The 115343-nt window shown below is 63.0% G+C and carries 98 protein-coding genes and 3 tRNA genes (2 of these 101 only partly in view); 38 read left to right on the top strand and 63 right to left on the bottom strand.

Annotated features, from left to right (window positions below; translation table 11 throughout):
- Positions 1-92: the 5' end (the start) of an extracellular solute-binding protein gene (locus AC6I97_RS08325; protein ID WP_224165032.1), read on the bottom strand. The gene continues 1183 nt to the left of window position 1, outside the view; the window shows 92 of its 1275 coding nt (coding positions 1-92); it begins with the start codon at positions 90-92; the stop codon falls past the left edge of the window.
- A 235-nt stretch (positions 93-327) separates the two neighbouring features.
- Here AC6I97_RS08325 and AC6I97_RS08320 point away from each other — a divergent pair, with 235 nt between their 5' ends.
- Positions 328-1551 carry an ROK family protein gene (locus AC6I97_RS08320; protein WP_309925717.1) on the top strand — a complete coding sequence of 408 codons (1224 nt, stop codon included), beginning with the start codon at positions 328-330 and terminating at the stop codon, positions 1549-1551.
- 40 nt (positions 1552-1591) lie between these two features.
- Here the strand turns inward: AC6I97_RS08320 and AC6I97_RS08315 are convergent, their stop codons facing one another.
- The 9 genes from AC6I97_RS08315 to AC6I97_RS08275 form a co-directional block, all read right to left on the bottom strand.
- The gene (locus tag AC6I97_RS08315) at positions 1592-3163 is read right to left on the bottom strand and encodes a Na+/H+ antiporter (protein ID WP_224165034.1); all 1572 of its coding nucleotides are present in this window, start codon (positions 3161-3163) and stop codon (positions 1592-1594) included.
- 97 nt (positions 3164-3260) lie between these two features.
- A complete protein-coding gene (locus AC6I97_RS08310; protein ID WP_497944666.1) occupies positions 3261-3920 on the bottom strand; it encodes an SDR family oxidoreductase in 660 nt (219 codons plus the stop codon).
- Positions 3921-4005: 85 nt separating this feature from the next.
- Positions 4006-4079 (bottom strand) — tRNA-Met (locus AC6I97_RS08305).
- 61 nt (positions 4080-4140) lie between these two features.
- Positions 4141-4212, bottom strand: a tRNA-Thr gene (locus AC6I97_RS08300).
- Positions 4213-4330: 118 nt separating this feature from the next.
- Positions 4331-4921: a LysM peptidoglycan-binding domain-containing protein gene (locus AC6I97_RS08295; protein WP_497944665.1), complete on the bottom strand. Its 591-nt coding sequence runs from the start codon at positions 4919-4921 to the stop codon at positions 4331-4333.
- Positions 4922-5186: 265 nt separating this feature from the next.
- Positions 5187-7358, bottom strand: coding sequence for a DEAD/DEAH box helicase (locus AC6I97_RS08290; RefSeq protein ID WP_224165037.1), 2172 nt, complete (start codon positions 7356-7358; stop codon positions 5187-5189).
- Between the two features lie 440 nt (positions 7359-7798).
- The gene (locus AC6I97_RS08285) at positions 7799-8455 is read right to left on the bottom strand and encodes an MOSC domain-containing protein (RefSeq protein WP_497944664.1); all 657 of its coding nucleotides are present in this window, start codon (positions 8453-8455) and stop codon (positions 7799-7801) included.
- A gap of 30 nt (positions 8456-8485) precedes the next feature.
- Positions 8486-9160 carry a response regulator gene (locus AC6I97_RS08280; RefSeq protein WP_224165039.1) on the bottom strand — a complete coding sequence of 225 codons (675 nt, stop codon included), beginning with the start codon at positions 9158-9160 and terminating at the stop codon, positions 8486-8488.
- Positions 9157-10680, bottom strand: a complete 1524-nt coding sequence (locus tag AC6I97_RS08275) for a sensor histidine kinase (RefSeq protein ID WP_497944663.1) — start codon at positions 10678-10680, stop codon at positions 9157-9159. Before AC6I97_RS08275 ends, AC6I97_RS08280 begins: the two co-directional genes overlap by 4 nt.
- A gap of 151 nt (positions 10681-10831) precedes the next feature.
- Between AC6I97_RS08275 and AC6I97_RS08270 the strand changes: the two genes are divergently transcribed.
- From AC6I97_RS08270 to AC6I97_RS08260, 3 genes are read left to right on the top strand one after another with little or no spacing between them, the layout of a single operon-like run.
- Complete coding sequence (locus AC6I97_RS08270; RefSeq protein WP_497944662.1) at positions 10832-11596, top strand: Tat pathway signal protein; 765 nt, start codon at positions 10832-10834, stop codon at positions 11594-11596.
- 2 nt (positions 11597-11598) lie between these two features.
- A complete protein-coding gene (locus AC6I97_RS08265; RefSeq protein WP_309925700.1) occupies positions 11599-12804 on the top strand; it encodes a glutathionylspermidine synthase family protein in 1206 nt (401 codons plus the stop codon).
- Complete coding sequence (locus tag AC6I97_RS08260; RefSeq protein WP_224088397.1) at positions 12801-14348, top strand: APC family permease; 1548 nt, start codon at positions 12801-12803, stop codon at positions 14346-14348. The genes AC6I97_RS08265 and AC6I97_RS08260 overlap by 4 nt, the downstream gene beginning before the upstream one ends.
- Positions 14349-14355: 7 nt before the next feature.
- Here the strand turns inward: AC6I97_RS08260 and AC6I97_RS08255 are convergent, their stop codons facing one another.
- On the bottom strand, positions 14356-15690 hold the full coding sequence (locus AC6I97_RS08255; RefSeq protein ID WP_497944661.1) for a glycosyltransferase 87 family protein: 1335 nt from the start codon (positions 15688-15690) through the stop codon (positions 14356-14358).
- Between the two features lie 173 nt (positions 15691-15863).
- On the opposite strand from AC6I97_RS08255, the gene AC6I97_RS08250 reads away from it, so the two are divergent.
- Positions 15864-17039 (top strand): acyl-CoA dehydrogenase family protein, encoded by a 1176-nt coding sequence (locus AC6I97_RS08250; RefSeq protein ID WP_497944660.1) that lies wholly within the window; start codon positions 15864-15866, stop codon positions 17037-17039.
- Between the two features lie 60 nt (positions 17040-17099).
- Here the strand turns inward: AC6I97_RS08250 and AC6I97_RS08245 are convergent, their stop codons facing one another.
- The 6 genes from AC6I97_RS08245 to AC6I97_RS08220 all read right to left on the bottom strand — a co-directional run bounded on the left by AC6I97_RS08245 (position 17100) and on the right by AC6I97_RS08220 (position 23472).
- Positions 17100-18536 carry an MFS transporter gene (locus AC6I97_RS08245; RefSeq protein WP_497944659.1) on the bottom strand — a complete coding sequence of 479 codons (1437 nt, stop codon included), beginning with the start codon at positions 18534-18536 and terminating at the stop codon, positions 17100-17102.
- Positions 18533-19057, bottom strand: a complete 525-nt coding sequence (locus AC6I97_RS08240) for a winged helix-turn-helix transcriptional regulator (RefSeq protein WP_224088401.1) — start codon at positions 19055-19057, stop codon at positions 18533-18535. The genes AC6I97_RS08245 and AC6I97_RS08240 overlap by 4 nt, the downstream gene beginning before the upstream one ends.
- A gap of 67 nt (positions 19058-19124) precedes the next feature.
- Entirely contained in the window at positions 19125-20414 is a 1290-nt protein-coding gene (locus AC6I97_RS08235) for a glycosyltransferase 87 family protein (RefSeq protein ID WP_497944658.1), read from the bottom strand.
- A gap of 4 nt (positions 20415-20418) precedes the next feature.
- Positions 20419-21588: a cystathionine gamma-synthase gene (locus AC6I97_RS08230; RefSeq protein ID WP_224088404.1), complete on the bottom strand. Its 1170-nt coding sequence runs from the start codon at positions 21586-21588 to the stop codon at positions 20419-20421.
- Between the two features lie 48 nt (positions 21589-21636).
- Positions 21637-23022, bottom strand: coding sequence for a cystathionine beta-synthase (locus AC6I97_RS08225; RefSeq protein ID WP_497944657.1), 1386 nt, complete (start codon positions 23020-23022; stop codon positions 21637-21639).
- A 57-nt stretch (positions 23023-23079) separates the two neighbouring features.
- On the bottom strand, positions 23080-23472 hold the full coding sequence (locus tag AC6I97_RS08220; protein ID WP_224088406.1) for a VOC family protein: 393 nt from the start codon (positions 23470-23472) through the stop codon (positions 23080-23082).
- 132 nt (positions 23473-23604) lie between these two features.
- On the opposite strand from AC6I97_RS08220, the gene AC6I97_RS08215 reads away from it, so the two are divergent.
- The gene (locus AC6I97_RS08215; protein WP_497944656.1) at positions 23605-24579 is read left to right on the top strand and encodes a DNA-3-methyladenine glycosylase family protein; all 975 of its coding nucleotides are present in this window, start codon (positions 23605-23607) and stop codon (positions 24577-24579) included.
- Between the two features lie 75 nt (positions 24580-24654).
- Here AC6I97_RS08215 and AC6I97_RS08210 read toward each other — a convergent pair whose 3' ends face one another.
- Positions 24655-25560, bottom strand: a complete 906-nt coding sequence (locus AC6I97_RS08210; protein WP_224165051.1) for an endonuclease domain-containing protein — start codon at positions 25558-25560, stop codon at positions 24655-24657.
- Positions 25561-25692: 132 nt separating this feature from the next.
- Positions 25693-27369: an AMP-binding protein gene (locus AC6I97_RS08205; RefSeq protein ID WP_497944655.1), complete on the bottom strand. Its 1677-nt coding sequence runs from the start codon at positions 27367-27369 to the stop codon at positions 25693-25695.
- An 83-nt stretch (positions 27370-27452) separates the two neighbouring features.
- Here AC6I97_RS08205 and AC6I97_RS08200 point away from each other — a divergent pair, with 83 nt between their 5' ends.
- Positions 27453-27731 (top strand): putative quinol monooxygenase, encoded by a 279-nt coding sequence (locus tag AC6I97_RS08200; protein WP_224088414.1) that lies wholly within the window; start codon positions 27453-27455, stop codon positions 27729-27731.
- 113 nt (positions 27732-27844) lie between these two features.
- Here the strand turns inward: AC6I97_RS08200 and AC6I97_RS08195 are convergent, their stop codons facing one another.
- Both AC6I97_RS08195 and AC6I97_RS08190 read right to left on the bottom strand, forming a co-directional pair.
- Complete coding sequence (locus AC6I97_RS08195; protein ID WP_224088415.1) at positions 27845-28222, bottom strand: thioredoxin family protein; 378 nt, start codon at positions 28220-28222, stop codon at positions 27845-27847.
- 81 nt (positions 28223-28303) lie between these two features.
- Complete coding sequence (locus tag AC6I97_RS08190; RefSeq protein ID WP_497944654.1) at positions 28304-30046, bottom strand: SGNH/GDSL hydrolase family protein; 1743 nt, start codon at positions 30044-30046, stop codon at positions 28304-28306.
- Between the two features lie 301 nt (positions 30047-30347).
- Between AC6I97_RS08190 and AC6I97_RS08185 the strand changes: the two genes are divergently transcribed.
- From AC6I97_RS08185 to AC6I97_RS08175, 3 genes are read left to right on the top strand one after another with little or no spacing between them, the layout of a single operon-like run.
- Entirely contained in the window at positions 30348-31025 is a 678-nt protein-coding gene (locus AC6I97_RS08185) for a TetR/AcrR family transcriptional regulator (RefSeq protein WP_497944653.1), read from the top strand.
- Positions 31022-32026: an ABC transporter ATP-binding protein gene (locus tag AC6I97_RS08180; RefSeq protein WP_497944652.1), complete on the top strand. Its 1005-nt coding sequence runs from the start codon at positions 31022-31024 to the stop codon at positions 32024-32026. The genes AC6I97_RS08185 and AC6I97_RS08180 overlap by 4 nt, the downstream gene beginning before the upstream one ends.
- Positions 32019-32819: an ABC transporter permease subunit gene (locus tag AC6I97_RS08175; RefSeq protein WP_497944651.1), complete on the top strand. Its 801-nt coding sequence runs from the start codon at positions 32019-32021 to the stop codon at positions 32817-32819. The genes AC6I97_RS08180 and AC6I97_RS08175 overlap by 8 nt, the downstream gene beginning before the upstream one ends.
- A 6-nt stretch (positions 32820-32825) precedes the next feature.
- On the opposite strand, the gene AC6I97_RS08170 is transcribed toward AC6I97_RS08175, so the two are convergent.
- Positions 32826-33371 (bottom strand): acyl-CoA thioesterase, encoded by a 546-nt coding sequence (locus AC6I97_RS08170; protein ID WP_224165055.1) that lies wholly within the window; start codon positions 33369-33371, stop codon positions 32826-32828.
- 185 nt (positions 33372-33556) lie between these two features.
- On the opposite strand from AC6I97_RS08170, the gene AC6I97_RS08165 reads away from it, so the two are divergent.
- Both AC6I97_RS08165 and AC6I97_RS08160 read left to right on the top strand, forming a co-directional pair.
- Positions 33557-33775, top strand: coding sequence for a hypothetical protein (locus tag AC6I97_RS08165; RefSeq protein ID WP_224088422.1), 219 nt, complete (start codon positions 33557-33559; stop codon positions 33773-33775).
- A gap of 46 nt (positions 33776-33821) precedes the next feature.
- Positions 33822-34595, top strand: a complete 774-nt coding sequence (locus tag AC6I97_RS08160) for a potassium channel family protein (protein ID WP_497944650.1) — start codon at positions 33822-33824, stop codon at positions 34593-34595.
- A gap of 47 nt (positions 34596-34642) precedes the next feature.
- Here the strand turns inward: AC6I97_RS08160 and AC6I97_RS08155 are convergent.
- Positions 34643-34724, bottom strand: a tRNA-Tyr gene (locus AC6I97_RS08155).
- A gap of 128 nt (positions 34725-34852) precedes the next feature.
- Positions 34853-35119: a hypothetical protein gene (locus AC6I97_RS08150; protein WP_216925007.1), complete on the bottom strand. Its 267-nt coding sequence runs from the start codon at positions 35117-35119 to the stop codon at positions 34853-34855.
- Positions 35120-35299: 180 nt separating this feature from the next.
- Here AC6I97_RS08150 and AC6I97_RS08145 point away from each other — a divergent pair, with 180 nt between their 5' ends.
- The 4 genes from AC6I97_RS08145 (at position 35300) to efeB (ending at position 39638) form a co-directional block, all read left to right on the top strand.
- Positions 35300-35791 (top strand): YajQ family cyclic di-GMP-binding protein, encoded by a 492-nt coding sequence (locus tag AC6I97_RS08145; RefSeq protein ID WP_018776783.1) that lies wholly within the window; start codon positions 35300-35302, stop codon positions 35789-35791.
- Positions 35792-35999: 208 nt separating this feature from the next.
- The gene (efeU, locus tag AC6I97_RS08140) at positions 36000-36860 is read left to right on the top strand and encodes an iron uptake transporter permease EfeU (protein WP_497944649.1); all 861 of its coding nucleotides are present in this window, start codon (positions 36000-36002) and stop codon (positions 36858-36860) included.
- Positions 36861-36996: 136 nt separating this feature from the next.
- On the top strand, positions 36997-38187 hold the full coding sequence (efeO, locus tag AC6I97_RS08135) for an iron uptake system protein EfeO (protein ID WP_497944648.1): 1191 nt from the start codon (positions 36997-36999) through the stop codon (positions 38185-38187).
- Positions 38184-39638, top strand: a complete 1455-nt coding sequence (gene efeB / locus AC6I97_RS08130; RefSeq protein WP_497944647.1) for an iron uptake transporter deferrochelatase/peroxidase subunit — start codon at positions 38184-38186, stop codon at positions 39636-39638. Before efeO ends, efeB begins: the two co-directional genes overlap by 4 nt.
- A gap of 97 nt (positions 39639-39735) precedes the next feature.
- Here the strand turns inward: efeB and htpX are convergent, their stop codons facing one another.
- Positions 39736-40605, bottom strand: coding sequence for a zinc metalloprotease HtpX (gene htpX / locus AC6I97_RS08125; RefSeq protein ID WP_309925647.1), 870 nt, complete (start codon positions 40603-40605; stop codon positions 39736-39738).
- 138 nt (positions 40606-40743) lie between these two features.
- Complete coding sequence (locus tag AC6I97_RS08120; RefSeq protein ID WP_497944646.1) at positions 40744-42015, bottom strand: MFS transporter; 1272 nt, start codon at positions 42013-42015, stop codon at positions 40744-40746.
- A gap of 106 nt (positions 42016-42121) precedes the next feature.
- Between AC6I97_RS08120 and AC6I97_RS08115 the strand changes: the two genes are divergently transcribed.
- The 4 genes from AC6I97_RS08115 (at position 42122) to AC6I97_RS08100 (ending at position 45791) form a co-directional block, all read left to right on the top strand.
- Positions 42122-43018 carry a hypothetical protein gene (locus AC6I97_RS08115; protein WP_497944645.1) on the top strand — a complete coding sequence of 299 codons (897 nt, stop codon included), beginning with the start codon at positions 42122-42124 and terminating at the stop codon, positions 43016-43018.
- A 30-nt stretch (positions 43019-43048) separates the two neighbouring features.
- Complete coding sequence (locus AC6I97_RS08110) at positions 43049-43528, top strand: Fur family transcriptional regulator (RefSeq protein ID WP_224088431.1); 480 nt, start codon at positions 43049-43051, stop codon at positions 43526-43528.
- A gap of 14 nt (positions 43529-43542) precedes the next feature.
- Entirely contained in the window at positions 43543-45024 is a 1482-nt protein-coding gene (locus tag AC6I97_RS08105) for a catalase (protein ID WP_224088432.1), read from the top strand.
- Positions 45025-45155: 131 nt separating this feature from the next.
- Complete coding sequence (locus tag AC6I97_RS08100; protein ID WP_497944644.1) at positions 45156-45791, top strand: DUF2461 domain-containing protein; 636 nt, start codon at positions 45156-45158, stop codon at positions 45789-45791.
- A 156-nt stretch (positions 45792-45947) separates the two neighbouring features.
- On the opposite strand, the gene AC6I97_RS08095 is transcribed toward AC6I97_RS08100, so the two are convergent.
- The 6 genes from AC6I97_RS08095 to AC6I97_RS08070 all read right to left on the bottom strand — a co-directional run bounded on the left by AC6I97_RS08095 (position 45948) and on the right by AC6I97_RS08070 (position 53722).
- The gene (locus AC6I97_RS08095; RefSeq protein ID WP_224165064.1) at positions 45948-47504 is read right to left on the bottom strand and encodes an amino acid permease; all 1557 of its coding nucleotides are present in this window, start codon (positions 47502-47504) and stop codon (positions 45948-45950) included.
- Between the two features lie 156 nt (positions 47505-47660).
- Entirely contained in the window at positions 47661-48095 is a 435-nt protein-coding gene (locus AC6I97_RS08090; RefSeq protein WP_497944643.1) for a DUF779 domain-containing protein, read from the bottom strand.
- Positions 48095-49117, bottom strand: a complete 1023-nt coding sequence (gene adhP, locus AC6I97_RS08085) for an alcohol dehydrogenase AdhP (RefSeq protein ID WP_224165065.1) — start codon at positions 49115-49117, stop codon at positions 48095-48097. Before adhP ends, AC6I97_RS08090 begins: the two co-directional genes overlap by 1 nt.
- Positions 49118-49151: 34 nt before the next feature.
- Positions 49152-50675, bottom strand: a complete 1524-nt coding sequence (gene exaC / locus AC6I97_RS08080) for an acetaldehyde dehydrogenase ExaC (RefSeq protein WP_497944642.1) — start codon at positions 50673-50675, stop codon at positions 49152-49154.
- Positions 50676-50771: 96 nt separating this feature from the next.
- Positions 50772-52115, bottom strand: coding sequence for a GAF domain-containing protein (locus AC6I97_RS08075; protein ID WP_497944641.1), 1344 nt, complete (start codon positions 52113-52115; stop codon positions 50772-50774).
- Between the two features lie 152 nt (positions 52116-52267).
- Positions 52268-53722 (bottom strand): FAD-dependent oxidoreductase, encoded by a 1455-nt coding sequence (locus tag AC6I97_RS08070; protein ID WP_497944640.1) that lies wholly within the window; start codon positions 53720-53722, stop codon positions 52268-52270.
- A 128-nt stretch (positions 53723-53850) separates the two neighbouring features.
- On the opposite strand from AC6I97_RS08070, the gene rarD reads away from it, so the two are divergent.
- Positions 53851-54942 carry an EamA family transporter RarD gene (rarD, locus tag AC6I97_RS08065; RefSeq protein WP_497946988.1) on the top strand — a complete coding sequence of 364 codons (1092 nt, stop codon included), beginning with the start codon at positions 53851-53853 and terminating at the stop codon, positions 54940-54942.
- A 312-nt stretch (positions 54943-55254) separates the two neighbouring features.
- Positions 55255-57696, top strand: a complete 2442-nt coding sequence (locus AC6I97_RS08060; RefSeq protein WP_497944639.1) for a polysaccharide lyase 8 family protein — start codon at positions 55255-55257, stop codon at positions 57694-57696.
- Positions 57697-57865: 169 nt separating this feature from the next.
- On the opposite strand, the gene gabT is transcribed toward AC6I97_RS08060, so the two are convergent.
- Positions 57866-59221, bottom strand: coding sequence for a 4-aminobutyrate--2-oxoglutarate transaminase (gene gabT, locus AC6I97_RS08055; protein WP_497944638.1), 1356 nt, complete (start codon positions 59219-59221; stop codon positions 57866-57868).
- A 77-nt stretch (positions 59222-59298) separates the two neighbouring features.
- Entirely contained in the window at positions 59299-60729 is a 1431-nt protein-coding gene (locus AC6I97_RS08050; protein ID WP_497944637.1) for a gamma-aminobutyraldehyde dehydrogenase, read from the bottom strand.
- Between the two features lie 145 nt (positions 60730-60874).
- Here AC6I97_RS08050 and AC6I97_RS08045 point away from each other — a divergent pair, with 145 nt between their 5' ends.
- From AC6I97_RS08045 to AC6I97_RS08035, 3 genes are all read left to right on the top strand, one after another.
- Entirely contained in the window at positions 60875-62317 is a 1443-nt protein-coding gene (locus AC6I97_RS08045) for a PucR family transcriptional regulator (RefSeq protein ID WP_224088444.1), read from the top strand.
- Between the two features lie 76 nt (positions 62318-62393).
- A complete protein-coding gene (locus AC6I97_RS08040) occupies positions 62394-63677 on the top strand; it encodes an MFS transporter (protein WP_497944636.1) in 1284 nt (427 codons plus the stop codon).
- Positions 63674-64354: a FadR/GntR family transcriptional regulator gene (locus AC6I97_RS08035; RefSeq protein WP_224088446.1), complete on the top strand. Its 681-nt coding sequence runs from the start codon at positions 63674-63676 to the stop codon at positions 64352-64354. Before AC6I97_RS08040 ends, AC6I97_RS08035 begins: the two co-directional genes overlap by 4 nt.
- A 59-nt stretch (positions 64355-64413) precedes the next feature.
- On the opposite strand, the gene AC6I97_RS08030 is transcribed toward AC6I97_RS08035, so the two are convergent.
- From AC6I97_RS08030 to AC6I97_RS08010, 5 genes are all read right to left on the bottom strand, one after another.
- Entirely contained in the window at positions 64414-65793 is a 1380-nt protein-coding gene (locus AC6I97_RS08030) for an MBL fold metallo-hydrolase (RefSeq protein ID WP_497944635.1), read from the bottom strand.
- A 79-nt stretch (positions 65794-65872) separates the two neighbouring features.
- On the bottom strand, positions 65873-67339 hold the full coding sequence (locus AC6I97_RS08025) for an FAD-dependent oxidoreductase (RefSeq protein WP_497944634.1): 1467 nt from the start codon (positions 67337-67339) through the stop codon (positions 65873-65875).
- 20 nt (positions 67340-67359) lie between these two features.
- Entirely contained in the window at positions 67360-68637 is a 1278-nt protein-coding gene (gene cobA / locus AC6I97_RS08020; protein WP_497944633.1) for a uroporphyrinogen-III C-methyltransferase, read from the bottom strand.
- Between the two features lie 128 nt (positions 68638-68765).
- Positions 68766-69677 carry a glutaminase gene (locus tag AC6I97_RS08015; RefSeq protein WP_497944632.1) on the bottom strand — a complete coding sequence of 304 codons (912 nt, stop codon included), beginning with the start codon at positions 69675-69677 and terminating at the stop codon, positions 68766-68768.
- A gap of 4 nt (positions 69678-69681) precedes the next feature.
- Positions 69682-71298 (bottom strand): PucR family transcriptional regulator, encoded by a 1617-nt coding sequence (locus AC6I97_RS08010; protein ID WP_497944631.1) that lies wholly within the window; start codon positions 71296-71298, stop codon positions 69682-69684.
- A 387-nt stretch (positions 71299-71685) separates the two neighbouring features.
- On the opposite strand from AC6I97_RS08010, the gene AC6I97_RS08005 reads away from it, so the two are divergent.
- Both AC6I97_RS08005 and AC6I97_RS08000 read left to right on the top strand, forming a co-directional pair.
- Entirely contained in the window at positions 71686-73137 is a 1452-nt protein-coding gene (locus AC6I97_RS08005) for an amino acid permease (protein ID WP_497946984.1), read from the top strand.
- A gap of 17 nt (positions 73138-73154) precedes the next feature.
- Positions 73155-75992 carry an aminotransferase class I/II-fold pyridoxal phosphate-dependent enzyme gene (locus AC6I97_RS08000; RefSeq protein WP_497944630.1) on the top strand — a complete coding sequence of 946 codons (2838 nt, stop codon included), beginning with the start codon at positions 73155-73157 and terminating at the stop codon, positions 75990-75992.
- A gap of 7 nt (positions 75993-75999) precedes the next feature.
- Here the strand turns inward: AC6I97_RS08000 and AC6I97_RS07995 are convergent, their stop codons facing one another.
- The 11 genes from AC6I97_RS07995 to AC6I97_RS07945 all read right to left on the bottom strand — a co-directional run bounded on the left by AC6I97_RS07995 (position 76000) and on the right by AC6I97_RS07945 (position 87764).
- On the bottom strand, positions 76000-77058 hold the full coding sequence (locus AC6I97_RS07995) for an LLM class flavin-dependent oxidoreductase (protein ID WP_497944629.1): 1059 nt from the start codon (positions 77056-77058) through the stop codon (positions 76000-76002).
- A 47-nt stretch (positions 77059-77105) separates the two neighbouring features.
- Positions 77106-77663, bottom strand: a complete 558-nt coding sequence (locus tag AC6I97_RS07990; RefSeq protein WP_497944628.1) for a dihydrofolate reductase family protein — start codon at positions 77661-77663, stop codon at positions 77106-77108.
- A 102-nt stretch (positions 77664-77765) separates the two neighbouring features.
- Positions 77766-78710 (bottom strand): ABC transporter permease, encoded by a 945-nt coding sequence (locus tag AC6I97_RS07985; protein WP_497944627.1) that lies wholly within the window; start codon positions 78708-78710, stop codon positions 77766-77768.
- Positions 78700-79431 carry an ABC transporter ATP-binding protein gene (locus AC6I97_RS07980; RefSeq protein WP_224165081.1) on the bottom strand — a complete coding sequence of 244 codons (732 nt, stop codon included), beginning with the start codon at positions 79429-79431 and terminating at the stop codon, positions 78700-78702. Before AC6I97_RS07980 ends, AC6I97_RS07985 begins: the two co-directional genes overlap by 11 nt.
- Before the next feature lie 100 nt (positions 79432-79531).
- Positions 79532-80680, bottom strand: coding sequence for an ABC transporter substrate-binding protein (locus AC6I97_RS07975; protein ID WP_224088456.1), 1149 nt, complete (start codon positions 80678-80680; stop codon positions 79532-79534).
- A 227-nt stretch (positions 80681-80907) separates the two neighbouring features.
- On the bottom strand, positions 80908-81861 hold the full coding sequence (mmuM, locus tag AC6I97_RS07970; RefSeq protein ID WP_497944626.1) for a homocysteine S-methyltransferase: 954 nt from the start codon (positions 81859-81861) through the stop codon (positions 80908-80910).
- Between the two features lie 113 nt (positions 81862-81974).
- Entirely contained in the window at positions 81975-83387 is a 1413-nt protein-coding gene (locus AC6I97_RS07965) for a sulfate adenylyltransferase subunit 1 (protein ID WP_224088460.1), read from the bottom strand.
- Positions 83388-84395: a sulfate adenylyltransferase subunit CysD gene (gene cysD, locus AC6I97_RS07960; RefSeq protein ID WP_309925589.1), complete on the bottom strand. Its 1008-nt coding sequence runs from the start codon at positions 84393-84395 to the stop codon at positions 83388-83390.
- A complete protein-coding gene (locus AC6I97_RS07955) occupies positions 84392-85105 on the bottom strand; it encodes a phosphoadenylyl-sulfate reductase (RefSeq protein WP_497944625.1) in 714 nt (237 codons plus the stop codon). Before AC6I97_RS07955 ends, cysD begins: the two co-directional genes overlap by 4 nt.
- Positions 85102-86844 carry a nitrite/sulfite reductase gene (locus AC6I97_RS07950; protein WP_224088467.1) on the bottom strand — a complete coding sequence of 581 codons (1743 nt, stop codon included), beginning with the start codon at positions 86842-86844 and terminating at the stop codon, positions 85102-85104. Before AC6I97_RS07950 ends, AC6I97_RS07955 begins: the two co-directional genes overlap by 4 nt.
- Before the next feature lie 152 nt (positions 86845-86996).
- A complete protein-coding gene (locus AC6I97_RS07945) occupies positions 86997-87764 on the bottom strand; it encodes a sirohydrochlorin chelatase (protein ID WP_497944624.1) in 768 nt (255 codons plus the stop codon).
- Here AC6I97_RS07945 and AC6I97_RS07940 point away from each other — a divergent pair, their 5' ends adjacent.
- The gene (locus AC6I97_RS07940; protein WP_224088471.1) at positions 87765-88436 is read left to right on the top strand and encodes a trimeric intracellular cation channel family protein; all 672 of its coding nucleotides are present in this window, start codon (positions 87765-87767) and stop codon (positions 88434-88436) included.
- Positions 88437-88449: 13 nt separating this feature from the next.
- The gene (locus tag AC6I97_RS07935) at positions 88450-88872 is read left to right on the top strand and encodes an SMI1/KNR4 family protein (RefSeq protein ID WP_224088473.1); all 423 of its coding nucleotides are present in this window, start codon (positions 88450-88452) and stop codon (positions 88870-88872) included.
- A gap of 409 nt (positions 88873-89281) precedes the next feature.
- On the opposite strand, the gene AC6I97_RS07930 is transcribed toward AC6I97_RS07935, so the two are convergent.
- From AC6I97_RS07930 to AC6I97_RS07920, 3 genes are read right to left on the bottom strand one after another with little or no spacing between them, the layout of a single operon-like run.
- Complete coding sequence (locus AC6I97_RS07930; protein WP_224165085.1) at positions 89282-90385, bottom strand: polyprenyl synthetase family protein; 1104 nt, start codon at positions 90383-90385, stop codon at positions 89282-89284.
- Between the two features lie 9 nt (positions 90386-90394).
- Entirely contained in the window at positions 90395-91738 is a 1344-nt protein-coding gene (locus tag AC6I97_RS07925) for a geranylgeranyl reductase family protein (protein ID WP_497944623.1), read from the bottom strand.
- A 22-nt stretch (positions 91739-91760) separates the two neighbouring features.
- Entirely contained in the window at positions 91761-92531 is a 771-nt protein-coding gene (locus AC6I97_RS07920) for a demethylmenaquinone methyltransferase (RefSeq protein WP_224165087.1), read from the bottom strand.
- A 91-nt stretch (positions 92532-92622) separates the two neighbouring features.
- On the opposite strand from AC6I97_RS07920, the gene AC6I97_RS07915 reads away from it, so the two are divergent.
- The 4 genes from AC6I97_RS07915 to AC6I97_RS07900 all read left to right on the top strand — a co-directional run bounded on the left by AC6I97_RS07915 (position 92623) and on the right by AC6I97_RS07900 (position 96646).
- Entirely contained in the window at positions 92623-93987 is a 1365-nt protein-coding gene (locus tag AC6I97_RS07915) for an isochorismate synthase (protein WP_497944622.1), read from the top strand.
- Between the two features lie 158 nt (positions 93988-94145).
- Positions 94146-94946: an ABC transporter substrate-binding protein gene (locus AC6I97_RS07910; protein WP_224088480.1), complete on the top strand. Its 801-nt coding sequence runs from the start codon at positions 94146-94148 to the stop codon at positions 94944-94946.
- 102 nt (positions 94947-95048) lie between these two features.
- Positions 95049-95840: an amino acid ABC transporter permease gene (locus AC6I97_RS07905; protein WP_497944621.1), complete on the top strand. Its 792-nt coding sequence runs from the start codon at positions 95049-95051 to the stop codon at positions 95838-95840.
- Between the two features lie 11 nt (positions 95841-95851).
- On the top strand, positions 95852-96646 hold the full coding sequence (locus tag AC6I97_RS07900; RefSeq protein ID WP_224165090.1) for an amino acid ABC transporter ATP-binding protein: 795 nt from the start codon (positions 95852-95854) through the stop codon (positions 96644-96646).
- 88 nt (positions 96647-96734) lie between these two features.
- Here the strand turns inward: AC6I97_RS07900 and AC6I97_RS07895 are convergent, their stop codons facing one another.
- The 4 genes from AC6I97_RS07895 to AC6I97_RS07880 all read right to left on the bottom strand — a co-directional run bounded on the left by AC6I97_RS07895 (position 96735) and on the right by AC6I97_RS07880 (position 103245).
- Positions 96735-97688 (bottom strand): hypothetical protein, encoded by a 954-nt coding sequence (locus tag AC6I97_RS07895; RefSeq protein ID WP_497944620.1) that lies wholly within the window; start codon positions 97686-97688, stop codon positions 96735-96737.
- Between the two features lie 268 nt (positions 97689-97956).
- On the bottom strand, positions 97957-99666 hold the full coding sequence (gene menD / locus AC6I97_RS07890; RefSeq protein ID WP_497944619.1) for a 2-succinyl-5-enolpyruvyl-6-hydroxy-3-cyclohexene-1-carboxylic-acid synthase: 1710 nt from the start codon (positions 99664-99666) through the stop codon (positions 97957-97959).
- A gap of 384 nt (positions 99667-100050) precedes the next feature.
- Complete coding sequence (locus tag AC6I97_RS07885) at positions 100051-102141, bottom strand: PhoX family protein (protein WP_224088496.1); 2091 nt, start codon at positions 102139-102141, stop codon at positions 100051-100053.
- Between the two features lie 75 nt (positions 102142-102216).
- Complete coding sequence (locus AC6I97_RS07880; protein WP_309925558.1) at positions 102217-103245, bottom strand: o-succinylbenzoate synthase; 1029 nt, start codon at positions 103243-103245, stop codon at positions 102217-102219.
- Positions 103246-103339: 94 nt separating this feature from the next.
- On the opposite strand from AC6I97_RS07880, the gene AC6I97_RS07875 reads away from it, so the two are divergent.
- Positions 103340-103717, top strand: a complete 378-nt coding sequence (locus AC6I97_RS07875) for a VOC family protein (RefSeq protein ID WP_224088498.1) — start codon at positions 103340-103342, stop codon at positions 103715-103717.
- 18 nt (positions 103718-103735) lie between these two features.
- On the opposite strand, the gene AC6I97_RS07870 is transcribed toward AC6I97_RS07875, so the two are convergent.
- Complete coding sequence (locus AC6I97_RS07870) at positions 103736-104341, bottom strand: hypothetical protein (protein ID WP_224088499.1); 606 nt, start codon at positions 104339-104341, stop codon at positions 103736-103738.
- 102 nt (positions 104342-104443) lie between these two features.
- Between AC6I97_RS07870 and AC6I97_RS07865 the strand changes: the two genes are divergently transcribed.
- Both AC6I97_RS07865 and AC6I97_RS07860 read left to right on the top strand, forming a co-directional pair.
- A complete protein-coding gene (locus AC6I97_RS07865; RefSeq protein ID WP_224088501.1) occupies positions 104444-105064 on the top strand; it encodes a DUF2510 domain-containing protein in 621 nt (206 codons plus the stop codon).
- A 68-nt stretch (positions 105065-105132) separates the two neighbouring features.
- A complete protein-coding gene (locus AC6I97_RS07860) occupies positions 105133-106194 on the top strand; it encodes a LacI family DNA-binding transcriptional regulator (RefSeq protein WP_497944618.1) in 1062 nt (353 codons plus the stop codon).
- Between the two features lie 151 nt (positions 106195-106345).
- Here AC6I97_RS07860 and AC6I97_RS07855 read toward each other — a convergent pair whose 3' ends face one another.
- Genes AC6I97_RS07855 through AC6I97_RS07840 form a run of 4 tightly spaced genes read right to left on the bottom strand, consistent with a single transcriptional unit; the run spans position 106346 to position 111046 of the window.
- Positions 106346-107761 carry a glycoside hydrolase family 32 protein gene (locus tag AC6I97_RS07855; protein WP_497944617.1) on the bottom strand — a complete coding sequence of 472 codons (1416 nt, stop codon included), beginning with the start codon at positions 107759-107761 and terminating at the stop codon, positions 106346-106348.
- Between the two features lie 23 nt (positions 107762-107784).
- Complete coding sequence (locus AC6I97_RS07850) at positions 107785-108657, bottom strand: carbohydrate ABC transporter permease (RefSeq protein ID WP_224088505.1); 873 nt, start codon at positions 108655-108657, stop codon at positions 107785-107787.
- A gap of 8 nt (positions 108658-108665) precedes the next feature.
- The gene (locus tag AC6I97_RS07845; protein WP_497944616.1) at positions 108666-109631 is read right to left on the bottom strand and encodes a carbohydrate ABC transporter permease; all 966 of its coding nucleotides are present in this window, start codon (positions 109629-109631) and stop codon (positions 108666-108668) included.
- Positions 109628-111046 carry an extracellular solute-binding protein gene (locus AC6I97_RS07840; protein ID WP_497944615.1) on the bottom strand — a complete coding sequence of 473 codons (1419 nt, stop codon included), beginning with the start codon at positions 111044-111046 and terminating at the stop codon, positions 109628-109630. The genes AC6I97_RS07845 and AC6I97_RS07840 overlap by 4 nt, the downstream gene beginning before the upstream one ends.
- A 187-nt stretch (positions 111047-111233) precedes the next feature.
- Here AC6I97_RS07840 and AC6I97_RS07835 point away from each other — a divergent pair, with 187 nt between their 5' ends.
- Both AC6I97_RS07835 and AC6I97_RS07830 read left to right on the top strand, forming a co-directional pair.
- Positions 111234-113972, top strand: coding sequence for an AMP-binding protein (locus AC6I97_RS07835; RefSeq protein WP_497944614.1), 2739 nt, complete (start codon positions 111234-111236; stop codon positions 113970-113972).
- Positions 113973-114268: 296 nt separating this feature from the next.
- A complete protein-coding gene (locus tag AC6I97_RS07830) occupies positions 114269-115180 on the top strand; it encodes a phosphatase PAP2 family protein (protein WP_497944613.1) in 912 nt (303 codons plus the stop codon).
- Between the two features lie 32 nt (positions 115181-115212).
- Here the strand turns inward: AC6I97_RS07830 and AC6I97_RS07825 are convergent, their stop codons facing one another.
- A protein-coding gene (locus AC6I97_RS07825) for a hypothetical protein (protein WP_224167558.1) crosses the window boundary here: on the bottom strand, positions 115213-115343 show its 3' portion. 85 nt of this gene lie beyond the right edge of the window; the window shows 131 of its 216 coding nt (coding positions 86-216); its start codon lies off the right edge, out of view — the gene reads right to left on this strand; it ends in the stop codon at positions 115213-115215.

Below are 115343 nucleotides of genomic sequence, written 5' to 3'. Positions count from 1 at the left end.
CCGGTGCAGCCCGAGAGAAGGCCGGCCAGCAGTGCCAGACCCAGGCCCATCGCTGCCATGCGTTTCTTGCGCGTAGCTTTCACAGACTCCATAGTCCTTTCGTCTTGCGGACCCCCAGTGGCCGCTATGCCGTGGGGGGAGGTGGTCGCATTCGACCTCCACCGGAGTTTTGATAGGAGGTAAATTTATGACCTATCGCTAGTATTTAGTGAGGAGCGCCACACGGTCAAGCTTTGGGGGAAATACGTCGTCATCTAAATTTATGTACTAAATTTAGAGAGACCGCTCTATCACTCCGGTAGGCGGCTGAAAAGGTGGGAGCGCCGAATGCTGATCGGGATTGCGCCGTCAACACAGCTGGTTCGCAGGGTCAATGCCAGCGCGATGCTCAAGGCCATGCGTGGTGCCGGTGTGGTAACAGGCACAGAACTCATGGCTTCCACCGGGCTCTCCCGCGCCACCGTCATTTCCATCTGCGACGAACTTGTCCGGCTCGGCTGGCTCCAGGAACTGGAAAACCAGAGGGGGGCCGGAGACTACATCAAGGGCAGGCCGGCACGCCGCTTTGTTTTCGACGACAACGCGGCCAGCGTGCTCGGAATCGACATCGGCGCCAATAAGATCACCGCCATAGTTGCCGACATGGCCGGAACACCTTTATCCCAGGTCACGATGCCCTTCCGCACGTACAACGTCTCTGCCAATGAGCGTGCAGATGTGCTGGACCGGATCGCAGCAGACGTCCTGAAAAAGGCCGGCGTACCTGCAGACTCGATCCTTGCAGTGTCCGTGGGAGTTGCTGCCCCGGTAAGCCGCGACGGCGAGGTCCTCACCGTCCAGGAATTCTGGAAATCCTTCGATGTCCGCGGGATTGTTGCAGAGCGGCATGGCTGGCAGGTACTCGTGGAAAACGACGCCAACCTCGCAGCCCTCGCGGAACGGTGGCAGGGCACCGCGCAGGGAGTCGACAACCTCGTGGTTATGCTGGCAGGCGACCGCCTGGGTTCCGGAATCCTCGAATCCGGCCGTTTGCTCCACGGGCAGCTTGGCGGCTTTGGGGAACTGGGATACCTGGACACCGTCGACGGCGTGGGCGACACGTACGGCATCGCCCACTACGCCGTGCTGTGGGGGCGGGAAGCGCTTGACGATACCCCGACCACGAAGCTGCGGGAACTTTGCGGGGATGATCCAGCAGCGTTAACAGCAGAGATGGTTTTCAAGGCAGCCGCGGAAGGCGACCACGCCGCCCGTCAGGCCCTGGACCGTGTGGCGCACCGCATGGCCCGTGTCATCGGCTCGATCAGTACGTTGGTCAACCCTGAGCTGGTTGTTATTGCGGGAGCCGTCGCAGCCTCTGCCCACGCACTGATCCCAGCAATTGAAAAGCAGTTGCCGGACTTCACCTTCACTCCCCCGCGGCTGGCAACCTCCACCCTCGGTGACCGTATTGTGTCCCTCGGCGCGATCCGCCACGCCCTGGACTACGTCGAGGAGCACGCGCTGGACCTCTCCCCCTCGTCATTGCCGAAGCGCGCGGACGCCTCCTGATCGTGTCCGGCGCCCGACTGCAACCCGGGCCTGCGCGGTGCTATTCCGGCATTGACATGGTGCGCAAATCCAGCTGCCTCAGGACACGATCTGCCACTTCAGGATCAGTCCCGGGCTCATTACGTGCCTCCACCACTTCCTGACGGGCGGCATCCAGCGCGATCGTCTGCACGGCAATGGCAAGTTCACGGCCCCGTTTGCGTTTCTCCGCCGCCGACTCGTTGCGCAACGTCCCATCCAGCAGCTCTGCGTGGAGCCGGCGCATCTTTTCCTTGACCAGTGCCACTTTGTCCGCCGGGAGTTCCTTCATGAGCTCATGGTCCTTCAGCGCCGAGACTGCTGCCGACTGCGCACGTTTGGCCAGAACGCGTGCCGCGTCCTTTTCATGGGAACCGTCCTCCGTGGCTTTCAGGACCCGCATCAGCCAGGGAAGTGTCAGGCCCGGCAGTACCAACGTGGCAAGAAGCACGGCGCAGGCGATGACGAGGATTTCGTGCCGTGCGGGAAAGTCACTCCCATCAGGCAGGGTCACGGGGAGCGCCAAAGCGAGGGCCAGGGTGGCCAGCCCACGCATTCCACACCATGTCAGGATGAGTACTTCCTTCGGCGAGGTTGGCTGCAGCAGATTCCGCCGCCGGTGGGCCGTGAGCGCAAGCAGCCCGAGCCACAGGTAGCGGACAACGAACACCAGGATGCAAATCACCACGGCAACGCCGATCATCCCGAAAATCGCCGTCCCCTCGTCACGGATGACGTGACGGATCTCCAAGCCCACCAGGCCGAAGGCCAGTCCGGTGGCCAGCAGCTCCACCACGTCCCAGAAAGCTGTCCGCGTAATGCGCTCAGCAGCGTCCTGCGGCCGCGCGTGGCGTTGCAGCTCCAATGCAGTCACGACGACGGCCACCACACCTGATGCGTGCAGCTCTTCCGCCAGGATGTAGGCAGCAAACGGAACCACAAGCGTGACCGCGCTGCGCGCCACCATGGACGTCACAAGCTTGGTGATGAACTTGGTCAGCCAGCCCATGGCGATGCCAATGACCACTGCCAAGGCTGCGCCCACCACAAATTGCAGGATGACATTGGGGCCCACTTCGCTACCGGACACCGTGGCAGCGACTGCTGCCTGGAAGATCACGATTGCGGCGGCGTCATTGAAAAGGCCCTCGCTCTGCAGAACAGTAATGAGCCGCCTGGGCATGTGAACGCGGCCAGCCACTGACTCCACGGCAACGGGATCCGGCGGCGCCACCATGGCTCCCAAAGCAATCGCTGCCGGGATCCCGATACCAGGAATCATGAGCCACGCAGCACCAGCCACCACCGCGGTGGAAACCACCACCAAGGCGACAGCCATGAGTAGCAGCGTCCGCCACCGGACGCGAAAAACGGCCCAGGAACTCTTCTGCGCAGTGGCAAAGAGCAACGGCGGGAGGAAGATCGGCAGGATCAGCTCCGGCGAAATCTCAAACTCAGGAAAGCCGGGAATGAACGTCAGCGCAACAGCCAGGAGCAGCATCAGGACCGGATAAGGAAGCCGAAGCCTGTCCCCCAGGCCGACGGCCAGCACCGTGGCAAGCAGCAATCCGATAATGAGTGCCAGCTGATCCATGTTCCCGCTTCCCCAGAAGTTGTACGAGCTTCCGGCAGGCCTGGCCCACAGAAGCTACCTACCAACCTATCCCGGGGTCCGTAGATCCCTTGCCACGTCAATCCGTGGTCAGGGCATCCACCACGTCAACGGTCCCATCCTTGAAAGTGATGGTCCGGTGGATAGTGCCGGGAAGTTCCAGGACGGCAGCGGCCACCAAAGCAACGTTGGCACGGGACGTCCCGGTGCCGTTGCCAGGGTTGGCCGGGTTGACTTCGATCAGCCCGGACGCCGGCTCCTCGGTCAAGGTTCCCGGTCCCAGCACCGTCCAGTCCAGGCCGCTGCTACTGCGCAGGTAGTCATCGGCCGCTGCTTTGGACTCTGCATAAGGGAAGAAGGGGTGGTCCTTGGGAATGCCGTGATCCTTGGCACTGCCGATGTAGGACACCATCACGTAACGCTTAACGCCGGCTTCCTTGGCCGCGTCCATGGATCGGATGGCGGCGTCCCGGTCCACGGCATAGGTCCTGGCCGGGTTACCCCCACCGGCCCCTGCCGACCAGACCACGGCATCGTGGCCCTTGAGCGCCTGGGCGAGTTCCGCCGTCGTCGAGTTTTCCACGTCCAGCACTTGCGCAGTGGCTCCCGTCTCCGTGACATCTGCCACATGATCGGGATTCCGAATGAACGACGTGACATCGTGACCTTCGCCACTAAGAATCCGGGATAGATGAAGGGCCACTTTGCCGTGGCCGCCAATGATTGCGATTCGGCTCATGCACCCATTCTGTCCCAGATGGAAAGGTGGCGCGGTCGGGCAAATGAAAAGACCCCGCAGATGATACCTGCGGGGTCTTGCTCTGTAGCGGTGGGGAGGCTCGATCTCCCGACCTCACGATTATGAGTCGTGCGCTCTAACCAACTGAGCTACACCGCCACGAATGAGAAAAACCTGTGTCAAGCCGGTCAAAACCGCCTTGACACAGGCCCTCATTCAGAGCCCCCCACCGGAATCGATCCGGTGACCTCGTTCTTACCAAGAACGCGCTCTACCACTGAGCTAGGGGGGCAACGAGTAAATACTCTACCGGACGTTTTCAGAAGCTACAAATCGGCGAAAATCCGGGGAAAAACGGCGCCGACACAATTTGCGCAGACGCCGTTTTCCTGATCCAGATAACGCCCAAATCAGGGCAGCCGGAGCACCTGTCCGGGGTAGATGAGATCCGGGTTGGGCACTGTGTCAGCATTCGTTGCGATCAGGGCTCCGAGGTCCACCCCGAACTGCGCAGCGATGCCGCTCATCGTGTCGCCGGGCTCCACCGCAACCTCCGTGACGCGAGGGGCGACTGGACCACGTTGTCCTGCCTCGGCAGCGGCCTCAGAGGCTGCCTGGCGGGTCACTGGCTGGATCTCCGGGGCTTCCGGCTCCAAGCCCGCCTGTTCGGCGATCCCAGCGCCTGCAGCGTTGGCCGCCGCCTGCTGTTCGGCGGCCTGGGCTGCGGCAGCTTCCGCGGCCGCCTTGCTCGAAGCAGAAGCATGGACGGCGGCAGCATCCTCTGCCGCCTGGTCCACGGCGGAGGGGTCGGCAGCCGGTTGGTCGGCAGCGGGTTGGTCGGCAGGATCAACTGAGGTGTCCGGCGCGGCGGCCGCACCCTGGTTCCTGTGATCCTTTTCACCGGCATCCACCACGCTGGCATCCGGGACACTGGCATCCGGGCTTGGGTGATGTTTCTCACCACGGCCCAGGTTCTTCTTCAAGTTGTCGAGCAATCCCATCGGAACCCTCCTACATTCAGCTTGCGACCTTCAGGCTCTTCGCAGCTACGCCACTCGTAGCACCTCGATCGTACGGCGGCACTCCGGCCGTTCCAAGGCTTCCAGGACCTCCGCAGAAATCCCGGTCTTGTTCGATATACCCGCCGTTCAAGGCTCCGTATATCGAACAAGAGCAGGAATTGACGGGGGTTAAACGCCACAGGGGGCCGGCCCGAAAGCCGACCCCCTGACGGGAACTACTTAGTGTTTACCACTTGACCAGTGTTTACCACTTGCCCTTGCGGTTGAAGTCGCGGTGTCCGCCTTCGCCACCGCTGCGGGGCTTGCGGGCGCCGTCGCCGTGTCCGCCGAAGCGGGAGCCGCTGGCCTGGCCCCGGTCACGATCGCCGAAGCTGCCTGCAGTGCGCTCGGAGCGGTCGCTGTACGTGCGGCCGCCGCGGTCGGCAGAGGAACGCTCGCCACCTTCGGACTTGCGGAAGTCCTTCTTGAACCCACCGCTGCCCTTGAAGTTGCCGCCACCACGGTTCTCGCGGTCGCCGTAGCCACCACGGCCACCGGCGCCACCACCGGCGTAGCTGCCACGGTCGCTGTTGGGCCTGCGTCCGTTGTCCAGCTCAAGGTGGATCAGTTCGCCACCAATGCGGGTGCGGGACAGTGCGCGCAACTGCTCGGGGCTGAGGTCTGCCGGGAGCTCCACCAGGGAGTGGTCCGAGCGGATGTCGATGCCACCGATTTGTGCGGAGGAGATGCCACCTTCGTTGGCAATGGCGCCCACGATGGAGCCCGGCATGACGCGCTGACGGCGTCCGACGGCGATCCGGTAGGTGGCGTTGCCCTCGGTGAGTGCACGGGTCGGGCCACGGGAGCCGAAGCCGTCCTTGGAGCGCTCGCGCTTCTGGTACTCAGGAGCTGCAGGCAGTTCCTTGACCAGCAGCGGCTGTCCGCCCTGTGCCATGACGGCCAGTGCAGCGGCGATCTCCGAGGCCGGTACGTTGTGCTCTTCCTCGTAGGAGGAGATGAGGTCGCGGAATGCTGCAACATCCTCGGACTCGAGGGTCTCGGTGATGCGTTCAGCGAACTTGCCCAGGCGCAGCGTGTTCACGGTCTCGGCCGTGGGCAGGTGCATCTGCTCCACCGGCTGGCGCGTAGCCTTCTCAATGGAACGCAGCAGGTACTTCTCCCGCGGCGTCATGAACAGGATCGCGTCACCGGAACGGCCTGCACGGCCGGTACGGCCGATGCGGTGGACGTAGGACTCGGTGTCGTGGGGGATGTCGTAGTTGATGACGTGGCTGATGCGCTCAACGTCAAGGCCACGGGCTGCGACGTCGGTAGCAACCAGGATGTCGATGCGGCCTTCCTTCAGCGCGTCAACAGTGCGTTCGCGCTGCTGCTGCGGGATGTCGCCGTTGATGGCGGCAGCCTGGAAACCACGGGCCTTCAGCTTGTCGGCGAGGTCCTCGGTTGCCATTTTGGTGCGCACGAAGGCGATGACGCCGTCGAAGTCTTCAACCTCGAGGATGCGGGTCAGGGCATCCAGCTTGTGCGGGCCCATGACCTGGAGGTAACGCTGCTTGGTGTTGGCACCGGTGGTGGTCTTGGACTTCACCGAGATTTCAGCAGGGTTGTTCAGGTACTGCTTGGACATGCGGCGGATCTGGCCCGGCATGGTGGCAGAGAACAGTGCAACCTGGCGGGTTTCCGGAGTCTGCTGGAAGATCTGCTCTACGTCGTCGGCGAAGCCCATGCGCAGCATCTCGTCAGCTTCATCCAGCACCAGGTACTGGAGTTCGGAGAGGTCCAGGGAGCCCTTGGCAATGTGGTCGATCACACGGCCGGGGGTACCGACAACAACCTGTGCACCGCGGCGAAGGCCGGCCAGCTGGGGACCGTAAGCGGAACCACCGTAAACCGGAAGCACGGTGAAGTCGTCAATGTGCTTGGCGTAGGAAGTGAACGCTTCGGCAACCTGGAGGGCGAGTTCACGCGTCGGCGCCAGGACCAATGCCTGGGTCTTGCGGGACGGGCCGTTGAGGTCGTGCAGCTCCGCCAGGCGGGACAGGGCAGGGACAGCGAAGGCTGCAGTCTTGCCGGTACCGGTCTGGGCCAGGCCGACGACGTCGCGGCCTTCGAGGAGCAGCGGGATGGTGGCTGCCTGGATGGGGGACGGCTTTTCGTACCCGACATCCTGCAGTGCGGCCAGAACGCGGCCATCGATGCCAAGATCGACGAAGCGGACGCCTTCTTCTTCCTCGTCTTCTACCTTGGGGGCAGAAGCTTCGGTGAAGGTGGGGGCTGCAGACTCGGGTGCAGCGTTCTCGACGGGGGCAGCGGCGGCGGCCGGTGCTTCTACTGCGGTGCCTTCAGCGGCGGTCTCTGCTACGTCAGCAGACTCAGCGTTGGGGGCGTCGAAGTTTTCGTTGAGATTTTCGGTCATAGGGGGAAATTCCTCATCCATAGGGCAGTCGGCGCGGCCCGGTTGGGCTTGGCCGCATTACTCGTCGCGAAGAGCCAGGCAAAGGTGCCCTGCTTTCGCAAGAAGTCCGGCGCTATCGCAATCCCATGGCAGGACTTCCCGCTGCATCTCTTGGCTGCTATCCCAGCAGTCTGTACAGCGTTTTCTTTAGCCGGCTCTCCCTATGAAAATGCCCGCACACATTTGCGGGCCCCAACACTTACCAGTCCTGCCTCAAGAATTGGGCAGGATAAAGGGATTTCCGGAGTGGGGGATATTTCAAGTGTAGGGCACAGAGTGCCATCACCGCGAGTTGAGTGCTGATGGAGACCAAGTGAGCTTGAGCACACCCGGACTCCTCGGCTACTCCAGGCAGCCTCCATACAGCACCCCAACAAGCCGCGCAGCCCGTTCAAGAAGGCTTAGAACCCGTTTCGCCGAAGGACTTTCTCGAACTTCCCGTGGTATTCGTCCTGAAGCCGAATCTCCCCGTCCGCCTCGGCATCGAGCAGGGTTTGCACCATGTCCGGTGTGGGCTCGCTGAACCACTGGCCAACAGTAATACCGTGCTTCGGTACGAACAGTTGGTGAATGTGGTCTCCCGCGGAAACCGTCCCCGTCTTGATCACACGCAGGTAGGTTCCAACCCGCCCGGCCTGCGTGAAGCGCTTCACCCATTGCGGCTCGTCCAGCAAGCGCTGGAAGGTGGCGCACGGGACACGCGGTGACGTTACCTCCACCTCCACATCCAGCCCGATCTTCCAACGTTCACCAATGACGGCTCCCGTGGTCTCGATTCCGTCCACCCGCAGGTTCTCCCCGAAGGCGCCGGCTGGAAGCTCACGATCCAGTGCGGCCGACCAGTAATCGGCATCCGCCTGGGAATAGGCATACAAGGCCTGGTCTTCCCCGCCGTGATCGAACCTGTTGGCCTGGACGTCGCCGTGTACGCCGAGCTTGTGGATCTTCACGGGGCCTTCGACAGGACGCTTATCTATCGCCGTGACGCCAACGCTTCCTTCCGGGTCCGGCAACAACTGGTGGACACGGCAGACAGCGAGGAGGGATGCGGTGTTCATGGACAACAGTTTACGGACGGGGAACCGGATTTAAGGATCAAACCGGTAACCCATTCCCGCTTCAGTGTGCAGGTGCCGCGGCGCGGCCGGGTCCCGCTCCAGCTTTCGCCGCAACTGGGCAATATACACCCGCAGATATTGCGTCTCCTTGGCATAGGCCTGACCCCAGACCTGGGTCAGGATCTGCTGCTGGCTCACCAGCTTCCCCTTGTTCCGGACCAACAACTCCAGGATGTTCCACTCGGTGGGCGTCAGCCTCACCTCTGACCCGTCCTTCACGATCTTCTTGCCCGCCAGGTCCACCATGAAGTCCGACGTCGCCAAGGTAGGTTCCTCCCGATCGGTAAGGACCCGGCGCGAGGCGACCCGAAGCCGCGCAAGCAGCTCATCCAGTCCGAAGGGCTTGGTCACGTAGTCGTCCGCACCGGCGTCGAGCGCTTCAACTTTGTCCTCCGAGGCATGCCGGGCGGACAGCACGATGATGGGCATGCTGCTCCACCCACGGATGCGGCGGATGATCTCCACCCCGTCCATGTCCGGCAATCCAAGATCCAGCACAACAATGTTCACGCTTTGTCTCGCCACGGCGTTCAAGGCATCGGCGCCGTTTCCAACGGTCATTGCCTGGTACCCGTGGGCCTGCAGGGTGACCTGCATGGCCCGTGCGATCTGGGCTTCGTCCTCAACTATCAGCACACGGGTCATGCCCTGCCTCCCCCATGACCGGTCCACAGCGGCAACGTAACCACCATGGTCAAGCCGCCACCTGGCGTCGGCTCCGCCATGAGCGTGCCGCCCATGGCTTCCGTGAAGCCTTTGGCCACCGCAAGTCCCAACCCGATTCCACCACCCGCGCCGCCTGCCGGGGCCGGCGAATCGCCAAGCCGCTGGAAGGGCTGGAACATCTCAAGCACCTCGTTGTGTCCCACCCCGCTGCCATGGTCCACGATCCTCAGTTCGCTGGCAGGCTTGTCCCCCACCGTTATCCCGGCACCCGCACGCGCAGTCAGGACAACGTCCGAACCAGGTGCGTACTTCACCGCGTTTTCAACGATGTTCGCCACGACGCTCTCCAACATGCCGGCGTCGGCTGTTACGGGCGGCAGGTTGGGTTGCAACTCGCTGCGTATCCGATCCTTCGGGATCCCTCGAAGTGCCTCGGGCAATATTTCGGTCCAGGTGGTGCCCGCGAGCAAAGGGTTCACGGCGTCGGCGGTAATCCGCGACATATCCAGCAGGTTGTCCACCAAATGGTCAAGGCGGTCCGCATAATTCTCGATCGTCTCCAACAACTCCTTCTCCACGTCCGGAGGGAACTGGACCTCTTCCTGCCGCAGGCTGCTCACAGCCAGTTTGATTCCGGCCAACGGCGTCCTCAAATCATGGGAAACGGCGCGAAGGATAGACGTGCGCATCTTGTTTCCCTCGGCCAGGCGAAGGTTGTCCCGGCGGCTCTTGACCAGCTGCTGCCGCTCACGCACAGCCACCACAAACGCTCCGAAGGCCGCCAGTAGACGCTGGTGTTGGGAGGACAGCGCACCACCGCGCAACAACAGCGTGTAGTGGGGATCGACGACGGCGGCATGGTCCGCGGCAGCATGGGTCACCGGCGGATTGGGGCCGGCGCTCGCAAGAATCCGCCACTGCGGCGGTGCTCCCGGCACTGCGACGCTGTCCGGTCCCGGCGATCCCAAGAGCGTCACAGCCTCCATGCCGAGATTTCCGCGGACTTTCTCCAGGAAGGATTCAAGGCTGCCGTCAGAGCTGAGGATGCGCAGTGCCAACTCGCTCAAGGCAGTGGCCTCGGCCTCGGACCTCGCAGCCTCCTGGGCCCTGCGGCTTGCCAGTCCCACCGCGAGCGCAACGCCGCAAGCCACGGCCAGGAAAACCACCAGGGTAAACAGGGTGGTTGGATCAGCGATGGACAGGGAGCCCACGGGTTCGGCGGAAAAATAGTTCAGCAGGAAACTACCCAGGACCGCCGCGACCACGGCGGGCCACAGGCCTCCGATTGCGGCAACGGCCACGGCCGCTGCCAGCTGAAGGAGCATGATCATGGCGAAGTTTCGAAAGCCCAAAACAGTGACCATGACTTCGACGCCCGGCGGCAACAGCAGGGCAAGGACAAGGCCCGTTACAACGCGTCCACGGCCGATGCCCCGAACAGCGGGAAGGCGCAGCAGAACGGCGTCGGAGTCGCTGCTTTGTGCTTCAGGAGCTGGCATGGCTACATCCTTCCACGGTTGGCAAGATGGGCAGTTCTGCCCACCTTCGGATGACAGCAGTGCCCGCGCCCCGCTCAAGGACTAGGCTTGCTTTCAGCATCTGGTCCGGCATGGCGCCGGACAATCCAACGGTCTATCCAGGGGGATATACATGGACCCGAACGAAGGCGCCGCAGGCAGCGGCGCTTCAGGAAACGGCGCGTCAGGCAACGGCGCGTCAGGCAGCGGTGCTGCAGGTGGTGGCCAAGGTCCGGATGCGGGCAAGAATCCGCCCAAGCCACCGCCGTGGCTGGTGCCCAAACCCGAGCTCCATCCGGAGCTGATCCCTCCTGCCAATGACGACACGGACAAAGCTCCCGACGCATCCCAGCCAGGCTCTTCTCAGCCCGGCACATCCCAGCCAGGCCCTTCCAAGCCCGGCGCATCCCAGCCCGGCCCTTCCAAGCCAGCGCCAGGCCATCCGCTCCCCATCCTTGACCCGTTCGCCAAGGAACGTGAACGCGAAGCAGCCCAAGCCGAGGCCCGGAAGAAGCGCTCCCGGCGCCGCACCGTCGTCGTGGGTCTGGGCGTGACGGCCCTTCTGGCCGGAACCATCACGGCCGTGGTCGCCAGCAGCGAACAAGAGGCTGACTACGCGCAGGTCTGTTTCAACGATGAAACCGGCGAGCGCGTGGACGATTCCCAGTGCAACAACAGCAGCTCGGATGGCCGCGGTTCCGCCATCTACGCCTGGTACTTCTACTCGCGGGGAGCCAGCGTGCCCGCTGTGGGACAGAACCGCAACTCCTACCCGAGCTACACGAAGACAGTTCCACAAGGCGCCAAGACGTCGACGGGCTACAGCACCAAGGGCGGCACAGTCAGCCGTGGCGGTTTTGGCAGCAGCTCCAAAAGCGGCGGAAGCTCGGGAGGTTAGGCGTGCGGCGTTTGCCCTCCGAGCCCAGGCCGGACTGGAAAAAGAAGATCGAAGAACAGGGCCTGGTGTTTTCGACCACCACCATGCCCGATGGCCGCAAAATCGAGTACTGGAACGAGTCGGCGTACTACGAATTCACCATGGACGAGGTGGAGACGCTCGAGAAGACTGCCGAGGACATGCACCTCATGTGCCTGGAAGCGGCAAAGTTCCTCGCCACCGGGGCCATGGGAGATATTGGTATCGGCCAACAGGCGTTGGAGCTTGCCGGTGAGTCGTTGCAGGCCGGGGATATGGATATCTATGGGCGCTTCGACTTCATCTATGACGGCAAGGGCGGGCCGGCGAAGATGCTGGAGTACAACGCCGATACACCCACAGGCCTTATTGAAGCCTCCGTTGCGCAGTGGTTCTGGCTGCAGGATGTGTTTCCGGAAAAGGACCAGTGGAACGGAATTCATGAGGCGCTGATCCGGCAATGGAAAAAGCTGCAGTTCCGCACCGGGATGAGCACACTGCATGTGGCTCATTCGGAGGCCGAAGAGTCCGGCGAGGACTGGATGACTGCCGCCTACATGCGGGATGTGGCGAGCCAGGGTGGGTGGACGACCATCGGCATCAATATGTCGGATATCGGTTGGGACCCGAACCTGAACCGCTTTGTGGACCTGGACAATTTCATGATCAGCACCATGTTCAAGCTGTACCCGTGGGAACTGATGATGAAGGAACCTTTCGGACACCGGCTGCTGACGCGGGCGCACAACCCCCGGTGGGTAGAGCCGGCGTGGAAGATGCTGCTCTCCAACAAAGCCCTGCTGGCTGCACTGTGGCACCTCTACCCCGGCCACGGGAACCTGCTGCCGGCCTACCTTGGCGATCCTGGCCCGCTCAAGGAATGGGTGGCCAAGCCCCTTCATGGCCGCGAGGGCGACAACATCCGTATCCATGCCCCCGGCATCGAGCTGCAGCAGCCCGGCGGCTATGGCCGCGAAGGGTGGTGCTTCCAGCAGTACCACGCTCTCCCCGACTTCGATGGAAACCATCCGGTGCTTGGTCTGTGGGTTGTGGACGGCGAGTCCGTGGGCTGCGGTATCCGTGAATCTGATGGCCCCATCACGGACTATTTCTGCCGCTTCGTTCCCAACACCATTGATGCCCCGGCGCCTGCCGCGCCCACCACTACTTCTTATGGAGCTGCACTTTGAGCACTGAAATTTCGACGCCGGACGGCGGTTCAGCGGGCGGCGACCGTACCGTCGTCGTACCTTCCAAAGGCCTCCATGCAGGGATCCTGGACCTTGGCGACTCCGTCATGCTCGGTTTGGCATCCACGGCACCGGTGTATTCGCTGGCCGCTACGCTGGGACTTATAGTTGCCGTCAACGGCAACTACACGCCCCTGATCCTGGTCCTTGGCTTCATCCCGGTGCTGTTCATCGCCTACGCGTTCCGCGAGTTGAACAGTGCGCTCCCTGACTGTGGCACCACGTTCTTCTGGGCCCGCAAAGCCTTTGGGCCGTGGGCGGCCTGGCTGGGCGGCTGGGGAGTGGCCTTGGCCGGGATCGTGGTCCTCGCCAACCTGGCCCAAATTGCCGGGAAGTACCTGTGGTTGCTGGTCGGCGACGGCTCCCTGGCCGGGAACACGTGGTTGGTCACCGCCACCGGGGTCTTGTTCATCGCCTTCATGACCTACGTGAACCACCGCGGGATACGGCTTGGCGAGCACGTCCAGCGGACCCTGACTTACATCCAGTACATCTCCCTGGGCATCTTTGCGGTGGCCATTATTGTTGGGATCGCCGGTGGCGCGCCTGGAACAGCCGACAGCAGCCCCACCGTCCAGCCTTTCGACCTTGAATGGTTCAACCCCGCGGGTGCGTTCGCCGATCCCAGCGCCGTAGTTCATGGGGTCCTGCTGGCCCTGTTCATCTACTGGGGCTGGGACACCTGCCTGGCCCTGAACGAAGAGACGGAAAACCCTGCGAAGACTCCAGGCCGGGGTGCCGTTATCTCGGCGTTCGTCCTGGTGGCAATCTACGTCTCCGTGGCGCTGCTGGTCATGATGTACGCGAGTGTCGGGACCGAAGGCATTGGCCTGGGCAATGAAGCCAACCAGGATGACGTGTTCCTGGCCATGAAGGACGTAGTGCTGGGTCCCTGGGGTTGGCTGATCGTGGTGGCTGTGCTGGCATCCGTCCTGTCCTCAACGCAGACCACCATCCTCCCCACAGCCCGGGGAACGCTGTCCATGGGCGTGCACGGTGCCCTTCCGGCGCGGTTTGGCAAGGTCCACCCAAGGTTCCAGACACCGGGTTTCTCAACCCAGGTGATGGGTGTGGCTGCCGTGGCGTACTACGTGGCCATGAGCTTCCTCAGCGAGGACCTCCTGGCGGACTCCATCAGTGCCATCAGCCTGTTCATCGCGTTCTACTACGCCCTGACCGGTTTCGCGTGCGTGTGGTTCTTCCGCTCAACGCTCCGGGATTCTGCCCGCAACCTGTGGTTCCGCGGCATCCTGCCCTTCCTGGGAGCGGTGTCGCTGACTGTGGCGTTCTTCATTTCAGCGGTGCAAATGTGGGATCCGGAATACGGTGATACGCAGATCTTTGGGATCGGCGGAGCCTTTGTCAGCGGTGTCCTGCTTCTGCTCCTGGGTGTGGTGCTGGCCATCGTGTGCCGTTTCGCACCTGCCACGCGTGGCTTCTTCACCGGTGAACACACCGAGGTCGGGCTGGTGCGCGGCGAGTAGCCTGCGTTCAGCGCCGTGCCATGGCCCACTGGCGGAGCCGGGCAGGCACGCCATCCGGCAGGACGGCATCCCGCCGCAGCGCCAGGAGCCAGCAGACCAGGATCACCAGGGCACAGAACACCCCTGCGCTCGATGCCATGATCCACAGCCCCGGCGTCTGGACGTTGAGATCAGCGGCACCCAGAGCCGTGCCAATGGTCTTTGGAGAATAAAAGAAGACCAGCGTGGAAACGGCAAACACGGCGGTCATCAGAATTCTCTGCGCCCTGTACCGGCCCGGAGTTTCCTTGATGGTCCAGGCGAAGGCCGGCAAGACCATTGCCATCCAGACCCAATGGTGGGACCACGAGACGGGGCTGATGAGCAGCATGGTCAGTGCCGTCGTCGATATTGCAATGACGCGGGCTCCTTGCGAGCTGGCCGCGCGGATCAGGAAGGCCGCGAGCACCACCGTGCCAAGGCTGAGCGCTAGCCAGGGAAGCGTCACCAAATCCTGCGGCACGCCGAAGTGCAGCAACGCGCCCTTTATCGAGAGGTTGTCCACGTAGCCGGCGCCGCCGATCCGGGACGTGTCAGGGAGTATCTCCAGCCAGAACTGCAGCGACTCGGCTGGCCGAACCACCCATGCCAGGAGGACGGTACCGGCGAAACCGATGGACATGTTGGCCAGTCCACGCCAGTCCTTACGCATCAGGAAGTACAGGCCAAAGACAAGGGGCGTGAGCTTGATACCCGCCGCTATGCCCACCAGGAAGCCGCTGCCACGGAACCCCCGGCGCCCGGAGGCGCCCAGCAAGTCGACAGCCATCAAGCCCATGAGCAGGATGTTGATCTGGCCGAACGCCAGCGTTTCACGCCACGGACCAAGGAACAGGACAGCCAGGAACAGCGCCCCGGCAATCCAGCGGGCGCGGGCGGATGACAATGCAGTTCGCCAGTCGTGCTTGGAGGCCCAGTACTTCACTATGGTGGCGGCAACCCAGCCGGCAATCGCTACGCCGGCCACGTTGAACAGCATCAGCGCGGCGGGTTGCGGCCAGAGTGCCAACAAGCCAAAGATGAGCGCTGCGAACGGCGGATAGGTAAAGGGAAGATCCGGTCCTCCGGCGGCGGCAACACTTGGGCCGTACAAGTCCGAGGGCGAGGCACCGGCCTCGTTGAGGATGCTTCCGCCGAACCAGTAGACACTGAAGTCCAGGCCCTCCTTACTCCAGCCAGCAAGCATCAGCCACACGGGCCAGATCAAGAGCGCCCACGGGAGCCAACGGAGTGTTTGTGATGCGGTGGATGCAGACTTCCCGGCTTCCGCCTTAGCCTGTAAATCGACGCCGGGCAGTGCCATGTCTTTGTCCCCCAATATTTTCTTTGTGCAGTGGGGATCCCAGTGGCTCCCGGAATACATACTACTTAAACGCCCGACGGCGGCCCGACCCGGCTGGGCCCGGCGCGGCCCGACCCGGCTGGCGGCGCGGTGCGTCCGTCCACTGCGGGCATCCAGCCACTTAGGATGCTGGAATGAGCGATTCAACGACGAACACCTCGGATGTGCTGGCCCTTGATTCCCTGTTGACCAGCGAAGAGCTGGCCCTCCGCGAGAAAGTGCGGGATTACACCACCCAGCGGATCCGGCCGAACATCGCGCGCTGGTATGAGGACGCAGTATTCCCGCGGGAGATCGTGCCGGAGTTGGGCGAGCTTGGCGTCCTGGGAATGCATCTGGAGGGTTACGGCTGCCCCGGACGCACCGCCGTCGAATATGGCCTGGCAGCCATGGAACTGGAGGCCGGTGATTCCGGGATCCGGACCTTTGTCTCAGTGCAGGGCTCACTCGCGATGACGGCCATTCACAAGTGGGGCTCGGAGGAGCAGAAAGAACAGTGGCTGCCGCGGATGGCCGCCGGTGAACTGATCGGCTGCTTTGCGTTGACGGAGCCGACGGCCGGTTCGGATCCTTCTTCGATGGCCACTTTCGCCCGGGAGACCTCCGACGGCTGGGTCCTCAACGGCGCCAAGCGCTGGATCGGACTCGCCTCAATTGCCGACGTCATGGTGGTGTGGGCCCAAACAGACGACGGCATCCGCGGCTTCCTGGTACCCGCGGGCACGCCGGGCGTAACGGCCACGCCGATCGAACCGAAGCTCTCCATGCGCGCATCAATCCAATGCGACATAAAGTTCGACGGCGTAATGCTGGGTCCGGAGGCAATCCTCCCGGGTGCCGTCGGACTTCGTGGACCGTTCTCCTGCCTGAACGAGGCCCGGTACGGCATCGCGTGGGGAGCCATGGGCGCAGCCCGCGACTCCTATGAGGCCGCCTTGGAGTATGCCGGCAGCCGGCTCCAGTTCGGGCGACCACTCGCTGGATACCAGTTGACGCAGGAGAAGCTGGTGAACATGCTCCTGGAGATCCAAAAGGGAACCATGCTCGCCCTGCACCTTGGCCGCCTGAAAAACGCCGGACACCTTCAGCCCCAGCAGATCTCCGTGGGCAAGCTCAACAACGTCCGCGAGGCCATCAAGATCGCCCGGGAGGCCCGGACTATCCTGGGCGGCAACGGAGTCACCCTGGATTATTCGCCGCTGCGGCACGCCAACAACCTCGAATCAGTGCGCACATATGAGGGCACTGACGAAGTTCACACCCTCATCCTTGGGCAGCACATCACGGGAATCGCCGCCTTCCGCGGCTGAGCACCCAAGTAGGTAGCAGCTGATGCCGTTTTGGCGCCCCAAAACGGCATCAGCTGCGACCTAGTTGGTTGGGGCGGCAGGCGCGTCGGCGACCACCACGGGTTGCTTCCGTGCCGCATCCTTGCGGATGGTTGCGCTGATCACTGCAGCTACCGTGCACATTGCAGCCGCGCCCAGCCACGCATAGTTGTAATGGCCGGTGGCATCGCGGATGAAACCAGCAGCCAGTGCGGCGGCAGCCGCTCCGAGTTGATGGGCCGCGAACACCCAGCCGAAAACCACTGAGCCATCGGCGCCGAACACCGAGCGGCAGATGGCCGCGGTCGGAGGCACCGTGGCCACCCAGTCCAAGCCGTAGACCACGACGAAGATGATCATGCTCGGTTCCACGGATGAGCCCAGCAGCAGCGGCAGCACCAGAAGCCCGATCCCCCGGAACTGGTAGTACACGGCCAACAGCACCTTGGGGTTAAAACGGTCCGTCAGCCAACCGGATGCGATGGTCCCCACAATGTCGAAGATCCCGACGACGGCCAGCAAGCCCGCCGCTGTGGTTTCGGGCATCCCGTGATCGTGAGCTGAGGGAATAAAGTGTGTGCCGATGAGCCCGTTCGTTGTCGCTCCACAGATAGCGAAGCCCGCCGCCAACGCCCAGAACGTGCGGACTTTGCTGGCACGCTTAAGGACCTGCAATGCCCGGACAGCCGCGTTCGCCGAATCCGGCTTGGCTGCTGCGGACGCCGTCGACGCAACTGCAACACCCGGCGTCGTGGTCTTTGAACCGGCGGGACTGGCGCCAGATGCTTCCGCACCGTAAGGCAACACCCCGACGTCGGCGGGTGAGTTCCGCAGCCACCTCAGGACCAGCGGCACAACAGCGAGCGCCCCGGCGGCGATGAGCAGCGACGCGCCCCGCCAGCCCGGGTTCTGCGCCAGGGCTGCGATGAAGGGCAGGAAGACAAGCTGGCCAGCGGCGCTGCCGGCGGTCAGGATGCCGATCACCAGGCCACGGCTCTTGGCGAACCAGGTGTTGGCGATGGTGGCTGCGAAGACGAGGGCCATGGATCCCGTTCCGAGGCCAATCAGCACGCCCCACGTGAGCAGGATCTGCCAGGACTGGTTCACCAACACAGTTAGCGCTGAGCCCAGGCCAATCAGGCAAAGCGCGAGCGACGTGACTTTGCGTATGCCGAAGCGTTCCATCAAGGCCGCGGCGAAGGGTGCCGTCAGACCGAACAGGACGAGGTTGATGCTTACCGCAAGGGACAACACTGTGGTGGACCAGCCGAATTCCTGCTGCAGCGGGACCATCAGCACTCCGGGCGCGGCCCTGAAGCCGGCCGCCCCAACCAGGGCGAGGAATGCTACGGCGGCCACGATCCAGGCAGGGTGCAGCCTGCGGCTGGGTCGACGGCCAGGCTTGGTGCCCGTGGGGCGCTTGCCGGCGGGGACACTTGCAGAGGCTGCCGGAGTTCCGGTGACATCAGGAGCGGTCATGCGGAGATCTCCGTTTCGGGGGAAGTTGTTGATACGGGTGCTACGGCCAGGGGCAGTGGATGGTCGCTGCGTGTGAAGCTATGCCAGCTCGTGTTGGCAGCTGTCAGATGGACGCCACAGTGGGTGCAGGTGTCGGCCGAGGCTGTGACTTGTCCGCAGTCAGTGTGGACCACCCGCATATGGGACACCTCATTGGGGGCGTCCAAGTGTTTCTCTGCCCAGATGATGATGGCGTTGAGGACGGGAAGAGCGTCCTCGCCCTTGGGTGTCAGCACATATTCCTGACGGGTTCGGGCACCATCCTGGTATGGGCGTTGCGCCAGCAGCCCCGCCTCGAGCAGCCATCCAAGACGTTTGCTGAGAACGTTGTCCGCGACTTCCAGGCGCTGCTTGATCGCGTCGAAGCGGCCGTTTCCGAAGAAGATCTCCCTCAGGACCAAGCTCCCCCATGGATCACCGAGGACATCCAGGCCGCGGGCCAGGCTGCACGCGCGGGCGGACCAGTCGGATCGTAAGGGCATGTGGACAAAAGTACATGACTTTTCTAAAGAAAGCTACGCTCGGCGCAGTTCTCCGCGGCAAAGAAGGTCAGGAAGCCACGCGCCCAGCGGGCATCCCGGCTGGAACGAGGCCCGTGCGCGAAGGCCGGTAAGCCAGGGCCCAGTACACCAGCAGCGCGATTCCGCACACCACACCGAGGCTGGACACCATCAATTGCCACTGCGTCTGGGGGTCCTTGCCCCACTCGGCAGCACCGGCCCAGACGGCAAGGTTCTTCGGCGTCATATAGAAAGCAACCGTGGAACAGGCCACAATGATCCACCCTGCCGTCCGCATGCGCCCGCTGCGGGACGGCACCCGATGCATCGCGAAGGCCATGCTCGGCAGGGCTACTGCCACCCAGACCCAGTGGTGGGACCAGGAGACGGGACTGATCAGGAGCATCAGGATGGCCGTGGCCGAGACCGCGATGAAGTTCTCGTCAACATCCACGGCCCACTTAATGACCTTTGCTGCAAGGGCCGCCAGGACCAGGGAAAGAATCATCCACACCACGCTGGTGAGAGTGGAATCCGGCATGCCGAAGTGCAGGAGCAGCCCCTTGACGGACAGGTTGTCCACGTAGGCCGGACCGCCGATGCGCCCGGTATCTGGGAGGATCCGGGTCCAGAATGCCAGGGATGCTTGCGGGAGGATGGCCCACGCGATGGTGATGGACCCGAAGAATCCAGCGGCCATCCATCCAAGGGCCTTGAAGTCCCGGCGGACCAGGAAATACAGTCCGAATGCCAGCGGCGTGAGCTTCACGCCTGCGGCCAGGCCGATCAACAGTCCTGCAGGCCACCGGATCAGGCCCGCCCGCGCCTTACCGTAGAGCGCGAAGTCCGCCAGCATCACGCCCATGAGGATGATGTTGATCTGGCCGAAAACGAACGTGTCCCGCCACGGGCCCAGAAGCAGGATGGCTCCCGTTCCCACCAAAGCCGTGGTCCTGAAGCGATAGTCGGCGAATGCTGAACGCCACGTCTTCAGGCCGAAGTAGTGCCGTGCCAACCAGGCCGCCACCACTGCGGCGCCAGCCAAGGCCGCGATGATGAAGACCATGCTGCTGGCGAAGAAACCCATTGCTGCGAGGCCGGCAAAGAGCAGGGCCGCAAACGGCGGGTAAGTAAACGGAAGGCCATCGCGCACAGCGTAAAGATCCCCGCCTTCGAGAACCTTGCCGCCGCCGTAGAAATAGACCTCGAAGTCGTTCAGGAACGGCTGGTAGTCCGTGTAGAGGAACCAAACGGCGACGGCGAGGGTCAGCACGCCTGCGACGGTCAGGATCCAGCCTCGCTGGGCAGCCGAAACAACCCTGGGTGAAGAAGAAGCCACAGTGTTAGCCGTTGCTGATCTTGGCGAAGGCCTGCTCAAGGTCCGCGATGAGATCCTCGGACTCCTCGATGCCGCAAGAGAGGCGCAAGAGGTTCACGGGGACGGCCAGTTCGGTTCCCTTGACGGATGCGTGCGTCATCTCCGAGGGATAGTTCATGAGGGATTCGATTCCGCCCAGCGATTCAGCCAGGGTGAAAATCGACGTGGATTCGGCAACCGTACGCGCTGCCGCCTCACCGCCCTTGAACTGGACAGAGACCATGCCGCCGAACTTCTTCATCTGCTTGGCAGCGAGTTCGTGGCCGGGGTGGTCCGGGAGGCCCGGGTAGAGCACCGCCTCAACTTCGGGACGCTGCAGCAGCCATTCGGCTACAGCTTGTCCATTCTCGCTGTGCCGGTCCATGCGCACGCCAAGGGTCTTCAGGCCACGCGTGGTGAGGAAAGCATCCATCGGTCCCGAAACGGCACCAACAGCGAACTGGATGAAACCGATCTTCCCGGCAAGCTCGGCATCGTTGACGACGATCGCGCCGCCCACCACGTCCGAGTGGCCACCGATGTACTTGGTGGTGGAATGGATAACGACGTCGGCACCCAGGTCCAGCGGGGTCTGCAAGTAGGGGGACGCGAAGGTGTTGTCGACCACCAGGAGGGCACCGGCGTCGTGCGCGACGGCGGCGAGCGCGGCAATATCGGTGATCTTCATTAAGGGGTTGGACGGGGTTTCCACCCACACCATGCGCGTCTTGTTCGCTGCGACAGCACGTGCCACAGCATCGAGATCGGACATGTCAACGGGAGTGTTGCCAATGCCCCAGTCGCCGAGCACACGGTCGATGAGGCGGTACGTGCCACCGTAGGCGTCGTTGCCCAGGACGATGTGGTCCCCGGGGCGGGCCGCAGCCCGGATCAGCGAGTCTTCGGCAGCAAGGCCGGAGCTGAACGAGAACGCGGCGGAACCACCCTCGAGGGCCGCCAGCTGTTCCTGCAGGGAGTCGCGGGTGGGGTTGCCGCCGCGGCCATATTCGTAGCCGGACCGCAGGCCGCCGATCCCGTCCTGGGCGTAGGTTGAGCTGAAATGCAGAGGCGGCACCACAGCGCCTGTCCGGGGTTCGAAGGCCTGGCCCGCGTGGACGGCCCTCGTGTTGAACCCGGCGTTGTTGTTGACGGACATGGAAGCTCCTCTTTCAGTGTTCAACAGTTGGAAGTGGGCGCGTGGCGCTCAGTTGCTCAGGTAAGCCAAAAGGTCGTGGCGAGTCAGGATGCCCACTGGCGCCCCAACGAACGTGACCATCACAGTATCGACGTCGGACAAGAGCTCGCGTGCCGCGGAAATGGACTCAAGGGATCCGATAACGGGCAGGCGCTCCCCCATGTGTTCCGAGATCTTGTCCGTGAGTTTGGCTTCGCCACGGAACAGTTTGGTAGTGAGGCTGCGCTCATCAACGGCGCCCAGGACCTCGCCCATCACTACGGGCGGTTCCTGCGAGAGGACCGGGATGTGTGAGACGCCGAATTCGTTCATGATGTTGATGACGTCCCGAACAGTCTCGTTCGGGTGGATGTGGACCAGGTCCGGCATCTCTCCTGTCTTGGACTTCAGCACCTCGCCCACGGATGACTCTTCGCCGCCGGAAAGGAAACCGTAGGAGCGCATCCATTGATCGTTGAAGATCTTGGCAAGATAGCCGCGGCCCGAATCGGGGAGAATCACCACAATCACCGCGGACTCGTCCAGGTCCTTGGCGGCCTCCAGTGCAGCGACCACGGCCATGCCGGAGGAGCCACCCACCAGGAGGCCCTCCTCACGTGCCAGGCGGCGGGTCATGGCGAACGAATCGGCATCCGAAACGGCAATGACCTGGTCCGGGACGGTTTTGTCGTAATTCGCTGGCCACATGTCCTCGCCAACGCCTTCAACGAAGTACGGGCGCCCAGTGCCGCCCGAGTACACAGAGCCCTCGGGGTCCGCGCCGATGACCTTGACCCGGCCGCCGTCGGACGCGGGACGGTCTGCCGAAACTTCCTTGAGGAAGCGGCCCGTGCCGGTGATGGTGCCGCCCGTTCCGGCGCCTATGACGACGTGCGTCACCCTGCCGTCGGTATCGCGCCAGATCTCCGGTCCTGTTGACTCGAAGTGGCTGCCCGGGGCTGCTGGATTGGAGAACTGGTCCGGCTTGAATGCGCCGGGAATTTCCTTAACCAGGCGGTCTGAGACGCCGTAGTAGCTTTGCGGGCTGTCGGGGGCAACAGCTGTGGGCGTCACCACGACTTCCGCGCCGTACGCGGCCAGGACCGCCCGTTTGTCCTCGCCCACCTTGTCAGGCACCACGAAGACGCATTTGTAGCCCTTTTGCTGCGCTACGAGCGCCAAGCCGACTCCGGTGTTCCCCGACGTCGGCTCAACGATGGTTCCGCCCGGCTGCAGCCGCCCGTCCTTTTCCGCTTCTTCGATCATCTTCACGGCGATGCGGTCCTTGATGGATCCGCCGGGATTGACGTACTCGAGCTTGACCAGGACGGTGGCTTTGATCCCGTCCGTTACGTGGTTGAGCTTGATGAGCGGCGTATTGCCGATGAGGTCCAACACAGACTGGGCGTACTTCATAGGTACAAAGTTACCGCCTGCCCGTAGTCCGCCCTGCCGTGCCCCACGTGCGGAGCATCACTTCCCGGCAGAGGAGTCCGTTTGCCAGAGGCCCAGGATGTTGCCCTCGGTGTCTTTGAAGTACGCGTACCAGCCCATGCCGGGGACGGCGTCCTTACCTTGAACGATGGAGCCACCCGCGGATTCCACCTGGCCGAGGGCAGCATCCACATCATCCACGTCTATGGTGAGGATGGGATTTTTCAGGTTGTCCGTTCGGGGGAACAGGGCACCATTGATGGCTCCGGGTTCCTTGGGCCTGCCGGTCTGTTCATCGGACGGAGTAGTGATGGCGATCGTGTAATCCATTTCCTGCATAGGGCTGAGATTCCAGCCGAAAGCACTTTGGTAAAAAGTGTTCGCCCTGTCGTTGTCATCCGTGGGAATCTCGAAATGCACTATTCCGGCCATGGTTTGCGCTCCTGGATTCTGGGGGTCGGACGCGGCCCACCCGCGCCACATCAGGGAGTCTAGACCCGGGAAGCGGCCGCCGTAAGAGGCTTGCAGGAGTGAATTGTCAGCCAGCCGTGGGACGATGAAAACATGACCATTGCAGACGCCCCGCCCCTTGTTGCGGCTGCGGCAGACGCTTCCGCACGATGGCACCCCGGCGCCTCCTACAGGCTCGACCAAACCATGTTTCCCCTGATGCGGGGCAATGCCGACCCCTCTTTCGCGGCCCATCCCAACGGGTTCTGGATGGCCTTCACTACTCCTTCAGGAGCAGTCACCCTGCGGCTTTCCGCAGGCGGCCTTGGACCTGATTCATTTGTCGATGCGCAGGCCTGGGGGCCCGGCGCAGAGCACGCCATTGCCGGCGTACCACGGCTGCTCGGCGCGGACGATGATTGGTCCGCTTTTGACGAACCCGTCTTCCATGCAACTCTCCCGCGCCTGGTCACTGAAGCACGACGCCGGAACCTGGCTCTCCGGCTACCCTCCACCGGGCGGCTGGTTGACTCGCTGGTGCCCACCATTCTGGAGCAAAAGGTCACCACCTTGGAGGCAAGGCGTGGCTACCGGTACTTGATGTACCGTTTCGGAACCAAAGCCCCCGGCAGTGCGGCTCCTCCCGGGCTCCTCGTACCTCCCACTGCCCGGCAATGGTTGGCCGTTCCGTCCTGGGAGTGGCATAAGGCGGGAGTGGGGCCACAACGCTCGGCAACAGTGATGCGGGCGCTGCAGTCCGCCGTCGCGCTTGAACGTTTGGCTGGCCTGGACCCAGCCCGTGCCGGAGCCAAACTGCAGACCATTCCCGGAATCGGCGTTTGGACTGCCGCGGAAGTGGTCCAGCGGACCCACGGCTGCCCGGATTCAATCTCCGTGGGCGACTACCATCTTGCGTCGTTCGTGGGCTATGCGTTGCTGGGACGGAAGATCGACGACGCCGGCATGCTGGAGCTGCTGGAACCTTGGCGCGGCCAAAGGCAGCGGCTGGTCCGCATGCTGTACTTGAGCGGCTTCCGGAAGCCCACCTTCGGCCCGCGGATGACCGTCCAGGACCACCGCGGCCACTGACCATTTAAAGCAACGCGGGGTCACTTAGGGCCCATGTTTGCTCGTCCAAAGGGCCGTAAATGACCCCGCGTTGGGTCATACCCTCTTGATCCTGGAGATCACCCCGGCGAAGCCTTCGGCAAGGTCGTCTGCATTGACTTTGAAGTAGGACCACCCCGCTCTGAGAAATGCCTCGTCGCGCCGGTTGTCCCGGGACTGCTGTTCACGTGTCAGGTGATGGGCGCCGTCGTACTGCACTGCGATTCGAAACCGCCGGTACCCGAGGTCGGCCCTCGGTGACATCGGATCCAGCAGGTCCAACTGCAGCTGGAGTTCAGGTTCCGGAAGGCCGGCATCCCGCATGGCCAAACGAAGGAATGTTTCTGGATACGAGTCCGCACCCACCCTCATTTCGTCCAGCGCAAGGCGGGCTTTCTCCACGCCTTGGAGGTTGGGGTGTTGTCGAATTAACAGCCGCAGACCAGAGGGGTAAGCATAGGGTTCGGACCGTGATTCGAAGGCTGGTCGAGGGCGACGGATCAGCTGATCGCCCATCGCGATCACGTAGTTCAGCGGCAGGTCCTTGGCCAAGTCCAGCCAGGTGCGAGGACGAACTGAAACCGGTACTCCCTCGAAATCCATGACTTCACCGGGGTGGACGCGCACTCTGTGGCCCGTCACCCCGCCACGGCGGACCCTCGGGAGGATGTGCGGTTTGCTCAGGTGGATGGCGTCTCCCCCGCCCATCCAAGGGGGAAGCCCCAAACCCGTGAGAAGTGCGGCAGTTTCGTGGGATACCCAGGCCCCGGGTGTTGCGGCGGCCAGAACCCGCGCCCGTTCCAGCAGTTCCATCTCACGTCCCGTTGGCAGATGAATCAGCCGTCCGCCGTCGGAAATGTCCTTTGCCCTGAGCCTTTTAGCTGGGATACCGAGCTCGCGGGACTCGTACGTCGTGAAAGCACGGTACTGGAGTTCGTCGGGCAGAGGGTTGATACGGACCATGCATTCCAGTGTGTCGGTTTGGCCCTGCCCGCACGGAGTTATCCACAGCCCGGATACCGATGACAGCAACGCGGGGTCACTTACGGCCCATGAAGGTCGTCAACATGGGCCGTAAGTGACCCCGCGTTGCATCTAGAGGTGCAGGCGGGACACGGCTTCCTGGCGCATATCTACCTTCCGGACCTTGCCCGAGACGGTCATCGGGAAGCTCTCGCGGACATCCACATACCGGGGGATCTTGTAATGCGCCAGTTTGCCACGGCAGTACTCGGCGATGTCCTCTTCCGTGAGCGTCGAGACTCCGGGCTTGAGGATGATGCAAGCCATCAGCTCCTCCCCGTATTTTGCGTCCGGAACACCGATTACCTGCACATCCTGGATGGACGGATGCAGATACAGGAATTCCTCGATCTCCCGGGGATAGATGTTCTCGCCACCACGGATCACCATGTCCTTGATCCGGCCTTCAATCACCAGATACCCGTCCTCGTCCATTCGAGCGAGGTCGCCCGTGTGCATCCAGCCCTCAGCGTCAATGGCTTCGGCCGTCTTGTCCGGCTGGCCCCAGTAGCCCTGCATCACCGCGTATCCACGGGTGCAGAGCTCTCCGATGACGCCGCGCTCCACCACTTCACCCGTACCCGGATCCACGATCCGGCTCTCAAGGTGCGGCATGGTCGTGCCCACTGTGCTGGTCCGATGCTCCAAAGTGTCCCCCGCCCGGGTCATGGTGGATACCGGCGAAGTCTCAGTCATGCCGTAGCAAATGGCCACGTCCACCATGTGCATTTCATCGATGACCCGGCGCATCACCTCGATGGGACACAGCGACCCCGCCATGACGCCCGTCCTGAGCGTGGAGAGATCGAACGTGGCGAAGTCGGGCAGCGCGAGTTCGGCAATGAACATGGTGGGAACGCCATAAAGCGACGTGCCACCAAAGTCCTGCACGGCTTCCAACGCCGCGGATGGGTTGAACCCCCTGCTTGGGATGATGGTTGCCGCCCCGAAGCTCAGGGCATTCAGGTTCCCGATCACCATTCCGAAGCAGTGGTAGAACGGGACCGGAATCACCACGCGGTCATGTTCCGTATATCCCAGAAGGCGGCCGATCGAGTGGCCGTTGTTGAGGATGTTGTGGTGCGTTAGGGTGGCACCTTTCGGGAAGCCCGTGGTGCCCGATGTGTATTGAAGGTTGATGGGATCGTGCGGATCCAGTTCGGCCATGCGGTCCCGTAGAGCAGAAGGCCCGACGCCGTCCGCCCGGGTCAGGAGTTGAGCGTACGTCAGTTCGTGGCCGGCCTCCGGGACACCGGCTGAGAGGCCAACTTCCGGATCTCCGGGGAGGAAAACGATCTCCCTGAGTTCAGGGCACGTACCCGCGGTCTCCCTGGCCATGCCCACATAATCGCTGTTCTTGTCGGAGGGCGCAGCCACGAGCATCCGCATGCCGTTCTGCTTGACCACGAACTCCAGCTCGTGCCTGCGGTAAGCCGGGTTGACGTTGACGAGCACGGCCCCGATCTTTGCCGTGGCGTACTGCAGGATGGTCCACTCGGCACAGTTCGGACTCCAGATGCCAATGCGCTCACCCTTCTCAAGGCCCAGGGCGAGGAGCGAGCGGGCGAGGTGATCGACGTCGTCGTTAAGCTTTTCGTAGCTCCAGCGACGGGCGTCCCCGCCGGGTGTGGCAGCTGCTTCGATCAGGGCGTCCCTGAGCGGGAACTGTGCTGCGATGCGTTCAAAATTGGCACCGATGGTCTCTTCAAGCAGCGGGACGTCAGTGTCTCCGGCGGTGTAGGACAACATGACCGAACGCTACCAAGACAGTCCGCGCAACAGAACCGTAAAGTGGACAATCGCCTCCGTGTCCTCCCGGTAGGGTTGGATCCATGAGTGCACCCATCGACCTGCAGGCCACGTTCATCCCCAACGACGGCGAGTTCTTCCGCGTGAAGCTCGCCTTGGAAATCGCGATCGACGAGGTCGTCAACGAGCCCGGCTGCATCCGTTATGAACTGACCGAAGCCACCGAGGAGAAGCTGGTGCTCACAGAGCGCTGGGAGTCTGAAGAGGCCTTGGAGAAGCACTCCAAGGGCATTGCCGTCCAGGACTTGAACGAATCCCTCAGTGCGCTGCTTGCCGAGCCGGTCCAGCTCGAACGGCTCTAGGCTCTTCACGTCGCGAAACCGCTGGAAGAACGCGGAAACGCCCGAACGCATCGAGGTCGCCGGAATTTACCCGGCGACCTCAATGCGTTTCCGGCGATTTCGCCGCGTTTGGTCTAGCTTTCCTGGGCCTCGGCACGTGCCTTGGCCACGTGCGCGTGGACTTCTTCCATGTCCAGGCCCTTCACGGCCTCGATGACCTGCTCCAGCTGCTGGCCGTTGAGGGCACCCGGCTGGGAGAAGACAAGCACTTTCTCGCGGAAGGCCATGAGCGTGGGGATCGACGTAATTCCGGCTTCGGCGGCGAGCTGCTGCTCAGCCTCGGTGTCCACCTTCGCGAAGAACACATCGGGGTGTTTCTCCGAGGCTGCCCCGTAAGTGGGCGCAAACTGGCGGCACGGGCCGCACCAGGCAGCCCAGAAATCCACCAGGACAATGTCATTGCCTTCGATGGTCGATGCGAACTGTTCTCCAGTGATGTCAACTGTAGCCATGTTTCCACGGTACGCGACCCCGCCCGCTAAGTCCCGTGGAGGGGGGCCTTGTTCGCTTCCCGCGTCAACGGGAATAAACGGCTACTTGCCCAAGACGTATTTGAGCGCGGACGCGTAGAACGGGGCCACCTTGTTGTGCCCGGTCTGGTTCATGTGCACATCATCCAGGTAGTTCCAGGTAGCCCCGGCGATAGTTGCTGTGCCGGACATCGAGATGCGGGGCCAGCCCCGGAGAGCGGCTTCGCGGGTCAAGAGCCCGTCCACCCATCGACGTTGGAAATGGCTGGCGTCATAGCGGGAGAGAACACCGGTGACAAGGATCGTACTGCGGGGATATTTGCGGCGCAGTTCATCCCACAACCGGTTGGCCTGGGACAGGATCGCGGCATCCGTGGCAAAAATCCGGGCGTCGTTTCCGCCAAGAGTCACCACCACCAGACCTGGGTTCCCTTGGGGCAAAAGGATCCGGTCCAGGACCAGGGCATCCGTCGCTGAGTTGCCACCAACCGCCGGGCTCCCCGAAACGTATCCCATCCCACCGATGCTCCGGACCACCTGGCGGGTATAGCCAGCGGCCCGGGCACCCTGTTCGCCCCATGAATCCAGGTCCAACTGCGAGTCGCCAAGGAACACCACCGTGGAGGCGTCTACTGTTTCGGCTGAATACAGCTCCTGCGTGGAATCGTTCCAAATGGTTTCCAGCTTTTGGAAGGCGACGTGCGAGCCCCTTGCATCTGTCCAGGTGTCACGCAACGGCCAACCGAACTCACCCGGGTTGATGGACCACACTTTGTATGTGGAGTGCCCCACAATCCGCGCTCCAGTGGCCGGCCCCCAGACGAGCCAGCCGTTGACGAACTGCTGCACCAGGCCCCCGGCCCGCGGAAGTTTGTCCGTGAGCGGCAAACCCAATTGACCGGCAGCTCCACCCAGGGCCACATAGCGGTTGTGGACATCGCCGTGCGTGGTTGAATGCGCACCCGTTGCCGCCGACCAATAGACCGTGCCGCCCTGGAAGAGTTGGTAGACGAAGTCGTTTTGCCGGTTTTCCTCGCCGACCGGATATCCCAGGGCACCGTTCTGGCCGCCAGTCGCGGACCAGTAGCTCCTGATGGCTCCCGTCAGGGCCCTCGCGCCGGTCGAAGGCGACCAGATGATGGTTCCGTGCTGGTACTGCTGTGACGAGCCACCATTGCGCAGTCCCGTCGCTTCATCCGTGATGGGGTAGCCAAACTCGCCGCTTTCCAGCCCGGATTGGCGCCAGCGTTCACGGATGGCACCCATGGAGGGATGTGCCCCCGTCGCTGGCGACCATACAACAAAGCCGTGTTCGAAGACCTGGTAGGCACCGCCGTCGGGTAGTCCGGTGCGTTCGTTTCCGGCCGGGTACCCAAGGAAACCAGCCTCAAAACCCGCTCTCCCCCATGCCAAGTGGATGGATCCCGTTGTGCGTTGGGCGCCCGTTGCCGGCGAGAAACTGATCGCTCCGCGTTCGAAGACTTGCTTGGAACCTCCATTGCGCAAGCCGCTTGCAGTGTCTGTTGTGGGATAGCCGTGATAGCCGGCAGGACCGTTGGCCTCCCACCATGCGGTGCGCACTGGCCCATTGACCACTACGCGGGCCCCCGTGCGGGCCGACCACGCGATATCGCCGCCGACAAACCGTTGCACGCAGCCTGTGCTTGAGCATTCCTCCGCTGCCGTGGGGCGGATCAGCACGCTGCGGGCCCAGGTGCTGGTGCTGAAAAGCTGGCCGATGGCGCCTGTAACGGGAGGCGTGGTGGCCTGAACCTGGATGCTCCCCGATGATGGCGCGGCTTGCACGGGTAGAGCGGTTCCGAGCAGGCCCAAGGTCACCAGCAGCGCCGCAAATGACCCGGCAATTTTGCTTCTCTTCGACGATGAAGCCGACCCTGTACAACCCACTTCTCTACCCCTGCATCTTCGGGCGCCCAGGCGCCGTCACTGCTCCCCCACGAAGACAGTCAAGCCAGTATGTTCGACGGCGGCAGTTGAGGCAGCGGCGACGCAGCGTTTGGTGTCACATCGTTATGTTCCAGGCAGCCGCGATCCTTTCAATCCCAGCCTCTTGATACGGCTTGAACAGATGTTTAGTGTATTAAACATGCGTTTAACCGCAGAAGATCTGACCACCCGGGCTCGCATTCGCGATGCCGCTATTGGACTGTTCGGCCGTGATGGTTTCGGTCCTGCCACCGTCCGGGCGGTGGCCTCTGCGGCGGGGGTCAGCCCCGGCTTGGTGATCCACCACTTCGGCAGTAAGGCCGGTCTGCGCGAAGCTTGCGACCAGCACGTCCTCGCGCAGACCGCCAGCCAGGGCAAGGAGAAAACCGACCCTGCCGCGGCCCGTCAATTGATCCAGGACTACCTCAACCACCCGGACCAGTACGCGGATGAGATCGCCTACATTCGCCGCTCCCTGGGCGACGAGTCCGAGGCCGGCGACGCATTCTTCGACGCCGTGGTGCGCCAGACGCAGGACATCATCGAGGCCGGCATCGCGGCCGGCACCATCCGCGAATTCAACGACGTCCGGTCCACCGCCGTCGTTATTGCATCCAACAGCCTCGCGATGCTCATGCTCGGCAGGCACCTCTCACGGGCGCTGGGAGCGGACGTAACAGAACCGCACGGCATAGGACCGGAACTGCTGCGGCAACTGACCATCCCGGCGCTGGACATCTACACCAACGGCTTCTATGCGGATTCGCGGTTCCTGGAAGCGGCCCGCGACGCCCTGCAGCAAGACGCCAACAACCAAGGAAGGGAGCATGCCCCGTGACCCAGGCAATCGTCGTCGAAGGGTTGCGCAAGAAATTCGGCCAGCGCGAGGTCCTCCACGGACTCGATTTCGCCGTTGAACCGGGAACGGTCTTCGGCGTTATTGGACCGAATGGAGCGGGCAAGACCACCACCATGCGCTGCCTTCTGGACATCATCCGGCCAAGCGCGGGAACGATTTCAGTGTTGGGGCAGGATCCACGTCGCGCCGGAACCGGGCTGCGCCGCAGGATCGGTTACCTCCCTGGGGAACTCCACTTGGAGAACCGAACCACGGGCCGGCGCATGCTTGAACACTTCGCGGCCATCAGCGGCCCGGTAGAGCCAAAATATGTCAACGAGTTGGCAGAGCGGCTGGATCTGGATTTGGACCGGCAAACCCGAAAGCTCTCCAAAGGGAACAAACAGAAGCTCGGCCTCCTGCAGGCGTTCATGCACCGCCCCGAACTCCTGGTGCTCGATGAACCAACCAGCGGCCTGGATCCCCTGGTCCAACAGGAGTTCCATGCACTCGTCCGCGAAGTGGTTGACGACGGCGCAACGGTCTTCCTCAGCTCACACGTACTGAGCGAGGTCCAGCAGGCCGCCGACGCCGTAGCCATACTCCGCGACGGTGGGATCGTGACGATCTCCACTGTTGAGGCGTTGAGGAACGCGGCCGTACGGCAGTTGCGGTTCAACGCCGCCGGCGCAGAAAAGAACGACGTCGGCGCGCTGCTGGCGCGGGTGCCGGGCGTCGCCAATGTTGTGCTGCGGGAGCTTGCTGGTGACGGCGCAGCGGAAGCCGCGATCGAAGCAACGGCGACACTTTCGGGTCAGGTCCAGGCACTGGTGCAGGAACTGGCCCGGCTGAACCTCACAGACCTCGTTTTGGAGGAGCCGGATTTGGAGGAAGCCGTGCTGACTCTCTACACGGGGAACTATATGGGGACGGGGCATTACGTCGGCAACGGAAACGGACACAAATCCGTGAGCCACACGGAAGGAGCACACCATGCCTAAGTTCCTCCCTCTCTTCACCAAGGCCCTCACTGATTCGTGGCGGTCCACTCTCGCGTGGACCCTGGGACTGACGGCTGCGATCATGCTGTACCTGCCCCTCTATCCGTCTATCGGGGGCAGCGCGCAAATGCAGCAAATGATCGACGCACTCCCCCAGGAGATGACCAAGGCCCTGAACTATGACCAGATAGCTACTGGACCTGGCTACACACAGGCCACCCTGTTCGGTTTGATCGGTTTCCTGCTGATGTCCATGGCTTCCGTTGGCTGGGGCGCGGCTGCGGTGGGCGCGGACGAGGAGTCGGGGCTGCTGGAATTGACCTTGGCCCATAGCGTGACCCGGATCCAGGTGGTCCTTGAACGCGCCCTGGCCCTCGTGGTGCGCGTCGCGATCCTTTCGGCCGTGGTCTTCCTGTTGGTGCTGGTGCTGAACGGGCCCTCGAAACTGGATATCGACGTCGGGCATCTCTTCGGCGCGGTAGTGCTGTTTGCCGCTTTGGCATTGCTGAGCGGAACAGCGGCGCTGTGCGTAGGTGCGCTGACGGGACGGAAGGTTTATGCGATTGCCGCGGGTGCCGCCGTCGCCGTCCTCGGTTATGTCTTCAACGCGGTTGGCAGGCAAAGCCCCGACGTCGAGTGGCTGCTGAACCTTTCGCCGTACCACTGGGCGTACGGCAATTCACCCGTGACGAACGGCGCTGATTGGGGAGCCGCAGCAGGCTTGCTTGGCATCTCTGCGGCGCTTATCGTCCTGGGCGCGGTTGCACTCCAGCGGCGGGACGTCGGTGTTTGAGTTCCCCTAGGCCCACACATGCGGAGCTGGCCGGCGCGCCCCTGGGAGCGCATTGTTTTCCCGCCACTCATGGATCCAATCCGGCAATTCCAGATCAGCCGGTGGCGCACCGAACTCAGCAATGATCTCTTCCTGCGTCACCGGCTTCCCTTTATTCACCAGGCGGGTTGCGATGTGGGCGCGGGCGTAGATCTCTCCGTCCACCACCATGCGCTGCTCAAAGTAGATGGCCTTGGTGTCCAGTCCAATGATGCGCGTTTCGATGGAGTAGCGCTGCCACAGTTGCAATGACTTGCGGAAAGCGATGGTCTCTCCCGCTGCAACGGGACTCCAGCCGCGCCTGCGCATCTTTCTCCAAATACCGCTCCGAACCATGAGGTCGAAACGGCCAAGGTCCATCAAGGAGAAATACATACCGTTGTTCACGTGCATCGCGATGTCGATGTCCGTCGGCAAAACACGCAGAGGCAACGAAGACGTTTCCCAAGCACCCAAGGGCGAACGCCTGGATGAAGTGAACAGCAGCATGAGGGTGCGAAGAAGCAAATGCATGCAAGCAATGTTACCCGCGAGTAACTTCTGGGGGAAGGCCGGCCGCATGGTGAACACAGTCCCAATGCTGCGTTAGTACATCCAACGCTTTATGTCCAACGATTGCACAAACGTTTACCGCCAGTTCATCCATCCCGTGCACAATATCTGAAACCCGGAAACACCAACCCACCAGGGAGATCCCTTTGAGCACTCTGACTACCAAGCCGCACGCGGACGTCTGGCCCGACCTCGCACGGCACCAGGACGTGGTACTCCGGGACGCCCGGGGCAACCGCATCGAAGGAACCATCGACGGCATGACCGATGACCGCAGCACACTCTGGGTGCAGCTCAAGGGCGGTTTGGGCCGGCAACTGGTTCACCACATGGACGGATACTGGCTGGAGACTCCCACCGTCTGACCCGTTTCCCAGTGGCGCGCATTGGTGCTGTGGCTAGGATTCCCGTATGACTCAAGCGCGATACCGGGACCTCGTCGAATGGCCCCTCATGGCGACGGCACTGATTTTCCTCGCCGCATATGCCTGGCAGGTCATAGGACGCGTGGACGGCGCGGCCGGCCTTCCCTTCGAAATAATCCTCTGGATTACCTGGGGGATCTTCGCGCTGGACTACTTCGCCAACCTTTGGCTGGCCGAGGATCGAAGGCGATGGTTCATCTGGAACCTGCATGAACTCCTCATCGTGGTGCTCCCCTTCTTTCGGCCGCTCCGGCTCCTTCGGCTGGTCACGCTCCTATCCGTACTGCAACGCACAGTAGGGGAAACCCTGCGCGGACGCGTGGCCACATACGTTGCCGGCTCGGCCGCCATGTTGGTGCTCATCGGCGCCCTGGCAGTGCTTGATGTGGAGCAGAATGCGCCAGACGCCAAGATCCTGACGTTCGGCGACGCTGCATGGTGGGCCATCACCACCATCACCACAGTTGGCTACGGAGACCTCTACCCCGTCACCCCCATCGGCAGGATCGTGGCGGCAGCGCTCATGATGAGCGGGATTGCCGTCCTGGGTATCGTGACGGCCTCCATTGCCTCGTGGCTGGTGCAACGAATCGAGGAAAACGCGGAGGATGTCGCGGCGGCCGCGGAAACCAAAGCGGCAGCCGCCGAAGAACCGGTCCGCGCTGAATTGGCAGACCTTGTCACTGAAATTGCAGCGCTAAGGAGTGAGATCGCGGAGCTTCGGAAGAGCGCAGAACTTCGGGAGAGCACAGAGCTGTAGCGCAAAAAAATCCCCGGAACCTGATGGTTCCGGGGATTTCCCTTGGGTGGCAGATGAGGGATTCGAACCCCCGTAGGCGTTGCCAGCTGATTTACAGTCAGCCCCCTTTGGCCGCTCGGGTAATCTGCCGAACTTCAAAAGAAGATCACTTCCGGAGACCGTTTCTTTTCGATCCGGTAACCGAAGGCAGAGACAACCTTACAGAACTTCCGGCCAAGAATCTAATCGAGGGCGGACACGCCGGAATGGCCTGTATTTCAGGCTTCTCCGAGGATCCGGCCAGCCAGTTTCGCTTCAAACTTTTCTGCTTGCTCAGCCGTGATTTGGTTGAGCTCCACCGCGCGCTGCAAATCCGCATGAACGCCGTCCATCCGCGAGGCCGCATCCGGCACCGGGCTCAGGACGATCGACGCCGCCACGGTCACCGCTGCCACCGCACTCGCCGCGGCTGCCGCTGCCGTACCGATCGAACCAGCTGCCGCCGATGCGGACTTCGTGACGTAGTGGACGGCTTTGTGGCTCATGCTTACCTCCGGGGATGGGCTCTTCCAACTGGTACAACTCTCAAAGATCCACCTCGGTTCCAACCAAGCATGTGCTGTGAGCGAACTGTGAAAGTTATCCACGGCCCCATCCCGCGCCTTCCGTACTAGGCTGGATGGCAGACAAACCGCCCTTACCGGGCCCCCAACCTAAGGAGAGTCATGGCAGGCGAATCAACATTCGACGTCGTCAGCAAGGTAGACAAGCAAGAGGTCGCCAACGCGCTCAACCAGTCCCAGAAGGAAATCGCGCAGCGCTACGACTTCAAGGGAGTCGGCGCGGAAATTGACTTCAGCGGCGAAAAGATCCTGATGAAAGCCAACTCGGAGGATCGCGTCCTCGCCGTCCTGGACGTCTTCCAGTCCAAGCTCATCAAGCGTGGCATCTCCCTTAAGTCCCTGGACCAGGGCGAGCCCTACCCTTCCGGCAAGGAATTCCGGCTGGAGTGCACCATCAAGGAGGGCATCGCCCAGGACATCGCCAAGAAGATCAACAAGATCATCCGCGACGAAGCGCCCAAGTCCGTCAAGTCCCAGATCCAGGGCGACGAGCTTCGTGTCACCTCCAAGTCCCGCGATGACCTGCAGGAAACCATGAACATCCTCAAAAAGTTCGAAGAGGCAGACCTGCAGTTCGTGAACTTCCGCAGCTAGGCTGCGGACGCTGCACCGCCAGCGTCATAAAAGCCGGGGTCCGGCGCCGCTCAGGGCGCTGGATCCCGGTTTTTTGTGGCAGGACTACATCGATTGTCGTAATGACACGGGACATTAGGGCACAAACTTTTTGCGTAATCGTACCGCGGCAGTATTCTTCATCATTAGGCAAGCCTAAGTATGGCTCCCCTGAGTGAAAGAAACGCACATGACCGCCAACTTCCTGATAGGCCTGCGTGAAGGCCTCGAGGCCTCGCTCATCGTGGTCCTCCTGATGGCCTACCTCATCAAGAGCGGCAGGCAGTCGCTGCTCCCCCGGCTCTGGGCCGGCGTCGGGCTGGCCATTGCCATCTCCCTCGCTTTCGGCGCTCTTCTCACGTTCGGCCCACGGGGCCTCACCTTCGAGGCCCAGGAAGCGATCGGCGGAGGGCTGTCCATTGTTGCCGTCGGCCTCGTAACGTGGATGGTTTTCTGGATGGCGCGCACCGCCCGCAGCCTCGGAAGCGACCTCAGGTCCCACGTGGATAAAGCAGCCGACGGCGCCGCATGGGGCCTCGTGCTTGTTGCGGCACTGGCCGTGGGCCGCGAAGGACTTGAAACGGCGCTCTTCATTTGGGCGGCGGCGCAAGCCACCGGCGAAACCACGTTCCCCCTCCTCGGCGCCCTGCTTGGACTCCTGACAGCTGCCGGCCTCGGATACCTGCTTCACCGCGGCGTCCTCAAAGTCAACCTGGGCCGCTTCTTCACCTGGACTGGAGTGGGACTCATCGTCATTGCCGGCGGCGTCCTTGCTTATGGCATCCACGATCTCCAGGAAGCCGGCATCCTTCCCGGCCTGCATAGCCTGGCCTTCGACCTCTCAGCTGCGGTTCCGCCGTCGTCGTGGTACGGAACCTTGCTGAAGGGCACGCTGAACTTCTCCCCGGCCACCACGTGGCTGGAAGCAGCAGCCTGGCTGCTGTACGTCATCCCGGTCCTGTTCCTGTACATCCGGGCCAACCGTTCCCATCCTCCGGCGGCGGCAGCGAAGACGACGGCCCCGAAGCCCGCAGTCGCCGTCCAGCAGTAAGTACCGTCCAGCAATAAGTACCGTTCAGCAGTAACTACGGTTCAGCAGTAAACACTGTTCAGCCGTACGATCCCGCACCCCCCAACCCGCGCGCAGGCCTCGCACCCCGCTCGTTCCCACAACCCAAAGGACCCCCATGCTTGGCACGTTCCTGTCCCCCTCTTCCCCGAAGCTTCGCAGGACCCTCACCGTCATCGGTGTGGCTGCGGCCGTCCCCATGGTTCTGGTGGGCTGCACTGACAATACAAAAACCACGGCGGCCACAGATGGGCCGATCCAGGTCAGCAGCACCGCGAATGAATGCAAGGTCTCCACAGGTACTGCTCCCAGCGGCAACCTGACGTTTGCCGTGAAGAACGAAGGCACCGAGGTCACCGAGTTCTACCTGCTGGCCGAGGACGGTTTGCGGATCATCGGCGAAGTGGAAAACATCGGGCCTGGAATTACCCGGAACCTGGTGGTCACCGCTCCTGCAGGCAAGTACAACACCGCCTGCAAGCCGGGTATGCAGGGCGATGGAATCCGGGCTTCGTTTGAGGTCACAGAGTCCGGAAACAAGCCGAGCGCGGACGCCGATTTCCAAAAACTTCTTGAGACCGGCTCCCAGCAGTATGCCGCCTACGTCAAGGATCAGACGGAGCAACTCGTCACGGGCACCAAGGCCTTTGCAGACGCCTTCGCAGCCGGCGATGCCGCAAAGGCCCGTGAACTGTATGCCGCAACCCGCATGCACTGGGAGCGGATCGAGCCCGTTGCAGAATCGTTTGGCGATCTCGATCCCAAGCTTGATGCACGCGAGGCCGATCTCGAGCCCGGCCAGGAATGGACCGGATGGCACCGCGCAGAGAAGGACTTGTTCCCGCCTGCGGACTACACCGCCATGACCCCGGCCGAACGTAGCGCGATATCGACCCAGCTGGTTGCAGATACTGCAGACCTCGCAACGCGTACCCGCACAGTGGAGTTGACGGCTGACAAGCTGGGCAACGGCGCCAAGGAGCTCCTCGATGAGGTTGCCACGGGTAAGGTGACGGGCGAGGAAGAGATCTGGTCGCACACCGACCTCTGGGATTTCCAGGCCAACGTGGACGGCGCCCGCATCGCTTTCGAGAGCCTGAAGCCGGCCCTGGAGCAAAAAGACGCCGAGCTCGCCAAGTCCTTGGACGAGAAGTTCGCAGCCCTCCAGGCCGAGCTCAAGAAGCACGCCAAGGGCGATGGCTTCTCCTACTACAACGAGCTGAGCCAGGATCAGATCCAGCAGCTCGCCGCCCTGGTCGATTCCTTGGGCGAGCCACTGTCCAAGCTCACCTCGGCTGTCGTGCTGTGACCGGCTGCCCCTACGGGCACACCGGCGAAGCCCCGGAGGCTCCAGGTGCCGGACAGCCACTGAATGTGAATCGTAGTGAGGCTGACGCTTCAGCCCGCGCCGGCGAGGCGACCGGCGTCGAACGCTCCACGGCGACGTCCGACGGCGGTGCGTCGGGAACCGCCGGCACCTCCCGGCTGTCCCGCCGTGGCCTTCTTTCCCTTGCCGGAGTGGGCGGCGCTGGCGCAGTCGCTGGCCTCGCCGCAGGTTTCCTGGGCCACGACCTGGTCACGGCCGGTGCTGCATCGGCTGCGGAATCCGACGCAGGGGATGCTGTTGTTCCCTTTTTCGGCGAGCATCAGGCCGGCATCACCACCCCGGCCCAGGACCGCCTTCACATGGCTGCGTTCGATGTCACCACGGAGGACCGGAAAGAGCTGATCAAGCTCCTGAAGGATTGGACTGCTGCGGCTGAGGCCATGACGGCGGGCCGCACGACGGGTGCGACCGGCGCCGTCGATGGCCCCTACGAGGCCCCGCCGGAAGACACCGGTGAGGCGCTGGACCTGGCCGCCGCGAAATTGACGTTGACCTTCGGTTTCGGCGCAGGGCTGTTCGAGAAGAACGGCAAGGTGCGCTTCGGTTTGGACGGTCGCCGGCCCGAAGCCTTGATCAACCTCCCGCATTTCCCCGGTGATGACCTTCAACCTGGCCGCACCGGAGGCGACATCGTGGTCCAGGCTTGCGCCGACGACCCCCAGGTAGCCGTTCACGCCATCCGCAACCTTGCGCGCATCGGTTTCGGAAAGGTGCGTGTCCGCTGGTCCCAATTGGGCTTTGGCCGCACGTCCTCCACGTCCCGTGCGCAGGTGACGCCCCGCAACCTCTTTGGGTTCAAGGACGGCACCAACAACCTCAAAGTTGAGGACAAAGCCCTCCTCGATGAGCATGTCTGGGTAGGTTCCCCGGCTTCGCCGAGTGAAGAGTGGATGAGGGGCGGCAGCTACCTTGTGGCGCGCAGGATCCAGATGCACATCGAAATCTGGGACCGGACGTCCCTGCGTGAACAGGAAGGCCTGATAGGGCGGACGAAGGGCGTGGGGGCGCCGTTGTCCGGTGGCGAAGAATTCACGGCGCCCGATTTCAAGCTCGCGGGCCGCAACGGTGACCCGCTCATTCCCTTGGACTCGCACGTCCGCCTGGCCCACCCCGACCAGAACGGGGGTGTGCGGATGCTTCGCCGCGGCTACAACTTCACCGACGGCTCAGACGGACTCGGGCATCTGGACGCGGGGCTGTTTTTCATCGCGTTCGTCAAGGATCCGCGGACCCACTACGTTCCCATGCAGCTGGCTCTGGCCAAGGGCGATACGTTGTCCGTGGAATACCTGAAGCACACGGGCTCCGGCCTTTTTGCCGTGCCTCCGGGGATCCAGCAGGGCGGCTTCATCGGTGAAGGACTTTTCGCTTAGGCTGATTTCTCTATTACGTCGTGAACCCGCTATTCCGTTGTTGGCCGACCACGGAATAGCGGGTTCACGACGTTTTAGCCCTGGGAAAGCCGCGTCCTTACGAAAGCGGCCGCCCAGCCATCCGCTCAAGCCTGGTGATGCGCTCCTTCATGGGCGGGTGCGTGGAGAACAAACGCCGCATGCCACCGCCACGGAACGGATTGGCGATCATGAGGTGCGAGGCATTCACGAGCCGCTGATCCTGTGGGAGCGGAAGCTGGGAGACGCCCGATTCGATCTTGCGCAGCGCCGAGGCGAGCGCCAGTGGGTCGCCGGTCAGCTCGGCACCGTCCTCATCGGCGTCGTACTCCCGGGTGCGGGAGATCGCCATCTGAATGAGTGAGGCCGCGAACGGCGCCAGGAGCGCCATGGCGATCATCGCGAGCGGGTTGGCATTGCGCCGGTCCCCGCCGCCGAAGAACAACAGCATCTGCCCCACGGACGTGATCACGCCCGCCACGGCAGCCGCCACGGACGACGTCAGGATGTCCCGGTTGTACACGTGCATGAGCTCGTGCCCCAGGACACCCCGGAGTTCGCGGGCATCAAGGACATGCAGGATTCCCTCGGTGCAGCAGACAGCGGCGTTCTTGGGACTGCGCCCGGTAGCGAAGGCGTTCGGCGTCATGGTGGGCGAGAGGTAAATCCGCGGCATGGGCTTGTTGGCCCGCACGGAAAGCTCCCGGACGATCTGGTACAGCTGCGGGGCTTGCGCTTCGCTGACCGGATAGGCCGCCATGGAGCGGATGGCGATCTTGTCGCTGTTCCAGTATCCGTAGGCGGTAGTGGCTACCCCGATCAGGGCAAAGATCCAGATGGGGGTGGTGCTCCGCGTACCGGCTCCGATAATGGCGCCCAAACCCAACAGCACCGCCCACAGCACACCGAAAAGCGCCGCGGTCTTGAGTCCATTGTTGTGTTTGTGCACGGTTGTTCTTCCACTCTCGTTGGCTCGCGTTGGCTCGCGAACAGTTCTGTACCGATTAACGCCGACGGCGGTCGCCGTGTTCCGCAGCAGGCAGGCCTGGGCTGCCCTGCCCCGCCCTGCCCTGCCAGAGGCTGCCGGCTAGGGCACCGGATGCTTCGCATCGTACGCGACGAAGCCCGGCTGCAGGCGCGATGCCAGCCAGGCCAGGAGAATGCAGACGATTCCGCCGATCAGCAGCACGCCGCCTTCACTGAGGAATTGCGTGACACCGCCGGCCAGCATATCCCCCACTCGAGGCCCTCCTGCGACCACCACGATGAACACTCCCTGCAGGCGTCCGCGCAGGTGGTCTGGCGTGGCGGCCTGGAGGATGGTGGTGCGGAAGACCGCACTGACAGAGTCGGAAATCCCCGCCAGCGCACAACACAGGGCAGCCGGGAGGAGCCAGGGTGTTACGCCCTCGCGGCCCGAATCTCCAGCCAGCAACACCACCAGGCCAAAGCCTGCGATCGAGGCACCCCATCCGACCACCGACCACACCACGGCGCTGCCCTGGCGCCTCACCCTGCCAAGGGGACCGGAAAACAAGCCCGCCAGGAAGGCTCCCACGGCCGTGGATGCCAACAGCAGGCCCACGGTTGTTTCACCGCCGCCAATCATGACTGCACCGATTGCAGGCATCAGGGCGCGGGGTTGGGCGCAGATCATGGCGATGAGGTCAATGATGAAGGTCATCCGGACATTGGGCCGCGTGCCAAGGAACCGGAAGCCCTCCACAACGGAGCGAAGCCCCGGCCGGACGGCATCTTTGGACGGTGGCAGCGGCGGGAGTTTGGCAAGGCCCCACAGGGCAAAAGTGAAGCTGATGACATCGATCGTGTAGGTCCATCCGAAACCGATCGTGGCCACCAGCACGCCCGCCAGGAGTGGCCCGGCAGTCATGGACAGGCCGAACGTCAGCATGCTCAACGCATTCGCCGCCGGGAGCAGATCCTTGCGGACAAGCAGCGGAATGATGGCGCTGCGGGCTGGACCGTTGATGCCTTGTGCGCCGCTTTGGATGGCAACCAATGCGTAAAGCAACCAGATGTTGCCGATCTCCAGCCAGGCCTGCAGTGCGAGGCCAGCGGTGGTGACCCAAAGGACCAATGATGCGATCAGGGCAACTTTGCGGCGATCGTAGGCATCGGAGATGGAGCCGCCGTAAAGCCCTGCGATGATCAGCGGAACCAGCGCGAAGATTCCCAGGAGGCCGACATAAAAACTCTCCTGGGTCAGGCGGTAAACCTCCAAGCTGACGGCCACCAACGTGAGCTGGGTACCGATGGCAGCCACCGAGGCTCCGAGCCAAAGCCGCCGGAATGCCGGGCTCTCCTTGATCGGGGTGATGTCTGCCAGTAGTTTCGCCACCTAGCCACCCTAGCGACCCCAGTGACGTCCTTGTCCGTTTGGCTTCCATGGTGCGTCTCCCGCCGTAACGCACTGATTGGTAGGCTCACCCGGGGAAGGAGTCCACATGGTCTTGTCGCGACGATTGCTGTTCCGCTCGGGCATCTGGGAACTTGCCAGGCCGCGCCACCCTTTGACCACCGGGCACGTGCTGATCCGCCTCTCGGACCCTTCCACGGAATTTACTGAAACCTCGGCGGCCGACTGGTTGTTCTGCCACAACCTCCTCCGGGCAGCCTTGGACGAGGTCCTGGGAGCGAAGCGTTTCACCGTGATGTTCGCCCACCGGTGGCACCCCTTGGGTGCGGCTATCGGCGAGCCGGTGGCTGAGTCGTCCACGCCCACGTTCCACCTCTTCGCTCGTTGGGAATCGGAAAGCACGACGCCGGGACGCCAACTCGCGCTGCCGGCCCACCATCGCGTTCCCGTGCCTGAGGACATCCTGGACGTCGTGGATGCGCGGATCCGGGATTCTCTCCAGCTCAGTGCCGCCAACGTTGCGAAAGCACCCACCGGTCAGGTGGGGTCCGCGCCTTCGGCCACGTCCGGCGTCGTACCCGTCCAAGTGCCGTTACCGCCGGTGCCGTTCCCGCCGGCGCCGTTCCCGCGGGTGGCGACAGTTGATGCAGCCCGCCATCACAGTGTGATTGAGCCCGCCAGCGGTGCCGCCGCGATTTCCGCTGTCCTTCCAGCGGAGCTCGTTGCCATGGGGAGCGCCCTGGGTGCCCTGCCGTTGACCAGTGGACTCACCGGCTTCAGCTGCGTAGCAATCGAAGGCGGGGATCCGGGCGAAGGCGGGAGTCCGGGCGAAGGCGGGAGTCCGGGCGAAGGCGGGAGTCCGGGCGAAGGCGGGAATCCGGGTTCAACCCTGCGGATCCATGCGGTGGGTCGATCTGCTGCGGAGGAAGCCAATCCGATGGTGGATTTGTTTAATTTGTCGGAAGTTAGCTTTGCCTTATTGTGAACTGATCAAAATAAGTGCTTCAATGGGTGCATGACCGATCACACAGCCGACCAGGAAGCATGGGCCAGTGCCCTGCATGCCCACGGCAGGCGTGTGACCAAACAGCGGCTGGCAGTGCTGGCCGCGGTCCAGCACCATCCGCACTCCCCGGCGGAAGGCATCCTTGCCGCTGCCCGCAAAGAGCTCCCTGAACTGACGGCGCAGTCCGTTTACGTTGTGCTCAGCGACCTCACGGATCTGCAGATGCTGCGCCGCTTTGAACCCCCGCACTCTCCGGCGCTCTACGAAACCCGGGTTGGCGACAACCACCACCACGCCGTCTGCATCAGTTGCGGCCGCGTGGAAGACGTGGACTGCGCCGTGGGACACGCACCGTGCCTCACACCGCACTGGGATGAAAATTCCAAGCCCATGACCATCCAGATCGCAGACGTCCTGTATCAGGGCATCTGCCAGGATTGCCAGGCTAAACAACAGCTCCCCAAACAAACGTCCGTAACTCAAAAATAAGAACAAGGAGAACAATGACTGCTATTTCAACAACCCAGTCAGGTGCCCCCGTTACTTCCGACGCGCACTCCAAGTCCGTCGGCGCCGACGGTGCCATCATCCTGACCGACCACTACCTGGTGGAGAAGCTTGCACAGTTCAACCGCGAGCGGGTCCCGGAGCGTGTAGTGCACGCCAAGGGTGGCGGCGCTTTCGGTACGTTCAAGACCACCTCTGACGTATCGGCCTACACCAAGGCAGCGTTCCTGCAGCCGGGCGTCGAGACGGACATGCTGATCCGTTTCTCCTCCGTTGCCGGCGAGAATGGCTCTCCTGACACCTGGCGCGACCCCCGCGGTTTCGCCGTGAAGTTCTACACCTCCGAGGGCAACTACGACCTCGTGGGCAACAACACCCCGGTGTTCTTCATCCGCGACGGCATCAAGTTCCCGGACTTCATCCACTCCCAGAAGCGCCTCCCGGGTACCCACCTGCGTGACGCTGACATGCAGTGGGACTTCTGGACCCTCTCCCCTGAATCCGCACACCAGGTCACCTGGCTCATGGGCGACCGTGGCCTCCCGGCTTCCTGGCGTGAAATGCAGGGCTACGGCTCGCACACCTACCAGTGGATCAACGCCGCCGGTGAGCGCTTCTGGGTCAAGTACCACTTCAAGTCCAACCAGGGCGTCAAGACCATCACTGGCGACCAGGCTGAGCAGCTGGCAGGCTCGGATGCAGACTTCTACATCCGCGACCTCTCCGAGAACATCGAAGCCGGCAACTTCCCCTCGTGGGAACTGCACGTCCAGGTCATGCCCTACGAGGACGCCAAGACGTACCGCTTCAACCCGTTCGACCTCACCAAGGTCTGGCCGCACGCGGACTACCCGCTGATCCACGTGGGCACCATGGAGCTGAACAAGAACCCGGAAAACTACTTCGCGCAGATCGAGCAGGCCACCTTCGCGCCGTCGAACTTCGTACCGGGCATCGCTGCCTCGCCGGACAAGATGCTGCAGGCCCGCATCTTCTCCTACGCCGATGCACACCGCTACCGCGTGGGCACCAACCACGCACAGATCCCGGTGAACCAGCCCAAGAACCAGGTCAACAACTACAGCCAGGACGGCGCCGGACGTTACCTGTTCAACGCCCCCTCCACCCCGGTCTACGCACCGAACTCCGTTGGTGGCCCGGCTGCTGTTGAGCCCGCTTCACCGGCAGGTGGCTGGGAGAACGACGGCGAGCTCACCCTCTCCGCGCACACCCTGCACTCCGAGGACAGCGACTTCGGCCAGGCCGGTACCCTGTACCGCGAGGTCTACGACGACGCCGCCAAGGCCCGCCTGCTGGACACCATCACCGGTGCCGTGGGTGGCGTGAAGAGCGCCGACATCAAGGAACGCGCCATCCAGTACTGGACCAACGTTGACGCCGAACTCGGCGCCAAGCTGCGCGCCAACCTCGGCGCGGGCCAGACCGCTTCCGACGCCGAAGCAGCCAACAAGCTCTAAGCATCAGAGCCGGTAAGTACCAGGTCGAACACCCCGTTGCGGATCGCCGCAGCGGGGTGTTCTTCTTTGTTTTTCCACATAGGCGGGCTGGGCTCTGGCTGCTCTGGTGCCGCGGTCCATAGGATCCTTCCATGAGCACATTCGAGGGAATTCCGTCCGCAGCCTTCCGCTTCTATGAAGAACTGGAAGAGAACAACAACCGCGAGTGGTGGTTGGAACACAAAGACACCTACGACGCCGCCGTCAAGGAGCCGCTGGCGGCCCTCCTTTCGGAGCTGGAGCCTGAGTTCGGGCCGGCGAAGATCTTCCGGCCAAACAGGGACATCAGGTTCTCCCAGGACAAGTCGCCCTACAAGACGGCCCAGGGCGCCTTCGCAGCGTCGCAGGAAAGCCTCGGGTTCTACCTCCAGGTAAGTGCCGACGGTCTGTTGATCGGTGGCGGCTGCCATTCATACACTCCCGCGCAATTGGCACGCTTCCGCGCGGCTGTGGACGCTCCCGATAGTGGAGGGGAACTGCAGCAGATTGTGGACTCAGTTGCCGCAGCGGGTTTCGCCATCCAGGGCGAGAAGCTCAAGACCGTTCCGCGGGGCTTCGACAAAGACCATCCACGCGCCGAGCTCCTTAAGCACAAGTCCTTGTCTGCCGGCGTCGAGGTTGGTGAGCCGGAATGGCTCTCCACGCCGTCGGCAAAACACGAGATCGCTGACCGGTGGGAAGTGCTGAGGCCGCTGGTGGAGTGGGTTGGGAAGCACGCTGCACCCTAGGACTTGGTCCTCCCCGGAACAGCGCGCGTTCCGCCGTCAGTCAGCGCCCGGGAACACCAAGGCGCGCGGGAACACCAAAAGCGCCCGGGAATTGCAGTTCCCGAGCGCTTTCGATGGTGATTCCAGCCAGCTGTCTGACAAGCGGCCGGGATTGGTTTAGACCTTGGTAAAGGAGTCTTCGTCCTCGTCGCCCTTGACCGCGGGGGTTGCAGAACCGCCATTAACGGCTGACCTGGCTGAGGCGAACTTCTCGTTGAGCCGCGAGTGGCGCTGCCCGTAGGAGAAGTAGATGAGCATGCCAATGACCAGCCAGATCGCAAAGAAGATCCAGGTTTCGACTGCCAGGTTGGTCATGAGGTAGATGCACAGGATGGCGGAAACCCATGGCAGGACCTTGCCGAACGGGACCCGGAACGCGGGCTTGAGGTCCGGACGCTTCTTGCGCAGCACCAGGATTCCCAGGCTGACCATCACGAACGCGGACAGCGTTCCAATGTTGATCATTTCCTCCAGGAGATCCACGTTGGTCAACCCGGCCACCAGTGCCACTGCTGCACCACAAATGATCTGCAGGCGTGCAGGCGTGGAGCGCTTCACGCTGGTCTTTGACAGGGACCGCGGCAGCAGCCCGTCGCGGCTCATGGCCAAAACCACCCTGGAAAGGCCCATGAGCAGCACCATGATCACCGTGGTCAGGCCCACCAGGGATCCGAACGCAATGACCTTGGCGGCATCGTTGTTGCCTACGGCCTCGAAAGCCGTGGTCAATGTGGGGTTCTTTTCCTCTGCCAGCTGGGTGTAGGAGACCATGCCGGTCAAAGCAAGGGAGACGAGGATGTAGAGCAGCGTGACCACTGCCAGGCCCCCGAAGATACCGCGGGGCAGAGTCTTCTGCGGGTTCTTGACCTCTTCCGCGGAGGTTGCAACAACGTCAAAGCCAATGAAGGCGAAGAACACCAGGGCAGCACCTGCGAAAATGCCCAAAGTACCGTACTGGGCAGGAGCAGCACCGGTCAGGAAGCCGAAGAAGGACTGCTTCATGACATCGGCGGCACCCGTTCCGGAAGTTGGCTCGGAGGCAGGAATGAACGGTGTGTAGTTGGAGAACTTCACGTAGCTGAAGCCCACGACGATCACGAACAGCACTACGGCAATCTTGATCAAAGTGAAGATGTTGCCAACACGGGCGGACAACTTCGTCCCCAGCACCAGCAGCACCGTGAAGATCGCGACAATGAGGAAGGCGCCCCAATAGAGGTCCACGCCGCCCAGGCTGAGCGCCGGCGGGATATCCAGGCCCATCAGGGCGAAGACTTTGCTGAGGTAGATGCCCCAGTACTTGGCGATCACCGCAGCCGCCGTGAAGAGTTCGAGGATGAGGTTCCATCCAATGATCCACGCGAGCACCTCGCCCATGGTGGCGTAAGTGAACACGTAGGCCGAACCTGCCACGGGGATTGCCGTGGCGAATTCGGCATAGCACATGATGGCCAAGGCGCACGTGACGGCTGCGATGGCAAAGGAGATGGTGACGGCCGGGCCGGCAAAGTTTGCAGCAGCCTTGGCGCCAACGGAGAAGATACCGGCACCGACAGCGACGGCGACACCCATGATCATCAGGTCCCAGGTACTGAGGCTTCGCTTCAGCTTGCGCCCGGGCTCGTCGGCGTCGGCGATCGACTGCTCGATCGACTTGGTCCTGAAAATGTTCATAAAAATGCCACATTCTGGATGGGGGTGGTATAGGACTCATCAAGAATAGTGTCCGGTCAGTGGACGACCATATTTATCCCAGATAGTGAGACGGTCTCTGAGCCGGCGTTACTGGTGTGACTGGTGTGACGGAGGCGAGTAGCCCCCGTCACACCACTAAACACCCTGTACGTCCCAGTCCATGATGGTGGAGCGGATCAGGAACCGCTTCCCCTCCGGGGACTCTACAGAGAAGCCGCTTCCCCGGCCCGGAACCACGTCGACAGTCAGATGGGTGTGGGACCAGTAGGCGAACTGTTCCCTGGACATCCAGAACTCGAGGGGCTTGGGATCCTGGCCCGCTCCGGTTCCCAAGCCGGCACTGATATCGAACCGGCCCAGGAGCACATCTGAATCACCGGTGAGGAACTCCCCCGCCGGGTAGCACATGGGAGCGGAGCCGTCGCAGCAGCCACCGGATTGATGGAACATGAGCGGTCCATGGTGCTCCCAGAGCTTCCGCAACAGTTCGACAGAGGCCGCGGTGAGCGCCACCCGGGAGAAATCCTCCCCGGGCAGCGTCACCGCGGCTTCCAACACGGGGTGGTCCATCAGAACTTCAGAACCACTCGGCCATCGATCTTGGCGTGCTTCATCTCGTCAAAGACCGCGTTGACTTCCGAGAGTTCCCGGGTGGAGACCGTTGGCTTGATCTTGCCCTGGGCATAGAACTCCAGCGCTTCCTCAAGATCCTGGCGGGTACCCACAATCGATCCCCGGACGGTGAGTCCCTTGAGGACGATCTCGAAGATCGGCGCCGGGAAGTCGCCCGGCGGCAAACCATTGAACACGATGGTTCCGCCACGACGTGCCATGCCGATCGCTTGCCCGAAAGCAGAAGGGTGGACCGCCGTCACGAGGACACCGTGGCAGCCACCGGTCTCGCGCTGGATGACCTCCGCCGGATCCTCGTGGAGTGCATTGACCGTTAGCTCGGCGCCGTGTTCACGAGCAAGCGCCAACTTGTCGTCGGCAATATCCACTGCCGCGACCCGGAGCCCCATCGCCACCGCATACTGGACCGCAATGTGGCCCAGGCCCCCGATGCCGGAGATGGTGACCCATTGACCGGGCCTGGCCTCCGTCATCTTCAAGCCCTTATAGACCGTGACCCCGGCACAAAGAACGGGAGCGACTTCCACCGGGTCCGAGCCTTCCGGGATGCGGGCAGCAAAGCGCGTGTCCACCAGCATGTACTCGCCGAACGAGCCGTCCACGCTATAACCACCGTTCTGCTGGGACTCACACAAGGTTTCCCAGCCGGTGCGGCAGTACTGGCAGTCCCCACAGGCGGACCACAGCCAGGCGTTCCCCACGAGGTCGCCAACGGCAACGTCCGTGACACCCTCACCCAGAGCGACGACTTCACCCACGCCTTCATGCCCGGGAATGAACGGTGGGGTCGGCTTGACCGGCCAGTCGCCTTCGGCGGCGTGGAGGTCGGTGTGGCAAACTCCCGAGGTAATGAGGCGGACCAGCGCCTGGCCGGGACCCGGCGTCGGCCTTTCCACTTCCTTGACCGTAAGGTCGGTTCCGAATTCAGTGACTACTGCAGCTTGCATGGTTGCGGACATTGACGATCTCCTTTGATCGATGAACAGGACGGGTTTAGAAGAAGCCGAGTTTGTTCTCGTTGTAGCTGACCAGGAGGTTCTTGGTCTGCTGGTAGTGATCCAGCATCATGGCGTGGTTTTCACGGCCAATGCCTGAGGACTTGTAGCCACCGAAGGCGGCACCGGCCGGGTAGGCGTGGTAGTTGTTGACCCACACGCGGCCGGCCTGGATTTCCCGGCCCGCGCGGTAGGCGACATTTCCGTTGCGCGACCACACGCCGGCACCAAGGCCATACAGGGTGTCATTGGCGATGCCGATTGCGTCGTTGTAGTCGCTGAACCTGGTCACGGAGACCACAGGGCCGAAGATCTCCTCCTGGAAGATCCTCATCCGGTTGTGGCCTTCGAAAATCGTGGGCTGGACGTAGTAGCCGCCGGCAAGGTCGCCGGACAGCTCGGCCCGCGCGCCGCCCGTGAGGACTTTGGCACCTTCCTGCTTTCCAATGTCGATGTAGGAGAGGATCTTCTCCAGCTGGTCGTTGGAAGCCTGGGCACCGATCTGGGTTTCCGTGTCCAGCGGGTTGCCCTGGATGATCTTGTTGGTGCGGGCTACGGCGTCAGCCATGAACGAGTCGTATATCCCCTCCTGGACCAAGGCACGTGAGGGGCAGGTGCAAACCTCGCCCTGGTTAAAGGCGAAGAGCGTAAAGCCCTCCTGTGCTTTGTCGTAGAACGCGTCATTCTGGGCTGCGACGTCGTCGAAGAAGATGTTGGGGCTCTTGCCGCCAAGTTCGAGGGTGACGGGGATGAGGTTGTTGGACGCGTACTGGCTGATAAGCCGGCCGGTGGTGGTCTCGCCCGTGAAGGCGATCTTGCGGATACGGGGGCTGGAAGCCAGTGGCTTTCCGGCTTCGACGCCGAAACCGTTGACGACGTTCACTACGCCTGCGGGCAGCAGGTCAGCGATCAATTCCATCAGTACCAGGATCGACGTTGGCGTCTGCTCCGCTGGCTTAAGCACGACGGCGTTCCCGGCGGCGAGCGCAGGTGCCAGCTTCCACACGGCCATGAGGATGGGGAAGTTCCAGGGGATGATCTGGCCCACCACGCCCAGTGGTTCTTTGAAGTGGTAGGCGGTGGTGTCGTCATCCAGTTGCGAAAGGTGGCCCTCCTGGGCACGGACAGCCGAAGCGAAGTAGCGGAAGTGATCGGCAGCCAGGGGAATGTCCGCGTTGAGGGTCTCGCGGACGGGCTTGCCGTTGTCCCATGTCTCAGCAACGGCGAGCAGCTCAACGTTCTCGTCTATGCGGTCTGCGATCTTGTTCAGAATCGCGGCGCGTTCTGTCGCTGACGTCTTGCCCCAGGATGGCGCGACCTTGTGCGCGGCGTCGAGTGCCAGTTCGATGTCCTCGGATGTGCCACGGGCAACTTCGCAGAAAGCCTTGCCTGTGACGGGCGTGATGTTTTCGAAGTAGGCGCCCTTGACGGGAGCAACCCATTCCCCGCCGATCCAGTTCTCGTACCGGTCCTTGAAGGTGACCTTCGAACCCTCGGCACCCGGCTGTGCATAAACGGTCATTGCTAGCTCCTTTGCTGCGAATCACGGTGGCTGTCGCCATTGATTCGAGCCTAGGAGCGGGCAGGTTGCAGCTACGTTGCAATCATGTGAGTCAGCTCACGCTTTGAGTTCCGTGTCGATCCGTTCAAGGTCGGCCACGACGGCGGCACGCTTGGGTGAGCGCGGCGGCAGCAGCTTCAGGACGGCAAGGCGGAGTTCGACGTCGTACTTCGCCTCGGGCAGCTCAGCGTACTTCAGGAGCGAATCAACGCTGCCGTCGCTGAGGAGCGCTTCCCGCAGCAGATGCGAAACCCGCTCACGCAACTCCACGACGCCGGGTGCCTCCGAGCGCGGCAGGACTGCGCCTTTGTAGATCTCCAAGGCAATACGGTGGGCTCCGCGCTGCAGGCAACTGAGCACCTGGCCTGAATCGGGAAGCAACTCAACGGGCAGGCGGTAGGGTCGCGATTCGGGCACCGCGCCGGGGCTGAGTTCATGGAGAACTTTGCGCAGCCGCACCATTTCCGCCCGTAAAGTCACCCCCGAGCCATCTCCGGGGTATAGCTGCGCGCAGAGGTCGTCCGCACTGAGGCCGGCCGGTTCGCTGCAGAGGATAGCCAGGATTTCGCTGTGGCGGGCCGACAAGGAAACCGTCCGGCCATCAATGCTGAGAAGGGCCTGGTCACGGCCCAACAACTGCAGGCTGTTCCGGTAAAGAGTGTGGCTGGAAGCAGAAGCTGAGCTCCGGCGTCGCGGTCCTTCCCGTACGGCAGCTGCCAGCTGGAGACGCTCGATGCGCAACTGCGCCTGTGCAGCCGCAACGGTTGCTTCCACCAGGGATACCGTGTGCGGGGCCACCGCGGTCTCGGTTCCAGTGATGTCCACGACGCCCAGCACGGCACCGGAATCCGGGTCATGGAAGGGAACAGCAGTACAACTCCATGGGTGAACTGATCTCTTGAAATGCTCGGCCCCGGAGATCTGGATGCTGCGATCCAGGGCGAGCGCAGTCCCGGGAGCACTTGTGCCCACTGAGGCTTCAGACCAATCGGCGCCCGCAACGAACATCATCCCCTCGGCCCTGCGCTGCATGACTGGATCGCCATCCACCCACAGGAGCCGCCCGACGTCGTCCCCCACCGCCACGAGCAACCCACTGTCATGGCTGGGCTGGACCAGCAACTTCCTGATCACCGGCATGATCGCTGCCAGCGGGTGTTGGCGGCGGTAGTCCTCCAGTTCGTCGCGGTCCATCGCAAGTGGCGCTTCAGGGATATCAGGATTGGCCAGCAGAGTGGCCGAACGCTGCCACGACTCACGCACCAAACGCCGGAGGCCCGAGATTTCCTCGGGAGTTCCGGCCCGCAGCATATCCAATTGTTCATGGCCAGCCAGGGCGCGCTTCTGCAGCAGCCTTCCGGCTTCGGTGCCTGGAACAGGCGGATGGATTGGATTCCTCATCGAACTCCCCGGTAATTCGCAGCGACAGTGCGCTGCGTGCATGTGCTTGGCGGCACAGTACCCGAAAGTCTAGTTCCAGGAATGGAGTTTGTGTACAGCTGGCGCCTTCCGCGAAGTCGATTCAGGACGTTCGGTGTACACAAACCCAAGGGCTAGCCACGCGAGATCTGGATCATTTCCTCACGCGGGACTACCTTGATGCGTTCCCGGATAACACCGTTGCCGTTGCCGGATTCGGACTCCGAGTTGGACTTGGACCAGGCGGCACCGAGGGCGGCTTCGTGGGCATCCAAGCGGTTCCACCCCTCCCAGGTGGTGTATTCGATGCCGCGTTCTTCAAGGAGATCGATGATGGCCTGGGGGTCCGCGTTCTCTGCTGGAGGCAACGTGAGCCGGTCCTCGAGGAGGCAGCCGATGGTTTCCAGTGCATCGCCCTTGGTATGACCGATCAGGCCTACAGGTCCACGCTTGATCCAGCCGGTGGCGTAGATTCCCGGCACGGGCTTGCCGTCGGCATCCAGGACGCGACCGCCGTCGTTCGGTATGACACCGCGGCGGGCATCATACGGAAGCTCCTGAAGCGGCGAGCCGTGGTAGCCGATCGCGCGGTAGACGGACTGCACCGGGTACTCCAGGAATTCACCGGTGCCCTTGACGTTGCCGGTTCCATCCAGTTGCATCCGCTCGAACTTGATGCCGGAAACCTTGCCGGGAGTTTCCGGCGAGTCCAGGATTTCCACGGGGCTGTGCAGGAAGTGCAAGTGCAGACGGCGCGAGGATGGCTGCTCGGATTCCGCGTGTTCTTCCACCAGCCAGTTGGTCATGGTGTTGACCATGGTCTTGATCTGGTTGTTGGTACGGATCGCCTCATCGGAGGCTTCGTCAAACTCGAAGTCCTCCGGGTACAGGACAATGTCGACGTCGTTGCAGTGGGACAGCTCCCGCAATTCCAGCGGGGTGAATTTAACCTGCGCAGGACCGCGGCGCCCAAACACGTGGACGTCGGTAACGGGCGACTTCTTCAAGCCCTCGTAGACGTTTTCGGGGATCTCGGTGACCAGCAGCTCATCGGGGTGCTTGACCAGCATGCGAGCCACATCAAGGGCAACGTTGCCGTTGCCGATGACGGCAATCTCCTTGGCGTCCAGCGGCCAATCCCGGGGAACGTCCGGGTGCCCGTCATACCAGGAAACAAAATCGGCTCCGCCGAAGGACCCTTCAAACCCGATGCCCGGGATGTTGAGGTCCGCGTCTTTGATGGCCCCCGTGGAGAAGATCACGGCGTCATAGAAAGCACGGAAATCGTGAAGCGTCAGATCCCTGCCGTAGGTGACGTTGCCCAGGAAGCGGATGTCGCCCCTGTCCAGCACCTTGTGCAGGGCGTTGACGATGCCCTTGATACGGGGGTGGTCCGGCGCCACGCCGTAGCGGATCAGCCCATAAGGCGCAGGGTACGCCTCAAAGAGATCGATGCTGACCTCCACGTCCCCGTCCTTGACCTCGTTGGACTTGGTCAGGATGTCGGCGGCATACACGCCGGCGGGACCGGCGCCCACGATGGCGACGCGAAGCGGACGTTTGGGGGTGGTTGCGGCTGAGTTGGACACCGTAAGCCCTTCCGAAGCAGTAAGCCACGCCGTTGTTGGGGCGCGCAGATTCCAATTCTAGATGTCCGCCCCGCACCCGGCCTCCTATATGGCAGGAGTCACAAGAAAACAGGCGATTGATGCCAACATTGCGGAATATTGCGTTCCCATTTGGTGTTGGCGACATTGTGTCGACACCCGAGCAGATCACCGCAAACTCGTCCATTTCCAGCCAGCCCGCGACTGTGAGTGCGTCCAGTGAACTTAGCGGCGACACCTCTGGCGGCAGGACCCGCGGAGGAAAGCCGGTCTGGAGCGAGTCGACGGCGGGAATCCTCTTTGGCATTGGTGCTTACAGTCTGTGGGGACTGCTTCCGCTGTACTTCCTGGCGCTTCAACCGGCGGGGGCAATCGAAATCGTTGCCAACCGCGTGGTTTGGTCGCTGCTCTTCTGCGCGTTGCTGATCACGGTCACTCGGGCGTGGAGGGTCTTCGGCGCCGCCGTGAAGGACCGCTCCGTCTTTGGCCCACTGGCATTGGCAGCTGGATTGATAGCCATCAACTGGCTTACCTATACCTTCGGTGTGACCACAGGGCACGCTGTGGAAACATCCCTTGGATACTTCATCAACCCGTTGGTGTCGGTCCTGCTCGGTGTATTCGTGCTCAAGGAGAAGTTGCGGCCACTCCAATGGGCAGCAGTGGGCATCGGCTTTATTGCGGTGGGCGTCCTGACCTTTTCCTACGGGCAGCTTCCCTGGATTGCTTTGATCCTGGCCTTCAGCTTCGGTCTCTATGGGTTCGTTAAGAAGCGGGTCGGTCCCAGGGTCGATGCGCTCACCAGCCTCTCCGTTGAAACAGTGGTCCTGGCTCCCCTGGCAGCCGCCACCATGGTTGTCCTGGGCGTAAGCGGCGTGGCAACACTCACCGCCCATGGGCCCGGGCATTTCTGGTTGCTTCTGGCATCGGGCGTCATCACGGCTGTGCCGCTGCTCTTCTTCGGCGCCTCAGCCCGTCGCCTGCCCATGACCACCATCGGTCTGCTCCAATATTTCGCACCGATTCTTCAGTTCATCGTGGCGCTGGCCGTCTTCAACGAGACCATGACCACGGCCCGCTGGATCGGATTCTGCGTGGTGTGGCTCGCCCTGCTGGTGCTCACGGTGGACATGCTGCGCACGGCCAGGAAGAACTCGTCGATGAAGAAAAAGGCCCGGATCGCGGCCGCTGCGGGAGCCTAGCCCCCGGCGTCGAGCGCTTCCTGCAGCGAGGTCGCCGGAACCGTGCGTGAGAGCCCGGAAACCTCGGGCGGTCTGGACGCGTTCCCGCGTTCTCGGCGTGTGAGCACTTTTGTTCATTTCTGTTGAGGGGTCCACCAAGCGGACATAAGGTTGCGGAAACTTTCGCCGCCACGTCCACCCCCAACTTGCCAATATCCAGAGGCACACCCAAGTACCTGGCATTCACGGGTCTTCCCAGATCGGGAACAACCACAGATGACAGTCACATGGATATGCCCGGCTTTGCTGGCAACAGTTTTGAACGGAGCCGTTTTGACCCTCAATGGACCCACACTGAGCCGTAGGACCCTCTTCCGCGCTGCTGGTGCCGCCGCACTGGCCGGAGCCCTGCTTTCCAGCTCTGCCCCGGCCTTTGCGGAACCGGCACCCGGGCTACAGGAACTCATAGGACGCCGCCGCATGGTCCTCACAGGCGGACAAAGTGCTGCGGGCATCCCGGAGCTTGCTGCCCAGCTGCAGGGAATGGGGAAAACCGCGGAAAATTGGTGGACTTCCCTGGATAAGACAGCCACCCGGACGTCCTTGTGGAATGACGTTCCCCTGACAGGCATTGGACAGTCGACGGCGGCCACAGGCAACATGGGCCTGCACTTCAACCGCCTCTATGACATGGCCTTGGGTTATGCGGTTCCAGGAAATCCTTATGCCGGCAACCCCCAATTGGCCTCGGATATAGTGGCTGGCCTGAAACTCCTGAATGACACCGCCTACAAATCCGGAATGCGGGCAGCGGGCAACTGGTGGTTCTGGGAGATAGGTGTGCCACGCAAAACGGTGGACATCCTCACATTGATGTACGCAGAGGTCCCCGAAGACCTGCGGACGTCATTGCTGGCAGCCGTCCGCTGGTTCGCGCCGAACCCTAATTGGCGTGGACGCGCCACATCCCTTGCAGAGACCGGGGCAAACCGCGTGGACAAGTCCCTGGCCTGCTGCATGCGGGGCATCCTGGACAACAATGTGGACGATATTGCCCTTGGCAGGGACGCCTTGAGTGACACCGTCCGCGGCGGGACCAACAGCGTTTTCACGTACGTAACCAGCGGCGATGGCTTCTACACAGACGGTTCGTTCGTGCAGCACGGTTATCTGCCCTATGCCGGCACCTACGGTGTGGTGGCTCTGGCTGGCATCGCCGAGATCATAGCGATGCTCGGTGGAAGCACGTGGGCAGTCAACGACCCCAAGCGCACAGTGCTCCTGGATGCAGTGGAGGACACCTATGCACCCTTCGTGTGGGACGGCCGCATCATGGACACCATCCGCGGCCGTGCCGTGTCCCGTCAGCGCGAGCCCGACTACGTCAGTGGCTTTGCCCTGATCTCCGCCGTCTTGCTGCTCGCACCCGGCTGCGATGAGCCCTACCGTTCAAGGTTCCTCGCCTTGGCCAAAGGCTGGCTGGAACGCTGTGCCGACCAGAAACTCGTGGGGCATCCAACACAGAGCCTGGCGAAGTCCTTGTTGTCGCTTGGCGTCCTGTCCGATTCCGCAGTGGTTTCAGCACAGGCACCGGTGTATAGCCGGATGTTCGCTGACCAGGACAGGCTGGTCCACCACCGCCCGCAGTGGGGCTGCACTGTAAACCTCTCATCAAAGAGGATCGGCCGCTACGAATGGGGAAACAGCGAGAACAACCTCGGCTGGTACCAAGGCGATGGCATGACTTTCGTTTATACGCGGCAAGACCCTTCGCAGTTCAGCGCCGACTTCTGGCCCACCGTGGACCCGTATGGCCTTCCCGGAACCACCGTGAACGACCAGACCCGGGCCAGTGGAGCCGGCGGCGCGGGAACCGGCATCCCGCGCGCGTTCCAAGCCTTCGCCGGCGGGCTCACGGCAGATGGGCGCTGGGGTGTCATCGGCATGGACCACCTCAACCACAACAAGACAGTGTCCGGACGCAAATCATGGTTCTTCCTGGACGACGCCGTGGTCTGCCTGGGCGCCGGCATCACCGGCACTGGTGGGGCTGCGGTACGGACCACCATCGAGAACAGGTCCTTTGCTCCGGGTTCAGTGCCTTCCGTGCGGACGGATTCCCGGAACCGTTCCCTGGCTCCCGGGGACGCCGCCGTGACGGTTCAGAGGTCGGTCCACATCGACGGTCATGGCGGCTACGTCTTCCTTGAAGCGCCGGGCGTCTCCGGTTCTCCGGAGGTGGCGGTGATCCACCGGACAGGAAGCTGGTTTGACGTCAACTCCGGAGCAGACACGGGAGGATCCCCTGATCCTGTCACCCGGGACTACGTGACCATCACGCATCACCACGGGGTGGATCCTGTGGGAGCTGGCTACGCATATATGGTGTTGCCTGCCGCAAGCCATGAAGTCACGTTCTCAGAGTCCGCAAACCCCGGCGTGAAAGTGCTGGCCAACTCGGCGGACGTCCACATGGTGAAGGTCGCCAAGGACAAGTTGGTGATGGCCAACTTCTTCGCAGCTGGCGGCGTTGGGGATTACTCGGTCTCAGGGCCTTGCACCCTTGCTCTGCGCGAAACCGGCGACAGGCTGGCCGTGTCCGTGGCAGATCCATCACGGACGCAGTCCTCTGTGCGGATCACGCTCGCTGGCTCCGCGTGGGGCACCCTTGTGGATTCGGATGCTGGCGTGGCCCTTGTCAGCGCCTCTCCCCTGGTCATCGACGTCCAACTCGACGGACACGGCCACCAGAAAAACCTGACGCTGGGCACTTAGGCGGGCTCCGCCGTCGTGCGCTTCCTGCAACGAGGACGCCGAGGACGCGGGAAAGGTGCCAGACCGCCCGGAAACCTCCGGCGAACTCAGCGCTTTCCCTCGAACCCGGCGTTAAACGCACGAGGAGGGCCGGGAAAACCCGGCCCTCCTGCGTTACAGCTAGAAAATCTTACGCGTTGGCCTTGATGGCTGCAGCGAGGACCTCGAGGCCGTCGATGAGCAGCTCATCGCTGATCACGAGCGGCGGAAGCAGGCGGATCACGTTGCCGTAGGTGCCACAGGTCAGGATAATGACGCCTTCCTGGAGGCAAGCAGCGGCTACAGCCTTGGTGAGCTCGGCGTTCGGTTCCTTGGAGCCGGGCTGGACAAGTTCGATCGCCAGCATGGCGCCACGGCCGCGGATGTCGCCAACCACGGAAACTTCTTCGGCCAGTTCGCGGAGCTTGCCCAGGGCGAGCTCTTCGATGTGGCGGGCCCGGCCGTTGAGGTCGTGCTGTTCCATGGTGTCGATGGCTGCAAGTGCTGCTGCGCAAGCAACCGGGTTGCCACCGTAGGTGCCGCCGAGGCCGCCCGGGTGTACGGCGTCGAGCAGGTCGGCGCGGCCGGTGATCGCGGACAGCGGGAGGCCGCCGGCGATGCCCTTGGCCATGGTGATGATGTCCGGGACAACACCTTCGTGGTCAACGGCGAACCATTCGCCGGTGCGGCAGAAGCCGGACTGGACCTCGTCGGCGATGAAGACGATGCCCTTTTCCTTGGCCCATGCGGACAGAGCCGGGAGGAAGCCTTCGGCCGGAACGATGAAGCCACCCTCGCCCTGGATGGGCTCGATGATGATAGCGGCAACCTGGTCGCCACCGATCTGCTTCTCGATCATGGTGATGGCGCGCTTGGCGGCCTCGGCACCCGTGATTTCCGGGTTCTCTTCACGGAACGGGTAGCTCATGGGCATGCGGTACACCTCGGGCGCGAACGGGCCGAAGTTGGTCTTGTACGGCATGGCCTTGGCGGTAAGTGCCATGGTCAGGTTGGTGCGGCCGTGGTAAGCGTGGTCGAAGGCAACCACTGCGTCGCGGCCGGTAGCCAGGCGTGCAACCTTGACGGCGTTCTCCACTGCTTCAGCGCCGGAGTTGAACAGCACCGTGCGCTTGGCGTGGTCGCCCGGGGTGAGGCGGTTGAGCTGCTCGGCCACAGCTACGTAACCCTCGTACGGGGTCACCATGAAGCAGGTGTGCGTGAAGTGCGCAGCAGCTTCCTGGACAGCGGCGACGACGGCGGGATCGGACGCGCCGACGCTGGTCACGGCGATGCCGGAGCCGAGGTCGATGAAGGAGTTGCCGTCGACGTCGCGGATGATGCCGCCGTCGGCGTCTTCAACGTAAACGGGGACGCCGGAAGCGACGCCGGCAGCAACGACGGCGGAGCGACGCTCGGCCAGTGCCTGCGACTTGGGGCCGGGGAAGGCGCCGTTGATGTTGCGCTTCTGCTCGATGCGGTACGAGAGTTCGTTCGCGGTAGTGGTCATGGGGTGATTGCCTTTCTGGGAAGCCAGGGGGTGGAGGGGTACGCGAACGCGTTATGCGAGTGCGTTATGCATTGGTGTTATGCGTCCAGTGCACTCATCACATGCTTGATGCGCGTGTAGTCCTCGACGCCGTACATGGAGAGGTCCTTGCCGTAGCCGGACTGCTTGAAGCCACCGTGGGGCATCTCTGCCGTCAGGAGGATGTGGGTGTTGATCCAGACTGCACCGAAGTCCAGGTCGCGGCTCATGCGCATGGCAGTGCCGTGGTCGGTGGTCCAGACGCTGGATGCCAGGGCGTATTCGACGTCGTTTGCCAGCTCGAGCGCTTCGGCTTCGGTGCTGAACTTCTGGACAGTGATGACGGGCCCGAAGGTTTCCTTCTGGACGATGTCGTCGGTCTGCTTGGCGCCGGTGATGATGGTGGGCTCGAAGAAGAAGCCCTTCTCGCCCGCGCGGTGGCCGCCGGTTTCGATCTTGCAGTTGGCCGGGAGGTGTTCCACCACGGAGGTGACGGCGTTGAAGTGGTTGACGTTGTTGAGCGGTCCGAAGTAGTTGTCTTCGTCGTTCTCCGAACCAGTGTGCAAGGTCTTGGTGTGCTCAACCATGGCCGCCACCATGTCATCGTGGATCTCGTCCTCGATCAGCACACGGGTGATGGCCGTGCAGTCCTGGCCGGCGTTGAAGAAGGCGAATTCTGCGATGGCCGCAGCGCTCTTCTTGATGTCGGCGTCCTTGAAGACAATGGCCGGAGCCTTGCCGCCAAGCTCCAGGTGTGCACGCTTGAGGCCCTTGGCCGCGCCGCTCGCAACGGCGATGCCGGCGCGGACGGAACCGGTGATGGACACCAGGCCGGGAACCTTGTGGTCAACCATCATGGCGCCGGTTTCGCCGGTGCCGAGCACAACGTTGAGCACGCCGGCGGGGAAGATCTCTCCGGCGAGGCGAGCCAGGACCAGGGTGGATTCCGGGGTGGTGTCCGAGGGCTTGAGAACAACGGTGTTGCCGGCTGCAAGGGCGGGGCCGATCTTCCAGATGGCCATCAGGAACGGGTAGTTCCACGGCGCGACCTGGGCAACGACGCCGATTGGTTCGCGGCGCACGTAGGAGGTGTGGCCCTCGAAGTACTCCCCTGCGGACTTGCCTTCCATGAGGCGTGCAGCACCTGCGAAGAAGCGGAGCTGGTCTGCGCCGGCGGCAACTTCCTCCGAAGCGATCAGGGACCGGACCTGGCCGGTGTTGCGGTGCTGCGCTTCAACGAGTTCCTCGCTGTTGGCCTCCACGGCGTCGGCGAGCTTGAGCAGCATGAGCTGGCGCTGGCCCGGCGTGACGTGCTTCCACGTCTTGAAGGCGTCGCTGGCAGCGGTCATGGCGGCGTCAACATCGGCCTGCACCGAAATCGGCGACTTGGCAACGATCTCCCCGTTGGTGGGGTTCACGATGTCCAGGAGACCCGTACCTGCCGGCGTAACGAATTCGCCGTTGATGAAGTTCTGCAAGGTTTGAACCACGGTGTGCAACCCTCTTTCGGTGTGTGGGCATGGGTTTTAGCTGATCAGAGCCTATGCCAGCGGAGGGGTCCAAGGAATAGTCAGCTGCACACACACGCCCACCCTCCTTAGTGCGCTTGACCAGCGCCGGGTTACGCTTATAACCATGGCAATGTCCCTCTCTTCGCTCGTCGCTGTCCCATCCCTGAAGCTCCGAAAAACAGGTAGCGCAGAAACAACCTGGAACCAGGACATCAGTTGGGTTGCCGTGACGGAGCTGGAGGATCCCCAACGCTTCCTCAGCGGCGGGGAATTGGTCCTCACTACGGGCCTGCGCCTGAAGAGCGCCGCCGACCAACGCCGATTCGTCCGGCAGGTCCAGCGCGCAGGTGCAGTGGGCATCGGCTTCGGCATCGGCCTCACCCACGAAGCCGTTCCGGAGGCGCTCATCGCCGAAGCCAACCGTTGGGGTTTGCCCCTGGTTGAGGTGCCTTACGAGATTCCCTTTATCGCGATCGGAAAGCTCGTGGCCGAGTCGCATTCAGCTGACCACTACTCAAACCTGGAACGGCTTTTGGCCGGACACCAGATCCTGGCCCGGTCGCTCCTTACCGGCGGCGGCCTGGGCGAGCTCCTGAAGCAGTTGGGCAGCATGCTGCGCACTGATGTTGTGCTCACCCAGTTCAGCGCGCAGCTCTACAACAGCGTTCCCGGAAAACCGGCCCCGACGGCGGATGGCTGGGCTTCGTACCCGATTCCCACCGGCCGCAGGGATGCCTGCACATTGTGGTTGCGCCAGCCGTTCGTGGACTCGGGGATTGTGAGCTACGCGCAGAACCTCATCAGTGTCGAGCTGAACAACATGGTCAAGCAGCGCCAGGCCCAGCGCGCCATGGCAGGGCAGGTTCTGGACGACGTCATCCACGGCACCTTGGAAACCATTGAGGCCGCCCGCCGTTTGGCAGGCGTTGGAATCAACAGCACCCGGAAGAACGTGGTGCTCGTGGCGGAGTCCACGGCTCACCACAAGCAACTGGTGAGCATCTCGCTGCCCCAGGCGCTGGAAGCGGGCGTTAGCGCCGTCGTCGGGAAGGACCTGGTGACCGTCGTCACCGACGACGGCAGTTCCGCAACAGCCTTGGCCAAGAGCCTGAGCGACCACCTGCAGGAGGCCGGGATCCATGCTGTGATTGGAATCGGCGGCGCCTATACGAAGCCGAATGGCCTGCGCTGGAGCTACTTTGAAGCGCGCGACGCCGTGGCGCACGGCTTGCCCGTCAACGAGCCCGAACGGCTGAGCCTGACGTCCCTCCTGCTGGCAAGCGAGGATGTTCCGTTGGCCGACATGGCCAGCGAGTCGCTCACTCCGCTGAGGAAGTTCGACGCCGCTCACGGCGCCGAACTCGTAGCCACACTGGAAAGCTACCTCAACCACAACGGGTCCGTCGCCGCGGTCGCCGAAGCCCTGACGCTGCACCGCAACACCGTGCGATATCGGCTGGCCCAGATCACCGAACTGACCGGCTATGACCCGTCACAGACGCAGGACCGCGTACAGCTTTGGCTTGCGTTGGCCGTCCAGCGGCTGGGCTCACGGAACCCCCGGTAACCGCCCATAGCCGGACCGCCGGAGAGATTCGCCACAAAAGTGTAGACATTAAACGTCAAACGTCTAACCTTTAGATATGGCTGCGACGACCCCTCTGACCCCCACGACAGGAAACATCCCTACGATTGCCCCCGCCAACGTGGCAACAGCCCACGCGGTGAAGGCTGTCCCCAAGACGCGCGTCGTCGCCGTCGTCGGCATCATAGCCGTGGTGCTCATCGGGCTGAACCTTCGCGCCGGAATCACCAGCGCAGCGGCGCTCTTCCATGAGCTGCAGCAAGTGTTGGGCTACGGCGCTTTGGTGGCCTCAATCCTGCCCTCGATTCCGCTGCTGTGCTTCGCGGTTGCAGGGCTGGGAACCTCGTGGCTGACCCGCCGTGTGGGTGTTGAGAAGGCTATCGCCATCGCCCTGGCTTTGCTGGCGGGAGGTTTGCTGGTGCGCGGCGTGCCGGCCACCGGTGCCCTGCTCGGCGGGACGGTTCTGGCGATGTCCGGACTTGCCGTCTGCAACGTGGCCATGCCGTCGTTCATCCGCGAGCACTACGCCGACCGCACGTCCATGATGACCGGCCTTTACACCTTCACGATGTCCGGCGGCGCCACCTTCGCAGCCGCCGTGAGCGTTCCCTTGGCGCAGCAGCTCGGTTCGCCGTCCATGGGGCTTGCCGCCTGGGGAATCCTGGGGGTCGCAGCACTGCTCGGCTTCCTGCCGGTGGTCCTGCACTCGCATCGGAATTCCACCAAGACGGACCGTCCGCGCGTATCCATGTGGCCCCTGCTCCGCACCCGTCTGGGCATCCTGATCACGGCCATCTTCACCTTCCAGGCCTTCCTCGCCTACGCCGTGATGAGCTGGTTCGCCTACATCCTCACGTCCCAGGGCCTCAGTGCCTCTGAAAGCGGCCTGCAGTTCGGCGTCATGCAGCTGGTCTCCGTGGCCGCCGGCATGATCCTGCTTGCCTTCGGTTCCAGGCCCGGAATGCTGCGGCCTGCCCTCTACCTCGCAAGCAGCTCCACGCTGGTTGCCATTGCCGCCATGATCTGGTTGCCCACTTCACTGGCGGTGGTCTCCGCAGTGCTCTTCGGCTTCGGGTTGGGCATCTTCCCGCTGGTCCTGGTAATCATCAGCCGAAGCGGACGGTCGACGGCGGAAACCACCGCGCTCTCCACGATCGCCCAATCGCTGGGATACTTGATTGCGGCAATTGGCCCCTTTGGCATGGGGCTGCTCCACAGCGCTACGGGCGGCTGGGCGCTGCCCTTGAGCTTGCTGTCCATCGTGGCGGTGGCGCTCATGGTTACCTGCCACATGCTCACGAGCAAGCGCACTGCCACCAAGACCGGACCGAGGACAGCATGACCCTTACCCCTTCGCATCGCCCGGCCCTTGCCGAGGAGATCACCGCCAAGCTGCGGGACATGATCAAATCAGGCGAATGGCCGCTCCAGGAACGCATCCCGGCTGAGCCTGAACTCATGGCAAGCCTGGGCGTTTCGCGGGGAACCCTCCGCGAGGCCATCAAGGCATTGGCGCACTCGGGCATGCTCGAAGTCCGCCGCGGTGACGGCACGTACGTGCGTGCCAACAGTGAAATGTCCGGCGCGGCCCAGCGCATGTACCTGGAGCACACGCAGGAACACATCGTGGAGGTGCGGCTCGGCCTGGACACCCAGGCGGCCCGCCTCGCCACCAAGCATGCAACGGTGGAAGACATCGCCGAGATGCGCCGCCTGCTTGCCCTGCGTCATGATGCCTGGCAGTCAGAGGACTACCCCACGTGGGCCCGCGCAGATTGGGAATTCCATGAACGTGTTGCCCTGGCATCCGGTAATCCGCTGTTGCATCAGCTCTATGTCTCCTTTGGCGGGGTCTTCCACAACGACCTCCTCCGGCAGCAACGCAAGGAAGGCTTCAACGGCATCCCCCGCGAAGGCCACGACGAACTGGTGGATGCCTTGGAAGCCCACGATCCCGACGCCGCAGTCCAGAGCGTCTACCGGAACCTGGATTTCTGCGCAGACAAGACCCCTCATTAGCCCATTGCCGGCCCGCTTGTCCGTTGTTGCCCAACGACGAAATAGCGGGCTCGCAACGTCTATGGCACAGTCTCGATTCCCACCCCGGCAGCGTCCCTGAACCGCGCGTTGATCAGGACCACGTCCCGTCCCGCCCGGTCCAGGAGGCTGGCTGCGACACTCGCCCGGTATCCCGTGGCACAGTGCACCCAGATCCTGGCGTCCGGCACCTCAGTGGTCCTGCTGATCAACTCGTAAACCGGAATGTTCAGCGCACCCTTGACATGCGACGCCGCGAATTCATCAGGGCGGCGAACATCCAGGACCACGTCCTCCGGTGCCCTGTCCTTGGCGAGACCGGCCCAGTCCGAGTGCGGATACGACGCCCGTGGATGCCCGGGCGCCAGCGCACCAATGTTCAGAGGCGTGGCGCCAGGCCCGACGGCGGCATCCGGACCATCGATGCCAATTCTCGCCAAATCGCGGATCGCCTTCTCCACCTCATCCAACGGGCCCAGCAAGGTAAGGGGTTGATTCCACGGGATCACCCACCCGAGGTAGCTGGTGAAGTTGTCGCCGCGCCCGTATTCGAAGCTCACGCTGCCTTGGAGATGGCTGTCCGCGAAGGCCACTCTGTGCCGCAGATCCACCACCCACTCCCCTGACTCCAGGCGCCGGCCCAGCTCTGCGGCGTCCACGGAATCAGGCACGTGCAAGTTCGCTGCACCGGGGCCTGCGGCGTTGAGGGGGCTCATGTGCGCGTAGTAGGCCGGATAGGCTGTGATGTTCTCCAGCAATTCGGCCACAAAATGGTCCTCGTCCTGATCAGTCAGGGCATGGTTGGCGGCGGCTTGTTCGCCAATGGTTGAGGCCTTGACCTTGCTGGAGGGCCCCACGGAGCAGAAGGATCCGAAGCCGTGTGTTGGATACAAGGCGGCGTCCCGTGATGCCGAGGAAACAAGACGCCGGACCGAAGAGTACTGATCGTGGGCCAACTTTGCTGTGTCATCGGGCGAGACCAGGTCCGTTCTCCCGACTGAACCGTAGAGCAAGCTGCCGCCGGAAAACACAGCCTCAGTGCCGCCGTCGTGCGTGTCATCCCGCACCACGTACGAGAGGTGCGTGTGCGTGTGTCCGGGCGTTGCGAGCACCTTCACGAGTAGGTGCCCCACACTGATGACTTGACCGTCGGTGACCGGGACGCGATCAAACGCAACGTGGTCGGCGGCGTTGACGAGGTACTGGGCGCCATGTTTTTCAGCCAAAACCAGGCCGCCGGTGACGTAGTCGTTGTGGAGATGGGTTTCGGCCACATGCGTGATCCGGACGCCAGCGGCACGCGCGGCTGCTTCAACGCGGTCGGTGTCCCGCTGCGGATCAATGACCAGAGCAACTTTGCCGTCATGCACCAGGTAACTGCGGTCCCCCAATGCCGTGGTTTCGATGACTACGACGTCCATACCTCAGGTTAAAGCAACGCGGGGTCACTTACAGCCCATCCGAAGACCCGGAATGGGCTGTAAGTGACCCCGCGTTGGTTTAGACCTGGGCGGAGACCCCGTCGCGGGAGATGTTGACCATGTCCTCGCGCGGCACAACCTTGATGCGCTCACGCGTGACCTCAACACCGTGGGAGCCGCCGGCCTCAGTGGCTGCTGCGCCGAGCGCGAGCTCGTGGGCGTCCAGAGCCAGCCAGCCTTCCCAGCTGGTGAACTGCACGCCGCGGGAGTCGAGCAAATCCACGACGGCGTCTGCCGCAGGAACCTCGGCGAACGGCAGGTTTTCGCGGTCCTCCAAAAGGTACGTCACCGTTTCAAGGGCATCACCCTTGGTGTGGCCGATGAGGCCCACGGGACCACGCTTGATCCAACCGGTCGCGTAGAGGCCCGGCACGTGCTGACCGTCGGCGTCGAGGACGCGGCCGCCGTCGTTGGTCACGACGCCCTTCTTGTGGTCGAACTCGACGTCCGGCAGGGCCGAACCGAAGTAGCCGATGGCGCGGTACACGGCCTGGACCGGGTAGTCGACGAACTCGCCGGTGCCGCGGGCGTTGCCCGTGCCGTCCAGCTCGGTGCGCTCGAACTTGATGCCGGCAACCTTGCCCGGGGCTTCCGGGGAGTCAACGATCTCGACCGGGCTGTGCAGGAAGTGCAGGTGCAGGCGACGGGAGGCCTTGAGCTCGGAGAGGTCCTCGGGCTGCTCGGCGATCCAGTTGGTGAGCGTGCCAACCATGGTCTTGGTCTGGTTGTTCGTCTGGACCTGGCGGTCGGACTCTTCGTCGAATTCGAAGTCCTCGGCGTAGAGGATGATGTCCACGTCCTTGGAGTGCGAAAGTTCGCGGAGTTCCAGCGGGGTGAACTTCACCTGCGCCGGGCCGCGGCGGCCGAAGACGTGGACGTCTGTGACCGGGGAATTCTTCAGGCCTGCATAGACGTTGTCCGGGATTTCGGTGACCAGCAGGTCATCGGCGTGCTTGGAGAGGACACGGGCCACGTCAAGGGCCACGTTTCCGTTGCCGAGGACAGCAATTTCCTTGGCGTCCAGCGGCCATTCGCGGGGAACGTCCGGGTGGCCGTCGTACCAGGAGACGAAGTCGGCGCCGCCGAAGGAACCCTCAAGCTCGATGCCCGGTATGTTCAGGTCCGCGTCCTTGATGGCGCCCGTGGCGAAGATGACGGCGTCATAGTGCTTGCGCAGGTCCTCGATGGAGATGTCCGTGCCGTAGTCAACGTTGCCGAAGAAGCGGATGTCGCCGCGGTCCAGGACCTTGTGCAGGGCGTTGACGATGCCCTTGATGCGGGGGTGGTCCGGAGCGACGCCGTAGCGGATCAGGCCATAGGGTGCCGGGTAGCGGTCAAAGAGGTCGATGCTGACGTTGAGTTCGCCACTCTTGACGGCCTCGCTCTTGGTCAGGATGTCTGCTGCGTACACGCCGGCAGGGCCGGAGCCGATGACGGCGACGCGAAGCGGACGGTCCGCAGAACCTACGGGGGTGCTAATTGACACGGCTGTGTTCCTTCTTCTTCTCAGTTGGTGCGGACGCGGGGTCGGTTGGGAGTAATCGTGCTGTAGTCAGCGGTCTTGAAATGCTGTGGGGCGAAGGGGCTGACACGGACAACATCGCCGATCACGATCACCGCAGGATTGGCCACGCCGACGGCCTCAGCCTGGTCCGCGATGGATCCCAACGTGCCGATGGTGACGCGCTGATCCGGCAAATACCCGTTCTCAACGATACCTACTGGAGTGTCCAAAGGCAGACCCGAGCCAGCCAGGGCAGCGGCGGACTCGCGCAATTGGGCCACTCCCATGAGCAAAACCACAGTGTGGTCCGGCCGTGCAGGGACTTCGGAAAGTTCTTCGTGGCCGGTCACGACGCTGAAACCCTTGGCCAGGCCGCGATGCGTGACGGGAATACCAGCGGCGGCGGGAACCGAAATCGCCGACGTCACGCCGGACACCACTTCAACCTCGACGCCGTTCTGCCGGCAGAACTCTGCTTCCTCGCCACCGCGGCCCAGGACATAGGGGTCGCCACCTTTGAGGCGGACCACGCGGTTGCCCTTGAGGGCTTCGTCCACGAGGATGCGGTTGATCTCAAGCTGCGGCACCGGGTGATGGCCCGGCGTCTTGCCGACCTCGATCACGCGGACGTCCGGAGCCAGTTCCTTGAGCAGCTCACGCGGGCCAAGACGGTCTGCAACCACGACGTCGGCCTGGCCGAGCAAGCGTCGACCCCGGACTGTGATGAGTCCCGAGTCGCCAGGGCCGCCGCCAACGAGTGCTACAGAACCAGCAGGCGCTTTGCCAGCGGCGTCCGGCTTGCGGTGACGACGCAGCGGCAGGTCGCCGGTTTCCAAGGCAGTGGCAACAGCATCGCGGAGCGCCATGGCGCGGCGTGGGTCTCCCCCGGCATTGATGGCGATCTTGACGTCATCCACCACGGCCACTGCGGGCGTCCAGGCAGCTGATGATTCGTGGTCCGAGGCGTTGACGCACCAGATGCGCTGCGCTTCGGCGTCGGCTGCTACCTGGGTGTCCACAGCAGCAGTGCCCGTGGCGGTCTGAACGAACCAGACGCCGTCGAGGTCCGACGTGCGGTACTCGCGCGGTTCCCAGATGAGGAGTCCAGCGTTGGCGAGGCCGCGGAGGTTTTCGGAGGCAACGGGAGCGACAACGGTAACTTTCGCACCGGCGTCGAGCAGTCCCTTGGCACGGCGCTCCGCGACGGGCCCGCCGCCCACAACCAGCACCGGGCGGCCGAGCAGCCGCAGTGCCGTGGGGTAAATGTCCTGTATTGCCATAAAAAAACTGTAGGGCGGGCCCGTAATATGCTTCAAAGGCTCGGAAACACCCGGTAACGCTGGGTAATCCAGCGTCATATACGCTTCATCCCTTGTTTCCTTGGGCAAACGTCCGGAAACCACTACCTCTAGAAAACAGACCAGCCCGTGCGCGTCGTGAATTCGTCCAAGGCTGCAACCCCTGCCACCGAGTTGCCGGACCGCCCCAGGCCCGGGCTCCACACACTGATGGCGCATTTATTGGGCACCACTGCCACGATTCCTCCCCCGACACCGCTCTTCCCCGGAAGCCCAACGCGATAAGCGAATTCGCCGGCGGCGTCGTAGGTCCCGCAGGTGAGCATGACTGCATTGATCCGCTTGGTCTGCGCTGGGGACAGCAATCGTGTGCCGTCTGCTCCAACACCGTTGGCGGCCAGGAACCGGGTTGCGAGCGCCAGGTCTTCGCAGGTCATGGCCAGGGCACACTGCTCCACATAGGACTCGAGGACGGCTTCTACCGGGTTCTCCAGGTTGCCGCAGCTGGCAAGGAAGTGGGCCAGTGAGGCGTTGCGGTGGCTGTTGCGGAGTTCCGACGCCGCTACGTAGTGGTCCGCGTCCACGATGGAGTTGCCGGTTTCGCGGCGCATCAGGTCGCGGACAGCCAGGGCGGCGCTTCCCGTGACGCTGAGGAGCCGGTCACTGACGACGATCGCGCCGGCGTTGATGAAGGGGTTCCGGGGGATCCCTTCCTCGCTCTCCAACTGGATCAACGAGTTGAACGGGTTGCCCGAAGGTTCACGGAAGACGCGCTTCCAGATGCCATCGCCGTCGAAGGCTAACACCAGGGCGAGGGCGAACACCTTGGAAATGCTTTGGATGGAGAAGGGCACATGCGCGTCCCCTGAAGAGTAGACGTCACCGTCCCGGGTTGCGATGGAGATGCCGAACTGGTGGGGGTCTACTGCTCCCAGCTGCGGAATGTAGTCGGCAACGTTGCCTTGCCCGACGTGCGGCTGTACTGCCCCGACGATGTCGTCAAGGAGATTCTGGATGTCCAAGGTTCTAGCTCCTGGCCTCTGCGTAGGTCCAAAGTCGTATCTGGAGATGGGCAAGCAATCGTTCGTCCGCGGACTGCAGGTCCAGGCCAGCCTCTTCGCAGGCGCGTCGGAGCCGGTAGTGGACGGTGTTGCGGTGGATGGCCAGTTCCTCCGCGCAGCGGTTCACATCGCCAAAGAATTCGAGGTATGTGAGCAGTGTCAAAGCGAACTCCGGGTATCGGTCGCAGAGCTTCGCTATGCCTTGGTGCCGCAGCCCCTTCCGGGTTTCCAGCAGATCCAGCAATTCGTTGGTGAGGACCGTGGTTTCGACATCCCGGTAGGAAGCAACACGGATGGACGGGGTGCTCTGCAACACCTTGAGGACACTGCGGACGTGGTCAAGCGTGGCGTACAGGGCGTCCAGCCGCGGAACAATCGGGCCCACGGCGGCCTGGACCTGGAAATGAAGGTGGGTCGTGGCGTCGCGCACAATCGTATTGACCAGCCGGTTGATGGCGGGCAGTGACTTTACCGGGTCCAGATCCGGCAGGATGATCGCCGTTTCCGTGCCCAAGGCCCCCACCACTGCTCCCGGACGGTACGCCGCCGCGTGGATGGATGCGAGGTTGGAGAGCTCACCCCTTCTGAGCTGTTGCCCCGGGGCGCTCTGGTCCAGCCCGCCCGCCGAAATCAGCACCAAGGCGGCCGGTTTGGAGGGGTCTATTCCTGCGGACTGGGCCTGCGAGTGAACCTGCGCCGTTCCGCTGAGCAGGCTGGACACCCTGTCTTCGCGCATCGACTGGGATTGCTGGTTCCGGTGGCGCACCAGCTCAATGGCGGCATGCCGGGCAGCACCGATCATCAGCCTGTCAGTATTCGGCGCCAACGGCTCGGCACCTTCCTGCAGCCAGATGTAGCCCATCACCCGGCTCCCCGCATGGATGCCAATGGCCACGCGTTCCCGAAGGCCGGCATCAGGGTTGGCCTCCACATGGACGGGTTCTTCTGTGGCCTGAAGGTGCTTGTAGACGCCTGATTCCTTGAGGAGTTTCTGGTACCGCTCCGGTCCGCGCCGCGCAAGGATGGACAGGCGCCGGAGCTCGTCAACATCGTTGGATGCCGGCGAGTACGCGAGGACCCTGTTTCCCGGATCCTCGATCACTACGTGGCCGTTGGTCAGGGTTGCGGTTGTTTGGGCGATGGCGAACAAGTCCCTGTGCACCGTGGTGGGGTTATCCCCGGACACACCGCGTTCCCGGATACGGTCCACAGCGACGCTTTCAAACTTGTCCCAGCGGAGGCCGGGAGCTACTGCTACCAATCCAATGCCGGTGGATTGCAGCAGTTCCGCCACGGCTTCGAGTTCACGTTCGTTTCCCTTGACGGCGACGGCCGTGGGCCTGCCGCCGATGATCCTCCGGATTGCCGGCAGCGCCACACGTCCACGGGCACCGATAAGCATCACCAAGGACCCGGGACGGGTGGCATCCTCGTCTTCTGCATCCACAATGACCGTTTCACGAACTGTCAGGTTGTCCGCGTCCGGGGCAAGCAATAACCGTGCGTTGTCCACGCCCAGGTCTTCAAGTACATCGCTCAGCAAGGTGACGACTCCGTCGTCGTCAATGTCCAGGGCCTTCAACGAAGCTATCGCTTCCTCTCGTATTCAATTCGGGTCAACCGGACATCCTTCGCCATTGAAGAAGTCCTGCCCATGCTCCTGCGCAATCGCGCACAGCCAGAAACATTACAGGGCCTTCAGGACACCAGTGTTGTCCAGCTGGCACAAGAGCCGGGGCCCGAATTTGGTTCGCCAGCCAATTTGCGCGATTCCCCTGAGATCTAGAGTTATTTACTGTCCCCAACGCCACAAACACTGTGTGTTCTGCCTGTGCACTCAGCAGGTTTGTGCCGTTCGGAACTGTTGAGCTGCCGACGGCGGCGCCGGAGTCAAAGGAGACCCCCAGTGATACCCACGTCAGTTTCAGCGCATTCTGCTGCGCCCGACCGGTCCGACGAGGCCGGCACCCTGCTTGTTGCCCAGAAGCCGGGCCACGACTTCTCAACGGAAGAATCGGGCTACCGGAAGACCCTCAAACCCCGCCAGATCCAAATGATCGCCATAGGCGGCGCGATCGGCACGGGGCTTTTCATGGGAGCCGGAGGCCGCCTCAATGGTTCAGGCCCGGCCTTGATCCTGGTGTATGCGGTATGCGGATTCTTTGCCTTCCTCATCCTGCGCGCCTTGGGCGAGCTGGTTCTCTACCGCCCGGCCTCAGGCTCGTTCGTTTCCTATGCCCGTGAGTTTTACGGCGAGAAAATGGCCTACACGGCTGGTTGGCTGTACTTCCTGAACTGGGCCATGACCTCCATTGTGGATGTGACCGCGGTGGCCCTGTACGTGAAGTTTTGGGGCCAGTTCTGGCAGCCGATCAACGACGTCCCGCAGTGGCTCATCGCCCTCATCGCACTGGTTGTAGTGCTGGCCTTGAACCTCGTGTCGGTAAAGATCTTCGGTGAGATGGAGTTCTGGTTCGCCCTCATCAAGGTCGGTGCGCTGGTAGCCTTCCTCGTCGTCGGAATCTGCTTCATCGTCCTTGGTGGCAGGACGGACGTGGGCGTTCCCGGCCTGAACGTCATTGCGGACAACGGGGGCCTCTTTCCCATGGGCGCGGTGGCGCCACTCCTGGCAATCAGCGGCGTCGTCTTCGCGTACGCAGCTGTTGAGTTGGTGGGAACGGCCGCCGGCGAAACCGCCAACCCGCACAAGGTCATGCCCAAAGCCGTCAACACGGTGGTTCTCCGTATCGGCATTTTCTACGTCGGCTCCGTCCTGTTGCTCTCCCTTCTGCTGCCTTTCACGTCCTACAAGTCCGGTGAGTCGCCGTTCGTGACCTTCTTCTCGCACCTTGGCGATCCCCAGGCCGGCGCGATCTCGGCCTCCGTGATGAACTTCGTGGTTCTGACCGCCGCTCTCTCTAGCCTCAATGCTGGCCTGTACTCCACCGGCCGGATCCTGCGTTCCATGGCAATCAAGGGCTCGGCGCCGCGCTTCACCGCCCGCATCAGCGCTTCCGGCGTCCCTTACGGCGGCATCCTGCTGACTGCTGTCATCACCTTGATGGGCGTGGGCCTGAATGCGATCGTTCCGTCGCAGGTCTTTGAAATCGTGCTCGAGGTCTCTGCGCTGGGCATCATCGGCGGTTGGGCCACCATCATGCTCTGCCACATCAAGCTGCAGGCCTGGGTGCGGAGCGGCAAAGTCACCAGGCCCGCGTTCCGGCTGTTCGGCGCCCCCTTTACCTCCTATCTCACCCTCGGATTCCTGGCCTTTGTCCTGATCACCATGGGCTTCTCGGAAACAGGCCGCTGGGTGCTCGCGTCCCTGCTGGTGCTGGCGCCGCTGCTGGTGGGTGGCTGGTACGCCCACAGGGGCCGAATCCGTAATGAACAGTCCGCTTTGAACCCGCCCTCAGTTTGAAAGAGAACACACGTCACATGAGCACCCTCTCCCCCCTTCCAAAAATTGGCACGCCCAGCCGCGCCTGGCGGTCGCGCGCCGATGCTTGGGAGTTCCTGGGATATGCCATCAAGCAGCTTGCCTTGGACCCTTACGCAGGATCCTCCGACTCAGGTCTGCACTCCCAGATCAGCCGGACCTTTGCGCTGCTGGAAGCCGTGGAGCCCTACTGGGCAGAGCCGGGCGTTGCGGCTGTGGCCCAGTTGCGCCACCTGGTGAACGACGGCGACCCCCACGCCGCGCTGGAACTTCTGGGCGGTTTGGCGCACCTTCCGTTGGCTTCCGGAGCGGAGCAAGGTTCATCATCCGGGCTTGTCCAGGAGTCGCTGGAGGACGAGGTTGCACCAGCCGAGCAGGCTGAACGACCCCGCTTTGAGGTCCTGATGGTGGACAACATCACGCCCCAGGAAGCGGAGGCACTGAAAGGCAGCATGGCAGCCCAGCGACGCCCTTCCGATGCTTTCACGTACGAAATCAATGTGGTTCCCAGCTACGAAGACGCGTTGGTCGCCGTCCTTCTTAACCCCGACATCCAGGCAGTGATCCTGCGTCCCGGCTTCTCCGTTCGCAGCTCCCAGCAGCTTGGCAGCGACCTCCGCCGGTTCCTGGCCGGGCACACGCCCGAAGGCCTACAGGCCTTGCGACCCGTCAAACGGATCCTTGGCCTGGCCGAGGAAATATCCGGTCTCAGGCCTGAGCTGGACGTCTACCTCGTTGCAGGCGTTTCCATCGAGTCCCTGGCCGGATCGCTGACCAGGAAGTTCCGAAGGATTTTTCGCAGGCAGGATCACTTGGACCTGCACTTGTCCCTGTTGTCCGGGGTTGCGGAACGATACGAGGCTCCCTTCTTCACAGCTCTCCAGGATTACAGCCGACGGCCTGCAAGCGTCTTCCACGCGCTGCCCATTTCGCGTGGCGGATCCGTAGGGAACTCCCCTTGGATCCGGGACATGGCCGATTTCTACGGGACAAACCTGCTTTTGGCAGAGACTTCGGCGACGTCCGGCGGCCTCGATTCGCTCCTGGACCCGCATGGATCCATCAAGCAGGCGCAGGACCTCGCCGCCCGGGCCTTCGGAGCGCAGAGAACCTACTTCGTTACCAATGGCACGTCCACGGCCAACAAGATCGTTCATCAGTCTCTGCTGGCTCCTGGCGACGTTGTGCTGGTTGATCGAAACTGCCACAAGTCCCACCACTACGCCTTCGTGCTCGCTGGTGCCCGCGTTTCATATCTGGATGCCTACCCCTTGGACAAGTACGCCTTCTATGGCGCTGTGCCCTTGGCCAGTTTGAAGCGCAGGCTGCTTGAGTACCGGCGGGCCGGACGATTGCATGAAGTCAAAATGGTCACGCTCACCAACTGCACCTTTGACGGAATCGTTTACGACGTCGAGCGTGTCATGGAGGAATGCCTGGCCATCAAACCCGACCTGGTTTTCCTCTGGGACGAGGCATGGTTTGCTTTCGCCCGCTCCCACCCCATCTACCGGCGTCGAACGGCAATGGCTTCAGCAGCCGCGCTGGAAGCCTCCTTCAGCAACCCTGCCTACGCGGCCCGGTACGCCGGCCAGGCAGCGGCCCTGCATGACCCTGTCACCGGTGAACCCGTTGATGATGAGGCCTGGCTGAACACGCGGCTGATTCCCAACCCTGCGAAGGCACGCATCAGGGTCTACGCCACCCAGTCCACGCATAAGACCCTGACGTCCTTGCGCCAGGGTTCGATGATCCACGTGTACGACCAGGACTTCATGGCCTCCAACCAGGAGTCCTTCCGCGAGGCGTACATGACCCACACCTCCACCTCGCCCAACTACCAAATCCTGGCGTCCCTGGACATTGGCCGTCGACAGGTGGAGCTGGAAGGTTTCGGTTTGGTCCAGAAGCAATCCGACCTCGCCGTTTCCGTCGCGCAAGCCGTTGCACGGCATCCCCTGCTGAAGAAATACTTCCGGGTGTTGACCTCGCGGGACCTTATCGAGCCTCAATACCGGGAAACCAGCGCCGCCATGCCGCTGCGGGAGGGATTGGCGGAACTTGAGGACGCCTGGCAGCGCGATGAGTTCGTCATTGATCCCAGCCGCCTCACGCTGGACATCAGCAGGACAGGCATCGACGGCGACACGTTCCGCCACAGCTACCTCATGGACGATCACGGAATCCAGGTGAACAAGACGTCCCGGAACACTGTGCTGTTCATGACCAACATCGGCACCTCGCGGAGTTCCGTGGCGTACTTGATCGAGGTGCTGGTCAAACTCGCCGAAGGTTTCGAAAGCCCGCATCCCTCAGCGCGACCCCGGACGGTTCCTGTGCTTTCGCCTGTGTCGCCGCAGGCCGGAGCATCAGGGGTGGTTGGGCAGACACCACCGCTCCCGGACTTCAGCACCTTCGCGGCGCGGTTCCGTGTGGACGATGCCTGCGAAGACGGGGATATCCGCGCAGCCTACTTCGAAAGCTACAAGCCCGAATCCACGGCCTACTTGTCCGCCGACGAGCTTGCCCTTGCAGTGCGTGCCGGGCAGGAAGTCATTTCCGCCGGCTTCGTCACGCCGTACCCGCCCGGCTTCCCCATCCTTGTCCCGGGCCAGGTCATCACGCGGCAGACGTTGGAGTTCATGGCTGCTTTGGACACGCGGGAGATCCACGGCTTCGATCACGAACGGGGTTACCGGGTTTTCGTGGACGGGCCTGCAGTTTCGGGGTCCGGGGTTTCCGGGTCTGGGGTTTCGAATGCTGGGGTTTCGGATGCTGGTGTTTCGGACACTGCTGTGGAAGCGGCGGGCATCGGGCGGCTGCCCGCCGCTTCGTAGGCGTAACTCAGGCGTTTTGTCGGGACTCAGGCGTTTGTCGGGCCCAGCCAAAAGCAGGTGCGATGTACTTCGCGACGTTCCCCAGGAGCTTCGCGTTGTACTCCACCCCAAGTTGGTTGGGCACCGTCAGCAGGACGGTATCGGCAGCCTGGACGGCTGCATCGGCTGCGAGTTCTTCTGCCAACTCGTCCGGCTCGCCGATGTAGCTCTTCCCGAAACGGGACAACGCGCCGTCGAGAATTCCAACCTGGTCCTGCCGGTCCGCTTGGGCGCGAAGGCCGAAGTACCGGTTGTCCACCTCATCGACGATCGGCAGGATGCTGCGGCTGACGGAAACGCGGGGCTCGAAGTCGTGCCCGGCAGCTGCCCAGGCTTCGCGGAACAGGTGGATCTGCTCGGCTTGCAATTGGTCGAACGGGACGCCGGTATCTTCGGTCAGGAGCGTGGAACTCATGAGGTTCATGCCTTGCTCGGCGGCCCAGACTGCCGTCTTGCGGGTTCCGGCACCCCACCAGATCCGCTGTGGAAGTCCTGGAGAGAGTGGCTGGATGGGCAGAAGTCCAGTGGCTCCGCCTGCGTAGTGGGGATCAGCCTGGGCAACCCCGTGCCCGGCAATGGCCTTGCGGAACAGCGCGGTGTGGCGCCGCGCCATGTCGCCTGCGTCCTCGCCCTCGTTCGGAACATAGCCAAAGTTGGCGGCTCCGTTCAGGGCAGGCTCGGGTGAACCACGGCTTACTCCGAGCTGAAGCCGGCCATCGCTGATCAGGTCCGTGGCCGCAGCCTCCTCCGCCATGTACAGCGGGTTTTCATAGCGCATGTCGATCACGCCGGTGCCCATCTCGATGGTGCTGGTCCTTGCCGCGATGGCGGCGAGCAGCGGGAACGGGGACGCTTGCTGCCGGGCAAAGTGGTGCACACGGAAGAACGCCCCATCGATCCCCAGTTCCTCTGCGGCCACCGCCAGTTCGATGCCCTGCTTGATTGCTTCACCGGCCGACGGCACCAGTGAACCAGGGACGCGTGCCCAATGGCCGAAGGAAAGGAAGCCGATCCGTTTGTTGTGCATGTCCGGGACAACTCGTGAGACGGCCCAGGAATTCCTCGCGAAAAAACTTATCCGGCGCGTCGGTAGTGCATGGCCACCGCGCCGTTGCTCAGCGGCTCGGCAGAGATCAGTTCGAGGCGTCGGGTGGTGGGCAGTCCGCCTTGGTACAGGGTTGGGCCGTGCCCGGTGATCATGGGGTGGATGAGGAATTTGTACTCATCGATCAGGTCCAGCCGGTCCAGCTCGGTGGCAAGTTTGCCGCTGCCCACAAGCACGCCGCGGGGAGTCCGGTCCTTGAGTTCCTGCACCGCCGTTCGCAGCTCGCCGACAACGTGGTGGCTGTTGGTCCACGGGAAGTCACTACGGGTCGCCGAGACCACGTATTTGGGCTTGGTCTCCAGTGTGAGGGCCCAATCGCGCAGGGCAGGCGGCGCATCGACTTCGCCACGGGCCACCAGCGGCCAGTAGGCCTCCATCATTTCGTACGTGGTGCGGCCCCAGAGCATCGCGCCGCTCTCCTCCAGGAGCCGGGTGTAATGGGCATGCGTCTCGTCGTCGGCGATGCCCTCACGGTGGTCGACGCAACCATCCAAAGTGACGTTGATGCTGAACGTTAGAAGGCCCATTCGCCGATTCTAGCCAGCCAAAGCAACGCGGGGTCAGTTACGGCCCATGTTTAGCTTCAACATGGGCTGTATCTGACCCCGCGTTGCTTTAAGAACGGGACCCTAGCGGCTGCTGCCCGCCAGCAAACCACGACGCTGGAGGAGGCGCTTTTCGATCGGGCCGAAGACGAGGAGCTCGATCAGGATGCCCACAGCCAGGATCAACAGGATGGCGGACATGACCACGGCCATGTCGGACAGTGCACGTCCTTGATCAAGCAGCGAGCCCAAACCGAAGCCGATAGTGCCACCGACAGCGATGATTTCCGCGGCCATCAACGAGCGCCAGGAGAAAGCCCAGCCCTGCTTCAATCCGCCGATGTACCCGGGCAGTGCTGCGGGAAGGACGATCTGCAGGGCCATCTGCAGCCGGTTCGCACCGAGCACAGTACCCACGCTGCGGTATTGCGGCGGGATCTGGTCCACACCGGAGATGAGGCCGTTGATGATCGACGGAATCGCACCCATGAGGACCACGAAGTAGACGGTGCCATCGGTCAGGCCGAACCAGATGATCGCGGCCGGCACCCAAGCCACGGACGGCAGGACCTGAAGCCCGGAAATCAGCGGCCCAAACGCGCGGCGGAGAGGAGCAACCTGAGCCAGCAACAGACCCACAGGGGTAGCAACCACCACCGAAATCAGGAAGCCGATCAAGCCGCGCTGCAACGAAGTCCACACCGATTCCTGAACCCTGCCTTCACCCCAGAGTGTCACCAGCTGGTTGAGCACATCAAGGGGCCCGGGAACCTGGTCACGTCGCTTAAGGCCGAGGGAGACGTAGAACTGCCAGGCGAGGACGAGGACTACCAAGGCTGCGATCGGCAGCAGTACGCGCTTCCATTCGATGCCGGCCTTACGTCCGGTATCGGACTGGAGGTTGTCCAGGCCCGCTTCGAGGTCGCGCAGTTCGGAGGGGTTGCCCTTCAAGGACGGCGACGTAATATGCTCGCTGGATTCGCTCACGGGCAGGGTCCGCTCCTGGGTAGTGGTGGGATTACTTGGCATGGCGGCGGATCTCCTCGCGTAGCCGGCGGGTAATGACTCCGGTCAGCTCCCCGGCACGACCAGCATCGGTTCGGTGTTCCTCGGTCACATCCCATTCGGCGACAACACGGCCGGGACGCGAGGACAAAAGCAGCACGCGCTGGCCCAACCGGACAGCCTCGCGAACGTTGTGCGTCACGAACACGATGGTGCGGCCGGTTTCCTTCCAGATCCGCTCGAGTTCGTCGTGCAAGAGGTCGCGGGTAATCGCGTCAAGGGCCGCGAAGGGCTCGTCCATCAACAACAGCTGCCGGTCCTGTGCCAAGGAACGTGCAAGGGCAACGCGTTGCCGCATGCCACCGGACAGTTCATGCGGACGCTTGTCGCCGGCGCCGCCGAGGTGGACAAGCTCCAGCAGTTCGGTTGCCCGTTCCCGGCGGCTGGCCTTGGTGCTGGACTTGTCAGCCAGCTGAAGTGCCAGCTCGATGTTGCCTCGCGCCGTCAACCACGGGAACAGTGCCGAGTCCTGGAACATGAACGCCGCGCCGTCGCTGGGCACTTCAAGGGCGCCCGACGTCGGATGCTCAAGTCCCGCCATGATGTTCAGTAGCGTGGACTTGCCGCAGCCGGACGCACCGAGGAGGGCAACGAACTCGCCCTGCGCGATCGTGGCGTTGACGTCGTCCAGCACCGGGGCGCCGTCGCCGAAGCGCTTGCCCAGGTTCTCGAGTACGACTGGCATGGTCCCGTCCTTCGTGTTGATTGGTGGAGCTGATATGGCTGAAGGCCGGCCCGCTCCCCCACCCGTATTCCGGAGGGGAAGCGGACCAGCCGGTTGGTGCTTAGTCCTGGCCGAGCCCTGCAGCGGACGTTTTCTTGCCCTCTACTTCGTTCAATGCCCGGAGGTCGAAGATGCCGTTGATGTCGGCGGCTTTGGTGGTGCCGGCGTCCACACCGTCCTGGAGGAGCTTCTTGTACGTTCCCGCGAGCGGGTCAGTGGTGAAGGTGATGTTCTTCAGTGCGCGGTCGATCACGTTGGCGGGGAGCGGCTTGCCGGCCGTGTCCTTGAGGACCGCGTTGATGGTGCTGGCCTTCTCTTCTGGCGTTGCGGAGTTCAGCCAGTTCACGGATTCAACATGGCCCTTGAGCAGTGCCTTCACGGTTTCCGGGTGCTCAGCGGCGAATTTCTTGTTCACGATCAGGATGGTGGTGGTGAATTCGCCCTTGTCCCACAGGTCTTTCTCGTCTACGAGGACTTTCGCGCCTGCTTCCAGGACCAAACGGGAGGCCCACGGCTCAGGCAACCACGCGCCGTCGAGCTTTCCGTCCTGGAAGAGCTTCAGGGTCTGGGCGTTTTCGGTCGGGTTGATGTTGACGTCGCCGCTGCCGTCCGGGTTGGTCTTGTAGCCCTGGTGGCCCAACCATGCGCGGAGGGCTACGTCCTGCGTCCCGCCAAGCTGCGGAGATGCGAGGACTTTGCCCTTGAGGTCAGCCGCGGAGTTGATTTCGGGCTTGACCACCAGCTGGGCTCCGCCTGCTGCTGCGCCGGCGATGATGCTGACGGACTCGCCGTTGCTCTTGACGAACGAGTTGATGGCCGGGTTGGGGCCGATGTAGGTGGCGTCGATGGCGCCGGCGTTCAAGGCTTCGATCGCGGCAGGGCCGGCGTTGAAGATCTGGGTGCTGAGCTTGGTATCGCCGAGGTCCTTGGCGATGATGCCTTTGCTGATGCCAACCAGGGCCGGGCCGTGGGTGACGTTGCTGAAGTAGCCGAGCTTGAGCTCGGCAGCCGGGGACGTCGTAGGAGCCGGGGCGGCCTGGTTGTTCTGGGAGACGACGGAGGCCACTGCGGCGCCTGCACCGATCAGCAGGGCCAAGCCGACGGCCAGGCCGATCTCAAGGCCGCGGCGGCGCTTGGGCTTGTTGGTCTCACCAGCGACGATGCGGGTGGTGCCGGAATCGGGCTTCTGTGACTCGGGGGTGTTTGCCATGGGGAGGTCCTAAGGAGATGTGGGATGCGAAAAGGGGCGAAGATCAGGCCCCTTGACATCGCCCGTTCGGGGCAAGGAAGGACCATTCCGGAAAGGTCATAAGTTCACAGTAGGGACTGTCATATTTCCGCTTCAATCCCATGGAAACCAACGTTCACGCAGGGTCACGTGACGTCATATTCGCCGCCAGGCCTTCAATGTTGCGTGCGGTTGTGCGGCACCTGCGTTCACCCAAGGTCACTTGACGTCATGTTTGCCGCCAGCTCCGCGATGTCCTGCGGCGTCGTGCGGCAGCAGCCACCGATCAGCCGGGCTCCACGCTCGCGCCAGCCAGCGGCGTTCCCGGCGAGGGTAGTCGTGCCGTGGCCACCTGCGGAAGGGCGCCACGTCTTGGTGACGGCGTCGTACGTCTCCCCCGAGTTCGGGTATGCGACCAACGGTTTGTCCGATACTTCGTTCAGCGTCCCCAGCGCCGAGGTCACCAGTTCCAGCGGCACACAGTTAACCCCGACGGCGGCTACCCGCGGTTCCGTGCGGAGCAGCGCAGCCACGTCCGCCAGCGGCGTTCCATCACTGATGTGCTCCGCATCCCGCAGGGTGAACGTAAACCAGGATTCGACGTCGAACTCCGCCACGAGCGCCAACAGCGCCTCCGCTTCGGCGAACGACGGCAGGGTCTCGCACGCCAGGAAGTCCGCCCCGGCATCCACAAGGGCGGCGATGCGCGGGCGGTGGAAATCCATGAACTCCGCACCGCTCAGGGTGTAGTCGCCCCGGTATTCCGAGCCGTCAGCCAGATAGGCGCCGTAGGGACCTACGGATCCGGCCACCAGAAGAGGGCCGCTGGAAGGGTTCGCCGCAGCGTGCTCGCGGCGGGCCTCGTCGGCCAGTCGGACGCTCCGGGCCACCAACTCCAGCGATTCCTCCACGGATAGCCCGCGACGCGCAAACCCCTGGGGAGTTGCCTGGTAGCTCGCTGTGATCGCCACGGAGGCACCGGCGTCGAAATAGTCCCGGTGGACCTGCTTGATCAGGTGTGGCTGTTCCAGCAGGACCTTGGCCGACCATAGGGCATCCTCAAGATCACAGCCGTGGGCCTCCAATTCGGTGGCAAGGGCCCCATCCAGGACGAGGTCCTGGCCGGCGTCCAACAGGGTGCTGAGTGCTGTGTTCTGTGGCATGTAGTGATCTTCCTGCTTAATCGCTCAATGAAAAAACCGCAGCTTGTTCGAAGTCCCCCGCCGTACAAGGCCGGGATTTTCGAACAAGCTGCGGTCTATCTGACTTTTCGACCTTAGATGACGTAGCGCTCGTCTTCGTGATCGCCAGGGTGGTCCTTGACCAGGCCGGCGGCAAGGGTGTTGCCGTCGATGGGGTCGATCACCAGGAAGGCGCCCGTGCGGCGGTGGTGCAGGTAGTTCTCCAGCGGCAACGGAGCAGCCAGGCGAAGCTGGGCGTGTCCGATGTCGTTGAGCTCAAGGCTCGAGGCAGGCTCCACGTTGAAAGTTGCCAGGTCCAGCTTGCCGGTGACGTTGCGAACCAGGGCCTGGACCGTGCGCGTACCGTGCTTCACCAGGACCTTCTGGCCTTCACGCAGGGGCTTGGGCGAGAGCCAGCACAGCGAGGCGTACAGGTCAGCCGTGCTTTCGCGGACCGTGCCTGCGGCAGCGATGGTGTCGCCACGGGCGATGTCGATCTCGTCAGCCAAACGAACGGCAACGGACTGCGGAGCAGCCGCTTCCTGAAGTTCCTTGCCGGCGAAGTCGATGCCGGTAATCCGGGTGATACGCGGCTCGTGGCCCGGGCTCAACACGGTGACTTCGTCGCCAACCTTGACGGAGCCCTCGGTGATCTGGCCTGCGTAGGCACGGTAATCGCGGTATGCCTCCACATCGAGCCCAGCCGCCACGGCGTCCGGTGCCAAGGCGCCCTGCGGACGGATGACCAGCTGCACCGGGAAGCGGAAGCTCTCCAGTTCGGCTTCCAGCTCGTCAGCGGCCGGCAGCGTTTCAAGGACCTCAAGCAATGCAGGACCGGTGTACCAGGGGGTGCGGTCCGAGCGGTCCACGACGTTGTCGCCGTCGAGCGCCGAAACCGGAACCACCAGCAGGTCAGCCACACCATCGGAACCAAGTCCCAGCTCGCGGGCAACCTTCTGAACGTCAGTTTCGATGTCGCGGAACACCTGCTCGCTGAAGTCAACGAGGTCGATCTTGTTCACTGCCACAATGACGTGGGCAACGCGGAGCAGCTGCAGCACGGACAGGTGGCGGCGGGTCTGCTCAAGGACACCCTTGCGTGCGTCGATAAGCACGACGACGGCATCCGCAGTGGACGCGCCAGTCACCGTGTTCTTGGTGTACTGAACGTGGCCGGGGCAGTCCGCCAGGATGAAGCTGCGGCGGTCGGTGGCGAAGTAGCGGTATGCGACGTCGATCGTGATGCCCTGCTCGCGCTCGGCACGGAGGCCGTCGGTCAGGAGGGCGAGGTCGATCCCGCCCTTGTCCCCACCGAAGCCGCGGTCCGCAGAGGTGCGGGCAACGGCGTCGAGCGTGTCAGCAAGAATCGCCTTCGAATCGTGAAGGAGGCGGCCCACCAAAGTGGACTTGCCGTCGTCCACCGATCCAGCCGTTGCGAAGCGGAAGAGAGTAGACGGGAGCGGCGCGGACTCAAGCCCGCCATCCAGGAATACGGTATCGGTGCTCATTTAGAAGTAGCCGTCCTTCTTGCGGTCTTCCATGGCTGCCTCGGAGATGCGGTCATCTGCTCGGGTGGCGCCACGTTCGGTCAGGGTGGAGGCAGCGACTTCAACTACGACGTCGGCCACGGTGCGTGCGTCGGATTCCACGGCACCGGTGCAGGACATGTCGCCCACCGTGCGGTAGCGAACCAGCTTGGTGATGACTTCCTCGTGCGGCAACGGCTCGGAAACCTCGCCTACCGCACGCCACATGCCGTCGCGGGCGAAGACCTCGCGCTCGTGGGCGTAGTACAGGCTGGGGAGCTCGATGTTCTCGCGCTCGATGTAGCGCCAGATGTCCAGCTCGGTCCAGTTGCTGATGGGGAACGCGCGGACGTGCTGGCCCACGGTGTGGCGGCCGTTGTACAGGTTCCACAGCTCGGGGCGCTGGTTGCGCGGGTCCCACTGGCCGAATTCGTCGCGGAGGCTCAGGATGCGCTCCTTGGCGCGGGCCTTGTCCTCGTCGCGGCGGCCGCCGCCGAACACGGCGTCGAACTTGTTGCGCTGGATGGCATCAAGCAGCGGGACGGTCTGCAGCGGGTTGCGGGTGCCATCGGCACGCTCGGCCAGTTCGCCACGGTCGATGAACTCCTGGACCGAACCAACAACCAGCTTCAAACCAAGACGCTCAACGGTGCGGTCGCGGAAGTCGATAACCTCCGGGAAGTTGTGGCCGGTGTCCACGTGCAGGACCGGGAAAGGAACCTTGCCCGGCCAGAAAGCCTTGGTGGCCAGGTGCAGCATGACCACGGAATCCTTGCCGCCGGAGAACAGCAGCGCAGGCTTCTCGAACTCAGCAACGACTTCACGGATGATGTGAATGGCCTCGGACTCAAGGGTGTCCAGTGAGCTCAACCGCTCACCTGAAGGGCCGCCGTGCCCGCTTCGCGATGCCCGCCACGCCGCGGCGGCCCCTTCAGCTTCGCTCTGCAACTGGTTCAACTCGAGGTCCTCGCTGGTTGTTTGAGTGCTCATGTGTGTAGTCCGCATTCTGTCTTGTCGGATCCTGCCCAGCGGCCGGCGCGGGGATCTTCACCCGGGGCCACCTTGCGGGTGCAGGGCTGGCAGCCGATGGACGGGTAGCCCTGGCTCAGGAGGGGGTTGACGGGAAGGATGTTGTCCTCGGAGTACTCGACCAGCTGGTCGAAGGTCCAGTCGACCATCGGGTTCACTTTGACCAGGTCAAAGCCCTCGTCCCACGTGATCACCGGCGTGTTGGTGCGGGTGGGTCCTTCGTCGCGTCGCACACCGGTGAACCACACTTCGTAGCCGGCAAGTGAGCGACGGAGCGGCTCTACCTTGCGCAGCGCGCAGCACTGGGCGGGGTCGCGGGCGAACAGGTCCTTGCCGAGCAAACGGTCCTGCTGTTCCACCGTGTTCTCCGGGAGGACGTCCACCACGTTGACGCGCAGGTTGGCGGCGACTTCGTCGCGGGTTTCGTACGTTTCCTTGAAGTGGTAGCCGGTCTCCAGGAACAAGACGTCGACGCCGGGAAGCTGGTCCGCGACCAAGGCCGGCAGTACGGCATCGGCCATGGAGCAAGCCACGGTTACCGCGGGCAGCTCGAAGTTCCGGGCCACCCAGGCGATGACATCGCGGGCGGGGGCATTCCAGCCGAGCTCTGCAGCCCCGGCCTCGGCCAGAGCCTTGAGTTCTTCATTGGAACGCTTCGTTGCAACTGTCACTGGAGGTCTCCTTCATCTGCGGAGAGTGCCCACTCCGCGAAGGTCTGGCCCTCGGCGCCAGTGGCGACGAACTTGCGGACCACACGCTCCACGTAGTCAGGCAGGTTTTCGACCGTGACCTTGAGGCCGCGGACGGTACGTCCCAAACCGGCTTCCTCACGCTCGTTGTTGGCCAGCCCGCCACCGAGGTGGACCTGGAAACCCGGGGTGGGGTCGCCGTCGGGCGTTGGCAGCATCATGCCCTTGAGCCCGATGTCCGCGGTCTGGATGCGGGCGCAGGAGTTGGGGCAGCCGTTGATGTGGAGGGACAGTGCCTGGGGCAGCTGCTTGGTCTCCACGAGGTCAGCCAGGCGGCGTTCCAGCTCGGCGATGGCCGTAGCCGCAGTGACCTTGGTTTCCACGATGGCCAGCTTGCAGAACTCAATGCCGGTGCAGGCGATGGTGCCGCGGCGGAACACGGACGGACGGGCGGAAAGGCCCAGGGTGTCCAGTTCAGCGATGAGCGGCTCCACCTGCTCCTTGGCAACGTCCAGGATGACGAGCTTCTGGTGAGGAGTAGTGCGCAGGCGGTAGCTGCCGTGCTGCTCCAGCGTGTCGGCGAGCTTGACCAGCGCTTCGCCGGACGTGCGGCCCACAGTGGGGGTCACGCCGATGAAGAACTTGCCGTCCTTCTGCTCGTGGACACCGATGTGGTCGCCGGGAGCAGTGGGCTTGGGAGCGGCGGGGCCGTCCGGAAGCTTGAAGCCAAGGTATTCGTCTTCCAGGATCTGGCGGAACTTGGCCGGACCCCAGTCGTTCATCAGGAACTTCAGGCGGGCCTTGGTGCGCATGCGACGGTAGCCGTAGTCGCGGAAGATGCTGGTGACGCCCAGCCATACTTCAGCGGCGACGTCGGCCGAGACGAACACACCGAGGCGTTCGGCAAGGCGCGGGTTGGTGGACAAACCGCCGCCAACCCAGAGGTCGTAACCTGCGCCGAGCTCGGGGTGGACAACGCCCACCAGGGCGAAGTCGTTGATCTCGTGCACTACGTCCTGGGACGGGTGGCCGGTGATGGCGGTCTTGTACTTACGAGGCAGGTTGGCCAGCTCCGGGTCGCCGATGAAACGCTCGGCGAGCTCGTGGATGAGCGGCGTGGGGTCGATGATCTCGTCCTTGGCGATGCCGGCAACCGGGGAGCCGAGGATGACGCGGGGAACGTCGCCGCAGGCTTCGGTGGTGGACAGGCCGATGGATTCGAGGCGGCGCCAGATTTCGGGCACGTCCTCCACGCGGATCCAGTGGAGCTGGATGTTCTGGCGGTCCGTGAGGTCTGCCGAGCCGCGGGCGAAGTCCACGGAGATCTGGCCGATAACGCGCAGCTGCTCAGTGGTCAGCGCACCGCCGTCGATGCGCACGCGCAGCATGAAGTACTTGTCTTCGAGCTCGTGCGGCTCAAGGGTTGCGGTCTTGCCGCCGTCGATCCCGGGCTTGCGCTGGGTGTAGAGGCCCCACCAGCGGAAACGGCCGTGAAGGTCGGTGCCGTCGATCGAGTCGAAGCCCTCTTTGGAATAGACAGACTCGATCCGCTCACGGACGTTCAGCCCGTTGTCTTCCTGCTTCCAGGTTTCGTTGGCGTTGAGCGGCGCAGTGCCATCAACCTTCCACTGGCCGTGGGGCTTGGCGGCAGGGCGGGTGCGTGCTGGGCGCGAGGGGACTGCGGAGTCCGCGGGCGCACCGGCTACAGCTGTATCTGTCATACGTCGACTTTAGGTCTGGCCAGTTTTCGTCAGCAAAGGTCCGGAAACGCTAAGTCACCTAGGGAAACATTTCGTCACGAACACGCCAGCGGCCTTGTCCCGGGAGCCCGTATATGCAGGTCCTTTTTGGGCTCCCTCCGCGCCAATAAAGGTTAGGACGCCCTTGCCAACACGGCGTCGTAACGCTCCAGTGCTATCTCCGCCAGAACCGGCGACGGCAGCAAAGGAGCCGTAACAATATCCGCCCCAGCCTTGGCCAGCTGGTCGTGGAAGTAGCCCGTTGCCAACAGGTAAGAGGCGACGAAAACCCTGCCGTTTGCCCCGTCTTCGGCGAGTTCGGCGCGCAAGGAGGCGACGCCGTCGGGCACTGTTGGCTGCGCACTGGCACCGTAGGCGACGCGAACCTTGTTCGGCAGCAGCTCAGCGAGTTGGCGCGCCTGCTCCTCCGAGTCCACCGAGCCGTCCGGAAGGGATGATCCTGCGGCAGCCAGCAGCACGCCGTCGTTCTCCTTCAGTCCGGCGGCGCGCAAGTGGGTGGCAAGCAGCTCCGCCAAGCGCGGGTCCGGACCCAGCGGCCTCGCGGCCACTACTTCCGGCCGGCTCGTGATTGCCTTGGGCACGTCCACCTTGATGTGGAAGCCGCTACTGAGCAAAAGCGGTACGACGACGGCGGCAGTCCCCTCGGGCAGACCCTCCACCACCCCGGACAACTCGGGTTCCTGCACGTCCACATACGCCTCAAGGACCTGCAGGCCGGGGCGCAGGGCTTCGATTTCGGCCATGACGCGACGGATGGCGGCCTGGCCTTCGGCGTTGCGGGTTCCGTGGGCACAGGCGATCAAAACGGGGCTGTTCATGGGAGCTAGCGTAACGTTGAGCCAGCACCTACTGAGAGTCGCAGGCAGAAAGAACCCGTCCACTTGATTTCCATCGACATTGTCCTTCTGTGGCTTGACCTGGTCGGCGTGTTCTTCTTCGCGGTCTCGGGTTCGCTGCTGGCAGCCCGCAAACAATTCGACATCGTGGGTTCAGTGCTCCTCGCCTCCATCGTGTCGCTGGGTGGCGGTGCGATCCGCGACGTCGTCATCAACGCCGGACCACCTGTTGCTTTCACAAACCCGGTCTACCTGATTCCGCCACTGCTCGCTGCGCTGCTGGTGTACTTCCTTTTCTCCTCTGTGCAGCGCTTCACCTCCCTGTTAACACTGTTCGACGCCGGCGGGCTGGCCCTTTTCTGCATCACCGGGACGCTGAAGGCACTCACGTCCGGCATGAATCCGGTGGCTGCAATCCTCTTGGGTGTCACCACGGCAGTGGGCGGCGGCCTGCTGCGCGACATCACCGCCAACGAGGTTCCAACCCTTTTTGATGCACGCGACATCTACGCGCTACCCGCGTTTGTGGGGGCCGGATTGACCACCCTGCTCTGGCATCTTGGCCTGTTCAGCGGGCTCACCGCATGCCTGGTGGCCGGCATTGTTTTTGCCTTCCGCGTCACAGCCTGGAGGCGCAGTTGGTACGTGCCACTGGCCGTGCGCGGATGGCAGCGTGCAGGCACCGGGACGGGCGCAATTTCGGGTGCCCGCGATTAGCTAGGATAAGAGCATGACTGACATGTTCCTCGAGAAGTTCCGCGCGCTGGTCCCAAAGTATCTCGAGGATGAATGGCAGGAAGAAGACGGCCTCACACCAGAGGAACTGGACGAGGCCCTCGCCGATCACTCCTTTACGATCCCCTTGGCTCTGCGTGAGTTCTACCTTGCCCTCGGTGGTTGCGAGGACCTCATGGAGGCGTACCACTACTTCTGGGATCCCGAGGAACTCGAGGTGGATGACGAAGGCTTCCTCATGTTCCTCGAAGACGAAGAGGAACAATTCACCTGGGGCTTCCGCATCGCCGACGTCAGCATCCCGGACCCCATCGTCTGGCGCCGCAACAACGCCCGCGGCCAGTGGAAGAGCGAAGAAGGCACGTTCTCCGAATTCGTCTTCGACATGTTCGAGTGGGCGTTCAACGACGAAGACTAAGTTCTGCCTGGCAGCCCCTGCGCTCCCCCTGATGGGTGGCGCGGGGGCTGTTTTTATTTGGGCTGGCGATGGCCCTCCCTGGGGTCTTGCTGTTTAAACGGAATGGCCCCGGTCCGCTGCAACGTTACGAGTCATACGCTGCACCGAACCGGGACCACAATCTCCGTTCGCATCAGACCCACCGGAGGCATTTAGTGGATCCGTGAATAGCTTATGACAACTCTGTCACATACGCAACTTTTGCCGTCAATGATTTTCCAACAACCATGATCTTATTTACGGAACCGTGGAGTTTTCCATATAGCTGCAAAACACAGCACATTAAGCAACGCGGGGTCACTTACGGCCCATCCCAAGGGGAATTATGGGCCGTAAGTGACCCCGCGTTGCGTTAAACGGAACGAGGAAGCTAGCTGCTCCGGTCCACCACTGCGTGCGCGAAGTTGGTCAGCGACGTCTTAACAACGCCCTCAGGCAGCGGCGCCAGAGCCGAAATGGCCTCCGAAGACCACTGGCGGGCGATCTTCCACGATTCGGTGGTCACAGGGTGTTCGCGCAAACCAGCCACAGCATCGGCAAGGGCGGCATCGGACGTCAAGTCGCCGTCCACCAACTCCAGCAGGGCAGCCGCGGAGGAATCCCCCGCTGCAGCATCCCGGCGGAGCAGGAGCACGGGCAAGGTGGGCACGCCTTCGCGGAGGTCGGTGCCCGGGGACTTGCCGGACTTGACCTTCACGCCGGTGACATCGATGACGTCGTCGGCAAGCTGGAAGGCCACGCCCACCTTCTCCCCGTATTCGACCAAGACGTCCTCGTATGTGGGATCGGCTCCGGCGAAGATCGCGCCAAGTTGGCCGGAGGCTGCGACCAGGGATCCTGTCTTGTCGGCGATGACGGAGAGGTAGTGCTCCACCGCGTCTTCGTCCTCGCGTGGGCCCACGGTTTCGTGGAGCTGGCCGAGGCACAGGCGTTCGAAGGTGCGGGCCTGGATGCCGAGGGCACGGGAGCCGAGCTCGGAGACGAGGATGGAGGCGCGGGCAAAGATGAGGTCGCCGGTGAGGATCGCCACCGAGTTGCCCCACACTTCATGGGCCGTCGGGGCGCCGCGGCGGAAGGGCGCGGAGTCCATGACGTCGTCGTGGTACAAGGTTGCAAGGTGCGTCAGTTCAACAACAACTGCCGCCTGGACCACCTCGGGACGGGATGCGTCTCCCAGGTGTGCGCACAGCAATGTGAGCAGCGGACGGATGCGCTTGCCGCCGGCTTCCACCAGGTGGCGCGACGTTGCGTCAGCAAGGGGGTCCGAGTTGGAAATGGCTTCGCGAAGCTTCTTTTCCACGCGGGCCAGGTTGGTGGTGATGGCTGGGCCGAGTTCGGCGTCGCCGGCGATGGCGGCAAAACCGGCGGGCAGCTGGAGCCCTGTGGCGATGGCGGTGGTGTTGGGGGCAGGCTCAACAGTGTCCGGCAGGCCGTGCCCGGCATGCGTCCAGCTGTGTTCGGCAGAGTTCGTCACGGCTTAACCCTAACTAGTTGTTGCGGAAACCGCGGTGTCGGAGTCTGCCGCCTTAAAAGGACGGACAGGGGAAGTGTTGGACGTGGCCGGGACGAGCATCTCAAGGACGCGGATTACGCGATCTTCGAAGCCCTTCGCGGACGGGTCCGTGAGATTGGCGAGCATACGCACCACGAAGCGCATCAGCATCGGAATGGGCATGCCCGTGCGCAGTGCGAGTTTCATGACGGCAGGCTTCCCGATCAAGGAAGCAAACATGCGCCCCAAAGTGAAGTGCGATCCCCACTGGTCCCGCACATAGTCCGCGTACCGCGAAAGGTGTGCGTCGGCGTCGTCGGCGGTCCATCCGGCGGACGCGGAACGTGAAGCAGAGTCAATCAGGAACTCAGCCGCGAACCGGGCAGACTCCATGGCATAGGAGATACCCTCGCCGTTGAAGGGGGACACCATGCCACCGGCGTCGCCCAGCAGGAGCAGTCCGGGTGAGTAGTGCGGCGTGCGGTTGAAGCCCATGGGCAGCGCGGCGCCGCGGATCTCCCCCACTTGGTGCTCAGGCGTGAAGCCCCAACCGGCGGGCATCCCAGCCGTCCACTCGCGCAGGACCTGCTTGTAATCCAGCTTGCCGAATTCCTTGGAAGAGTTCAGTATTCCGAGCCCCACGTTCGACGTGCCGTCGCCGACCCCAAACACCCAGCCGTAGCCGGGCAGCGGCTTGCCGGACTTGCCGGGGAGCTCCAGCCAGCCTTCCATCCAGTCGTCTTCGTGCCTGGGAGATGTGAAGTAAGTTCGCACGGCGACGCCCAACGGACGGTCATCACGCTTGTGCATACCCAGCGACACGGCGGTTCGCGTGGAGTTGCCGTCCGCAGCGAGTACGACGTCGGCATGGAAGTCGCGCGTTTCGCCCGTCTTGCGTCCGGACTCGTCGAGGATGGACGCCCGTGCGCCGATGACGCGGCCGTCGTCGGACTGCAGGGCGGACGTGACGCTGTGGCGTTCAAGCACGACGGCGCCCGCGGCCTGTGCGTGACGGGCCAACTCTTCGTCGAAGCCCAGCCGGGTCCGAATCAGTCCGTAGGTAGGAAAGTCTGAAACCTCCGGCCAAGGCAGCTCGATGGTACGGCCGCCAGCAATGAGTCGAAGACCCTTGTTTCGGCGCCAGCCCTCGGACTCGGCATGCGGCAATCCGAGCTTCTGGATTTCACGGACCGCGCGCGGGGTGAGACCGTCGCCGCAGACTTTTTCGCGGGGAAAGGAGGTCTTCTCCAGGACTGTGACATCAATGCCGGCCTGGGCGAGGTAATACGCGGCGGTGGACCCGGCGGGTCCCGCGCCAACAATCAGTACTTTCACGTCGTCCTAAATAAGTGGCACGTCAGGTGGGCTGGCTGCCGGACCGGCGCGGTTTGATCTGGCGGCGAAGCTTGGCCACGGGCACGCTTTCGCGGTGCTCGGCCGGCTTCTGCGCGCGATGTACGGCAACGATGCCGCCGCTGAGGTTGCGGTAGGTGATGTCCGTCCAGCCAGCGTCGCTGAGCCACTGGGCAAGGTGGTCCTGGTCCGGCCAGGCGCGGATCGACTCTGCCAGGTAGACGTAGGCATCCGGGTTGGAGGAGACCTTGGTGGCGATGGCCGGGAGGGCGCGCATCAGGTATTCGGTGTAGAGGTTGCGCCACAGCGGCACCACGGGGTGCGAAAATTCCGCGATGACCAGCCGGCCGCCGGGCTTGGTGACGCGCAGCATTTCCTCGAGGGCTTTGCGCGGTTCAACAACATTCCGCAGGCCGAAGGAAATGGTGGCAGCGTCAAAGCTGTTGTCCGCGAACGGCAGGTTGGTGGCATCCCCGGCGATGAAGTCGATGTCCGGGCGGCGGCGTTTGCCCACTTTGAGCATGCCCAGAGAGAAGTCGCAGGCCACGACATCCACGCCGGCATCGGCGTACGGTTCGCTTGAGGTGCCCGTTCCAGCGGCGAGGTCCAGGACCTTCTGGCCCACCTTCACATCCATGGCATCGACCACGATGCGGCGCCACCGACGCGTCTGCCCCATGGAGAGGACGTCATTCACGACGTCGTATTTGGGGGCGACATCGTCAAACATCGTCGCAACTTCGTCCGGACGCTTTTCCAAGGATGCTCGGTTCACCCTGCAATTGTCTCAGACATTCAGCCGACTTTGCTGCGCTGTAGAACTCGGCTCAGGTTCTGGCGGCACGCGGGAGTACTGTTGTTCCATCATGACGAGCACGCTCCGTACCTTGACAGTCCCCCTCGATGTCGAATCATCCTCCGGGGGGCTGCCGTCGTTTCTGGTCCGGGACGACGTCCTCTGCTGGTCACGCCGCGAAGCGGGTCTGGTGGGGTACGGCGAGCTGACACGGTTCAACGCCTCGGGCCCTGAGCGCTTCCTTGAGGCTGATATCTGGTGGCGGCACCTCATTCTTGAGGCCGAAATCATCGATCACGTGGAGATCCCGGGCACTGGCCCGGTTGCGTTCGGCTCGTTCGCTTTTTCCAAGATGTCCCCGCACGTTTCCCGGCTGATCGTCCCGGAGATGGTGGTCGGCATCCGCGATGGCCGCGCTTGGGCCACCCAACTGACTTTCGACGACGCCGAGCTCACCGAGACGGGCGTCCTCGCCGCCCTGGACCGCTGGCTGACCAGCACCGACCCATATGAAGCCGATGGTGAAGCCACTACGGCAGGGGGGTCCGACGTCGGGCTGTCACCTGACGCTTTTTCGCCCAACGGTGCGGCTGGTTACCTCAGCCGGGGGTCGTTGAGCGAAACGGATTGGATGCAGGCCGTCTCCAACGGCGTGGCGGAAATCCGCACCGGCAAGCTGGAGAAACTTGTTTTGGCGCGCGACGTCGTAGCCAACCTTCCTGCCGGTGTGAACGCTGCGGAGGTGCTTCGCCAGCTGGCGGCACGGTACCGGGAATGCTGGACGTATGGCGTTGACGGCTTGGTGGGTGCGACACCGGAAATGCTGATTCAGGTGGAGGGTCGCACGGCTCAGGCCCGTGTGCTGGCCGGCACGTTGGATCGACGCGACGCCGAAGGTGTGGACGGATCCCCCATGGCCTACGCCGAGCGGGTTCTGGCCGGATCTGAAAAGCAGCGCCACGAGCATGAGATTGCGATTGATTCGCTGACCCGCCAGCTGGCGCCGTTTTCCGAGGCGATGAACTCCCACAGCGAGCCCTTCATTCTGGAACTGCCCAACGTGTGGCATCTGGCCTCGGACGTCAAAGCTGAGCTTGCTGATATTGAAGGTCATGTGCCCACGTGCTTGGCCCTGATCAATGCGCTGCATCCAACCGCGGCAGTGTGCGGAACACCTACTTTGGTGGCCGGTGCGCTGATCCGGAAATTGGAGCACCTGGACCGTGGCCCCTACGCCGGGCCGGTGGGTTGGCTTGATGCTGCCGGCAATGGCGAATGGGGCATTGCTTTGCGCGGCGCGGTCATCGAGGACGCCAACACAGTGCGCCTTTACGCGGGTTGCGGGATCGTGGAAGGTTCCCAGCCTGAGGCTGAGCTTGCCGAGACATGGGCCAAATTCCGGCCAATGCTCGAGGCCCTGGGGATCCAGCGCTGAATCTGGGATCTCAGACTGGGACTCGCGGGTGGCACTTGCATATTCGCTAAACTAGTTATCTGATAGTGAAACTAAGTTTCCTGTGATGCACATCTCACGTTGGGCGCTACACTAAAACCGACTCAGCTCAGCATCCACTGCAACAAAAGGTAAAAAACATGCAGATCTCCCGTTCGGTTCTGTCCGGCACCAAGATGGCCGCCGTGCTCGCAGCAGGCGCCCTGGCCCTGACCGCCTGCGGTGGCGCCTCCACTCCGGCTGCCTCGAGTGGCTCAGGCCCCAAGCTCATCAACGCCGGCAAGCTCACTGTGTGCTCGGATGTCCCCTACGAGCCCTTCGAGTTCCAGAAGGACGGCAAGATCGTCGGCTTCGATATGGACATCGCCAACGAAGTGGCCAAGGACCTCAAGGCCGAACTCAACGTGGTGGACAGCTCCTTCGAAGCAATCGAGACCGGCACTGCACTGACTGGTTGCGACGTCTCCATCTCCTCAATCTCCATCACCGACGTCCGCAAGAACGTCATGGACTTCTCCAACCCGTACATGGACGACGACCTGACCCTCGTGGCTACCTCGTCCTCGGGCATCAGCAACCTTGACGGTGCCAAGGGCAAGAAGGTGGGCGTCCAGCAGGCCACCACCGGCGCCCAGTACGCCAAGGACAAGGGAATCGACGCCCAGCAGTTCGAGGACTCCGGCCTCCTGGTCCAGGCCCTCAAGGCAGGCACCATCGACGCCGCCGTCGGCAACCAGTCGGTTCTGGGTTACGCCATCATGGACGATTCCAAGCTCAAGCGCGTTGAAGACTACGCAACGGGCGAGAAGCTGGGAATCTCCATCAAGAAGGGCAACACCGCCATGGCTGACGCCGTCAATGCGACCCTGAAGCGCCTCACCGATGACGGCACCCTGAAGAAGTTCGAGACAACCTGGTTCGGCGAAGCAACCAAGAAGTAGTCCGAGCCCCGGCTCCCCAGAATCACGCAGGCGGGCCCCGCAACGATCTGTTAAAGCAGTCCGTTCGGGGCCCCACCTGCGCACTACGAATGTGAGAACACCATGGCAATGACTGCACGTCAACGAGCCAAAGTCAGTCTGTACGTCCAGGCCGGGATCTTCGTTGTGGCCCTGGCCGCAGTAATCCTCGCCGTGGATTGGAAGACCGTTGGAAACAGCGTCTTCAACTTCGCCAAAATCGGCCCGATGTTCCCCGACATCTTCCTGATCGGCCTCAAGAACACCCTCATCTACACGGCGCTTGCCTTCGTTGTGGGCCTCTCCGGTGGTCTGCTGCTCGCCCTGATGAAGCTCTCCTCCTTCCCCCTCTACCGCTGGCTCGCCACCGGATACATCGAATTCTTCCGCGGCGTCCCCGCCCTGCTGGTCTTCATCGCCTTTGGCTACGGTGTGCCCCTTGCCTTCGGCATCCAGTGGGACGTCAACATCGTGGTCATGGTTTCCCTGGGCATGGTGGCCTCCGCCTACATCGCCGAAACCCTGCGCGCCGGCCTCCAGGCCGTTCCCAAGGGACAGATGGAAGCCGCCCGCTCACTGGGCATGCCGCACTGGCGCGCGATGGTCTCCATCGTCATTCCGCAGGCGTTCAAAATCGTCCTGCCGCCGTTGACCAACGAGATCATCCTGCTCACCAAGGACTCCTCGCTGATCTACGTCCTGGGCCTCACCGCATCCCAGTATGAGCTGACCAAGTTCGGCCGCGACGGCATCTCCAGCCTCGGAGCCGGCCTCACGCCGTTGCTTGTGGCAGGTGCCTTCTACCTGGTCATCACCATCCCCTTGAGCCTCCTGGCACGGAAGTTCGAAAGCCGCTCCGCGCGGACGAAGCGATAGGCAGGACAGTCATGAATAACTCCACCGGGAGCACCGCAGCCGTTCGCGCCGCAGGCGTGGACATCAAGGACCTCCGCAAGTCCTACGGCAACAATGAGGTTCTCAAAGGCATCTCGCTGACCGTTGAACCGGGCCAGGTCGTGTGCCTGATCGGGCCCTCGGGTTCTGGAAAGTCCACCCTCCTGCGCTGCGTGAACCTGCTTGAACACCCAAATGCAGGCACCATCAACGTAGGTAAGTTCGAGGCCACCGACCCCGACGTCGACCTCAACCGCATGCGTCAGAGCGTTGGCATGGTGTTCCAGCACTTCAACCTGTTCCCGCACCTGAGCGTGCTGGACAACTGCACCATCTCGCAGATGAAGGTCCTCAAGCGGTCCAAGTCCGAGGCCGCCGACGTAGCACGCCGCAACCTTGAACGCGTTGGCCTTGGACACCTGTCCGATCGTTTCCCGGACCAGCTTTCCGGTGGCCAGCAGCAGCGCGTAGCCATTGCACGCGCGCTGTCCATGGATCCGCAGCTGATGCTCTTCGACGAGCCAACGTCCGCCCTTGACCCGGAGACGGTGGGTGATGTCCTGGCCGTTATGCGCAAACTGGCCCAGGAAGGCATGACCATGCTGGTGGTCACCCACGAGATGGGCTTTGCCCGCGAAGTGGCCGACCGCGTGGTCTTCATGGATGCCGGCGTCGTAGTGGAGGAAGGTCCGGCGGAACACGTCATCAGCGCCCCGTCCCAGCCGCGAACCAAGGAATTCCTGCGCCGCGTCCTGGACCCGACGCATATCGACGTCGTGGAGGACTGACGCTTCACTGCCGCGCAAATTCGCTGGCGCCGCGCAAACGGGAGGGCGACACCTATATGTGGGTGTCGCCCTCCCGTTTCTGTGTCGCCTACGAATTTGGGTGTCCTAATGACGCACGACGACGGCGGGGAACCCCGGCTGCCACAAGCTCACGTTCCAGCTTGCCAACTGTCAAGTCACTCCACACCAACCGGAACACACCTCTGCCGGTGGCGCGGATGGCATTCTCGCGGTCCTTTTCTTCGATCACTACTTGGGAAGGCGAACGTCCCTTCAAGTACTCCGGCTTCATATATTTTTCGCGGCCATCGAATTCTCCGACGACTCTGACGTCCTTCCAGTAATAGTCCGTATAGACGACCCCTATCTTCGTTCGAACTTCATACTGCAACTCGGGAGCAGCAAAACCGGCGAGATGCATGAGTCCCCTGCAGTAGGACTCCCCCGGCGAACCCGAATTCGTAGCAGCGAACTGAACAACCGCTGCTATACGCTTGGCGGCGGCCTTCGAATACCGGGCATCAATAGCATTCAACAGCTCATCCCTTGTTACTGGTTCGCGACGACGTCCAGGGGATAAAAGGAAATCCACGGGAACAACAGCCTCGGCAAAGGGCACGGAAGCTGCGATGTCCAATACCGTCCTGACGCGGCTGGTCACCAGGAAACCGTTCATTTCCTCAGCTTCCTGGAAACCGTCGCTGACATAGTGCCGTCGGACACCTGCCCTGGACCTACCCCCTCCGGCGTAGGAGCTGAGTGCGTGAATGGGTTGTCGTCCGAGGATGGTCGGAATGCCATGAATGCTGGCCGCGGAGTGGTGCGAGAACACGGTGGCGGACGTGAACGTCTCCGCCGCTGCCTCGACCCTCAGGGCATAGCGATCCCAACTCTCCAACAGCGCCCAATTCTGCGCGTCGACATACACCCCATGCCTGATTCTCACGAGCTTTCCGGCTTTGGCTGCCTCCGACAATTTCCGGGAATCCCCGCCGATGAGTGACAGGTCCTTGGCGAGGATCAGTTTGGGTAGGCTCCGCATAGCACCAGCCTTCTGCTTTGACGCTGCCTTGAGTAGGCTCTCTCCGCCGTATGTGGAAACTCCCGATCCACCGCCGCTGCGGAGACGGACCAACGACACCCGGATTCGGTCGCCTCGCAGTCCGGTTCACGACGCTCCACGTCTTGGCCGACACCCAGATTCACGGAGGTCACCCAAATCCGCGCAGCGTGGATCTGTATGCGCAGCGCCAAAGAATCTTGGAGGCGCAAACGGATTTGGGTGGCGCCGGCCGAGATTAGGCCCGGGACTAGCCCGCGGTCAACACCTTGCCCACGGCACCGGAGACTGCTTCCTTGATGCGGGCATGAAGTGCCCGCAGGCCTGCGCGGTCCACGCGCACCTCCACAATGGTGCGTCCCTTCAGCGGCGACTTGAGTGCCTCCGCAAGTTCCGCCGTCGTACTTATCGTCTGGTGTCCGACGCCGTATGCGGCCGCGAGTGCCGCGATGTCCACTGAGTGTGGCGTGCTAAAGAGGCGTTCGACGGCGGTGCCGTAGGCCCCCGAGTCCTCCACCGCGCCGTGCTCGAGGAGGCTGAAGATGGCGCCGCCGGAGTCGTTAAGGACCACGATCCGAAGATCGGGGATGGGCTCGCCCTGGCCCAAGAGTAGTCCGCCGGCGTCGTGGAGGAACGTGACGTCGCCAAGGAGAAGCGTGGTTTCTCGGCCGCTTCCGAGGGCAATTCCCGTAGCGGTGGCGATGGTGCCGTCAATGCCGGCGAGGCCGCGGTTGGCGTAGACAGTGGCGATGGGGTCGGGGTGCGGTTGGCCTGCGAGGTCGACGTCGCGTATGCCGTTGGAGGAGCCGAGAACCAATTTCCCGCGCGAGTGCTCCCAGACGGCGGCTCCGACGGAAGGACCATTGGCAGTCGACTCCCCAGCCAATATTCCATCCAAGGCATGTTGGGCGGCCGCCCCCGCCAGGAGCCAGGAATCCAGCCACTCTGCAGAGCCCCGGCCGGCGAACGCGGCCAACTCGGGGAGGGTTTCAATGGGTGTTTCGCGGCGTCGGCCAGCCTCGTACCAAGCCACAGGGACCGGCTGGTAAATGGCGGATTCGATACCGGGACGTGCCAAGAGCGCGGCCACTGGCCGGGAAAGGGTGGCCCTGCCGAACAGGACCACGCGCTCGATCGGTGTAGCCGACCCCGGACCAAAATGCTCCAGCAACACCCGGTACGGGCCCACGGCATTCGGACCGAATCGCGCGTTGGACGAAGGTTCGGCAAGCAGGGGAAGGACGTGCGCGCGTGCGAAGGCCTCAGCCACGGGACCGGCGTCGTGGCCTGCTAGAACCACGGTGCGTCGCTCGGCGAGCTCGCTCGAAGCCGCCGGAAGATCGAGCGCCTGGGGGCCGGCGTCGTAATGGAAAACGCTGTGACCAGCGGCGGTGGGAAGGGCATCGCCCGCGCCTGGAACCAACGGGTCGCGGAACGCGAGGTTCACTTGCACCGGACCTGGCGGCGTGTCCTCGAGGGCGCCCGTGGCAGCATACAACGCTGTGGCAACCGCCCGTTGGGGGTTGTCCCCCGCGGCGACGTCGACGGCGAAGCGGACGTGATCGCCGAACAGGTCCAGTTGGATTGTGGTCTGGTTCGCCCCGGTTCCGTGAAGCTCCTCCGGCCTGTCTGCCGAGACGACCACCAGCGGCACGGCCGCGTGGTTGGCCTCCATCACGGCGGGCAGCAGATTCCCGACGGCGGTACCCGAGGTTGTCAGGACAGCGGCGGGCGCTTCGGTTGCGAGGGCGAGGCCGAGCGCCGTGAATCCGGCATCCCGTTCATCGATCCGGACATGCAGGAGAACTTTGCCCGCCGCTTCTGCCTCCGCAAGGGCGTAGGCCATGGGTGCAGAACGCGAACCCGGCGCCACCACCACGTGCCGCACACCGCCGTCGAGCAGTGCAGTCACGGCGATTCTGGCGGCAGCGATGGATGTCAGAGAGTCCTGTGAAGTCACCGTTCCAGTCTATTGGCGCAGGCGGGACCCCAATTGCGCGCTCACATCCAACCGGCTCCCACCCGATGCGCTCTCACATCCACCCGGCGTCCACCCGAAGTTCTCTCACACTCTGTGCCATGAAAAGGATCGCCCAGCACCCCGCGGGAAGTGAGAGAACGACCGTCAAAACGACGCAGGAAGTGAGAGAACAATCGTCAAAACGACGCGGGAAGTGAGAGAACAACCGTCAAAACCCTGCAGGAAGTGAGAGAACAACCGTCAAAACGACGCAGGAAGTGAGAGAACAACCGTCAAAACGACGCAGGAAGTGAGAGAGCATCGGTGACGCGGAGCGCTCCCCTGCTTGGAGATCCCAGGCAGAGGAGCGTTCCGGGGTTAGTGCTACTTGCGGAACACCTGGACGATCGACGGCCGCGGAGCCCGAACCGCACCGGCGGCGGGCGTGGCTCCAGCGTCTACGTAGTCCGGGAAGAACGAGTGCTGGTCAGCGAACGTGCCTTCCTCGCCCGGGTGCTGAACGGCGACGAAAACGGTTCGCTCTTCATCGTGGATGATGGGACCACAGGTTTCGGCATCGCGCGGGACGGCCAGGAACTGCTCCACCTTTCCGCGTTCGGACCCTTCGAGGGTGACCTTGAACAGCCCATCTGCGTAGCCAATAGTGGACGGTGCACCATCGGTGGAGATCCAGAGATTGCCCACGGAGTCGAAGGCCACGTTGTCCGGGCAGGAGATCGGGGATACCTTGTCCGCCGGGAATCCGGAGAAGTACGTGGACGTGTTCTTGGCGGGGTCACCGGCCACCAACAGCAGGGTCCAGTTGAACTTGGTGCCCGTCTGGTCCGGGCCTTCGGTGATTTCCACGATGTGGCCGTCACGGTTCAGCGCACGGGGGTTGACCTCGGTGGCGCCTTCCTTGCCGGCCTTGCCGCGGTCCGAGTTGTTGGTGCAGGCCACGTACACCTTGCCGGTGAGCAGGTTGGGCTGGACGTCTTCACAGCGGTCCATCTTGGTGGGGCCAACCTTGTCAGCGGCAAGACGCGTGTAGACCAGGACTTCAGCAACGGACATGCCGGGAACTGCCGAGACGCCACCCACCACCAGCGGCAACCACTCGCCGGTGCCGTCAAAGGCGCCGTCGGAAGGAACCTTGCCCGTGCCATCAATTTCTGCAGCCGGGGAGTCTCCCGTGAAACGGGCAACGTAGAGGTCACCTTCGGAGAGGAGGCCCATGTTGTTCTTGCGGGCTTCCGCTGAGTCGCCAGGCTGGTATTTGCCCTTGGACACGAACTTGTAGAGGTAATCAAAGCGTTCGTCGTCACCCATGTACGCCACAACCTGGCCAGAGGGAGCGACAATCACGTTGGCGCCCTCATGCTTGAAGCGGCCCATGGCGGAGTGCTTCTTCGGAGTCGAGGTGGGGTCGAAGGGGTCAACTTCGACGATCCAGCCGAAGCGGTTGGTCTCGTTGGCATAGCCGGCATTGCGCGTGTCGAAGCGCGGCTCGTCGAGTTCCCACTGACGCGTGGTCGGCTTCGCAGATATGCCGTAGCGCTTGTCGCCGTCACTCGTGCCGGGTGCGGCAAAGTAGCCGTTGAAGTTCTCCTCGCCGGAAAGGATAGTTCCCCATGGAGTGGTTCCGCCCGAGCAGTTGCCCAAGGTTCCCTTGATCCAGCGGCCTTCCGGGTCATCGATTGTCTTGACCAGGTTGGTTCCTGCAGCAGCGCCAGTCAGTTCGTAGACGGTGTCCGTGAGGAAGCGGCGGTTCAGGGGTGCTCCCTGAACGTAGTTCCACGGCTTGTTCTTGTTCTTCCGCTCCAACTCCACCACCGTCAGGCCGTGACCGGCCCGGCCAATTGCACGGGCTTCGGCGGCGTCAAAACCTGCCGGCAGCATGATGTTCTCATTGGTGTATTCGTGGTTCGTGAACAATACGGCTCGACGATCCTTGGACCCGGGAACCGGGATGATGTCCGTGTAGTCGTTGTTGTAGCCGAATTGGCGGGCCTGGGCGGCAGCGGTCTGCGCGTTGAGGTTGAAGGCCGGCGAGTCGGCGAAAAGGGGGTCACCCCAACGGATGATCGGCTTCCAGTCGAACCCCTCTGGAACCGTGACGGCGTCGACGGCGGCGTCAACCGGCTTGATTGCCGTGAACTGAAGCTTGGACTTTTCGAAACCCTTCTTGGCTGCGTCCGACAAACCGTTACCAGCATCGGCGACCGCAGGTTCGGCACCAGTCACCGCACTACCAAGAACGACGGCGAGCGCACCGGCGGCGCCAAGCCCCAGGGCGGCGCGGCGGGTCATCGCCGTGGAGGCGATGTCGCGGAAGTAGCCGTTGGAGCTGGTGTTGCAAACATCGCCGGCGCAGGCATTGTCGCACTTGAGAGCGCAGGTGACGGCACTGCGTTTGCCTTTGGTGTGGCCGAACATTGGCAGCAGCGGGAACGTGCGTCCGGTGGTATCAGACATGGGGGACCTTCCAGAGAATGTACGAGGTTCCCGCTGAGCCTTTCAGCGCAATCCGAATCCGAGAGGACTCTCTGGTTAAGTTTCGGTGAACAGGTCTTCTTGGGAGGAAGCGAGTGTCGAGTGTACGCGCCGCAGCCTCTCCAACCACCAGTCGCGACGTTCCCCCGGAGCCGCGTATTGCTCAAGCAGCCCGGGATCGGCGATGGCCTCGCGAAGGCGGATGGCGCCGTCGTCGGGGACCAAGGGATCCAGGGTGATGTCCGACGCAAAGAGCGAAACGGTGCCGAGCCCGCAGGCGTATGGCAGCGAAGGCAGCGCGGCGGCGAGCGCCAGACCGGCGCGGATCCCAATGGAGGTATCGAGGGCGGAACTGACGACGGCGGGAAGGCCGGCTTGGGCGACAATGTCCAGGGCACGTGCCACTCCCCCGAGCGGCGCGACTTTGACGACGATAAGGTCCGCAGCCCCCGCCCTCGCGACGCGGAGGGGGTCGGCCTCCTTCCGGACGCTCTCATCGGCGGCTATCAGGACGGGCGCTCCCGCGGCGGCAAGGCGACGGCGCACGTCAGCCAAGCCCTCAATGTCCGGCACCGGTTGCTCTGCATATTCAAGTCCGACAACTGAGAGTTTGCCCAATGCCTCTACAGCCTGGTCAACATCCCAGCCCCCGTTCGCATCTACGCGGATGGCGGCGTCGGGAAGGGCGTCGCGCACGGCGGTGACCCTTGCGAGGTCGTCGGCAAGGGATTGACCACGCTCGGCAACCTTGATCTTGACGGCATCCACCCGGCCGAAACGAGCAAGTACTTCCGGCACGCGTTCGGCGGGAACTGCGGGAACGGTGGCGTTCACGGGGATGCTGTCCCTGAGCGGTGGAGGGAAACCAGTCCAGCCCGCTTCCAGGGCGGCAGCGAGCCAGCGCGAGGATTCGTCGTCGTCGTATTCCGGGAAGGGGCAGAATTCGCCCCACCCGAGCGGCCCTTTCAAGAGGAGTGTTTCCCGCTCCATAATTCCGCGGAACTTCACGCGCATGGGCAGTGAAACAACGTGGGCGTTGTCGAGGAGTTCTTCGAGCGGCGGCAAATCGGGAAGGCGAGCAGGCATATTGCCACTGTACCGGCGGCTCCTGGCGCCAGAGGCTGGCCAATTAGGCTATGTGGATAACTCGTCCATTCCAACAATCCGTACACTGGGTTCCATGTCATGCCGTATCAGCGAACTGGTCCTCCACTGTGCCGATCCCGAAGTGCTGGCGCGGTTTTGGAGCGACGTCCTCGGTTACGTCGAACTCGACCGGGAAGATGGCGCGATCGAGATCGGCCCTCCGGACGTCGGGTTCGGCGGCCTGCAGCCCACCATCATCCTGAGTCCCAGCAGCGACCCGCGGACTGGAAGACTTCCCCTGCACATTGACGTCAATCCCGTCGACAGGGACCAGGACGCCGAGCTGGAACGTTTGCTCGCCCTCGGAGCCCGCCCTGCTGACGTCGGGCAGACCGGAAACGAGCAATGGCATGTCCTGGCGGACCCTGAGGGCAATGAGTTCTGCCTCCTGCGTAAGCGGCTGGAGCCCTGATCAGATAGCCGGACCACGTTAGTCGGACCAGTACCTGCGGACCTTCCCGAGTCCCTGACCCAACTGCTCACCGGACAAGGTAAGGGAACTTTCGGGCATTCCGATCGCATCCCACCGAGCAACTACCCGCGTGTCTCCGAGGGGCAGGGGCCACAGCCAGTAGTGGGCCGTTGACTGAACGATTTCATCATTGCCGCTCCCCCCGCCGCCGCCGAGCGTAGTCAGCACTGGACCCGTGACGTCGTCAGCCCCTTCGTGCATCGACGGCCCGGGACCGGCTGCAACCGCCTTGCGCCCATCGGGGAAAGCGACCCCGAGCTGCAGTCCTGACCTGGTATCAAGACTTGAACGGGGACGGTTGAAGGACTGGTCCATGACGTCACGCCACTCCCGGTCCGACTCGTCGCCTCGGCGAACCGACCAGACGAGGTCCAAAGTACATCCCGTGGAATACACCTCAACCAGCTTCAGGGCCATCACCATCTGTCGGCTGTTGTAAACGAACTCGCCGATGTGCATCACGCCAGGCAGCTCGTCCGACGGCGGACCGGACCAACCGGGGCGGAGTGGCTGGGGTTGGCGCGGACGTTGGGGTGGCTCTGGAAGATCGTCGAAGAACGTCATGCTCCATCCTTACACCGCCACGAAAGCTAAAGGGAGGGTTCCATCCGAACGGAGGAAGGGAACCGCGCTATCCTCTGATTCACGACTCATTTCAGGGGAAATATGACGCACGCACCCAACGGTTCCACGACGCCCGCCGGTTGGTACCCGGATCCTTCCTTTCCGCAGCAGATGCGCTGGTGGGACGGGGTCCAGTGGACACCTCATCTTGCCCCTGCCACCGCGCAGTTCATGCCGCTCCAGCGCGTCCTGATCAGCAACCAGACCCCTGTGCTCAACCCCTTCATTTGGGCCGTGGTGCTGCTGCCGCTGGTGCCGCTCCTGCTGATGCTCACCTGGCAGCCGGAATTCCGATACATAACTACCCGGCAGGGCATGACCACTCTGGATCCCATGTCGATCTACACGCCCGGCTATTTCCTGCTCCAAGCGTCAGGGTTCATCGTTTATGGCGTATCTGTCCTGATGGCCTTCTTGGACTATCGGCGGCTGGCCCGTTCCGGCGTCGTCCGTCCCTTCCACTGGGCATGGTGCTTTCTGAGCCCCGCTGTGTACATCATTGGCCGCACGGTGATTGTCCGGAAGGTCGCCCCTGGCCGTGGGATGGGGCCGGTGTGGGCTCTCATTGGCACATTCGTACTGTCCTTGATCGTGGCAGGCATCTGGATGTCGACGATGATGCAGTCGCTGTATAGCCAGATCGGTTATTCGATAAACGCCTAATGTCCTGGGCGCCGTCCTCACACGCGTTAGGTAGACTGCTGACAAATGAAGGATGGAAGGACCTCCCAATGAACCGCAAGGCCACTGCACTGGACGTCGCCAAAAGGGCGGGGGTCTCCAGGAGCGCGGTCTCGCTGGTGCTCAATGGCCGCGGCGACGGCAACGTGGCCAAGGAGAGCCAGAACCGGATCCGTTTGGCCGCCCAGGAACTCAACTATTCCCCCAACGCGATCGCGCTCAGCCTGCGGAACCAGCGCTCCCGGGTGATCGGCATCGTGTCTGACGAAGTTGTGGTCAGCCCCTTCGACGGCAACATCATCGGCGGCGCGGACGACGTCGCCCGTAGCCGCGGCTTCGTCACCGTCGTCATGGACACCGAGCGCGACGCCGCCCGGGATGCGAGCGCTATCGAAACCCTCCTGGACCGCCAGGTGGACGGGCTCATGTACGTGACCGTGGGCTTGAAGCCGCTGGACGTCCCCCACGGCATGCTGCGGGTCCCGTCAGTTCTGGCCAATTGCTACGACAGCAACTCCAAACCTCAACTTCATCACGTTATCCCGGACGAAATCACCGGCGGCAGGGAAGCTACCGAACACCTGCTGCAGTTCGGCCATCGGGACATCGCCTTGCTCGCCGGCGCTGAGGACTCTCCGGCCGCTCCGCTGCGGGTTGAGGGCTATCGGGACGCGTATGCCGCCGCTGGCCTGTCGGTCCGCGCGGACCGGATCACCATGGCGGGTTGGGACATCGACGCCGGTTTCCACGGCGCCATGAAACTGCTCGACGGCGTGTCCCCGGCTGAGCGGCCCACGGCCATCATGTGCGCGAATGACCGCCTGGCAATCGGCGTTGCCTTGGCCGCCGCCCGTTTGGGCCTCAATATCCCCACGGATCTCTCGGTGATGGGTTACGACGACGAAGCACGCATCGCCGACACCATGGTCCCCGCCCTCACCACCATGGCCCTGCCGCTGCGTGAGATCGGACGCGCAGCCATGACAACGCTTCTGGATACCATCGAAGCCGTATCCGCTGGCACAGACGACGCAGCCGAGACGAGCGTGGAAACTATGGTCCCGTGCCGCCTTGTTATCCGGGAATCAACAGGCCCTGCGCCAACTCGCTGAGCAGGGGGCGTGAACTGCAGGGCAACCCCGTTGCGGGGCCGCTATTCCGTTGCTGGGCAGCAACGGAACAGCGGGCTTCCGACGTCCTAGCCCCAAAACACCAACAAGCCACGCAAAGCAGGCCCCACAACTCACGACGTCGGCCTGCCGCCTACTCGGGGAGCGTCAACTCCCATACGTCGGCGGTTGCGTCGCCGGGCAAGGTGAGCTGCCATTCCTCCCCAGGAGCCGGGTAGGCGCGGAGCGTCGTGGCAACCGAGCCGGACCGGTAGACCTCCACCAAGGAGGCATCGATGAAGATCCGAAGCTCCTCCCCTGGAGCCAACGAACCCGAGCAGACCACTTGCCTGTCTGCGGAGTCGCCCTCTGAACCCGAAACAAGCACGAGCTCCACATCCCCGGAAGTCACGGCACCAGAGGACACACCCGTACCCGTCACGAGCACCTCGGCAAACGCGGGAACCACCACGGAGCCCACAGCATCCGTAGCTACAGCAGCGCCACGATACGCCACCACTTCCGGCGCCGGGGAAACAGCAAGTGCCCCATCAACCACGGACAGGAGGCGAGGATGCGTCAGCACACCCGACCATCCGGCGTCGTCGATTTCTTCCTGGGTGCGGCCACGGCGACCGTCGCGTCCGGGACCCTCGTTGGCCCACCCCCACAACAAAGCGGCAGGCGAAGAACCGTAAGAGAGCTGGACGATCTGCGGTGCATAAAAGTCTCGCCCAAGATCGGACTTCCCACCGGAAGAAGGCACGAACACCGGCAGCCCGGAGACGGGGTCCACGGAAAGGGAACCGATCAGGTGCCCAACCCCGTTGGCGTGCTCGTGGTCGTCGCCGGACAGCCAGAGCGAGAACATCATCACCCAGGCTGAGCCGCCCGAAGAGTCCGGCACTTGCACCAGTTGCGGGCATTCCCAAATCTCGGCCGGCGTATGGACCGCAGCAACGGGATCGGCAGAGGTCAGCCAAATCCCTTGGTACTTCCAGTCGTCAAGGGACTCCACTGTGTACAGCAGCAAAGCGGCGCGCCCATCAGACAGGCCCGCTCCCTGGATGGCGTAGCGAGCACCGTTGAAGTGGAAGATAAACGGATCCCGGACGGCCGTGACCAGAGGATCTGAGGGCATGGACGCGGCGACGTGGCCGGTCTGCTCCCAGGTCACCATGTCGGAAGAACCGCGCGCAATGACTACCTGCGAATGGCCGCCGTGGTCCTGGACACCCGAATAACAAGCGGTCGGCACACCACCATCTGAGGTCACCACGCCCGTCCAGCATCCCGCGGAATCGGGACCGTCCGGCTGCGGCGACAGCGCGACCGGGTGCACCTCCCAATGGACTAGATCCAAAGAACTCACGTGTCCCCACTGGATCTGGGAGTGTCGGGCCGATTCCGGGTTGTACTGGAAGAAGACGTGGTACCGGCCGTTGATGTAGCTGATGCCGTTGGGATCGTTGATCCAGCCTTGGGCCGGCCGCGGGTGGAATCGCGGGAAGGCCGGATCCGGGTGCGTCGAAGCAGACAACAGGGAATCAAAAAGTGCAAGGTCCGTCACTGGAACCCTTTCAATCAGAGAGGTTACTTGCCCGTTCCAGCGGTGAGTCCGTCCTGCAGTGCGCGCTGGCCGAACATGAACACCACCAGCGCGGGAATCATGGAGAGAACGACGCCGGCCAGCACCACGGAGATGCTTCCGGTGCCGAGGTTGCCTTGGAGTGAGACCAGGCCCAGGGGCAGCGTGAAGTTCTGCTCGGAGATGGTCATGATGAGTGGCCTGAAGAATTCGTTCCAGTGGAAGTTGAACGCCAGGATGCCCACGATCGCCAGGCCCGGCATGGCCAGTGGTGCGTACACGGACCGGAAGGTTCGCCACGGCGAGGCGCCGTCGATCGCAGCCGCTTCAGCGAGCTCACCCGGCAATCCCAGGAAGTACTGGCGCATGAGGAAGGTGCCGAACGCCGTCGGGATGGCCGGAATGATCAGCGCGAGCAGCGTGTCCGAGAGCCCGACGCCGCGGATCAGCATGAACACGGGCACGATCGTCACCTGCGCGGGCACCATCATGGTGGCCAGCACTATGGAGAACAACGCGCCGCGTCCCCTAAAACGAAGGTGTGCGAAGGCGTATCCAGCAAGGGCTGCGGTCACCATCTGTCCGACGGCGATCAGTCCGGTCACCAGGGCACTGTTCAGGACCAGTTGCACAATATTGAGCTGCTTGAACACCTGCTGGTAGGACGCGGGATCGGGGTTCAGGGGCAGGAATGCCGGCGGCAGTTTGAAGGATTCCGACGGCGGCCGCAGCGAGGTGGATAGCGTCCAGAGAACGGGGCCCAGGACAAAGACGGCCGCGATCAGCAAGGCGGCGACGCGCCCCACGACTGACCAGTCGCGCTTCTTGCGCGTAACCACAGGCGCCGTGGTTTCAACACGTTCTGAAATGAGGGTCATGGCGGGCCTTACTGGTAGAAGACGAATCGTTTGCTGAGCCGGAACTGTGCGGCTGTGATGGCCATGATGATGAGCGTCAGTATCACGCCGATCGCAGAGGCCTGGCCGAATTCGAGGCGTTGGAACGCGGACTCGAAGATCACCATGACGGCGGTGCGCGTTGAGTCGCCGGGCCCGCCGCGTGTGAGCACGTAGGGCTGATCGAATACTTGCAGTGCGTTGATGATGGCCATGACCGAGGCCACCAAGGTGGTGGGGCTCAGCAGCGGCAGCGTCACGTAGAAGTGCTTGCGCCAGCCTGTGGCGCCATCGATCGAGGCGGCCTCGTACGTCTCCACCGGAATCGAAGCCAGCCCGCCAACAAACAGCAGGAACGAGAACCCGAAGTTCTGCCACACGTACACAAGAATTACGACGGCGGCCGAACCACCTGGCGTCGTCAGCCACGGTACCGCTGGGACGCCTACGAGCGAGAGCAGCCAGTTCACGACGCCAAACTGTTCGTTGAAGAGGTAGCGCATGAAGATGGACACCGAAGCTGCGGACAGGATCAGTGGGAAGAAGAAGGCGGAGCGGAAGAACACCCTCAGCCAGGCGGGGAGCTTCTCCTGCACCATGATCGCCAGGCCCAGGGCGAGTCCCAGCTGGAGGGCCACGGCCACGATGACGAACACGATGGTATTCAGGAACGAGACCCGGACGGTCGGGTCCTGGACGACTTCGGCGAAGTTGTCGAAGCCCACGAACGTCGGCGCGGAGATGATGTCCCAGCGGAAGAAGGCGAGCGCCACCGAAGCGACAATCGGCAGGAGCGTGAAGATGCCCATGCCCACGATCGTCGGGGCAAGGAAAGCCCATGGCAGCCAGCGTTGTTGGACGCGGCCACGCTTGGACGCCTGGCCGTGTTTGTGGGAGGCCTGGCGTCCGCCCGGCTGCTTCCCGGTCCCGGTGGGGGTGCTGATGGCGGTGCTCATGGCTGCCTCCTCAGGGCCAGTTCAAGATCGCGCTGCATTGATTCGAGCGCCTGCTTGAGTTGGCGCTCGTCCCCGCTGACAGCCAGGGATACGTTTTTCATGAGGGCCGTTTCGACGGCGGCCTGCTGAGGTGGTGCCGGAATGGGACCTGTGGTGGGGAACTTGTCCAGGGTCTCGTAGAAGACCTTCCAGTTCCGCGGGCCGGTGCCGGCATAGAGCTGTTCGTTGACCATGGATCGGCGGGCGGGAGTGGTGTTCGGTGTAGGGAACACGATCCTCATGGCCTCAAGGCTGGAGCTGAACTTCACCCATTCCCAGGCGGCGTCCTTGTCCTTGGCGGTCTTCATGATCGCGTAGCCGGCTGTGCCGAACTGGTGCCGCTGGGTCCGCCATTTCGGGAAGAACTGGACGTCGAATCCGTCCTCTGTCATACCCGCTTCGTGGAGCCCTTGTACCCAATAGCCGCCCGCCGGCGTCGTACCTATCCTGTTGGAGGCGAAGAGACCGATCAGTGCGCTGCCGCCGCCTTCCTCGGGCCGGACACCCAGTCCGTCCTTGACCAGGCCGCGGAGGTAATCGAAGGATTCAAAGACGCGGGGGTCGTCCGCGTTGGGTTCGAGCCACTGGTAACCGCCGGAGCGGAGGCTGCGCGAGGGGTCGTTGGCGTAGAAACCATCCCAGAGCCATTCGCCGCCGGTGGATTTGGTTTCCTTGAGGAAGCTGGTGTCATTTGCGTAGAGCCATGGCACCACTCCACCGAAGAGTCGGTTGGTCCAGTAGTACGGCGTGAAGTCCTGGGGCTTGGCCTTCTTCATCGCAGCGAGGGTGCTGCGGAAGTCCATGTGCGTCCAGTCGTCGGCGGGGCGATCCAAACCGGCTTGGCGGAGTGACGCGGTGTTGTAGTACATGTTGGCGGCGTTCCAGTCGATGGGGAGCTGGAACAGGCTGCCTTTGTACATGAAGGCTTCCACCAGGCTGGGGTGGACGTCCTCGAAGTACTCCTTCATGTGCTCGGCGTCGCGGCGCAGGTACTCGTCCAGCGGATGGGCGAGCTTCTCGGCGAAGAGCTGGGCGCCTTCCGTTGCCACGTACACGACGTCCGGTGGCGTGCCTGCTGCCACCATGGTGAGGATCTTGGTGAAGAAGTCCTTCCAGTCCACAGCCTGGATGGCTTGGACCTTGACCTTGATCTCGGGGTGGACCTTGGCGAAAGCGTCGATGACCTTCTGGCGGGCTGCGGCGTCTGCGGCGGTGCCCATGATGGCGATGCTGAGGCTATTGTCTCCCCGGCCTGGAATGTCCGTTCCTGTCAGTCGCGGCCACGACGCCGCTGTTGCTCCGACTATCCCAGCACCGAGGGCTGTGAGGGCGGTTCTGCGTGTGAATTGTCGCAAAGCCCCATTGGTTCCCGGCATGTAGATTTCCTTCCCTAACACGTGTTAGGAAGCCTAAACCCGCTACCTAACACGTGTCAAGCGTCACAGCAATGTTGCGGCAGTCTCACGGCGGCAGTGTGCCCGGGGAGTCGCCAATCGCGTCATGATTCTTCGCCAACACATTATCCAGTTGAGTTAGGTTAGGTTTACCTTGTTACATTGGCCCGTGACTACCCAACCGGACGTGGCTCGAATCTCGTTCGCCACCAACCTCGCGTCTTTCGGCGAGCGCACCGCCATCATCACGGGCGACAGCACCCTCAGCTACCGCGACCTTGCCGCGCGCGTAGACGATATGGCACGCCAGCTCGGCCCTGCCCGGCGCCTGATCGCCCTTGAAGCCGACAACACCCTGCCGTCCCTGACTGTGTATCTCGCAGCCCTGGCATCGGGCCATCCGCTGCTGATCCTGCCCGCCGGCGGTGGAAAAGCAGCCGACACACTCATTGCCGCCTACGATCCGGACGTCATTGCGCGGTCCTCCAACGGGGAGCCTGTCCTGGACGTGCGCCGCCATGAGACAGCACACCAATTGCACCCGGATCTGGCACTTTTGGTGAGCACTTCAGGCTCCACAGGATCACCGAAGCTCGTTCGCCTTTCCGGGGCTTCCATCCAGGCGAACGCGGCAGCCATCGCGCAGTACCTGCACCTTCGCCCCAGCGATACTGCCGCCACAACCCTCCCCCTTTCCTACTGCTATGGGATGAGCGTGGTGAACAGCCATCTGCTGGTGGGTGCATCCCTGGCATTGACGGACCTCTCCGTTGTGGACCCATGTTTTTGGGACTTGGTCCGTTCCGAGGGCGTCACTTCGTTCGCTGCCGTCCCCTACACTTTCGAGCTGCTTGACCGTGTTGGTTTCGAGCACATGGACCTTCCGAGCCTGCGCTACATCACGCAAGCCGGAGGTCGCCTCGCCCCAGAGCGCGTCCGATCCTATGCGGAGTTGGGCCGGGAGCGCGGCTGGGACCTTTTCGTCATGTACGGGCAGACGGAAGCCACCGCGCGCATGGCTTACTTGCCACCGGACCTGGCAGCGGAGCATCCGCATGCCATTGGCGTCGCGATTCCCGGCGGAGAATTCCGGCTCGAACCAGTGCCGGGGCTGGATGACCGGGAACTCGTCTACACCGGACCAAACGTCATGCTGGGATATGCCGAGAAGCCCGAAGACCTTGCCCTCGGCCGTGAGATTGCCGAACTCCACACCGGCGACCTCGCCCGGCTCGGCCCTGATGAACTCTATGAGATCGTCGGCAGGCGCAGCCGCTTCGTGAAAATCGTTGGGCTCCGCGTTGACCTGGGACGCGTCGAGCGACTCCTTGCAGATCTTGGCCTGACCGCCGCTGCCGCTGGCTCAGACGACGTCGTGGTTGTAGCCGTGGAGGGACACCACGATCTGGCCTTGGTCGCCAAGAGCCTTGCGCAGGATCTGGGCGTCCCCCGCGCTGCCGTCCAACTGCACCCGGTGCCCGACATTCCACGGCTGGGCAACGGGAAGCCTGACTATCCGGCCATCCTTGCGCTGTCTGCGCAACCGGAACCCGTGTCTGTGCAACCGGAGCCCGCGCCCGGACAACCGGAACCGTCGTCCGCAGAGACGGAGCGCCACCCCGGAACGGAATCCACCCCGGGGACAGAGACTGTGCTCAAGATTTTCGCAGAGGTCCTGGAACAGCCAGACATCACCGAGAACGACAGCTTCGTTTCCCTTGGCGGAGATTCACTTTCCTACGTGGCAGCCTCGGTACGGCTTGAGCGTGCACTCGGCCGCATCCCGCAGGGGTGGCACCTAATGCCCATATGCGAGCTTGTCCCGGCCCCCGAAGCCCCAGGCCATCCAGTCCGCCCAGCCCATGAAGATGCGCGTACCACTGGCAGGAAATTTCTCCACAACTGGCGGGGGAAGCTGTCAGCACGCATGGAAACGGGGATCGTGCTGCGCGCGGTGGCCATCATTTTCATCGTGGCAACGCACATCAAGTTCTTCTCCTGGGAAGGCACGGCCCATGTGCTGATGGCGGTTGCCGGCTACAACTTTGCCCGCTTCCAGCTGACGGGATCCCGGCGCGAACGGCTCCGGAGGCAATTGCGTGCCGTCACGCGGATCGTCGTCCCCAGCGTCCTGGTTATCGGCGTCGCGTTCGCCGTCACTGACGACTACGGCTGGCACAACGTGTTCTTGTTGAACTCAATCGTTGGCCCCCAAGGGTGGACGGACATGTCCCGCTTCTGGTTCGTTGAAGTGCTGGTTCACATCCTGATCGGGTTGGCTCTCCTGCTGGCCATTCCCGCGGTGGACCGCGCGGCACGCAGATGGCCATGGGCATTTCCACTCGCCTTGGCCGGCATCGACCTCCTGCAGCGCTTCGACATCATCGAGCTGCCCTACCCTGGCCAAGGGCCTGTCCTGTGGCTGTTCGCCTTCGGATGGGCTGCTGCTGTGTCGCGAGAGTGGTGGCAACGCGCCGCCATGACCGCCTTCGCCCTTCTGACGATTCCAGGGTCCTTCAGCAACGAATACCGCAGCGCCACCATCCTGGTAGGTTTCCTCATCCTTCTCTGGATTCCTACCTTGCCTGTGCCGCGCGGCCTTCACCGCATCACGGCCCTTCTGGCCAGCTCATCGCTGTACATCTATGTCACGCACTGGCTGGTGTATCCGCTCTTTGAACAGACCCATAAGGGGCTGGCCCTCGCGGCATCATTGCTGGCGGGCGTGGCCTACTGGGCTGTGGCGACGCGCGCCATGGGCAGCGGTGAGCGGTGGCTTCACAACCGGCAAAAGCGGAGCCACTTCAATACACCCGGCTCACAGCGGGACGACGATTCAGTGCTAGACGACGCTTCAGTGCTGGATGCGAGGATGCCGCAGCGATCGGGTACTCGCGGACGAGTGTGAGAAGACTGGTCGTGCACCCGAGAAGACCCTCCTACGGCCCTCACGGCGCCCCTTCCGATTTGTGGAGGCGCCATCTTCCTCACGGGAATGCGACGGAGCCAGCAGCATCAGCGGCACAATGGTTATCCCCAGCCAGACAATCACAGCCAGCAACGCCAGCATCAAGCCTGTAGTAGGTTCCATAGATTAAGAATAGGCCGATTCACCCTTGACCATAAGGCGCCTTATTGATAGGTGCGCCACGCCAGAGGCATCCTCACATGAGCCTTCCAGCGAACTGTGGCAGTCTTGATTCAATGAGTTCCCAGCAGTCCCGCCCCATAGCGATGTCCCCCGACCGGTCAGCACAAGCTCGCAAGCCCGGCGTCGGTACAGGGCTGCTTTTCGGCTTGGCTACCCTCGCCAGCATCTTGGGGCTGGTAGTGACGTACTACTTCTTCGTACGGACCACCATGGGCCAATTCATCGACGAGTCTGCTTTGGTTGAAGCCACTGAACTGAGCGGATCCGCAGGCAGGGCGTCCACGAAATTCCTGGATATGCTGCCCATCCTGTCACTGGCGATCGCTATCATCGTGGTGCTCTTCGTGACGGTTGCGCGTCGCCGTTGGACTGCGGCTGGAATTGCCGTGGCAGCCTGCATTGCCGCCAACCTGGCTACCCAGGTACTCAAGTTCTTCATCCCCGACAGGCCGGACCGCGGCGTCCAGACACTCGAACTGAACTCACTCCCCTCAGGCCACACAACATTGGCAGCCTCTGCTGCTGCGGCGGTTTTCCTCATGGTCTCGCCCCGCTGGCGACCTCTCGCAGGATTCCTCGGCAGCACCTTCGCCGTGGCCACCGGGGTTTCGACCCTCATCAACCAATGGCATCGGCCCTCCGACGTCGTTGCAGCCTTCCTTGTAGTGGGCGCCGTCATGCTCCCCGCTGGCTGGCTGATCCTTCGCGGCGGTAGTGACTGGAATGTTTGGAAGGGGTACGGCGAGCACTGGGCTGCATCGCGGCTATGGGTATGGCTGACCACCATTGCCTTGCTTCTGGCAGCTATCGTGGCCGGGTACTCGCTGCTCCAGGTCATGCCGGGACTCAGCGCAGACAGCACTGTGGACTACTTCTGGGCCGGGACTGCATTCATTGTGGTCGCTGGATACCTTTCCGCCCTGGGCGGGACGTGGCTGTTTGGCCTGGCCGCCAGGAAGCGCTAAGGCGCCAGTAACAAAGGCTCGACGGCGGCAGCTTACTTTGGCTCGATGCGCCGGGCCTGGGCGCGGATGAAGTCCCGGTCCTCTTCCGTCAGCAGGGTGCCCCCATGCCCGTCGACAGGGCTATCCTCACCCGTCTCATTGTTGAGGATGGCCGTTTGAGTGC

The organism is Arthrobacter sp. TmtSoilC48, assembly GCF_059739425.1.
This window is presented reverse-complemented; position numbering and strand designations above follow the sequence as displayed.

What these genes read in the sequence shown, in the direction of transcription:
- AC6I97_RS08320 (WP_309925717.1), top strand. Translation starts at nt 328, where the DNA reads ATGCTGATCGGGATTGCGCCGTCAACACAGCTGGTTCGCAGGGTCAAT.
- AC6I97_RS08315 (WP_224165034.1), bottom strand. Translation starts at nt 3,163, where the DNA reads ATGGATCAGCTGGCACTCATTATCGGATTGCTGCTTGCCACGGTGCTG.
- AC6I97_RS08310 (WP_497944666.1), bottom strand. Translation starts at nt 3,920, where the DNA reads ATGAGCCGAATCGCAATCATTGGCGGCCACGGCAAAGTGGCCCTTCAT.
- AC6I97_RS08295 (WP_497944665.1), bottom strand. Translation starts at nt 4,921, where the DNA reads ATGGGATTGCTCGACAACTTGAAGAAGAACCTGGGCCGTGGTGAGAAA.
- AC6I97_RS08290 (WP_224165037.1), bottom strand. Translation starts at nt 7,358, where the DNA reads ATGACCGAAAATCTCAACGAAAACTTCGACGCCCCCAACGCTGAGTCT.
- AC6I97_RS08285 (WP_497944664.1), bottom strand. Translation starts at nt 8,455, where the DNA reads ATGAACACCGCATCCCTCCTCGCTGTCTGCCGTGTCCACCAGTTGTTG.
- AC6I97_RS08280 (WP_224165039.1), bottom strand. Translation starts at nt 9,160, where the DNA reads ATGACCCGTGTGCTGATAGTTGAGGACGAAGCCCAGATCGCACGGGCC.
- AC6I97_RS08275 (WP_497944663.1), bottom strand. Translation starts at nt 10,680, where the DNA reads ATGCCAGCTCCTGAAGCACAAAGCAGCGACTCCGACGCCGTTCTGCTG.
- AC6I97_RS08270 (WP_497944662.1), top strand. Translation starts at nt 10,832, where the DNA reads ATGGACCCGAACGAAGGCGCCGCAGGCAGCGGCGCTTCAGGAAACGGC.
- AC6I97_RS08255 (WP_497944661.1), bottom strand. Translation starts at nt 15,690, where the DNA reads ATGGCACTGCCCGGCGTCGATTTACAGGCTAAGGCGGAAGCCGGGAAG.
- AC6I97_RS08250 (WP_497944660.1), top strand. Translation starts at nt 15,864, where the DNA reads ATGAGCGATTCAACGACGAACACCTCGGATGTGCTGGCCCTTGATTCC.
- AC6I97_RS08245 (WP_497944659.1), bottom strand. Translation starts at nt 18,536, where the DNA reads ATGACCGCTCCTGATGTCACCGGAACTCCGGCAGCCTCTGCAAGTGTC.
- AC6I97_RS08240 (WP_224088401.1), bottom strand. Translation starts at nt 19,057, where the DNA reads ATGCCCTTACGATCCGACTGGTCCGCCCGCGCGTGCAGCCTGGCCCGC.
- AC6I97_RS08230 (WP_224088404.1), bottom strand. Translation starts at nt 21,588, where the DNA reads ATGTCCGTCAACAACAACGCCGGGTTCAACACGAGGGCCGTCCACGCG.
- AC6I97_RS08225 (WP_497944657.1), bottom strand. Translation starts at nt 23,022, where the DNA reads ATGAAGTACGCCCAGTCTGTGTTGGACCTCATCGGCAATACGCCGCTC.
- AC6I97_RS08220 (WP_224088406.1), bottom strand. Translation starts at nt 23,472, where the DNA reads ATGGCCGGAATAGTGCATTTCGAGATTCCCACGGATGACAACGACAGG.
- AC6I97_RS08215 (WP_497944656.1), top strand. Translation starts at nt 23,605, where the DNA reads ATGACCATTGCAGACGCCCCGCCCCTTGTTGCGGCTGCGGCAGACGCT.
- AC6I97_RS08210 (WP_224165051.1), bottom strand. Translation starts at nt 25,560, where the DNA reads ATGGTCCGTATCAACCCTCTGCCCGACGAACTCCAGTACCGTGCTTTC.
- AC6I97_RS08205 (WP_497944655.1), bottom strand. Translation starts at nt 27,369, where the DNA reads ATGTTGTCCTACACCGCCGGAGACACTGACGTCCCGCTGCTTGAAGAG.
- AC6I97_RS08200 (WP_224088414.1), top strand. Translation starts at nt 27,453, where the DNA reads ATGAGTGCACCCATCGACCTGCAGGCCACGTTCATCCCCAACGACGGC.
- AC6I97_RS08195 (WP_224088415.1), bottom strand. Translation starts at nt 28,222, where the DNA reads ATGGCTACAGTTGACATCACTGGAGAACAGTTCGCATCGACCATCGAA.
- AC6I97_RS08185 (WP_497944653.1), top strand. Translation starts at nt 30,348, where the DNA reads ATGCGTTTAACCGCAGAAGATCTGACCACCCGGGCTCGCATTCGCGAT.
- AC6I97_RS08175 (WP_497944651.1), top strand. Translation starts at nt 32,019, where the DNA reads ATGCCTAAGTTCCTCCCTCTCTTCACCAAGGCCCTCACTGATTCGTGG.
- AC6I97_RS08170 (WP_224165055.1), bottom strand. Translation starts at nt 33,371, where the DNA reads ATGCATTTGCTTCTTCGCACCCTCATGCTGCTGTTCACTTCATCCAGG.
- AC6I97_RS08160 (WP_497944650.1), top strand. Translation starts at nt 33,822, where the DNA reads ATGACTCAAGCGCGATACCGGGACCTCGTCGAATGGCCCCTCATGGCG.
- AC6I97_RS08150 (WP_216925007.1), bottom strand. Translation starts at nt 35,119, where the DNA reads ATGAGCCACAAAGCCGTCCACTACGTCACGAAGTCCGCATCGGCGGCA.
- AC6I97_RS08145 (WP_018776783.1), top strand. Translation starts at nt 35,300, where the DNA reads ATGGCAGGCGAATCAACATTCGACGTCGTCAGCAAGGTAGACAAGCAA.
- efeU (WP_497944649.1), top strand. Translation starts at nt 36,000, where the DNA reads ATGACCGCCAACTTCCTGATAGGCCTGCGTGAAGGCCTCGAGGCCTCG.
- efeO (WP_497944648.1), top strand. Translation starts at nt 36,997, where the DNA reads ATGCTTGGCACGTTCCTGTCCCCCTCTTCCCCGAAGCTTCGCAGGACC.
- AC6I97_RS08115 (WP_497944645.1), top strand. Translation starts at nt 42,122, where the DNA reads ATGGTCTTGTCGCGACGATTGCTGTTCCGCTCGGGCATCTGGGAACTT.
- AC6I97_RS08110 (WP_224088431.1), top strand. Translation starts at nt 43,049, where the DNA reads ATGACCGATCACACAGCCGACCAGGAAGCATGGGCCAGTGCCCTGCAT.
- AC6I97_RS08105 (WP_224088432.1), top strand. Translation starts at nt 43,543, where the DNA reads ATGACTGCTATTTCAACAACCCAGTCAGGTGCCCCCGTTACTTCCGAC.
- AC6I97_RS08100 (WP_497944644.1), top strand. Translation starts at nt 45,156, where the DNA reads ATGAGCACATTCGAGGGAATTCCGTCCGCAGCCTTCCGCTTCTATGAA.
- AC6I97_RS08095 (WP_224165064.1), bottom strand. Translation starts at nt 47,504, where the DNA reads ATGAACATTTTCAGGACCAAGTCGATCGAGCAGTCGATCGCCGACGCC.
- AC6I97_RS08090 (WP_497944643.1), bottom strand. Translation starts at nt 48,095, where the DNA reads ATGGACCACCCCGTGTTGGAAGCCGCGGTGACGCTGCCCGGGGAGGAT.
- adhP (WP_224165065.1), bottom strand. Translation starts at nt 49,117, where the DNA reads ATGTCCGCAACCATGCAAGCTGCAGTAGTCACTGAATTCGGAACCGAC.
- exaC (WP_497944642.1), bottom strand. Translation starts at nt 50,675, where the DNA reads ATGACCGTTTATGCACAGCCGGGTGCCGAGGGTTCGAAGGTCACCTTC.
- AC6I97_RS08075 (WP_497944641.1), bottom strand. Translation starts at nt 52,115, where the DNA reads ATGAGGAATCCAATCCATCCGCCTGTTCCAGGCACCGAAGCCGGAAGG.
- gabT (WP_497944638.1), bottom strand. Translation starts at nt 59,221, where the DNA reads ATGACCACTACCGCGAACGAACTCTCGTACCGCATCGAGCAGAAGCGC.
- AC6I97_RS08045 (WP_224088444.1), top strand. Translation starts at nt 60,875, where the DNA reads ATGGCAATGTCCCTCTCTTCGCTCGTCGCTGTCCCATCCCTGAAGCTC.
- AC6I97_RS08040 (WP_497944636.1), top strand. Translation starts at nt 62,394, where the DNA reads ATGGCTGCGACGACCCCTCTGACCCCCACGACAGGAAACATCCCTACG.
- AC6I97_RS08035 (WP_224088446.1), top strand. Translation starts at nt 63,674, where the DNA reads ATGACCCTTACCCCTTCGCATCGCCCGGCCCTTGCCGAGGAGATCACC.
- AC6I97_RS08030 (WP_497944635.1), bottom strand. Translation starts at nt 65,793, where the DNA reads ATGGACGTCGTAGTCATCGAAACCACGGCATTGGGGGACCGCAGTTAC.
- cobA (WP_497944633.1), bottom strand. Translation starts at nt 68,637, where the DNA reads ATGGCAATACAGGACATTTACCCCACGGCACTGCGGCTGCTCGGCCGC.
- AC6I97_RS08000 (WP_497944630.1), top strand. Translation starts at nt 73,155, where the DNA reads ATGAGCACCCTCTCCCCCCTTCCAAAAATTGGCACGCCCAGCCGCGCC.
- AC6I97_RS07995 (WP_497944629.1), bottom strand. Translation starts at nt 77,058, where the DNA reads ATGCACAACAAACGGATCGGCTTCCTTTCCTTCGGCCATTGGGCACGC.
- AC6I97_RS07990 (WP_497944628.1), bottom strand. Translation starts at nt 77,663, where the DNA reads ATGGGCCTTCTAACGTTCAGCATCAACGTCACTTTGGATGGTTGCGTC.
- AC6I97_RS07985 (WP_497944627.1), bottom strand. Translation starts at nt 78,710, where the DNA reads ATGCCAAGTAATCCCACCACTACCCAGGAGCGGACCCTGCCCGTGAGC.
- AC6I97_RS07980 (WP_224165081.1), bottom strand. Translation starts at nt 79,431, where the DNA reads ATGCCAGTCGTACTCGAGAACCTGGGCAAGCGCTTCGGCGACGGCGCC.
- AC6I97_RS07975 (WP_224088456.1), bottom strand. Translation starts at nt 80,680, where the DNA reads ATGGCAAACACCCCCGAGTCACAGAAGCCCGATTCCGGCACCACCCGC.
- mmuM (WP_497944626.1), bottom strand. Translation starts at nt 81,861, where the DNA reads ATGCCACAGAACACAGCACTCAGCACCCTGTTGGACGCCGGCCAGGAC.
- AC6I97_RS07965 (WP_224088460.1), bottom strand. Translation starts at nt 83,387, where the DNA reads ATGAGCACCGATACCGTATTCCTGGATGGCGGGCTTGAGTCCGCGCCG.
- cysD (WP_309925589.1), bottom strand. Translation starts at nt 84,395, where the DNA reads ATGAGCACTCAAACAACCAGCGAGGACCTCGAGTTGAACCAGTTGCAG.
- AC6I97_RS07950 (WP_224088467.1), bottom strand. Translation starts at nt 86,844, where the DNA reads ATGACAGATACAGCTGTAGCCGGTGCGCCCGCGGACTCCGCAGTCCCC.
- AC6I97_RS07935 (WP_224088473.1), top strand. Translation starts at nt 88,450, where the DNA reads ATGACTGACATGTTCCTCGAGAAGTTCCGCGCGCTGGTCCCAAAGTAT.
- AC6I97_RS07915 (WP_497944622.1), top strand. Translation starts at nt 92,623, where the DNA reads ATGACGAGCACGCTCCGTACCTTGACAGTCCCCCTCGATGTCGAATCA.
- AC6I97_RS07910 (WP_224088480.1), top strand. Translation starts at nt 94,146, where the DNA reads ATGCAGATCTCCCGTTCGGTTCTGTCCGGCACCAAGATGGCCGCCGTG.
- AC6I97_RS07905 (WP_497944621.1), top strand. Translation starts at nt 95,049, where the DNA reads ATGGCAATGACTGCACGTCAACGAGCCAAAGTCAGTCTGTACGTCCAG.
- AC6I97_RS07900 (WP_224165090.1), top strand. Translation starts at nt 95,852, where the DNA reads ATGAATAACTCCACCGGGAGCACCGCAGCCGTTCGCGCCGCAGGCGTG.
- AC6I97_RS07895 (WP_497944620.1), bottom strand. Translation starts at nt 97,688, where the DNA reads ATGCGGAGCCTACCCAAACTGATCCTCGCCAAGGACCTGTCACTCATC.
- AC6I97_RS07885 (WP_224088496.1), bottom strand. Translation starts at nt 102,141, where the DNA reads ATGTCTGATACCACCGGACGCACGTTCCCGCTGCTGCCAATGTTCGGC.
- AC6I97_RS07880 (WP_309925558.1), bottom strand. Translation starts at nt 103,245, where the DNA reads ATGCCTGCTCGCCTTCCCGATTTGCCGCCGCTCGAAGAACTCCTCGAC.
- AC6I97_RS07875 (WP_224088498.1), top strand. Translation starts at nt 103,340, where the DNA reads ATGTCATGCCGTATCAGCGAACTGGTCCTCCACTGTGCCGATCCCGAA.
- AC6I97_RS07870 (WP_224088499.1), bottom strand. Translation starts at nt 104,341, where the DNA reads ATGACGTTCTTCGACGATCTTCCAGAGCCACCCCAACGTCCGCGCCAA.
- AC6I97_RS07865 (WP_224088501.1), top strand. Translation starts at nt 104,444, where the DNA reads ATGACGCACGCACCCAACGGTTCCACGACGCCCGCCGGTTGGTACCCG.
- AC6I97_RS07860 (WP_497944618.1), top strand. Translation starts at nt 105,133, where the DNA reads ATGAACCGCAAGGCCACTGCACTGGACGTCGCCAAAAGGGCGGGGGTC.
- AC6I97_RS07850 (WP_224088505.1), bottom strand. Translation starts at nt 108,657, where the DNA reads ATGACCCTCATTTCAGAACGTGTTGAAACCACGGCGCCTGTGGTTACG.
- AC6I97_RS07845 (WP_497944616.1), bottom strand. Translation starts at nt 109,631, where the DNA reads ATGAGCACCGCCATCAGCACCCCCACCGGGACCGGGAAGCAGCCGGGC.
- AC6I97_RS07840 (WP_497944615.1), bottom strand. Translation starts at nt 111,046, where the DNA reads ATGCCGGGAACCAATGGGGCTTTGCGACAATTCACACGCAGAACCGCC.
- AC6I97_RS07830 (WP_497944613.1), top strand. Translation starts at nt 114,269, where the DNA reads ATGAGTTCCCAGCAGTCCCGCCCCATAGCGATGTCCCCCGACCGGTCA.